Annotated in this window: 105 protein-coding genes and 2 pseudogenes (1 of these 107 running past the window's edge); 54 read left to right on the top strand and 53 right to left on the bottom strand. The window is 70.3% G+C overall.

Going from position 1 to position 110,186, the window contains the following annotated elements:
• A protein-coding gene (locus ACZ6Z4_RS03790; RefSeq protein WP_465557806.1) for a hypothetical protein crosses the window boundary here: on the bottom strand, positions 1-887 show its 5' portion. 421 nt of this gene lie to the left of the window's left edge; 887 of the gene's 1,308 nt are visible here — the first part of the coding sequence; it begins with the start codon at positions 885-887; its stop codon lies beyond the left edge, outside the window.
• A 217-nt stretch (positions 888-1,104) separates the two neighbouring features.
• On the opposite strand from ACZ6Z4_RS03790, the gene ACZ6Z4_RS03785 reads away from it, so the two are divergent.
• Both ACZ6Z4_RS03785 and ACZ6Z4_RS03780 read left to right on the top strand, forming a co-directional pair.
• The gene (locus ACZ6Z4_RS03785) at positions 1,105-1,902 is read left to right on the top strand and encodes an NPP1 family protein (protein ID WP_465557804.1); all 798 of its coding nucleotides are present in this window, start codon (positions 1,105-1,107) and stop codon (positions 1,900-1,902) included.
• Between the two features lie 63 nt (positions 1,903-1,965).
• Positions 1,966-2,364, top strand: coding sequence for a pyrimidine dimer DNA glycosylase/endonuclease V (locus ACZ6Z4_RS03780; RefSeq protein ID WP_465557802.1), 399 nt, complete (start codon positions 1,966-1,968; stop codon positions 2,362-2,364).
• Here the strand turns inward: ACZ6Z4_RS03780 and ACZ6Z4_RS03775 are convergent.
• Positions 2,318-3,025 (bottom strand): anti-sigma factor family protein, encoded by a 708-nt coding sequence (locus tag ACZ6Z4_RS03775; protein ID WP_465557800.1) that lies wholly within the window; start codon positions 3,023-3,025, stop codon positions 2,318-2,320. The genes ACZ6Z4_RS03780 and ACZ6Z4_RS03775 overlap by 47 nt on opposite strands.
• Positions 3,025-3,576 carry a sigma-70 family RNA polymerase sigma factor gene (locus ACZ6Z4_RS03770; protein WP_363667029.1) on the bottom strand — a complete coding sequence of 184 codons (552 nt, stop codon included), beginning with the start codon at positions 3,574-3,576 and terminating at the stop codon, positions 3,025-3,027. Before ACZ6Z4_RS03770 ends, ACZ6Z4_RS03775 begins: the two co-directional genes overlap by 1 nt.
• Before the next feature lie 339 nt (positions 3,577-3,915).
• Between ACZ6Z4_RS03770 and ACZ6Z4_RS03765 the strand changes: the two genes are divergently transcribed.
• Positions 3,916-4,650, top strand: coding sequence for a hypothetical protein (locus ACZ6Z4_RS03765; protein WP_465557798.1), 735 nt, complete (start codon positions 3,916-3,918; stop codon positions 4,648-4,650).
• Positions 4,651-4,710: 60 nt separating this feature from the next.
• On the opposite strand, the gene ACZ6Z4_RS03760 is transcribed toward ACZ6Z4_RS03765, so the two are convergent.
• On the bottom strand, positions 4,711-5,658 hold the full coding sequence (locus ACZ6Z4_RS03760) for a DUF1996 domain-containing protein (RefSeq protein WP_465557796.1): 948 nt from the start codon (positions 5,656-5,658) through the stop codon (positions 4,711-4,713).
• Positions 5,659-5,735: 77 nt separating this feature from the next.
• Positions 5,736-6,122, bottom strand: coding sequence for an SRPBCC family protein (locus tag ACZ6Z4_RS03755; protein ID WP_465557794.1), 387 nt, complete (start codon positions 6,120-6,122; stop codon positions 5,736-5,738).
• 51 nt (positions 6,123-6,173) lie between these two features.
• Between ACZ6Z4_RS03755 and ACZ6Z4_RS03750 the strand changes: the two genes are divergently transcribed.
• The gene (locus ACZ6Z4_RS03750; RefSeq protein WP_465557792.1) at positions 6,174-6,581 is read left to right on the top strand and encodes a MarR family winged helix-turn-helix transcriptional regulator; all 408 of its coding nucleotides are present in this window, start codon (positions 6,174-6,176) and stop codon (positions 6,579-6,581) included.
• On the opposite strand, the pseudogene ACZ6Z4_RS03745 reads toward ACZ6Z4_RS03750, so the two are convergent.
• The 3 genes and pseudogenes from ACZ6Z4_RS03745 to ACZ6Z4_RS03735 form a co-directional block, all read right to left on the bottom strand.
• A pseudogene (locus ACZ6Z4_RS03745) lies at positions 6,578-7,006 on the bottom strand (GNAT family N-acetyltransferase); the annotation flags it as partial. The gene ACZ6Z4_RS03750 and the pseudogene ACZ6Z4_RS03745 sit on opposite strands and share 4 nt — an antisense overlap.
• A 64-nt stretch (positions 7,007-7,070) precedes the next feature.
• Entirely contained in the window at positions 7,071-7,493 is a 423-nt protein-coding gene (locus ACZ6Z4_RS03740; RefSeq protein ID WP_465557790.1) for a nitroreductase family deazaflavin-dependent oxidoreductase, read from the bottom strand.
• A gap of 40 nt (positions 7,494-7,533) precedes the next feature.
• Positions 7,534-9,147, bottom strand: coding sequence for an alpha-L-fucosidase (locus tag ACZ6Z4_RS03735; protein ID WP_465557788.1), 1,614 nt, complete (start codon positions 9,145-9,147; stop codon positions 7,534-7,536).
• 120 nt (positions 9,148-9,267) lie between these two features.
• Between ACZ6Z4_RS03735 and ACZ6Z4_RS03730 the strand changes: the two genes are divergently transcribed.
• The gene (locus ACZ6Z4_RS03730; protein ID WP_465557786.1) at positions 9,268-9,459 is read left to right on the top strand and encodes a CinA family protein; all 192 of its coding nucleotides are present in this window, start codon (positions 9,268-9,270) and stop codon (positions 9,457-9,459) included.
• A 59-nt stretch (positions 9,460-9,518) separates the two neighbouring features.
• Positions 9,519-9,899 (top strand): VOC family protein, encoded by a 381-nt coding sequence (locus ACZ6Z4_RS03725; RefSeq protein WP_465557784.1) that lies wholly within the window; start codon positions 9,519-9,521, stop codon positions 9,897-9,899.
• Positions 9,900-9,902: 3 nt separating this feature from the next.
• Here the strand turns inward: ACZ6Z4_RS03725 and ACZ6Z4_RS03720 are convergent, their stop codons facing one another.
• Complete coding sequence (locus ACZ6Z4_RS03720) at positions 9,903-10,844, bottom strand: helix-turn-helix domain-containing protein (protein WP_465557782.1); 942 nt, start codon at positions 10,842-10,844, stop codon at positions 9,903-9,905.
• Between the two features lie 71 nt (positions 10,845-10,915).
• On the opposite strand from ACZ6Z4_RS03720, the gene ACZ6Z4_RS03715 reads away from it, so the two are divergent.
• Genes ACZ6Z4_RS03715 through ACZ6Z4_RS03705 form a run of 3 tightly spaced genes read left to right on the top strand, consistent with a single transcriptional unit; the run spans position 10,916 to position 18,038 of the window.
• A complete protein-coding gene (locus ACZ6Z4_RS03715; protein WP_465557780.1) occupies positions 10,916-11,929 on the top strand; it encodes a saccharopine dehydrogenase family protein in 1,014 nt (337 codons plus the stop codon).
• A 59-nt stretch (positions 11,930-11,988) separates the two neighbouring features.
• The gene (locus ACZ6Z4_RS03710) at positions 11,989-17,475 is read left to right on the top strand and encodes an ATP-binding protein (RefSeq protein WP_465557778.1); all 5,487 of its coding nucleotides are present in this window, start codon (positions 11,989-11,991) and stop codon (positions 17,473-17,475) included.
• The gene (locus ACZ6Z4_RS03705; protein ID WP_465557768.1) at positions 17,475-18,038 is read left to right on the top strand and encodes a dihydrofolate reductase family protein; all 564 of its coding nucleotides are present in this window, start codon (positions 17,475-17,477) and stop codon (positions 18,036-18,038) included. The genes ACZ6Z4_RS03710 and ACZ6Z4_RS03705 overlap by 1 nt, the downstream gene beginning before the upstream one ends.
• On the opposite strand, the gene ACZ6Z4_RS03700 is transcribed toward ACZ6Z4_RS03705, so the two are convergent.
• Positions 18,010-18,951, bottom strand: a complete 942-nt coding sequence (locus tag ACZ6Z4_RS03700) for an EamA family transporter (protein ID WP_465557766.1) — start codon at positions 18,949-18,951, stop codon at positions 18,010-18,012. The genes ACZ6Z4_RS03705 and ACZ6Z4_RS03700 overlap by 29 nt on opposite strands.
• A 68-nt stretch (positions 18,952-19,019) precedes the next feature.
• Between ACZ6Z4_RS03700 and ACZ6Z4_RS03695 the strand changes: the two genes are divergently transcribed.
• Positions 19,020-19,877, top strand: coding sequence for a LysR family transcriptional regulator (locus ACZ6Z4_RS03695; protein WP_465557764.1), 858 nt, complete (start codon positions 19,020-19,022; stop codon positions 19,875-19,877).
• Here ACZ6Z4_RS03695 and ACZ6Z4_RS03690 read toward each other — a convergent pair.
• The 6 genes from ACZ6Z4_RS03690 to ACZ6Z4_RS03665 are packed head-to-tail and all read right to left on the bottom strand — an operon-like array spanning position 19,870 to position 27,339.
• The gene (locus ACZ6Z4_RS03690) at positions 19,870-20,391 is read right to left on the bottom strand and encodes a type 1 glutamine amidotransferase domain-containing protein (RefSeq protein WP_465557762.1); all 522 of its coding nucleotides are present in this window, start codon (positions 20,389-20,391) and stop codon (positions 19,870-19,872) included. The two genes, ACZ6Z4_RS03695 and ACZ6Z4_RS03690, sit on opposite strands and share 8 nt — an antisense overlap.
• Positions 20,392-20,432: 41 nt before the next feature.
• The gene (locus tag ACZ6Z4_RS03685) at positions 20,433-20,960 is read right to left on the bottom strand and encodes a gamma carbonic anhydrase family protein (RefSeq protein WP_465557760.1); all 528 of its coding nucleotides are present in this window, start codon (positions 20,958-20,960) and stop codon (positions 20,433-20,435) included.
• 10 nt (positions 20,961-20,970) lie between these two features.
• A complete protein-coding gene (locus ACZ6Z4_RS03680) occupies positions 20,971-22,194 on the bottom strand; it encodes an MFS transporter (protein WP_465557758.1) in 1,224 nt (407 codons plus the stop codon).
• Complete coding sequence (locus tag ACZ6Z4_RS03675) at positions 22,191-23,540, bottom strand: GH1 family beta-glucosidase (RefSeq protein ID WP_465557756.1); 1,350 nt, start codon at positions 23,538-23,540, stop codon at positions 22,191-22,193. Before ACZ6Z4_RS03675 ends, ACZ6Z4_RS03680 begins: the two co-directional genes overlap by 4 nt.
• Entirely contained in the window at positions 23,521-24,138 is a 618-nt protein-coding gene (locus tag ACZ6Z4_RS03670) for a YbjQ family protein (protein WP_465557754.1), read from the bottom strand. Before ACZ6Z4_RS03670 ends, ACZ6Z4_RS03675 begins: the two co-directional genes overlap by 20 nt.
• Positions 24,139-24,165: 27 nt before the next feature.
• Positions 24,166-27,339 (bottom strand): penicillin acylase family protein, encoded by a 3,174-nt coding sequence (locus ACZ6Z4_RS03665; RefSeq protein ID WP_465557752.1) that lies wholly within the window; start codon positions 27,337-27,339, stop codon positions 24,166-24,168.
• Positions 27,340-27,483: 144 nt separating this feature from the next.
• Here ACZ6Z4_RS03665 and ACZ6Z4_RS03660 point away from each other — a divergent pair, with 144 nt between their 5' ends.
• Both ACZ6Z4_RS03660 and ACZ6Z4_RS03655 read left to right on the top strand, forming a co-directional pair.
• Complete coding sequence (locus tag ACZ6Z4_RS03660; RefSeq protein ID WP_465557751.1) at positions 27,484-28,074, top strand: TetR/AcrR family transcriptional regulator; 591 nt, start codon at positions 27,484-27,486, stop codon at positions 28,072-28,074.
• 108 nt (positions 28,075-28,182) lie between these two features.
• Positions 28,183-29,274, top strand: coding sequence for an aminotransferase class V-fold PLP-dependent enzyme (locus ACZ6Z4_RS03655; RefSeq protein ID WP_465557749.1), 1,092 nt, complete (start codon positions 28,183-28,185; stop codon positions 29,272-29,274).
• 52 nt (positions 29,275-29,326) lie between these two features.
• Here ACZ6Z4_RS03655 and ACZ6Z4_RS03650 read toward each other — a convergent pair whose 3' ends face one another.
• On the bottom strand, positions 29,327-31,438 hold the full coding sequence (locus ACZ6Z4_RS03650) for a DEAD/DEAH box helicase (protein ID WP_465557747.1): 2,112 nt from the start codon (positions 31,436-31,438) through the stop codon (positions 29,327-29,329).
• 355 nt (positions 31,439-31,793) lie between these two features.
• Here ACZ6Z4_RS03650 and soxR point away from each other — a divergent pair, with 355 nt between their 5' ends.
• Positions 31,794-32,267, top strand: a complete 474-nt coding sequence (gene soxR, locus ACZ6Z4_RS03645) for a redox-sensitive transcriptional activator SoxR (RefSeq protein ID WP_465557745.1) — start codon at positions 31,794-31,796, stop codon at positions 32,265-32,267.
• 200 nt (positions 32,268-32,467) lie between these two features.
• Complete coding sequence (gene snpA, locus ACZ6Z4_RS03640) at positions 32,468-33,109, top strand: snapalysin (RefSeq protein WP_465557743.1); 642 nt, start codon at positions 32,468-32,470, stop codon at positions 33,107-33,109.
• A gap of 107 nt (positions 33,110-33,216) precedes the next feature.
• Here the strand turns inward: snpA and ACZ6Z4_RS03635 are convergent, their stop codons facing one another.
• Positions 33,217-34,239 carry a LacI family DNA-binding transcriptional regulator gene (locus tag ACZ6Z4_RS03635; RefSeq protein WP_465557741.1) on the bottom strand — a complete coding sequence of 341 codons (1,023 nt, stop codon included), beginning with the start codon at positions 34,237-34,239 and terminating at the stop codon, positions 33,217-33,219.
• 225 nt (positions 34,240-34,464) lie between these two features.
• On the opposite strand from ACZ6Z4_RS03635, the gene ACZ6Z4_RS03630 reads away from it, so the two are divergent.
• Positions 34,465-35,544 (top strand): ABC transporter ATP-binding protein, encoded by a 1,080-nt coding sequence (locus tag ACZ6Z4_RS03630; RefSeq protein ID WP_363667086.1) that lies wholly within the window; start codon positions 34,465-34,467, stop codon positions 35,542-35,544.
• A gap of 72 nt (positions 35,545-35,616) precedes the next feature.
• Here the strand turns inward: ACZ6Z4_RS03630 and ACZ6Z4_RS03625 are convergent, their stop codons facing one another.
• The 4 genes from ACZ6Z4_RS03625 to ACZ6Z4_RS03610 form a co-directional block, all read right to left on the bottom strand.
• Positions 35,617-36,606, bottom strand: coding sequence for an ABC transporter permease subunit (locus ACZ6Z4_RS03625; protein ID WP_465557738.1), 990 nt, complete (start codon positions 36,604-36,606; stop codon positions 35,617-35,619).
• On the bottom strand, positions 36,603-37,556 hold the full coding sequence (locus ACZ6Z4_RS03620; protein ID WP_465557736.1) for an ABC transporter ATP-binding protein: 954 nt from the start codon (positions 37,554-37,556) through the stop codon (positions 36,603-36,605). The genes ACZ6Z4_RS03625 and ACZ6Z4_RS03620 overlap by 4 nt, the downstream gene beginning before the upstream one ends.
• 107 nt (positions 37,557-37,663) lie before the next feature.
• Positions 37,664-38,767, bottom strand: a complete 1,104-nt coding sequence (locus ACZ6Z4_RS03615; protein ID WP_465557734.1) for a CU044_5270 family protein — start codon at positions 38,765-38,767, stop codon at positions 37,664-37,666.
• Positions 38,760-39,353: an RNA polymerase sigma factor gene (locus ACZ6Z4_RS03610; protein ID WP_363667093.1), complete on the bottom strand. Its 594-nt coding sequence runs from the start codon at positions 39,351-39,353 to the stop codon at positions 38,760-38,762. Before ACZ6Z4_RS03610 ends, ACZ6Z4_RS03615 begins: the two co-directional genes overlap by 8 nt.
• A gap of 169 nt (positions 39,354-39,522) precedes the next feature.
• Between ACZ6Z4_RS03610 and ACZ6Z4_RS03605 the strand changes: the two genes are divergently transcribed.
• Genes ACZ6Z4_RS03605 through ACZ6Z4_RS03585 form a run of 5 tightly spaced genes read left to right on the top strand, consistent with a single transcriptional unit; the run spans position 39,523 to position 43,805 of the window.
• Positions 39,523-39,858, top strand: a complete 336-nt coding sequence (locus ACZ6Z4_RS03605; protein ID WP_363667095.1) for a metal-sensitive transcriptional regulator — start codon at positions 39,523-39,525, stop codon at positions 39,856-39,858.
• A 27-nt stretch (positions 39,859-39,885) separates the two neighbouring features.
• Positions 39,886-40,110, top strand: coding sequence for a heavy-metal-associated domain-containing protein (locus ACZ6Z4_RS03600; protein ID WP_465557731.1), 225 nt, complete (start codon positions 39,886-39,888; stop codon positions 40,108-40,110).
• Positions 40,107-41,099, top strand: coding sequence for a hypothetical protein (locus ACZ6Z4_RS03595; RefSeq protein WP_465557729.1), 993 nt, complete (start codon positions 40,107-40,109; stop codon positions 41,097-41,099). Before ACZ6Z4_RS03600 ends, ACZ6Z4_RS03595 begins: the two co-directional genes overlap by 4 nt.
• A gap of 14 nt (positions 41,100-41,113) precedes the next feature.
• Positions 41,114-43,342, top strand: coding sequence for a heavy metal translocating P-type ATPase (locus ACZ6Z4_RS03590; protein WP_465557727.1), 2,229 nt, complete (start codon positions 41,114-41,116; stop codon positions 43,340-43,342).
• A gap of 1 nt (position 43,343) precedes the next feature.
• On the top strand, positions 43,344-43,805 hold the full coding sequence (locus ACZ6Z4_RS03585; protein WP_363667103.1) for a DUF4396 domain-containing protein: 462 nt from the start codon (positions 43,344-43,346) through the stop codon (positions 43,803-43,805).
• A gap of 63 nt (positions 43,806-43,868) precedes the next feature.
• Here the strand turns inward: ACZ6Z4_RS03585 and ACZ6Z4_RS03580 are convergent, their stop codons facing one another.
• From ACZ6Z4_RS03580 to ACZ6Z4_RS03560, 5 genes are all read right to left on the bottom strand, one after another.
• Entirely contained in the window at positions 43,869-45,413 is a 1,545-nt protein-coding gene (locus tag ACZ6Z4_RS03580; protein ID WP_465557725.1) for a glycoside hydrolase family 13 protein, read from the bottom strand.
• A 28-nt stretch (positions 45,414-45,441) separates the two neighbouring features.
• On the bottom strand, positions 45,442-46,311 hold the full coding sequence (locus ACZ6Z4_RS03575) for a carbohydrate ABC transporter permease (protein WP_465557723.1): 870 nt from the start codon (positions 46,309-46,311) through the stop codon (positions 45,442-45,444).
• Positions 46,308-47,231, bottom strand: a complete 924-nt coding sequence (locus ACZ6Z4_RS03570; RefSeq protein WP_363667113.1) for a carbohydrate ABC transporter permease — start codon at positions 47,229-47,231, stop codon at positions 46,308-46,310. The genes ACZ6Z4_RS03575 and ACZ6Z4_RS03570 overlap by 4 nt, the downstream gene beginning before the upstream one ends.
• The gene (locus ACZ6Z4_RS03565; protein WP_465557720.1) at positions 47,231-48,601 is read right to left on the bottom strand and encodes an ABC transporter substrate-binding protein; all 1,371 of its coding nucleotides are present in this window, start codon (positions 48,599-48,601) and stop codon (positions 47,231-47,233) included. The genes ACZ6Z4_RS03570 and ACZ6Z4_RS03565 overlap by 1 nt, the downstream gene beginning before the upstream one ends.
• Positions 48,602-48,764: 163 nt before the next feature.
• Positions 48,765-49,772: a LacI family DNA-binding transcriptional regulator gene (locus ACZ6Z4_RS03560; RefSeq protein WP_363667116.1), complete on the bottom strand. Its 1,008-nt coding sequence runs from the start codon at positions 49,770-49,772 to the stop codon at positions 48,765-48,767.
• An 86-nt stretch (positions 49,773-49,858) separates the two neighbouring features.
• Here ACZ6Z4_RS03560 and ACZ6Z4_RS03555 point away from each other — a divergent pair, with 86 nt between their 5' ends.
• The 8 genes from ACZ6Z4_RS03555 (at position 49,859) to ACZ6Z4_RS03520 (ending at position 57,796) form a co-directional block, all read left to right on the top strand.
• Positions 49,859-51,082, top strand: coding sequence for a DUF4032 domain-containing protein (locus ACZ6Z4_RS03555; RefSeq protein WP_465557718.1), 1,224 nt, complete (start codon positions 49,859-49,861; stop codon positions 51,080-51,082).
• A 38-nt stretch (positions 51,083-51,120) separates the two neighbouring features.
• Positions 51,121-51,624: a SigE family RNA polymerase sigma factor gene (locus ACZ6Z4_RS03550; protein WP_465557716.1), complete on the top strand. Its 504-nt coding sequence runs from the start codon at positions 51,121-51,123 to the stop codon at positions 51,622-51,624.
• Entirely contained in the window at positions 51,621-52,733 is a 1,113-nt protein-coding gene (locus ACZ6Z4_RS03545; RefSeq protein WP_465557714.1) for a hypothetical protein, read from the top strand. Before ACZ6Z4_RS03550 ends, ACZ6Z4_RS03545 begins: the two co-directional genes overlap by 4 nt.
• Entirely contained in the window at positions 52,730-53,818 is a 1,089-nt protein-coding gene (locus tag ACZ6Z4_RS03540; RefSeq protein ID WP_465557713.1) for a hypothetical protein, read from the top strand. The genes ACZ6Z4_RS03545 and ACZ6Z4_RS03540 overlap by 4 nt, the downstream gene beginning before the upstream one ends.
• An 8-nt stretch (positions 53,819-53,826) precedes the next feature.
• Entirely contained in the window at positions 53,827-54,828 is a 1,002-nt protein-coding gene (locus ACZ6Z4_RS03535) for a hypothetical protein (RefSeq protein WP_465557711.1), read from the top strand.
• The gene (locus ACZ6Z4_RS03530; RefSeq protein ID WP_465557709.1) at positions 54,828-55,895 is read left to right on the top strand and encodes a hypothetical protein; all 1,068 of its coding nucleotides are present in this window, start codon (positions 54,828-54,830) and stop codon (positions 55,893-55,895) included. The genes ACZ6Z4_RS03535 and ACZ6Z4_RS03530 overlap by 1 nt, the downstream gene beginning before the upstream one ends.
• Before the next feature lie 11 nt (positions 55,896-55,906).
• On the top strand, positions 55,907-56,869 hold the full coding sequence (locus ACZ6Z4_RS03525) for a hypothetical protein (protein ID WP_465557707.1): 963 nt from the start codon (positions 55,907-55,909) through the stop codon (positions 56,867-56,869).
• 315 nt (positions 56,870-57,184) lie between these two features.
• Positions 57,185-57,796 (top strand): hypothetical protein, encoded by a 612-nt coding sequence (locus ACZ6Z4_RS03520; RefSeq protein WP_465557705.1) that lies wholly within the window; start codon positions 57,185-57,187, stop codon positions 57,794-57,796.
• Here the strand turns inward: ACZ6Z4_RS03520 and ACZ6Z4_RS03515 are convergent.
• From ACZ6Z4_RS03515 to ACZ6Z4_RS03495, 5 genes are all read right to left on the bottom strand, one after another.
• Complete coding sequence (locus tag ACZ6Z4_RS03515) at positions 57,787-58,047, bottom strand: hypothetical protein (protein WP_465557703.1); 261 nt, start codon at positions 58,045-58,047, stop codon at positions 57,787-57,789. The genes ACZ6Z4_RS03520 and ACZ6Z4_RS03515 overlap by 10 nt on opposite strands.
• 112 nt (positions 58,048-58,159) lie before the next feature.
• Positions 58,160-58,558, bottom strand: a complete 399-nt coding sequence (locus tag ACZ6Z4_RS03510) for a PIN domain-containing protein (RefSeq protein WP_465557701.1) — start codon at positions 58,556-58,558, stop codon at positions 58,160-58,162.
• The gene (locus ACZ6Z4_RS03505) at positions 58,558-58,830 is read right to left on the bottom strand and encodes a type II toxin-antitoxin system Phd/YefM family antitoxin (RefSeq protein ID WP_465557699.1); all 273 of its coding nucleotides are present in this window, start codon (positions 58,828-58,830) and stop codon (positions 58,558-58,560) included. Before ACZ6Z4_RS03505 ends, ACZ6Z4_RS03510 begins: the two co-directional genes overlap by 1 nt.
• 106 nt (positions 58,831-58,936) lie before the next feature.
• Complete coding sequence (locus ACZ6Z4_RS03500) at positions 58,937-59,704, bottom strand: 3-hydroxyacyl-CoA dehydrogenase (RefSeq protein WP_465557697.1); 768 nt, start codon at positions 59,702-59,704, stop codon at positions 58,937-58,939.
• Positions 59,701-60,852, bottom strand: a complete 1,152-nt coding sequence (locus ACZ6Z4_RS03495; RefSeq protein ID WP_465557695.1) for an acyl-CoA dehydrogenase family protein — start codon at positions 60,850-60,852, stop codon at positions 59,701-59,703. Before ACZ6Z4_RS03495 ends, ACZ6Z4_RS03500 begins: the two co-directional genes overlap by 4 nt.
• A gap of 85 nt (positions 60,853-60,937) precedes the next feature.
• Here ACZ6Z4_RS03495 and ACZ6Z4_RS03490 point away from each other — a divergent pair, with 85 nt between their 5' ends.
• The 5 genes from ACZ6Z4_RS03490 (at position 60,938) to ACZ6Z4_RS03470 (ending at position 66,398) form a co-directional block, all read left to right on the top strand.
• The gene (locus tag ACZ6Z4_RS03490) at positions 60,938-61,522 is read left to right on the top strand and encodes a TetR/AcrR family transcriptional regulator (RefSeq protein ID WP_363667144.1); all 585 of its coding nucleotides are present in this window, start codon (positions 60,938-60,940) and stop codon (positions 61,520-61,522) included.
• 31 nt (positions 61,523-61,553) lie between these two features.
• A complete protein-coding gene (locus ACZ6Z4_RS03485; protein ID WP_465557693.1) occupies positions 61,554-63,185 on the top strand; it encodes a DUF7800 domain-containing protein in 1,632 nt (543 codons plus the stop codon).
• 156 nt (positions 63,186-63,341) lie between these two features.
• Complete coding sequence (locus tag ACZ6Z4_RS03480) at positions 63,342-64,214, top strand: S1 family peptidase (protein WP_465557691.1); 873 nt, start codon at positions 63,342-63,344, stop codon at positions 64,212-64,214.
• A 172-nt stretch (positions 64,215-64,386) separates the two neighbouring features.
• Positions 64,387-65,265 (top strand): S1 family peptidase, encoded by an 879-nt coding sequence (locus ACZ6Z4_RS03475; protein WP_465557689.1) that lies wholly within the window; start codon positions 64,387-64,389, stop codon positions 65,263-65,265.
• A gap of 173 nt (positions 65,266-65,438) precedes the next feature.
• Complete coding sequence (locus ACZ6Z4_RS03470) at positions 65,439-66,398, top strand: type IV toxin-antitoxin system AbiEi family antitoxin domain-containing protein (protein WP_465557687.1); 960 nt, start codon at positions 65,439-65,441, stop codon at positions 66,396-66,398.
• An 85-nt stretch (positions 66,399-66,483) separates the two neighbouring features.
• Here ACZ6Z4_RS03470 and ACZ6Z4_RS03465 read toward each other — a convergent pair whose 3' ends face one another.
• From ACZ6Z4_RS03465 to cysS, 3 genes are read right to left on the bottom strand one after another with little or no spacing between them, the layout of a single operon-like run.
• Complete coding sequence (locus ACZ6Z4_RS03465) at positions 66,484-66,936, bottom strand: hypothetical protein (protein WP_465557685.1); 453 nt, start codon at positions 66,934-66,936, stop codon at positions 66,484-66,486.
• The gene (gene rlmB / locus ACZ6Z4_RS03460) at positions 66,933-67,898 is read right to left on the bottom strand and encodes a 23S rRNA (guanosine(2251)-2'-O)-methyltransferase RlmB (RefSeq protein ID WP_465557683.1); all 966 of its coding nucleotides are present in this window, start codon (positions 67,896-67,898) and stop codon (positions 66,933-66,935) included. Before rlmB ends, ACZ6Z4_RS03465 begins: the two co-directional genes overlap by 4 nt.
• 2 nt (positions 67,899-67,900) lie before the next feature.
• Entirely contained in the window at positions 67,901-69,334 is a 1,434-nt protein-coding gene (cysS, locus tag ACZ6Z4_RS03455) for a cysteine--tRNA ligase (RefSeq protein WP_465557681.1), read from the bottom strand.
• An 83-nt stretch (positions 69,335-69,417) separates the two neighbouring features.
• Here cysS and ACZ6Z4_RS03450 point away from each other — a divergent pair, with 83 nt between their 5' ends.
• Genes ACZ6Z4_RS03450 through ACZ6Z4_RS03440 form a run of 3 tightly spaced genes read left to right on the top strand, consistent with a single transcriptional unit; the run spans position 69,418 to position 72,432 of the window.
• Positions 69,418-70,512, top strand: a complete 1,095-nt coding sequence (locus ACZ6Z4_RS03450; RefSeq protein ID WP_465557679.1) for a neutral zinc metallopeptidase — start codon at positions 69,418-69,420, stop codon at positions 70,510-70,512.
• Positions 70,513-70,545: 33 nt separating this feature from the next.
• On the top strand, positions 70,546-71,094 hold the full coding sequence (locus ACZ6Z4_RS03445; protein WP_465557677.1) for a GNAT family N-acetyltransferase: 549 nt from the start codon (positions 70,546-70,548) through the stop codon (positions 71,092-71,094).
• Positions 71,095-71,151: 57 nt separating this feature from the next.
• A complete protein-coding gene (locus tag ACZ6Z4_RS03440; RefSeq protein ID WP_465557675.1) occupies positions 71,152-72,432 on the top strand; it encodes a peptidase C39 family protein in 1,281 nt (426 codons plus the stop codon).
• Here the strand turns inward: ACZ6Z4_RS03440 and ACZ6Z4_RS03435 are convergent, their stop codons facing one another.
• Complete coding sequence (locus tag ACZ6Z4_RS03435; RefSeq protein ID WP_465557673.1) at positions 72,433-74,112, bottom strand: DUF2207 family protein; 1,680 nt, start codon at positions 74,110-74,112, stop codon at positions 72,433-72,435.
• A gap of 230 nt (positions 74,113-74,342) precedes the next feature.
• Between ACZ6Z4_RS03435 and ACZ6Z4_RS03430 the strand changes: the two genes are divergently transcribed.
• The 3 genes from ACZ6Z4_RS03430 (at position 74,343) to ACZ6Z4_RS03420 (ending at position 78,785) form a co-directional block, all read left to right on the top strand.
• Positions 74,343-75,665: a neutral zinc metallopeptidase gene (locus tag ACZ6Z4_RS03430; protein ID WP_465557671.1), complete on the top strand. Its 1,323-nt coding sequence runs from the start codon at positions 74,343-74,345 to the stop codon at positions 75,663-75,665.
• Positions 75,666-75,785: 120 nt separating this feature from the next.
• Entirely contained in the window at positions 75,786-76,913 is a 1,128-nt protein-coding gene (locus tag ACZ6Z4_RS03425; protein WP_465557669.1) for a neutral zinc metallopeptidase, read from the top strand.
• Positions 76,914-76,922: 9 nt separating this feature from the next.
• Positions 76,923-78,785, top strand: a complete 1,863-nt coding sequence (locus tag ACZ6Z4_RS03420; protein WP_465557667.1) for a neutral zinc metallopeptidase — start codon at positions 76,923-76,925, stop codon at positions 78,783-78,785.
• On the opposite strand, the gene ACZ6Z4_RS03415 is transcribed toward ACZ6Z4_RS03420, so the two are convergent.
• Positions 78,786-80,471, bottom strand: a complete 1,686-nt coding sequence (locus ACZ6Z4_RS03415; RefSeq protein ID WP_465557665.1) for a DUF2207 domain-containing protein — start codon at positions 80,469-80,471, stop codon at positions 78,786-78,788. It abuts the gene before it with no gap.
• An 80-nt stretch (positions 80,472-80,551) separates the two neighbouring features.
• On the opposite strand from ACZ6Z4_RS03415, the gene ACZ6Z4_RS03410 reads away from it, so the two are divergent.
• The 3 genes from ACZ6Z4_RS03410 to ACZ6Z4_RS03400 are packed head-to-tail and all read left to right on the top strand — an operon-like array spanning position 80,552 to position 87,046.
• The gene (locus tag ACZ6Z4_RS03410; RefSeq protein WP_465557663.1) at positions 80,552-81,718 is read left to right on the top strand and encodes a neutral zinc metallopeptidase; all 1,167 of its coding nucleotides are present in this window, start codon (positions 80,552-80,554) and stop codon (positions 81,716-81,718) included.
• A gap of 58 nt (positions 81,719-81,776) precedes the next feature.
• Positions 81,777-85,685, top strand: coding sequence for a Pls/PosA family non-ribosomal peptide synthetase (locus tag ACZ6Z4_RS03405; RefSeq protein WP_465557661.1), 3,909 nt, complete (start codon positions 81,777-81,779; stop codon positions 85,683-85,685).
• Complete coding sequence (locus ACZ6Z4_RS03400) at positions 85,685-87,046, top strand: M1 family metallopeptidase (protein ID WP_465557659.1); 1,362 nt, start codon at positions 85,685-85,687, stop codon at positions 87,044-87,046. Before ACZ6Z4_RS03405 ends, ACZ6Z4_RS03400 begins: the two co-directional genes overlap by 1 nt.
• A 1-nt stretch (position 87,047) precedes the next feature.
• On the opposite strand, the gene ACZ6Z4_RS03395 is transcribed toward ACZ6Z4_RS03400, so the two are convergent.
• Complete coding sequence (locus ACZ6Z4_RS03395; protein WP_465557657.1) at positions 87,048-87,926, bottom strand: LysR family transcriptional regulator; 879 nt, start codon at positions 87,924-87,926, stop codon at positions 87,048-87,050.
• Positions 87,927-88,016: 90 nt separating this feature from the next.
• Here ACZ6Z4_RS03395 and ACZ6Z4_RS03390 point away from each other — a divergent pair, with 90 nt between their 5' ends.
• Complete coding sequence (locus ACZ6Z4_RS03390; RefSeq protein ID WP_465557654.1) at positions 88,017-88,967, top strand: nitrilase family protein; 951 nt, start codon at positions 88,017-88,019, stop codon at positions 88,965-88,967.
• A gap of 15 nt (positions 88,968-88,982) precedes the next feature.
• Here ACZ6Z4_RS03390 and ispF read toward each other — a convergent pair whose 3' ends face one another.
• Genes ispF through ACZ6Z4_RS03375 form a run of 3 tightly spaced genes read right to left on the bottom strand, consistent with a single transcriptional unit; the run spans position 88,983 to position 90,691 of the window.
• The gene (gene ispF / locus ACZ6Z4_RS03385) at positions 88,983-89,453 is read right to left on the bottom strand and encodes a 2-C-methyl-D-erythritol 2,4-cyclodiphosphate synthase (protein ID WP_465557652.1); all 471 of its coding nucleotides are present in this window, start codon (positions 89,451-89,453) and stop codon (positions 88,983-88,985) included.
• The gene (ispD, locus tag ACZ6Z4_RS03380; RefSeq protein ID WP_465557650.1) at positions 89,450-90,145 is read right to left on the bottom strand and encodes a 2-C-methyl-D-erythritol 4-phosphate cytidylyltransferase; all 696 of its coding nucleotides are present in this window, start codon (positions 90,143-90,145) and stop codon (positions 89,450-89,452) included. The genes ispF and ispD overlap by 4 nt, the downstream gene beginning before the upstream one ends.
• Positions 90,146-90,205: 60 nt before the next feature.
• The gene (locus ACZ6Z4_RS03375) at positions 90,206-90,691 is read right to left on the bottom strand and encodes a CarD family transcriptional regulator (RefSeq protein ID WP_012918679.1); all 486 of its coding nucleotides are present in this window, start codon (positions 90,689-90,691) and stop codon (positions 90,206-90,208) included.
• 251 nt (positions 90,692-90,942) lie between these two features.
• On the opposite strand from ACZ6Z4_RS03375, the gene ACZ6Z4_RS03370 reads away from it, so the two are divergent.
• A complete protein-coding gene (locus tag ACZ6Z4_RS03370) occupies positions 90,943-91,506 on the top strand; it encodes a copper chaperone PCu(A)C domain-containing protein (protein ID WP_465557648.1) in 564 nt (187 codons plus the stop codon).
• 374 nt (positions 91,507-91,880) lie between these two features.
• On the opposite strand, the gene ACZ6Z4_RS03365 is transcribed toward ACZ6Z4_RS03370, so the two are convergent.
• The 3 genes from ACZ6Z4_RS03365 to ACZ6Z4_RS03355 all read right to left on the bottom strand — a co-directional run bounded on the left by ACZ6Z4_RS03365 (position 91,881) and on the right by ACZ6Z4_RS03355 (position 94,877).
• The gene (locus ACZ6Z4_RS03365; RefSeq protein ID WP_465557646.1) at positions 91,881-92,906 is read right to left on the bottom strand and encodes an iron-siderophore ABC transporter substrate-binding protein; all 1,026 of its coding nucleotides are present in this window, start codon (positions 92,904-92,906) and stop codon (positions 91,881-91,883) included.
• Positions 92,907-92,979: 73 nt separating this feature from the next.
• A complete protein-coding gene (locus ACZ6Z4_RS03360) occupies positions 92,980-93,657 on the bottom strand; it encodes a response regulator transcription factor (RefSeq protein ID WP_077017430.1) in 678 nt (225 codons plus the stop codon).
• Positions 93,654-94,877 (bottom strand): sensor histidine kinase, encoded by a 1,224-nt coding sequence (locus tag ACZ6Z4_RS03355; RefSeq protein ID WP_465557643.1) that lies wholly within the window; start codon positions 94,875-94,877, stop codon positions 93,654-93,656. The genes ACZ6Z4_RS03360 and ACZ6Z4_RS03355 overlap by 4 nt, the downstream gene beginning before the upstream one ends.
• A gap of 206 nt (positions 94,878-95,083) precedes the next feature.
• Here ACZ6Z4_RS03355 and phoU point away from each other — a divergent pair, with 206 nt between their 5' ends.
• Positions 95,084-95,794, top strand: a complete 711-nt coding sequence (gene phoU / locus ACZ6Z4_RS03350) for a phosphate signaling complex protein PhoU (protein WP_465557641.1) — start codon at positions 95,084-95,086, stop codon at positions 95,792-95,794.
• A gap of 54 nt (positions 95,795-95,848) precedes the next feature.
• Here phoU and ACZ6Z4_RS03345 read toward each other — a convergent pair whose 3' ends face one another.
• Complete coding sequence (locus ACZ6Z4_RS03345; RefSeq protein WP_465557639.1) at positions 95,849-96,364, bottom strand: hypothetical protein; 516 nt, start codon at positions 96,362-96,364, stop codon at positions 95,849-95,851.
• 148 nt (positions 96,365-96,512) lie between these two features.
• On the opposite strand from ACZ6Z4_RS03345, the gene ACZ6Z4_RS03340 reads away from it, so the two are divergent.
• The 5 genes and pseudogenes from ACZ6Z4_RS03340 to ACZ6Z4_RS03320 form a co-directional block, all read left to right on the top strand.
• Positions 96,513-96,683 carry a hypothetical protein gene (locus ACZ6Z4_RS03340; RefSeq protein ID WP_465557637.1) on the top strand — a complete coding sequence of 57 codons (171 nt, stop codon included), beginning with the start codon at positions 96,513-96,515 and terminating at the stop codon, positions 96,681-96,683.
• A gap of 63 nt (positions 96,684-96,746) precedes the next feature.
• Positions 96,747-97,841, top strand: a complete 1,095-nt coding sequence (locus ACZ6Z4_RS03335; protein WP_465557635.1) for a serine hydrolase domain-containing protein — start codon at positions 96,747-96,749, stop codon at positions 97,839-97,841.
• Between the two features lie 17 nt (positions 97,842-97,858).
• Entirely contained in the window at positions 97,859-98,392 is a 534-nt protein-coding gene (locus ACZ6Z4_RS03330) for an AAA family ATPase (RefSeq protein ID WP_465557633.1), read from the top strand.
• 25 nt (positions 98,393-98,417) lie between these two features.
• Positions 98,418-98,900 (top strand): acyl-CoA-like ligand-binding transcription factor, encoded by a 483-nt coding sequence (locus tag ACZ6Z4_RS03325; RefSeq protein ID WP_465557631.1) that lies wholly within the window; start codon positions 98,418-98,420, stop codon positions 98,898-98,900.
• Positions 98,901-98,911: 11 nt separating this feature from the next.
• Positions 98,912-99,646: pseudogene (locus tag ACZ6Z4_RS03320) on the top strand (SDR family oxidoreductase); the annotation flags it as partial.
• 198 nt (positions 99,647-99,844) lie between these two features.
• Here ACZ6Z4_RS03320 and ACZ6Z4_RS03315 read toward each other — a convergent pair.
• From ACZ6Z4_RS03315 to mshA, 3 genes are read right to left on the bottom strand one after another with little or no spacing between them, the layout of a single operon-like run.
• Positions 99,845-100,591, bottom strand: coding sequence for a phosphoglyceromutase (locus ACZ6Z4_RS03315; RefSeq protein ID WP_363667206.1), 747 nt, complete (start codon positions 100,589-100,591; stop codon positions 99,845-99,847).
• Between the two features lie 9 nt (positions 100,592-100,600).
• Complete coding sequence (locus ACZ6Z4_RS03310) at positions 100,601-101,089, bottom strand: type III secretion system chaperone family protein (protein ID WP_465557629.1); 489 nt, start codon at positions 101,087-101,089, stop codon at positions 100,601-100,603.
• A 25-nt stretch (positions 101,090-101,114) separates the two neighbouring features.
• Complete coding sequence (gene mshA, locus ACZ6Z4_RS03305) at positions 101,115-102,407, bottom strand: D-inositol-3-phosphate glycosyltransferase (protein ID WP_465557627.1); 1,293 nt, start codon at positions 102,405-102,407, stop codon at positions 101,115-101,117.
• A gap of 84 nt (positions 102,408-102,491) precedes the next feature.
• Between mshA and ACZ6Z4_RS03300 the strand changes: the two genes are divergently transcribed.
• A complete protein-coding gene (locus ACZ6Z4_RS03300; protein WP_465557625.1) occupies positions 102,492-103,235 on the top strand; it encodes an SDR family NAD(P)-dependent oxidoreductase in 744 nt (247 codons plus the stop codon).
• Between the two features lie 53 nt (positions 103,236-103,288).
• Here ACZ6Z4_RS03300 and ACZ6Z4_RS03295 read toward each other — a convergent pair whose 3' ends face one another.
• The gene (locus ACZ6Z4_RS03295) at positions 103,289-103,927 is read right to left on the bottom strand and encodes a TetR/AcrR family transcriptional regulator (protein WP_465557623.1); all 639 of its coding nucleotides are present in this window, start codon (positions 103,925-103,927) and stop codon (positions 103,289-103,291) included.
• 363 nt (positions 103,928-104,290) lie between these two features.
• Here ACZ6Z4_RS03295 and typA point away from each other — a divergent pair, with 363 nt between their 5' ends.
• Complete coding sequence (gene typA / locus ACZ6Z4_RS03290; protein ID WP_465557621.1) at positions 104,291-106,153, top strand: translational GTPase TypA; 1,863 nt, start codon at positions 104,291-104,293, stop codon at positions 106,151-106,153.
• A 135-nt stretch (positions 106,154-106,288) separates the two neighbouring features.
• Positions 106,289-106,876: a L,D-transpeptidase gene (locus tag ACZ6Z4_RS03285; RefSeq protein ID WP_363667219.1), complete on the top strand. Its 588-nt coding sequence runs from the start codon at positions 106,289-106,291 to the stop codon at positions 106,874-106,876.
• 31 nt (positions 106,877-106,907) lie between these two features.
• Here the strand turns inward: ACZ6Z4_RS03285 and ACZ6Z4_RS03280 are convergent, their stop codons facing one another.
• Positions 106,908-107,411, bottom strand: coding sequence for a macro domain-containing protein (locus ACZ6Z4_RS03280; protein ID WP_465557618.1), 504 nt, complete (start codon positions 107,409-107,411; stop codon positions 106,908-106,910).
• A 159-nt stretch (positions 107,412-107,570) separates the two neighbouring features.
• Here ACZ6Z4_RS03280 and ACZ6Z4_RS03275 point away from each other — a divergent pair, with 159 nt between their 5' ends.
• Positions 107,571-108,407 (top strand): L,D-transpeptidase family protein, encoded by an 837-nt coding sequence (locus ACZ6Z4_RS03275; protein ID WP_363667223.1) that lies wholly within the window; start codon positions 107,571-107,573, stop codon positions 108,405-108,407.
• Positions 108,408-108,521: 114 nt separating this feature from the next.
• Here the strand turns inward: ACZ6Z4_RS03275 and ACZ6Z4_RS03270 are convergent, their stop codons facing one another.
• The 3 genes from ACZ6Z4_RS03270 to ACZ6Z4_RS03260 all read right to left on the bottom strand — a co-directional run bounded on the left by ACZ6Z4_RS03270 (position 108,522) and on the right by ACZ6Z4_RS03260 (position 110,010).
• On the bottom strand, positions 108,522-108,878 hold the full coding sequence (locus tag ACZ6Z4_RS03270) for a DUF2516 family protein (protein WP_363667225.1): 357 nt from the start codon (positions 108,876-108,878) through the stop codon (positions 108,522-108,524).
• Between the two features lie 92 nt (positions 108,879-108,970).
• A complete protein-coding gene (locus ACZ6Z4_RS03265; protein ID WP_465557615.1) occupies positions 108,971-109,504 on the bottom strand; it encodes a hypothetical protein in 534 nt (177 codons plus the stop codon).
• A gap of 29 nt (positions 109,505-109,533) precedes the next feature.
• Positions 109,534-110,010: a helix-turn-helix domain-containing protein gene (locus ACZ6Z4_RS03260; RefSeq protein ID WP_465557613.1), complete on the bottom strand. Its 477-nt coding sequence runs from the start codon at positions 110,008-110,010 to the stop codon at positions 109,534-109,536.
• Positions 110,011-110,186: the final 176 nt, after the last annotated feature.

The following is a 110,186-nucleotide window of genomic DNA, read 5'->3' as shown; positions in this document are numbered from 1 at the left end:
GTGTACTTGCCCTGGGCATCGGTCTTGCTGACGCCGATCGAGTACCACCCGGTGTTCGCGAAGTTCTTGCCCTGCAGCGACATCTGGTGCTGCCCCAGGTTGGCGGTGTCCGGAACCAGCGTGCAGTCACCCGCCGCCGGGTTCTTCAGCCGGTTCAGCGCGATCGAGCCGGTCATCGTCACCTTCGCGCCGTAGATACCGGTCGCCGGCGTGCTGAACGCGACCGCCCCGGTCCGCGACCGGACGGTGGCGGCGGTGGCCTGGCCCCACTCGTTGGCCCGCACCAGGTCGACCGAGTACGGTCCGGCCTGCGCCGGCACCGCGCCGTACTCGGTGGTGCTCGCCGGCAGCGAGACGGTCTCGCACTGCGCCGCGGTCCCGGCCTTCACCCGGGTGAGCCGCGGCGTGACCGGCGCCGCACCGGTCTTGTCCAGCGGGTCGTTCGGCGTCGTGTCGACCGCCGTGTCGGTCGCGAACGTCCAGTGCAGAACGCCGCTGACCATCAGCTTGCTCACGCCGGTCGCACCGCGCACGTACCGGTCGAAGCTCGCCGACCGGGCACCGGCCGTACTCGGGTCGGCGACGAAGATCCGCGCCGTGCTCGCCGCGTCGTGCGACGGCTTCAACGCCGACGCCGGTACGACGAGCTCGTTCGCGCCGGCCGCCGTCGTCGTACCGATCCGCTGCGCCTGCTGCCCACTCACCTCCAGGTACACGTCGTTCGCGATCCCCGCGGCCTCGGCCCAGCTGATCTTCACCGACCCCGGCGCCGCCCACGCGACCTTCACATCCGACACCGCCGCCTGCCCCGCCGGTACCGCTTGTGCCACACCCGGCACCGCCAGCCCACCCACGACCGCCAGCGCCGCCAAAGACTTCCGCATCATGGTCAATCCCCCAGATCCTCACCGCCTCGCGCGTCGAGGCACCGGTAAGACGCCCGGGTGGAGGGCAAAGGTTGAGTGGTTCTCAAAAGTTTTCGGCCGGCACCTGGTGTTCACGCAGGGTCAATCAGTAGACACGTGACGTATGTACTGACTTGCCGGTGGGCTGTCATTCTCGGAGGCGTTCATCTTCCGCCCCAGCTCTCGAAAAGAGTGTTGTATGAACGATCTATCCGCACGCCCTCCGCAGCGCCGGCGCCGGGTTTTCGGTGTCGCGCTGGCCACCGCCGCGTTGATGGTGACCTCGGCCGCCGCGGCGTACGCCGCGCCGCCGCCCTCGTTGCCGCAGAACGCCGGGGGTTACGAGCAGTCGTTCTCGCCGGCGTACGACTACGACGGTGACGGTTGCTACGCGACGCCGGCGATCGGTGCCGACGGCACGCTCAACCCCGGACTCAACACCACCGGCGCGGTCAACGGCAGCTGCCGGGACCAGTCGGACCTGGACAACAGCCAGACCTACTCGCGGGCCAAGTGCAACAACGGCTGGTGCGCGGTCGTGTACGCGAGCTACTTCGAGAAGGACCAGGCCGTCGCCGGCAGCGGGCTCGGCGGGCACCGGCACGACTTCGAGCACGTCATCTCGTGGATCAACCAGGCCAGCAACCAGGTCGAGTACGTGACCACGACGCAGCACAGCAGCCAGGTCACCTACCCGCGCTCGCAGGTCCGCTTCGACGGCTCGCACCCGAAGGTCGTCTACCACAAAGACGGTCTGAGCACGCACTTCTTCCGGCTCGCCAACGGCAACGACGAGCCGCCGGAGAACCACTACCACAACTGGCGCTACCCCCCGCTGGTCGGCTACGACGGCTTCCCCAGCACCACCCTGCGCGACAAGCTGATGAACGCCGACTTCGGCTCGGCGACCATCAAGGTCACCGACAAGGACGACCGCTTCCGCAACCTCCTGAACGCCTCCAAGCCCGGCGGCATCCCCTTCGACCCCTGGGCCTGACCATCTGAACGCAGGCCGGGTGCTCTCGCAGCGCCCGGCTTGCACCCTGGGTACCGGCCCGGCATGCAGTCGTTCCTCCCGTACGCCGACTTCCGCGCCACCGCGCAGGTCCTCGACCCCCGCCGCCTCGGCAAGCAACGCGTCGAGACCATCCAGATCCTCCGCGGCCTGCGGCATCACCAAGATCCCCCCAGGCATCCCTGGCGAGATCCGGCGACCTCCCGCCCTGGTTGGGCGACGAGCCGTTCCACCAGAGCCACCGCTCGGCGCTCCTCCAGAAGGACCCGGCGTACTACGGCCCGCTCTTCGACGACCCCACGGATCTTCCGTACGTCTGGCCGCCCTCGGACCGAAAGCCCTGCGGCAGCTAGCAGGAACGGACGCCGGGCGCTCGGCCCGGCGTCCGCTCCGGCGGTCAGATCTGGGTCTTCACGAACTGTTTGCCGCTGGTGTTCTCGATGACGACGGCCGTGACGTCGGCGGGGTCGATCAGCGCGTTGCCGTCGAGGGTGGTGCCGTTGGCGGCGCCCTTCTCGGAGACCATCCAGCTCCCGGCGATCTCGCGCTCGCCGTTCTTGCCGATGACGACCAGGCGGCACGGTTCGTTCGCCGGAAGGCCGGTGACGGCCACGTTGACGCGGACGAATCCACTGGCCGGCTCGACCCGAGCCGTCAGACGAGCACCGGTCTGCGGGTCCACGCTGCTGGCGAACTTCGTCCCCGGTACGGCGGTGCTGCTGGCCGTCGGCGTCGGCTCAGGCCCGGCCACCGGCTGCTCGTCGCCCGTGTTCCGGCCGATCACCACGCCGCCGAAGACGGCCGCGACCGCGGCCACCGCGGCGATCGCCGCCACCGTCCCGCGCCCGGTGCCGCCGCCGGCCGCGGCTGACTCCCTGCGTACCTGACGCAGCGTCCGGTGCAGCAGCAGGTCCGCGTCCTCCGGGGGCCCGTCGAGCAGCGCCTCGGCCGGGACCTCCTGCAGGAAACTCTGGAGCTCACGCAACGCGCTCACCTCTTCCCGGCAGGACTCACAACCGGCCAAGTGCTGCTCGACCTGTTCCGCCCCCGCCGTGTCCAGCTCACCGTCGACGTAGCCGTCGATGTCCGCGTGTTCGGTTCCCATCAGGCCACTCCTTCCATCCCGAGGTGCCGTCCCGCCGGGAAGTGCTCCCGCAGGGCCCGCAACCCGTAGTGCGACCGTGATTTCACCGTGCCGGGTGGGATGCCGAGTACGTCGGCGGCCTCGGCGACGCTGCGTCCCTCCAGGTAGATCTGTTCGAGCACCACCCGGTGCTCGGGGGACAGCCGGTGCAGGGCCTGCAGGACGACCATCGTGTCGACGACGCCTTCGGCGTGGTCGCGCTCGACCGGCACCGTGGTCTCGGTCTCGGCCACCTCGGCCGGCCGCGCGTTCCGGGCCCGGACCCGGTCGGTGACGATGTTCCGGACGACGGTGAGCAGCCAGCCGCGCACCGAACCCTTGCCGTTGCTCAGGTCGTCGAGATGCCGCCAGGCCCTCACGAGGGCTTCCTGGACGACGTCCTCGGCGCTGGCCCGGTCGCCGGTCAACCGCGTGGCGTAGGCGAGCATCGCCTTGCCGTGCTCGTTGAACAGCGTCCGGACGAGTTCCTCGTCCGCCGACTCCCGGCGGCGTCGGGTGATGAACCCGGCCATTCAGTTCCACCTCTCGCAGGTTCCGCGGCGCGGAACGTTCCAGCGGCCCGTGTCGCCGGGCCCGCGCCCCCCGCGCCGTCCCGGATCCTCTCACTCGCGGTGCCCGGCCCCGCGGTGGGCCGCCCGCCGGTCGGTACGGCGGGCGGTCCGCGGGGGTCACGTGCCATCCCCTCGTACGGCACGTGCCCGGACCTTCTGAACACGGATCCCGGGGCCGCCCAGGTTCACCCAGAAATGTGACCCTCGTCACATCCGAGGATCTGAACCCGGCGGACCCGGTGCGCCGTGTGTGCTGCCGAACGGACCCGACGGGACCGCCCGAGCTCGAGGGAAGCACCCATGAACATGCGCAGCACGATGCTGAAGATCGCACTCGTCACCGCCGGTCTCACCGCATTGGTGGCCTGCGGCAACTACAACCAGCCGGACGCCGCACCGACCGTGGTGCAGACCGTCACGGTGCCGGCGCCGCAGCCGAACGCCGATACCTCGACGCAGGCCGGCGGCGCCCAGACCGACGCGACGCAGAACGAGCAGGAGCCCGCGCAGCCGGCCCAGCCGCAGCAGCCGCAGCAGGCCGGGACCGAGCCGCAGCCCGCCGTCGTGCAGCGCACCATGGGTCAGGTCAAGATCTTCGACGGGCCGGCCTCGGCGCCGATCCCGCCGGTCCCGGCCGGCAAGAGCAGCCCGGCCGTCCAGGTCCAGGTCGGCGCGAACGGCGTCGTCACCGACGGCCGCGGGATGACGCTGTACCGGTTCGACAACGACTCCGCCAAGCCGCCGACGCCGACCTGCTTCGACGACTGCGCGAAGAAGTGGCCGCCGCTGCTGGTCAAGTCGCCGGGCAAGATCTACACCGTCGGCGTCGACCCGAAGATCGTCAGCTACGTCGAGCGCCCGGACGGCACCTGCCAGGTCACGATCAACGGCTGGCCGGCGTACCACTTCGCCAAGGACAAGGTGCCCGGCGACATCCTCGGCCAGGGCGTCGGCAAGACCTGGTTCGCCTTCAACGCCCAGGGCGGCAAGGCCGACGTCGCGAACACCGGCGCCGGGTCGGGCTCGGGGTACTGACCCCCACCAGATCGCTCGGGGTGGTCCTTGGGGGCAGGGACCACTCCGAGCTGCGATCCGCTAAGCGGTGCAGCGCTTGCCTTCGTTGAGGCAAGCCACCAGCCGGCCCATCAGGGCCGGCTGCATCACGTTGATGAAGTGACTGTGGTCGGCCAGCGCACTGCGGCCGTCCTCCGGGAAGGTGTCGACGGAGTAGTCGGCGCCCTTCGGTACGTCGTACCCGATCTCGAGGTGCAGCTGCGGGACGGGGAAGAAGCCCGGCGGGCAGCCGCCGGAAGCGTTCGGGAAGACCAGGTGCGAGCTGTGGTCCGGGCTGTCCAGGGACTTGCCGTTCCAGCAGCTCGGGAAGTCGAAGACGCGGATCACCTGCTGGCCGTCCGGGCAGCGCGGGTAGTCCTTGGCGACGCGGTCGCGGGTGCCGGAGCAGGTCCACTGCAGGTGGTCGGTGTGCTTGCCGCCCTGGGAGAAGCCGTGCGCGTTGCCGGTCGCCGTACGGAGGAACTCGGGCATCGGTACGACGTCGCTGACCGGGCTGCCGCGGAACTCGATCGACACCGAGGCGGGCGGCAACACTGTGCCTTCGTTGCCATGGGCATCATGTTCGGCGCTGCTCATGCCGCTCATGTCCTCGTCGCCGGGGACACGGACGACGGGCCAGTAGTAGCTCGACCTGTCGCCGCCCTTGCAGGTTGTCGCCGCCGCGGCCAGACTCCGATCGGTCGAGAACGCGGTGGTCGACACGTTCCCCACGTAGTCGTGCAGATGATGGGCCGCGCCGACCACTCCCGGGTTCACCACCAGGTTGTCCGAGTTGCGGATGCCGCGCTCGTTCCGGCCGCAGTCCACCCGCCAGGTCCCGGTCGAGGCGTCCGCGGTCGGCGTCACCGCCGCCGGCGCCTGCGGCGCGTCCGCGATCGCGACGTACCGGACCGCGTCGTCACCGCCGCCACCCAGCACCCCACAGCCCGCGACCACCATCACGATCCCCAGCCAGGCGAACCGCCGCATGCCTTCCACCAATCATTGAACCTTCACACACAACGAGCCAGAAGGTAGCACGCAGCACCTGAGGCGATTCCGCGCGCTCAGGCCTCGCAGAGGGTGCGGACGGTGATCAGTTCCTCCTCGATGACGGCGGACTGGGTGTCGACCGCGTCCTGGGGTGAGCCTTCGGGGAAGAAGAGGGTGAACTGGTACTCGGCCCCGGTGCCGTTGGGGATGACTCGGGTGTAGACGCCGGGGCCCTCGGGGGAGAGCAGGTCGACGGTGCCGTGCTCTTCCGACGTACGGACGACGACCCGGCGTTCGGTGTCGCCACTGCGGAAGAGCCAGGTGTCGCCGGCCGGTTCGACCGTGTCGACGGCGCGGGGAGCCCAGCGGGGCAGGTTGTGCGGGTCGGCGACGAAGGCGAAGACGTGGGCCGGAGTGGCGTCGATGGCGATGCTGCGGGAGATGGTGATATTCGTAGGCATGTGCTGATCATAGGCAACTGCTTACGATTGGACAATGCCTACGATGCTCGGATGGAGCGCGATGACCTCGGGGCCCTGTTCGGTCGGGTGGTGCGGCGGCTGATCGCGGCCGAGCGGCCGCTGCTGGAGGCGCACGGGCTGACGATGTGGGAGTACTCCGTGCTCACCCACCTCGCCAAGCAGCCGACCGAGACGCAGCAGGCGCTGGCGGCGGCGATCGGGTACGACAAGTCGCGGTTGATTCCGCTGCTGGACGGGCTTGCCGGGCAGGGGTTGCTGGTTCGCGAGCCTGATCCGGCGGATCGGCGGGCGCACGCCGTGCGATTGACGCCGGACGGTCTCGCCCGGTTGGAGGCCGCGAGGGCCGACATCCGCGCGATGGAGGAGGAGCTGCTCAGCGTGCTGAGCGCCGCGGAGCGGCGGCACCTTCTCGCCGTACTCCCGCAGCTCGCCGACTAGGGCAGCTTCGGGTGGTCCGGGGAGAGGAAGACGACGATGTCGGTCTCCGGCCCCGCGACCGGCGGTTCGTGCCAGCCGGTACGCCGGTAGAACGCGATCGTGTCGTGTGCCTCGTTCCAGGTCAGCAGCCAGGCTCCGTTCGGCTGCCCTTCGGTCGCCGTCGCGAGGAGACGGCGGCCGAGGCCCGTTCCACGCGCCCAGCCGAGGACGCCGAGCTCGTCGATCTCGAAGGCGCTCACGAGCAGGTCGTCGACCTGCTCGGCGCCCAGCCGCTCCCGCACCTTTCCGTACGCGCGGTCGGTGCGGAACGGCGCCGGGGTCGTCCAGCCGGTGACGAAGCCGGCGATCCGGCCGTCGTCGGCGCGCTCGATCCAGGCCGCGAAGCCGGGGCGCCGGGCGTCGTCGTCGAGGCGTTCGCGGAAGGCTGCGCGGGTTTCGCCGGGGTCGCGGTGGGTCCAGGGCGGCGGCGCGGCCCTGGACCCCCGGCGACTACTGGACCGGCGTCAGGTAGATCAGCGGGATCTGGCGGTCGCCGGCGGTGGCCGGGTAGCCGCTGACGCCGGGGTTGAGCTCCAGGACGCGCGCCCAGGCCGCGGTGTACTCGGCGGCGTCGGTGATCTCCTCGGCGAGCATCTCGGCCTCGCCGGTCGGCAGCTCGACCTTGACCTTCGGGTTCGCCTTCAGGTTGTGGTACCAGGCGGGGTGCTTGGTGAGACCGTAGTTGCTTGCCCAGAGCAAGATCTTGCCGTTCTCCTTGATGCAGCCGACCGGGTTCATCCGGGGTTCACCCGAGCGCGCCCCGACGGTGTGCAGCAGGAGCAGGCCGAACGGGGAGTCGCCGCCGCCGATCCTCCCGGCACGGAACTCGCGGATCACCATCTCGTCGTCGATCCGCTCCGGTGCGTCGCTCATGTCGTCGTTCCTCCAGTTGTCGGCTGAGACCGCGACGAGGCTACCCGGCCGCGCCACCCGGAAACTTGAAGACCGGCGCGTAGGTACCGTCGCCTGAGCTGTGCAAAGTCGTCCCGGTACCGCTCCCGGAGGCCGTCACCTCGATCGGCGAGTTCTTGCCAACCCGCAGCGCCCGACCGGTCAGCGTGACGTCCTCGAGCACGACATCACCCTTCGGCGAGCCCAGTACGACGGCGTACAGGTCGTGGCCCCTGGTCGTGAAGACCACCTTCTCCCCCGCCGCGGTCCTCGTCGTCGAGCGCGTCCACGGTCGCGTCCCGTTCATCGCCTCGCCGTTCACGCGTAACCAGCTCCCGATCCCGCGCAGCCGCGCCGCCTGCTCGGCAACGATCAGCCCCTCACCACCGGACGGCCCGACGTTCACCATCAGCGCGCCGTTGTTGCCCGCGGCATTCACCAGCTCGCCGATCAGCTCCGGCGTCGGGCTGTAGTCGGCGTCGGTCTCCTCCCGGTTGTAACCGAACGACCCGCCGATCCCCCGGTCCTGCTGCCAGAACTTCGGCTGGATCGTGTCGAAGCCGGTGTACTCCGGCGTCCGGAAGTCGCTGTGGGCAACATCCTTCGGCGTCTTGATGCTCCCGGCCCCTTCTTCGGTGCTGAAGGCAACCTTCATCAGCTGGTCGAAGCCCCACCGGGCCGGCTTCAGCCCGAGCAGCTCGCGTCCGTACGACGCCGTGCTCCACCGGTCGTCGATCACGCCCTCGGGGACGGTGTTGTAGTAGTCGGCGATCACGCCGTACAGGCGTTTCGAGCCGGTCGGCCAGGAGATGTCGTTCCAGAGCAGATCGGGCTTGTACCGCTTGATCAGCTCGCGGACCTGCGCGACGGCGTACTCGCGGTAGTCCTCGTCGTAGCGCAGGTAGGCGTAGTCGCCGAGCGTCTTCACGACGTTCTTCTGGAACGTCCAGTCGACGCCACCGGAGTAGTACACGCCGAACTTCAGCCCGCGCTTCCGCACCGCCGTCGCCAGCTCCCCCAGCAGGTCGCGCTTGGAGTGGAAGTTCGGCGCGTGCGGGTTGCGCACCTCGGTCGGCCAGAGCGAGTACCCGTCGGCGTACTTCGCCGTCACCACCACGTACGACGCCCCCGCGGCCTGGAACCGCGCGGCCCACGCGTCCGCGTCCCAGCGCGCCAGCCTGGCCTCGAACTGCCGGGTGAAGTCGCTGTACGGCGCGTCGCCGTAGTGCTCGCGGTGGAACCGCGCGGTCGGCGAGTCCGGGTCCTTCAGCGCGTTCGCGTAGTCCTCGGCGTACGGGTTGTGCGTCATCGCGTTGTCGTAGGACGTCTCCAGCAGCTTCTCGAACGTCGTCCCCTTCGGCGCGAAGCCCGGCACCGAGTACAGCCCCCAGTGGATCATGACCCCGAACTTCGCGTCCGCGAACCAGCGCGGCAGCGGATGCTTCTTCACCGAGTCGAGGTCGGCGGTGTACGGCCCACTGGTGGTGACCTCGGCCTTCCGCCCGTCCTGCCACGACCACAGCACCGACCGTCCCGCGAACACCAGCCCGAGCACCAGCACGAGCAGCACCAACCGCCCCAGGAACCGCCTGATCCTGTGCTTCTTCCGGGGCCGCTGCGCGCTGTGGCTGCTCATGCTTCCCACCCTGCCGCCGCCGCACCCCCGAGCGAGTCCCACAAGAGACCAGACCACCACCGACCAAAGGTGGACCCCACCACCGACCTCCTGCCGTGGCGCACAATCGATCCATGGCCGGTGAACAGAGCAAGGACGCCGACGAGCTCGCCGAGGCGATCGCGCACCGCGCCGGGGACCGTGTTCATCGCGGTGCGGACGCCGAGCGGCGTGGAGGCGAGCGAGCACCACTTCGAGGGCGATCCGGGCGCTGTCGTCCAGGAGGCGACCCGCACCGCGCTGCGACTGTTGCTGAAGGCGATCGACGACTAGCGCCCGAGAGGTTTGCCGACCATCAGCCCCGGACACCGGCGGCCGAGGAGGCGATGGTGATGGGTGGACGTGGAGCAGTGGTCGGCGACCTGCGGCTGGCGACGGTTGTGGTGAACGCGGTGGACATGCGCCGGGCGGTTGCGTTCTGGCAGGGGGCTCTCGGGTACGAGCTCGGCGGGGAGATCGGAGAGCAGTTCGCGATGCTCGAGGATCCAGCCGGGCGTGGGCCGGCTGTACTGGTGCAGCAGGCGGAGCGGATTCCGTCGGAGGCCGCGCCGGTGCACATCGATCTGTACACGGCTGAGCGGGAGCGGCACATCGAGCGGCTGGTGCAGCTCGGGGCGAGTCGGGTCGAGGACTGGGACTACCCGGCGGAGCACGAGTTCGTCGTACTGCGGGACACCGAGGGGAACGAGTTCTGCGTGATCCGCGCCGACTGACAGTCAGTTGGTACGGAACGAGCGCCGGTAGGTGTCCGGCGGTACGCCGACCGTCTGCTTGAAGTGGCGGCGGAGGGTGGTCGCGGTGCCGAGGCCGGTTGAGGTGGCGACGGACTCGACGCTGTCGTCGGTGGACTCGAGGAGCTGCTGGGCGCGGCGGACGCGTTGGGTGTTGAGCCATTGCAGCGGGGTCTGGCCGGTGACGGCGGTGAACTGGCGGGTCAGGTGGCGGGGGCTGACGTTGGCCTGGCGGGCCAGGTCGGTGACGGTGAGCGGTTGATCCAGGCGCTGCTGGGTCCACGACAGGAGGTCGGCGAGGGCGTGGTCGCCGGTGGGCTGGATGGGCGTCGCCACGAACTGCGCCTGGCCGCCGGGGCGGTGCGGAGGCATCACCAGGCGGCGGGCCACCGTGTTGGCGATCGTGGCGCCGTGGTCGAGGGCGATCAGGTGGATGCAGAGGTCGACGGCGGCGGCCTTGCCGGCGGCGGTGAGGACGGTGCCGTTGTCGGTGTAGAGGACGTCGGGGTCGACGACGGCCAGCGGGTGCCGCGCGGCCAGCTCGGCCGTGTGCGCCCAGTGCGTCGTCGCGACGCGGCCGTCGAGCAGACCGGCGGCGCCGAGCGCGAAAGCGCCGGTGCACAGCGACGCGATCCGGGCGCCGGCCTCGTGCGCGGCCCGTACGGCGTCGACCAGCTCGCGCGGCGGCGGGACGTCGACGTCGGCGCACGCGGGCACGATCACGGTGTCGGCCGTCGCGAGCCGCTCCAGCCCGTCTGACGGCTCGACCAGGAACGGACCGACGCGTACGGCGCCCGGCCCGCAGAGCAGTACGTCGTACCAGTCCTCGGCGGCGGTCTCGGCCGGTGGCGTGCGGAAGATCTCGTACGCCACCGCCAGCTCGAAGTGCAGCAGGTCACCGGCGGCGGCCAGGGCAACGGTGTGCATGTCCGAAAGTGTACGCATGATGGCGTTCCGGACTCTCACCCTCGGTGACCCGCGGCCGCGAGAGTTGAGCCATGAAGATCGTGGTCTACGGAGCCACCGGGCACACCGGACAGTTCGTCGTCGCCGAGCTCCAGCGGCGCGGCCTCGACCCCGTCGTCGCCGGGCGCGACGCCGGAAAACTCAACACCATGTACGAAGACCTGACACAACGCCCCGCTGACGTCGACAACGCACAGGCTCTCGACCGAGCCCTCGACGGTGCCGCCGCGGTGATCAACGCCGCCGGCCCGTTCGCCCTCACCGCGGGCCCGCTCGTCGAGGCCGCGCTGCGGGCGGGCATCCCGTACGTCGACGTCGCCGCCGAGATCGAGGCCAACCACGACACCCTCACCACCTACGCCGACCGCGCCCGCCGCCGAGGCACGATCGTCCTCCCCGCGATGGCCTTCTACGGCGGCCTCGGCGACCTGCTCGTCACCCACGCGATGGGCGACTGGACGAGCGCCGACACGGCCGAGATCGCTTACGGGCTGAGCAGTTGGCAGCCCACACCAGGCACCCGCGCAGCCGGCCAGGTCAGCCACGACCGTCGCGGCGGCCGCCGCGTCCGCTTCACCAACGGCGCCTTGGAGTACCACGACGACCAGCCCACGCAGGGAACCTGGGTCTTCCCCGAGCCCCTCGGCAGCCAGCAGGTCGTGCACGGCTTCACGATGGCCGACGTCGTCACGATCCCCAGCCACCTGGCGATCCCCGAGGTCCGCACCTCGATGGCGGTCCAAGCCGCCCAGGACCTCGCCGACCCCACCACCCCCGCTCCCACGAACTCCGACCAGACCTTCGTCGTCGACGTCGTCGTGACCAGCAACGGGGAACAGCGCCGCGCAACGGCAAGTGGCTGCGACATCTACGCCGTAACTGCTCCACTGGCAGTGGAAGCGGTCCAGCGAATCCTCGACGGGCGGACACGGACAGTAGGCGCGACCACCGCCGGAAACCTCTTCCACCCAGCGGATTTCCTGCAGGCGCTGGAACCTTTCCTTTCGGTCACAACCAGTGCACAGCTGACCCCGACTCGACGGTAGGGGCAACTGCCTGGGAATCTGTGCGGTGACAGCTTTTCCGACGACAGGAGTGCCGCCCGGTGTTCAACCGCATCGCCATCGTCAACCGGGGAGAAGCCGCGATGCGGCTGATCAATGCGGTCCGTGAGCTGAACGCCGAGACGGGAAGCCAGGTCGAGACGGTCGCGTTGTTCACCGACGCCGAGAGGACCGCGACCTTCGTCCGCGAGGCCGACCTGGCCTACCCGCTCGGCCCGGCCGCCGACCGTCCGTACCTGGACCTGGCCAAACTCGAGAAAGCGCTGCTGGAGACCAAGGCCGACGCGGCCTGGGTCGGCTGGGGCTTCGTCGCCGAGGACCCGGCCTTCGCCGAGCTGTGCGACCGGATCGGCGTCACCTTCGTCGGCCCGAGCGCGGAGGCGATGCGCAAGCTGGGCGACAAGATCGGCTCGAAGCTGATCGCCGAGGAGGTCGGCGTCCCGGTGGCGCCGTGGAGCCGCGGTGCGGTCGCGACGCTGGACGAGGCGCTTGCCTCGGCCAACGAGATCGGCTACCCGGTGATGCTCAAGGCAACGGCCGGTGGTGGCGGCCGCGGCATCCGGCTGGTCCGCGACGACGAGGACCTGCGCGAGGCCTACCAGCGGACCAGCGACGAGGCCGCCCGCGCGTTCGGCAGCGGTGTCGTCTTCCTGGAGCGCCTCGTCACCGGCGCGCGGCACGTCGAGGTCCAGGTGATCGCGGACGGGCAGGGTACGGCGTGGGCGCTCGGCGTCCGGGACTGCTCGGTCCAGCGCCGCAACCAGAAGGTGATCGAGGAGTCGGCCTCGCCGGTCCTGGCCCCGGAGCAGGCCGCCGAGCTGAAGGCGTCGGCCGAGCGGCTCGCGCTCGCCGTCGGGTACGCCGGTGCCGGCACCGTCGAGTTCCTGTACCACCCGGGCGACAAGCTGTTCGCGTTCCTCGAGGTGAACACCCGGCTCCAGGTCGAGCACCCGATCACCGAGCTGACCACCGACTTCGACCTGGTCCGCGCCCAGCTGCACGTTGCCGCAGGCAACAAGCTGGAGGGCCCGCAGCCGGTCGAGGTCGGCCACGCCGTCGAGGCCCGGCTGAACGCCGAGGACCCGGACCGCGACTTCGCGCCGTCCCCCGGCCGGATCGCGCGGCTGCGGCTGCCGTCCGGCCCCGGCGTCCGGGTCGACACCGGCGTCAGCGAGGGCGACTCGATCCCGGCCGACTTCGACTCGATGATCGCCAAGATCATCGGCTACGGCCGGACCCGCGAGGAGGCGCTCGGCCGCCTGCGCCGCGCGGTCGCCGACACCACCGTCGTACTCGAAGGCGGTACGACGAACAAGAGCTTCGTGCTCGACCTGCTCGACCAGCCCGAGGTGATCGACGGTTCCGCCGACACCGGCTGGATCGACCGGGTCCGCGGCGAGGGCCGCCTGGTCCTGCGGCGGCACTCCGGGATCGCGCTGGTCGCGGCCGCGATCGAGGCCTACGAGGAGGCCGAGCGGGTCGAGCGCCAGCGCCTGCTGGACTCCGCGCGCGGCGGTCGCCCCCAGGTGCAGCACGAGGTCGGGCGCGCGATCGCGCTGAAGCTGCGCGGGGCGGCGTACAAGGTGTCGGTCGCGAAGATCGGCTCGGCCCGCTACCGCGTCGGCGTCGGCACCGGTGACGACCTCTGCTACCTGGACGCCGAGCTCGACCGCTTGGACGCGTACGACGCCCGCCTGGTCGTCTCCGGCCGCCGGTACCGGCTCGTCACCGCGACGCACGGTCCCGTGCACCTGGTCGAGGTCGACGGTGTCACGCACCGGGTCAGCCGCGACGAGGGCGGCGTCCTGCGCGCGCCCGCGCCGGCGCTGGTCGTCGCGACCCCGGTCGCGGCCGGTGCCGAGGTCGAGGCCGGCGCACCGGTCCTCGTCCTGGAGAGCATGAAGATGGAGACGGTGCTCTACGCGCCGTTCAAGGCGATCGTGAAGGAGCTGCCGGTCTCGACCGGCAGCCAGGTCGAGACCGGGGCGCCGCTGCTGCGGCTGGAGCCGGTCGGTGACGCGGACGTCAAGGTCGAGGTGTCGGACAGCGTCGACCTGGAGCTGCCGATCCCGGAGAACCCGCCGACCGCCGCCGAGCGGGCCGCGCGCGGCCTGGACAACCTGCGCAGCATGCTGCTCGGGTTCGACATCGACCCACGCGACGAGGGCCGGACGCTGTCGGAGTACCTGTCCGCCCGCGCCGAGCTGGACCGGCCGCCGGTCGCCGACGAGATCGGCGTCCTGCGGCTGTTCGCGGACTTCGCCGAGCTGAGCCGCAACCGGCCCGCCGGTGAGGACCTGAACACCGAGCTCCGCGTGCACAGCCCGAAGGAGCACTTCCACACCTACCTGCAGACCCTGGACGCCGAGCGCGCCGGGCTGCCGGCGCAGTTCCGCGACCGGCTCGCCCGCGTGCTCGGGCACTACGGGATCACCGACCTGGACCGCAGCGACGAGCTCACCGACGCGGTGTTCCGGATCTTCCTGGCCCAGCAGCGCACGTCGCCCGACGTGCTGCTGATGACGTCGCTGCTCCAGCAGTGGCTGGCCGAACCGATGCCCGAGGCCCCTTTCGACACCGAGGCGTACGCCGTACTCGACCACCTGGTCGTCGCGACCCAGCTGCGCTTCCCGGTGATCGGCGACCTGGCGCGCAGCGTCCGGTTCCGCTGGTTCGACCAGCCGCAGGTGGACGCCGACCGCGCCGAGGTGCTGGCCGAGGTCGCCGCCGAGCTCGACTCGCTGACCAGCAACCCCGACGTACCGGACCGGACCGAGCGGGTGAAGGCGCTGGCCGCGATCCCGGAGCAGATCGTCAGCTTCCTGGCCGAGCGGATCGAGGCCGGGGTGCACCCGGTCGAGCCGATGCTGGAAGTGCTGATCCGCCGGCACTACCTCGAGTACGAGCTGCACGACCTGCGCAACACGATCGTCAACGGGCGGGCCTTCGCGAGCGCCGACTACACGCTCGACGACCGGCCCTCGCACCTGGTCACCACGATCGGCACGGTCGGCGAGCTGGCCGATCTCGGCAGCGACCTGGTCCGTGACCTGGCCGCCGAGGTCGCGGCCGCACCGGCCGGTCACCAGGCCGTCGCGGACCTGTACCTGTCCTGGCCCGGTACGCCGGAGTCGCCGCAGGAGGCGTCCGACCAGCTCCGCGACATCGTCGCCGCGCTGCCGTTCGTCAACGACGTACGACGCGTCGCGCTGGCTGTTGTCCCGGGCAACGGTCGCGAGGTCTGGTACTTCACCTTCCGCCCGACCGCCGACGGAGTCGTCGAGGACGACAACGTACGCGGGGTGCACCCGATGGTCGGCCGGCGTCTGAACCTGTGGCGCCTGCACGACTTCAAGATCACCCGTCTGGACGCGCCCGAGGACGTGCTGCTCTACCACTGCGTCGCTCGCGACAACCCCGCCGACGAGCGGCTGGTCGCGCTGGCGCAGGTCCGCCAGTTCGCCGTGGTCCGCGACGAGGACGGCAAGGTCACCGCGCTGCCGCACGTCGAGCGCGCGATCGCGAACTGCCTCGAAGGCATCCGCCGCGCCCGGACCGCGCGCGGCGCCGCCGGGGCGCGGCTGGAGATGAACCACGTCTGGGTGACGATCTGGCCGGTCGTCGACGGACAGGTCCCCGAGCTGACCGCCCTGCAGCGCAACATCGCGCCGATGACCGCCGGCGCGGGCATCGAGGAGGTCATCATCAGCGGCCGGGTGACCGGCTCGAACGGTACGCCGCTGCCGGTGGTCGGCCGGTTCTCGTACCAGCCCGGCTCCGGCGTCGTCACCAAGGTCGTCCGTCCCCCGACGGAACGGCTCAAGCCGCTCGACGACTACGCGCAGAAGGTGCTCAAGGCGCGCCGCCGCAACACCGTCTACCCGTACGAGGTGGCCGGTCTGGTGGTCGGTGCCGGAGGCACCTATGTCGAGCACGACCTGGACGACACCGGCGCGCTGGTGCCGGTCGACCGGCCGCGCGGGCTGAACAAGGCCGGCCTGATCGCCGGTGTGATCACCACGCCGACCAAGCGCCACCCCGAGGGCATCACCCGGGTGGTGCTCAGCGGTGACCCGACGATGGCGCTCGGCGCCGTCGCCGAGGCCGAGTGCGCGCGGATCATCGGCGCGCTCGACCTGGCCGAGAAGCTCGGGGCACCGGTCGAGTGGTTCGCGGTCTCCGCGGGCGCCCGGATCTCGATGGACTCCGGCACCGAGAACATGGACTGGGTCGCGAAGGCGCTGAAGCGGATCGTCGAGTTCACCCAGGCCGGCGGCGAGATCAACATCGTGGTCGCCGGCATCAACGTCGGCGCGCAGCCGTACTGGAACGCCGAAGCGACGATGCTGATGCACACCAAGGGCATCCTGGTGATGACGCCGGACTCGGCGATGGTGCTGACCGGTAAGCAGACACTCGACTTCGCCGGCGGCGTCTCGGCCGAGGACAACTTCGGCATCGGCGGCTACGACCGGGTGATGGGACCGAACGGCGAGGCGCAGTACTGGGCGCCGGACCTCGGTGGTGCGCGCGACATCCTGATGGCGCACTACGACCACACGTACGTCGTACCGGGTGAGTCCGGGCCGCGGCGGGCCACCACGTCCGACCCGGTCGACCGCGACATCTCGGCGTACCCGCACGACCCGGCCGACGGCGGGTTCAGCACGGTCGGGGAGATCTTCTCCGCGGCGACCAACCCGGACCGCAAGAAGGCGTTCGACATCCGCACGCTGATGCGCGCGGTCACCGACCAGGACCACCCGATGCTCGAGCGCTGGGCCGGGATGGCCGACGCGGAGACCGCGGTGGTCGCCGACACCCGCCTCGGCGGGCTGCCGGTCTGCCTGGTCGGGATCGAGTCCAAGCCGGTCGCGCGGCGCGGTTTCCCGCCCACCGACGGGCCGGACACCTACACCGCGGGCACGCTGTTCCCGCGGTCGTCGAAGAAGGTCGCGCGGGCCATCAACGGTGCCAGCGGCAACCGTCCGCTCGTCGTACTGGCGAACCTGTCCGGGTTCGACGGGTCACCGGACTCGATGCGCAACCTGCAGCTCGAGTACGGCGCGGAGATCGGGCGCGCGATCGTGAACTTCCGCGGGCCGATCGTGTTCTGCGTGGTCTCGCGGTACCACGGCGGCGCGTTCGTGGTGTTCTCCAAGGCGCTGAACCCGTCGATGACGGTGCTCGCGGTCGAGGGTTCGTTCGCGTCGGTGCTCGGTGGAGCGCCGGCCGCCGCGGTGGTGTTCTCCGGTGAGGTGAACGCCCGGACGTCGGCCGACCCGCGGGTCAAGGAGCTGTCCGGACGCGTCGCCGAGGCCGAGGGCGCCGAACGCGCCGCGCTCACCAACGAGCTCGCCGAGGTCCGCACCGCGGTGCGCGCCGAGAAGCTCGGTGAGGTCGCGTCGGAGTTCGACCGGATCCACGACATCCGGCGCGCGGTGCGCGTCGGGTCCGTGGACCAGGTGGTGACACCCGAGGAGCTGCGTCCGCAGCTGATCGCCGCGCTGGAGAAGTTCTCCGGCTGATGATCAGCGTCGTGAACTTCCAGTCCATCGACGGCGTCGTGCAGTCGGTGCTGGCGCCGGACGAGGACACCGAAGGCGGGTTCCGGCACGGCGGGTGGGTGACGGCGGGGATGGACTCCGCCGTCGCCGAGTTCATGCAGGGAGCGACGCTGGCTGCCGGCGGGTTGCTGCTGGGGCGGAAGACGTACGAGACGTTCGCCTCGGTGTGGGGGCCCGCTGATCAAAGCGACCCCGCCGTGGCGGCGCTGAACCGGATTCCGAAGTACGTCGCGTCGCGGACGTTGACGTCGGTGGAGTGGAACAACTCGGTGCTGCTCGGGCCGGATCTCGTCGCTGCTGTGCGGGAGATTCCGGAGGAGCTGGTGGTCTTCGGGAGCGCTGATCTGCTGGGGACGCTGTTCGCTCACGGGTTGGTGGACGAGCTGCACCTGCTGACGTTCCCGCTGGTGCTCGGTACCGGGAAGAAGATGTTCGGGGAGCTGCCGGAGCCGCTGTCGTTGCGGCTGGAGGTCTCGCGGACGACGCCGTCGGGCGTCACGATCTCGAGCTACGCCGTGGAGTGAGCGCGCTGGTGGCGTTCGCCGTGATGACCGCGGTGATCGCTGCCCACTCGAGCAGGCCCAGGCGCTGCTCGAGGAGGAGCCAGCCGGCGACGGCGGCCAGGAGTGGGTTGACGCTCATGAAGAGGCCGAAGAACGTCGTGGGGACCAGGCGGAGCGTCAGCAGGTCCAGGAGGTAGGGGACGGCGGACGCCAGGAGGCCGGCCGCGGCGGCGTACGCGAGGTACTTGGGGGCCGGCGTGTGCTGGATGAGGATCCAGCAGGCGACCGGGAGGTAGGCGGCGGCTGAGACCGCTGCCGCAGCTGCGGCGCCTTGGGCGGAGGGGAGGCGGGTGGCGAGGGTGCGGTTGAGCAGGATGTACGCCGCCCAGCAGCAGGCGGCGATGAGGCCGAAGGCGATGCCGGGGTAGTCGGTGGTTGGTTGTGGGCGCATCAGGACGATGACGGCGGCGCCGGCGATGAGGGCGCAGATGAGGTCCACTCGGCGGCGTGAGGTCGCGAGGGCTACTGCTAGCGGGCCGAGGAATTCGAGGGTGACCGCCAGGCCGAGGCCGATGCGGTCGATGGCTGTGTAGAGGGTGAGGTTCATGGTCGCGTAGACGGCGGCCAGGGCGAGGATGGGGAGCCACTGGCGGCGGGTGAAAGTCTTCAGCGGCGGGCGGACGACGGCGAGCATGACCACGGCGGCTACGGCTTGTCTGATGGCTACTACGCCGGCTGGGCCGAGCGCGGGGAAGCCCAGAGCTGCTGTTGCGGCGCCGACCTGGTTGGAGACGCCACTGGTGAGCATGAGGAGGATCCCGCGCAACTGCCCGGCGGGCATGCGGCCGGACCCGGTGGCCTGTGGCGAGGCCGCTGCGGCCGGGGAAGAAACAACAGAAGGCTCAGATGCTGCCCTGGCGGGGAGGCTGCTCATGATCGCAGGATGCGCCGGGTCTGCGGATGCGCAAAATGCATCTCAGGTTCTATCTATACGCTGGGCGTATGGAGGTGGAGCTACGGCATCTGCGGTATCTGCTCGCGGTGGTGGACGCGGGGACGTTCACCGACGCAGCGATCGCGCTCGGGACCTCGCAGGCCGCTGTCTCTCGCGCGGTGGCGGGGTTGGAACGTGCGCTCGGGGTGCGGGTGTTGTACCGGAGCAGCCGGAGCGTGGCGTTGACGGCGACGGGGGCTCAGCTCGTCGTACGGGCTCGGCATCTACTGGACGAACTGGACGATCTCGTGCGGGAGGCGACCTCGGGGCACGCGCGGCTGCGGCTCGGGCATCCGTGGTCGGCGTTGGGGCGGCACACGACGGGGTTTCAGCGGCGGTGGGCTGCCCTCTACCCGGAGGTCGAGCTCTTGCTCGTACGGACCAACACGCCGACCGGCGGGCTCGCGGAGGGCGCTTGCGATCTGGCCGTCGTACGGACCGCGGTGGACGAGAAGGCGTACGCGAGCACGGTGGTCGGGCTCGAGCAGCGGCAGCTCGTGCTGGCGGCGGACGACCCGTGGGCGCGGCGGCGGTCGGTGCGGCTGGACGAGGTGCGGAGCCGGACGGTGCTCGTCGACCGGCGGACCGGTACGACGAGCCTCGAGCTGTGGCCGAGCGGGACGCCGCCGCGGATCGAGTACACCGCGGACGTCGACGACTGGCTGGCGCTGATCTCGGCCGGCGACTACGTCGGGGTGACGCCGGAGAGCACGGCCACGCAGTACGGGCGGGCGGGAGTGGTCTTCCTGCCGCTGAAGGACGCGCCGCCGGTGCCGGTGCGGGTGATCTGGCCGCGGCAGGACCCGCACCCGTCGACGCAGAACGCGGTCGCGTTGATCAGTGCGGCGTACCAGCAGGCTATTTGAGGGCCTCGAGCAACGTCTTCGTGAAGGCCGGGATGTCGTCGGGGTTGCGGCTGGTGATCAGGTTGCCGTCGGTGACGACCTCCTCGTCGACCCACTCGGCACCGGCGTTGCGCAGGTCGGTCTGCACGCTCGGCCAGGAGGTGAGCCGCTTCCCGCGGACCACATCGGCCTCGACGAGGGTCCAGGGCGCGTGACAGATCGCGGCAAGGGGTTTGCCGGAGGTGAAGAAGTCCTTCACGAAGGCGACCGCCGTCGCGTCGGTCCGGAGCGCGTCGGGGTTGGCGACGCCGCCCGGCAGGACGAGCGCGTCGAAGTCGTCGACCGCCACGTCGCCGACCGCCTGGTCGACCGGGCGCTTCTCGGCCGCGGTGAGGTGGTCGAAGGTCTGCACCTCACCGGTCTCCGGGCTGAGCAGAACCGGCTGGTGCCCAGCGGCCTTCACCGCATCCCAGGGCTCGGTCAGCTCGACCCGCTCGATCCCCTCGGCAGCGACCAGGAACGCAACCTTCTTCATCACTCACTCCTCAGTACGACGATGAGCCGCACCGGTACCCGCTACTCCTCGATCAATTCAACCGATTCCGCATGCCGGCGGGCGAGGTCGTGGTAGACCGCCGCGTTGTGGTCGACGAAGAGCTTGGCCGTGCCCTCCAGCGGGATGATCTTCTTGGCTGGGCTGCCCAGGGCCACCGATTCGCCGGGGATCTGGCTGCCGGGGGTGACGGTAGCTCCGGCGGCGATCAGCGTGCGGGGGCCGACGACGGCGCCGTCGAGGACGATGGCGCCGTTGCCGATCAGGGCCGACTCGCCGATCGTGCAGTCGTGGACCAGGCACTGGTGGCCGATCGTCACGTTGCGGCCGATCTCGCAGGTGTTGCCGCCGCCGACGTGCAGGACCGAGTTGTCCTGGACGTTGGCGCCCTCGCGGACGATGATCCGGCCCAGGTCGGCGCGGATCACCACGCCGTACCAGACCGAGACACCCTGCTCGACGAGCACGTCGCCGACCAGCGTCGCGGTCGGGGCGATCCAGGCGTCGGGGTGCACCTGCGGGGACTTGCCTTCGAACGAGAAGAGCGGCATGGGCGCCAGACTAAGCGACAGCTCTGATCTGGCGGACCAGTACGGCGCCCAGCAGCGTGACCGCGGCGGCGAGCGCGTACAGCACCGGGTAGCCACCGGCGTACTTGACGATCGGGGCGGCCAGCGCGGGCGCGAGGACCTGCGGGAGCGAGTTGGCGATGTTGATCACGCCGAGGTCCTTGGCACGGTCGCGGGCGCTCGGCAGGACCTCGGTGAGCAGCGCGAAGTCGACCGACAGGTACACGCCGAAGCCGGTCCCGAGAACGATCGCGCCGAGGATCGCGCCGGTCCAGGTCGGCCACACCGCGAGCACCACCGCGGCGAGCGCCATCACGATGCCCGAACCGGTGACGAAGACCTTGCGCCGCCCGATCCGGTCCGACCAGGCGCCGGAGCTGACGGCGGTGAGGATCACGCACAGGCTGTAGATCGCCGTCAGGACCAGTACGCCGACGTCCGGGTCGGCGTACCCGACGGCGTCCTGGAGGTAGAAGAACAGGTAGAGGGTGCCGAGCCCGTTGCCGAGGTTGAGCAGGAAGCGGGTCAGCCAGGCCCAGCCGAAGTCGGGGTACCGGCGCGGGCTGATCCAGAAGCCCTTCCAGAACTCGGGCCAGACCAGCGGCGTCCGCTCGGCCATCGCGCGGTCGCCGCTGCGCAGCAGGTACGGGACGACCGAGATGAGCAGGAACGCCGCGCACGCGAGGTAGCCACCGCCGACCCCTCCGACGACGGTGGCGAGTCCGACCCCGACGAGCGCGCCGAGCGTCTGGGCGAGTGCCACCCAGCCGCCGACCACGCCGCGCTGCGTCCTCGGGACGAGGTCCGGGACCGCGGCGGTGATCGCCGCGAGCAGCGCGTTCCCGAACAGTTGCACCAGGCACCAGCCGACCAGCATCCAGAGCACGGCGTTCGACCCGCTGAGCACGAGTAGCCCGACCGCTCCGCCGATCCCGCCCGCCAGCACCCACGGCGTACGGCGGCCGAACCGCGAGGTGGTCCGGTCGGAGATCGCGCCGAAGAGCGGGTTGGCGACGACCGAGACGGCGGCGCCGACGCCGGTCACCAACCCGAGCACGAACTCTTTGTTGCTCGGAGCAACAGCTTCGGACTGCTGAGCCAGCAGGACCTGGATCGGGCCGAGCCAAGCCGCGAAGACACCGACGTTGGCCAGCACCACCGCGGCCGTCCACCGGCCACGGACAGGTACTACAGGTTCAGCTAGAGCAGTACTCATCCCCGGCTCTTGGCGATCAGGTCGCGGTACCAGGCGAACGACGCCTTCGGGGTGCGCTCCAAGGTCTCGAAGTCCACGTGGACCAGCCCGAAGCGTTGGCTGTACCCGGCGGCCCACTCGAAGTTGTCGAGCAGGGACCACTGGAAGTACCCACGGACGTCGATGCCCTTGTCGATCGCGGTCTTCAGAGCGCGCAGATAGCCGTCGAGATACATGATCCGCGCCTGGTCGTCGACGGCAGCGTCCGAGCAGCCGTTCTCGGTGATGTAGACGGGCGGCAGGCGGTCGCCGTACCGGTCTTGCAGGACCTGCAGGATCTCGGTGAACGCCTCCGGGACCACCGGCCAGCCGAAGTCGGTCTCGGGGTAGCCAACCAGCTTGCGCGGCTCGAAGGGCAGGCCCGGCGGGAGCGGGATGCCGTCGGTCGCGCCGACGTCCGCGGAACCGGAGGGCGCGCCGACGAGGGTCGGCGCGTAGTGGTTGAGCCCGAAGAAGTCGAGCGGTGTCGAGATCACCGCGAGGTCCTCCGCGACCGGGCCGGGCATCGCCTCGGCGAAGCCCTCGGGGTAGCGCCCGAGCAGGATCGGGTCGGCGAAGAGCCAGTTGATCAAGGTGTCGTAGAGCGCTGCTGCCTCGACATCCTCAGCCGCCTCGCTCGCGGCCCAGACCGGCGCGTGGTTGCTCGCGATCCCGATCTCAGCAGCTCCCCCGGCCCGCAACGCCTGGACGGCGAGCCCGTGCGCCAGCAGCTGATGATGCGCCACCGGCAGCGCCTCGAACCCGAGCGCGCGCCCCGGCGCGTGCGCGCCCACGGCGTACCCCATCATCGTCAGCACGACCGGCTCGTTGATCGTCATCCACTGCGGCACCCGATCCGCGAACCGTGCCGCCAGCAGCGCCGCGTAGTCGGCGAACCGCGAAGTGATGTCCCGCTGCACCCACCCGCCGGCATCCTCCAGCGGCTGCGGAGTGTCCCAGTGGAACAGCGTCGGCGCCGGCCGGATACCCGCCTCCAGCAGCTCGTCGACCAGCCGGTCGTAGAACCCGAGGCCCTCGGCATTCACCGCGCCGCGGCCGTCGGGCTGGATCCGCGACCAGGAGAACGAGAACCGGTAGGTGTCCACCCCCAAGGACCGCATCAGCGCGACGTCCTCGGCGTACCGGTGGTAGTGGTCGCAGGCCACGGCGCCGGTCTCGCCGCCGAGCACGCGGCCCGGCTCGGCGCAGAACGTGTCCCAGACCGACGGACCGCGACCACCCTCGGTCGCGGCCCCCTCGATCTGGTACGCCGAGGTCGAGACTCCCCACCGGAAGTCCGGACCGAAGTCAGGCAGTTCCACCGTCATCAGCATCATCCTCGTCCGGCGCCGTGTCCTGCGGACGCGGCGCCTCGATGGGCCGGACGATCACCGCGGTGCCGTAGGCGGCCACCTCGCTCATCGTCTGGGCGATCTCGTTGCAGTCGAAGCGCATCGCGAGGATCGCGTTCGCGCCCATCTGCTGGGCCATCTGGCACATCCGCATCACCGCGACGTGCCGCGACTCGGCCAGCATCTGGGTGTACTCCGGCACCTCGCCGCCACCCAGCGACCGGAAGCTGGCGGTGAAGTTCGACCCGAAGTCGCGGCTGCGCACGGTCAGCCCGAACACCTCGCCGAACACCTTCTCTGCGGTGTAGCCGGGCAGGTCGTTCATCGTCGACACCAGCACCGGGTACGGCGAACCGGCCGGCGCCACGTGCGGCACGTTCGACTGCTGCGTCGGCTGGTACTGACCCGGCGCCTGGCCGTAGCCAGGCGGCGGGCCCTGCTGGTACCCCGGAGGCGGCCCCTGCTGGTACCCGGGCGGCGGGGGCTGGTACCCCGGCGGGGGTCCCTGCTGGTACCCCTGCTGCGGCGGGTACGGCGGCTGGTTCGGGTGCTGAGGGGGGAAGTTCTGGTTCATACCCTCATCCTCGCAGGCACGGTCGACTCATTGCCGGTAGACCTGCGCCTCGTACAGCGAGTACCCGTACGACGTCGCCCGCCGCGTCCCGGTCACCCGCACGTACCGCGCCGTGGCCGCCGCGAACCGGACCACGTCGGCGCCGCCGTCGCCGTTGCTGGTGGCAAAGACCTGCGTCCAGTTCACGTTGTCGCGCGACACCTCCACCCGGTACGCCTTGGCGTACGCCGACTCCCAGCGCAGCACCACCCGGCGTACCGGCTGCTCGCTGCCGAGGTCGATCTTGAGCCACTGCGGGTCGGACCAGTTGCTCGCCCAGCGCGTCCCGAGATCGCCGTCGACGGCCTTGGCCGGCGGCGAGTTGAACAGCCCGGTCTCGTGGCTGCTCGCGGTCGCCGTCTTGCCGAGCGCCTGGTTGCTGACGTCGTCCCCGCGCCGGGCCGGGAACTCGACCACCTGCTGGTACGTCGGCCGGTTGACCCACGCCATCCGGTCCTGCGTGATGCCGCCCATCGGCTGGTGCACGATCTGGTCGGCGCAGAACTGGTCGCCGGCCGCGCAGTCCGTCGTCGCCGGGTACGTCGTTGCCGCGGGCACCTGAACGGCCGCCTTCAGCGCGTCGGCGAGCATGGTCCGGCACGTGCTCAGCGAGCCGCCGCCGCAGTACGTGACCGGCTGCGGCGTCGCGACCGGGTCGCCGAGCACCTTGCGCAGGTCGCGCTGGACGAATCCCCACCAGCCGTTCTGGAACGCCGATCCCTGCGCGCTCGGCCGCTCGTCGATCTTCTGGGTGTGCACCAGGGCGTCGTACAGGTCGGGTCCGAGCCCGGTCCGGAACTGGGCCGGGACGAGCAGCGGCCACCAGGCGTCGAGGATGCGGATCGCGTCCGCGTGGTCGTAGGTCTTGGACGCTTCGTTCGGCGTCTTGCGGTGACTGCCGGCGGCCTGCCAGGCGGTCAGCTTGGCGATCGCGTCGGCGACGACCGGGTCGGTGACCGGCGCGCTCTTCAGGACCCGGAGCAGGTACGGCAGCACCTGGTCGGCGCGCAGGTCGACGGTCGCGGCGTCCTCCATCGCCTCGACGAGCTTGCCGCGGGTGAACTTCTGGCCGCCGTCGATCACCGTCTTGATCCGGTCGTCGAGTGGCTGGCTGCGGTAAACCGAGTTGTAACCGAAGTTGCCGTCGGCGGCCGAGAATCCCGGCGCCTGCTTGTTGTTCCAGCTGGTCAGGTAGTCCTGGTTGACGACCTGCGGGTGCTGGTTCGGCGGTGTGTACGACGCGCGGTTGGTGTCCGGGTTCCAGCCCTGCCACTCGTAGCTGCTCCAGGTCGGCAGGTTCGGATCGGCGCCGGCCGCGCGGACCGGGTTGTCGCCGGAGTTGAAGTACGCGATGTCGGTCTTGTCGGCGTAGAACCAGTTGAACGTGTAGCCGATGTTCGTCGCGGCAGCCTGGAACTCCTGGGCGTTGTGGACGCGGTCCGGGTCGTTGAACAGCATGAACCCGAGCGCGGAGCCGGCCTCGTTGCCGTACGTCGACCGGTTCTTCGTGAACAGCACCGGCTTGCCCGCGATCGTGCCGCGATGGCTGACGATCCCGTACTTCGTGCGCTGCGCGACCAGCGTGTACGAACCGGCCGGCTCCGAGGAACCGAGGCTCGAGTACCAGGCGTTGTGGCGCTCGAGCTTCTCGATCGGCGTACAGGTGGAGCGGAAGAGGTAGTGGGTGGAGGCCTTGGTCGGGGTGCTGCCGTCGGGCTCGCAGAGCGGTACGGCGTACGTGTCGGTGATGTCCTGGCCGGCGCTGGTCGCGCTCCACGAGTAGTCCGCGCCGCGACCGATCAGGGTGTAGAAGTTCAGCCCGGCGAAGGCGACTCCGCGTGAGCTGACGCCCGGCCCCTGGAGCTCTTGGCGCATCAGGAGCTGCGGGGCGAAGTACGACGTCTGCGGGCCGTAGACCGCGATCGGGTTGCCGCTCTCGGTGTGCGCGCCGGAGACCATCAGCGCGTTGGACATGCCCTTCGGGCCGAAGCCCTCGGGGAAGACGCCGCCGTCGAAGATACCCTTCAGGGACTCCTTGCCCTGGGCCTTGTTCGGGGGTTTCACGCTGCTCTTGGGCTGCAGCCGCTTGGTGACTCCGGCCGAGCCGGTCTGGTCGACGACGAGCGGCTCCTCGGTGACCGAGCCGCGGTCGGGCATCGCGCGACCGGCTGGGTTCGGGCCGGTGGTGCCGTACGGGAACGTGGCGCCGTTGTGGACGGTGGTGTTCGCCTCCGGGTCGTTCTGGGAGCGGAACGACTCCCAGACCTTGGTGCCCTGGGCAACGCCGTACTTGGCCTGTGCCTCCAGCAGCGCGAGCGCGGAGGCCATCTCGCCGCCGCCCCCAGTGCCGAAGATGCCGGCCACAACCGCGGCGGTCGCGACCACGTCGGTGACCTTCCAGCGCGGGGTCGGCCAGGTCAGGCCGAGCGCGACGTACTCGCCGGGGTAGGCGATGCCGACCGTGTCGATGTAGTTGTTGACGCCGTCGACCCATGCCTGGATGTCCTGCTGCATCTTCACGCCGTCGGCGCCGTAGCGCTCGTCGGCGTCGTCGTACTGCTTCTGCAGATCGGCCTCGGTGTACGGCGCTGTCCGCCAGAACTCCTGCTCGAACTGCCGGTTCCCGGCGGCGCCGCCCGCGAACGGGGTGAGTTGGCCGCGGCCGAGGTGCCGGAAGACATCCATCACGAACAGCCGGTCCTGCGCACCGGCGTACCCGGCGCCGAACATGGTGCCCGCGCGGGTGGTCCCGGTGATGTGCGGGATGCCGCGGGACTTGTCGCGCACGATCGTCACGTCGGACCGCGGCTTGAAGGTGCTGGCGACGTCGCCGGCTTTCACGCCGAACGACGCGTCGTCGAAGTACGGCGCGAGCTTGTCGTCGGTCATCCCCTGCGAGTTCCAGACCAGCTTCTCGTAGGGCTTCACGGTGTCGCTGAAGTGCGCGGGGCGGACGCCGAATCCCTTGAACAGCAGGAGATCCGTGAAGGTCGCGTTGCCGTTCTGCCCGGGCGGCACGATGTCGGCGCACTGCCCGACGCAGTAGTCGGTGGGCGGCGCCGCTTGGGGCTGAGCCTTGGCTTGAGTTGGCAGTCCTGCGACGACAAGAGCGGAAACACTGAGTACGACGGCGACGGTACGACGTGCTGGGCGGGTCGGCACGGGTCCTCCCTCAAGACTCGGGGGCGAGCGATGACGGCAGGGGAATGTCTGAAAACTGACGATGACTCACTAGTAGCATCAGGTCAAGAGTCTTGGACGCTTGACCTGATGCGCTTACTGTGAGAGCTGGTCGAGAGGAGTCCGATGCCGCGCGTGCCCGCCGACGTCCGCCGTACCGAGCTGGTCCAGGCGGCGATCCAGGTCGCCACCCGGGAAGGTCTGGCCGCGACGACCACCCGCCGGATCGCCCAGGAGCTGGGGATCTCGGTCGGGGTCGTGCACTACTGCTTCCGGTCCAAGGAAGAGCTGCTGCACGAGGTGATCCGGGTGATCGCCGACGCCCAGGTCCAGGCCGCCCGGACCGCGATCGTCCCCGGCGCCGACCTCGCCTCCAGCGTCCGCAACGCCTTCGTCGGCTTCTGGAAACTCGTCGAGGAGACCCCCGACGCGCAGCTCCTCACCTACGAGCTGACCAGCTGGGCGCTCCGCAACGCCGACACCGAACCGCTCGCCCGCGAGCAGCGTGAGTCGCAGCTGGCCGGCATCGAGCAGATCCTCGCCGAGATCTCCGTCGCCTGCGCCGTCACTTGGCCGGTTCCGGCCGGTCAGCTCGCCCGGATGACACTCGCGATCACCGACGGCGTCACGCTCGGCTGGCTCGTCGACCGCGACACCGAGGCCGCCGTCCGGGTGCTCGAGGCGTTCGTCGATCACCTGCTCGCCCTGGCCGCGTGAGAAGAGCGGCCTTTTCACTTGCGTCTCAGGTAGTTCACGCCACTGGCAACGACAGCACTCGATTGGGTCTCGCCATTGACGGTGCGTGACCACTAATGTGATCAAATCATGAGTATCCATGAGCGGCACCGGTTGAGTGTGGTGGTCAACGCGCGTGGGACGTACACGCCGCTGGGAGTCTCCAGGAGCTCTGCCGCGGTCGCCGGCGCGGTCGCGGAGGCGCTGCCCGAGTTCTTCGTGATGGACGAGCTCGGCGACCGGGCCAGCGACGCGATCGCGCACGCGACCGGCGCCCAGGCCGGAGCCGTCGTGCACTGTACGTCGGCCGCGATCACCCTCGCCGTCGCCGCCTGCATGGCCGGTGCCGACCCGCGCCGGATCGCCGCGCTGCCGGACGCCCGCGACATGCACAACCGCGTCGTGCTGCCGGCGAACCACGTCATCGACTACGGCCAGTCCAACCTGCAGGCGATCCGGCTGGCCGGCGCGCAGGTGACCCTCGCGGGCGACGAAAACCGTTGTGGGCTTGACGATCTGGACGAGGAGCTCGACGGTCCGGACGTCACCTGCCTGATCCTCGTCTCGTCCCGGCTCACCTCCGGCGAGCCGCTCGACCTGACCGCGGCGGTCCGCGCCGCGCACCGTCGCGGCGTACCGGCGATCATCGACGGCGCCGGGCAGTTCCCGCGGACGGCGGACCTGCTGGCGACCGGCGCGGACCTGGTGCTGATCAGCGGGCAGAAGTACCTCGGGTCGCCGACCGCGGGATTGGTTGCCGGGTCGCGGCGTCTCGTCCAGGCAGTACGGGCCCAGGGCAACGGAATCGGCCGTGGGATGAAGCCGTCGAAGGAAGCGGTGGTCGGCGTACTGGCTGCTCTGGAGGAGTGGCAGGCGATGGACCGGGCCAAGTGGGCCGCCGATCAGGCCACGAAGGTGACCGGTTTCGTCGCTGCAGCCAGTGAGATCCCGGGGGTGGTCGCGGAGATCGTGCCCGACCCGACGGCGCTGCCGCTGTCGCGGGCGCTGCTCAAGGTCGACGACGCGCCGGGGCTCGTCCGCGAGCTGGAGGCCGGTACGCCGCCGATCTACGTGATGGCCGACCGGCAGGACGCGGGTGAGCTGATGCTCGAGCTGGTCTCGCTCGACGAGGAAGAGATCGCGACCGTGATCGCCCGGCTGTGGAGCCTGCTGGACAAGTGAAAGGGCCCGCTTCCCCTGCTGCTGCAGGAGAAACGGGCCCTCTACTTCTAGCTCAGCGCTGGAAGGACTTGCGCTCCGGACGACGGCCGCCGCGCTCGCCGCCGCGACCCTCGAAGCTGCGGCCGCCCGGACGGCTGCTGCCGTACCGCTTGCCGCCGCCCTTGTTGCCGAAGCGCTTCGGCTTCGGCTCGGGCAGCTTCACCGGGTACCCGGACGGCTTGCTACCGCCGGTCAGCTCGGTCACCAGCTCGTCACCCGGACGCGCCTTCACCGGCTCGGTGGCGACACCGGCCGACTCGGCCAGCCGGATCATGCCGCGCCGCTGGTGCGGGAGCACCAGGGTGACGACGGCACCCTTGCCGCCGGCGCGCGCCGTACGGCCCGCGCGGTGCAGGTAGTCCTTGTGCTCGGCCGGCGGGTCCGCCTGGACGACCAGGCCGACGTCGTCGACGTGGATGCCGCGGGCCGCGACGTCGGTGGCCACCAGCACCGGGACGGAACCGTCCTTGAACTGGTCGAGCGTCCGGTTCCGGGCGCCCTGGGTCAGGCCGCCGTGCAGCGCCGCCGCCATCACGCCGCGGTCGCGCAGCTGGGTGGCGACACGGTCGGCGCCCAGCTTGGTCCGGACGAACACGATGGTGCGGCCGTCGCGGCTGGCCAGCTCGGCCGTCAGCGACTGCTTGTGACCCGGCTCGATGACCAGCAGGTGGTGCTCCATCGTGGTGACGGTGGCCTGGCCGGACTCGGTCGAGTGCGTGACCGGGTCCTTCAGGTAGGTCTTCACGATGGTGTCGACGTCGTTGTCCAGCGTCGCCGAGAACAGCAGCCGCTGACCCTCCGGCGGCGTCATGTCCAGCAGCGTGGTGACGGCCGGCATGAAGCCCATGTCGCACATGTGGTCGGCCTCGTCGAGGACCGCGACCTCGACCGCGCCCAGGTCGGCGGCGCCCTGCTCGCACAGGTCGATCAGCCGGCCGGGGGTGGCGATCAGCAGGTCGACCCCGCGCCGGAGCGCGTCGATCTGCTTCGGGTAGGGCAGGCCACCGGCGATCAGCTTGACCGACACGTTCATCACGTGGGCCAGCGGCTCGAGCGCGTCGTGCACCTGCATCGCGAGCTCGCGGGTCGGGACCAGGATCATCCCGCGCGGGCGGCGCGACTCGGTGTGGCCACCGGCCAGCCGCATCAGCGTCGGGAGCCCGAAGCCGAGGGTCTTGCCGGAACCGGTCTGACCGCGGCCGAGCACGTCCTTGCCGGCCAGCGCGTCCGGGATGGTCGCGGCCTGGATCGGGAACGGCTTGTCGATGCCCTCGCGGGCGAGCCGCTGCACCAGCCGGGGCGCGAGGCCGAGGGCGGCGAACTCATTGCCCTCCGCAACCGTCCCGAGATCGACCGGCTGCTGCTCGACGACCGGGCGCTCGACCCGCTCGGTGCGCTCGTACGACGGACGCTCGGTCCGGTTGTACTGCGGCCGGTCGGTGCGCTCGCCGCGGTTGTACTGCGGACGGTCGTCGCGGTTGTAGCGCGGCTTGTCGTCGCGGTTGTACTGCGGACGGTCCTCGCGGTTGTAGCGCGGCTTGTCGTCGCGGTTGAACTGCGGCCGGTCGGTGCGCTCGCCGCGGTTGTACTGCGGACGGTCGTCGCGGTTGTAACGCGGCTTCTCGTCACGGTTGAACTGCGGCCGGTCGGTACGGTCGCCGCGGTTGTACTGCGACTGCGGGCGGTCGTCCCGGTTGTACTGCGGACGGTCGTCGCGGTTGTACTGCGGGCGCTCGGTGCGCTGCTCCGAGCGGTAGCCCTTCACCGGACGGTCGTCGCGGCGGAAGCCGCCGTTGCCGCCGCGGTTGTCGCTGCCCCGGTTGTCGGTGCCGCGGTAGCTGCTGCCGCTGCCTCGGGTGCCGCGCTCGCCGTACTTGCGGTCGTTGCCGCCGTCGCGGGAACCACGGTCGGAGTACTGGCTGGGTCCACCCCGGCGCTCGAGGCGGGTGTCGTCGCGGACCTCGCCGCGGTTCGCGGCGGAGGCGGTGTTCCGGGCGACCTCGCCCGCGGCCATCCGCTCGCCGTACGACTGGGTCTGGAACTTCTTGTGGCGCGGCTTCTTCACCCGATCACCGGCGTCGGCGCCGTCGTTCGGGACAAACTGGTCCTGGTGGTGCTGGGACACGCAATCTCTCTCTCAACGTCACGGCCCGATGCCGGATCACGCCCACACGCAAACGCCGGCCACATTTTTCCGTGGCCGGATCGTGGTGCTGGCAGGAGACTAGGCATCGACCTGCGGGTGCTATCGCGTTGCACCCATGTCGCCGGATCATCTTCAGCGGGTTGCTGAAACCGACGGGTCGGAGCGCCTGGGAAATGCTCTGGTGACGCGACGCGCGCACCGACGTCAAGAAGTATACCCTGTCCGGCCGGCCCGCTTGACCACCCACAGCGACCACCCGCGCGGGCGGCCGCCGTACCGGCCGGGAACGCTCAAGGGAACTTCAAGTCTTGAGTGGGTCTCCTAGGGTGAGGGTATGGCGCAGGAGAACGTTCCCAGCAAGGACCACTGGCTCTCGATCGGCGAGATCGCCGGGCGCTCCGGCGTCGCCGCGTCCGCGCTGCGGTTCTACGAGGACCAGGGCCTGATCAGCTCGCGCCGGACGTCGGGCAACCAGCGCCAGTACCAGCGCAGCACACTGCGCCGCGTCGCGTTCGTCCAGGCCGCCCAGCGGGTCGGCCTGGCGCTGTCCGAGATCAAGCAGGCGCTGGACTCGCTGCCCGACGACCGCACGCCCACCCGCGCGGACTGGAGCCGGCTGTCCAAGTCGTGGCGCGGCCGTCTCGACCAGCGGATCGCCGAGCTGGAGCGCCTGCGCGACGACCTCGACGGCTGCATCGGCTGCGGCTGCCTGAGCCTGCAGCGCTGCAACCTGTACAACAAGTCCGACCGGCTCGCCGAACGCGGTCCGGGCGCCCGGATCCTGAACGTCGGCATTCCGGGCGAGTAGCAACCATTCCGTCCGGAATCCGTTCCCGGCATAGGCGGCCGGTTATGACAGTCATAGAACCCGTGACGGTGAACGAGGGTTAACCCCCGACTTTTTCCCGATCTGGTGTGGATTCTCTTCCGGCTTGGCAACATCCCGGTCTGTAGCGATCAGTGATCCGCTGGTCGCTTTCCGCCACAGATCCGGAGTGAGGCCCTCCCATGTCGCATCGCCGTATCCTGAGTTCGCTGGCCGGTCTGGCCGCCGCGGCCCTGGCCGTCCCCGCCTTCGCCGCCGCCCCCGCGCAGTCGGCGCCCGCCCCGACCACCAGCACGCCGTCCTCGATCGCCGCGTACACCGGTTCGCCGCAGGACGCCGCCGCCACCAAGGCGTTCTACGAGGCCGTGATGAAGTCCGCCAAGGCCAAGCAGGCCAAGGCCGGCAACAAGCTCGCCGCGGTCACCGTCACGTACGCCGTGGACGCGCCGACCTTCGCGTCCCTGATCTCGTCCAGCACGCAGATCTGGAACTCCTCGGTCAGCAACGTCACCCTCGTCGAGGGCAGCAACTACGACTTCTACTACACCGAGGGCAACGACCCGCGCGGCTCCTACGCCTCCACCGACGGCCACGGCAGCGGCTACATCTTCCTGGACTACGCCCAGGCCCAGCAGTACGACCCGCTCCGCATCACCGCCCACGAAACCGGCCACGTCCTCGGCCTCCCCGACCACTACTCGGGCCCGTGCAGCGAACTGATGTCCGGCGGCGGCCCCGGCCCGTCCTGCACCAACCCCAACCCCGACGCCAACGAGCGCTCCCGAGTCAACCAGCTCTGGGCCAACGGCTTCGCCCAGCAGTAACCCCCGACCTCCGTCTCGGAACCGCCCGGCAGGGGACGGTTCCGAGCCGGAGCACTCCCCCAGAGGTACGGACGCCCCGCCCGCCCCACGGCGCGTCCGTACCTCTTTTACGTGCGAGCAGGCCCCGTGCTGTTGCGGACGACGAGCTCGGGCCGGAAGAGGAACTCCGTGCGGGGAGTCGAGTGGCCGCGGACCTCGTCGAGGAGGGATTGGACGGCTGCCAGCGCCATCGCCTGGACGGGTTGGCGGACTGTGGTCATCGGTGGGTCGGTGAACTCCATCATGGGGGCGTCGTCGTAGCCGACGACCGAGAGGTCGGTGGGGACCGCCAGGCCGCGTTGGCGGGCGGCTCGGATGACGCCGAGGGCCATCATGTCGGAGCCGCAGATGACGGCGGTGCAGCCGGTGTCGAGGAGGCGTTGGGCGGCGGCTTGGCCGCCTTCGACGCCGAAGACGCTGAGCTCGACGAGGTTGTCGATCTCGTCGTCGGACAGGGAGAGCTGGGCTTTCAGGGCGGTGCGGAAGCCGGCGAGTTTGCGCTGGACGACGATGAAGCGTTCGGGGCCCGAGGTGAAGCCGATGCGGCGGTGGCCGAGGGCGACCAGGTGGGCGACGGCGAGTTCGGTGGCGGCGTACTCGTCGGAGCTGATGAAGGGGGCGCCGACGCCGGGGAGCCAGCCGTTGACGAAGACGACGGGGAGGTTGCGGTCGACCAGGGCCTGGTAGCGGGCGTGGTCGGCGCCGGTGTCGGCGTGCAGGCCGGAGACGAAGATGATGCCGGAGACGCCACGCTCCAGCAGCATCTCGACGTACTCGTCCTCGCTCGCACCCGATGGCGACTGGGTGCACAGGACCGGCGTGAAACCGCGCTGCGACAGCGCCGACTCGATCACCTGGGCGAAGGCCGGGAAGATCGGGTTGATCAGCTCCGGCATCACCAGGCCGATCAGGCCGGCCGAGCGGCGGCGCAGCCGGGTCGGGCGTTCGAAGCCCAGTACGTCGAGCGCCGTCAGGACCGACTGCCTGGTCTCCTCGGCCACGCCGGGTTTGCCGTTCAGGACCCGGGACACCGTCGCTTCGCTGACCCCCGCCTTGGCCGCGATGTCCGCCAGCCTCGCTCTGCTGCTCACGACCGGTCACCCTACCGACCCGGCCTGCACCTTGCAGCAAGAACCTGCAAGATCTTGCAGACTCCGACTGCGCAGACCTGTCCAGAAGGTGAACAGTGTGCACACCTCTTCTGCCGTAAACCTTGTCAGGAGCAGCCGCACAGGTGAGGATGGGCGGACCCCCGCCCGGGGGCCTTTACTACGGATCGTCCGGCACGTTCCTGCCGGTGAAGGGATTGAACAATCATGGCCACTGTGTCTTTCAAGGCGGCGACCCGGGTCTACCCCGGCTCCGACAAGCCCGCCGTCGACAAGCTCAACCTCGAGATCGAGGACGGCGAGTTCATGGTGCTCGTCGGCCCGTCGGGTTGCGGTAAGTCCACCTCGCTGCGGATGCTCGCCGGCCTCGAAGAGGTCAACGAGGGCTCCATCTACATCGGCGACCGCGACGTCACGCACCGGCCGCCGAAAGAGCGCGACATCGCGATGGTCTTCCAGAACTACGCGCTCTACCCGCACATGTCGGTCGCCGACAACATGGGCTTCGCGCTGAAGATGCAGGGTGTCTCCAAGGAGGACCGTGCCAAGCGCGTCCAGGAGGCCGCCAAGCTGCTCGGTCTCGAGGAGTACCTGGACCGCAAGCCGAAGGCCCTGTCCGGTGGTCAGCGTCAGCGTGTCGCGATGGGCCGCGCGATCGTGCGTAACCCGCAGGTCTTCCTGATGGACGAGCCGCTGTCGAACCTCGACGCCAAGCTGCGGGTGCAGACCCGTACGCAGATCGCCGAGCTGCAGCAGCGTCTCGGCGTCACGACCGTCTACGTCACCCACGACCAGGTCGAGGCCATGACGATGGGCGACCGGGTCGCGGTGCTCAAGGACGGTCTGCTCCAGCAGGTCGACACCCCGCTGAACCTGTACGACAACCCGAAGAACAAGTTCGTCGCCGGCTTCATCGGCTCGCCCGCGATGAACCTGCTCGAGGCCGACCTGGCCGAGGGCGGCGCCAAGCTCGGTGACTACACCGTCCCGGTCGAGCGCAGCATCCTGGCCAAGGCCGGCAACGACAAGACCCTGACGCTGGGTGTCCGGCCGGAGGCCTTCAAGGTCGCCGACACCGGCCTGCCGGTCAAGGTCGCCGTGATCGAGGAGCTGGGCGCCGACGCGTTCCTGTACGGGACCGCCGAGCACGACGGCAACCACCAGCAGATCGTGGCCCGGATCGACGCCCGGATGCAGGTCGAGAAGGGCTCGATCGTGCACCTGGCGGCGCAGCCGGACAAGCTGCACCTGTTCTCCGCCTCGACGGAGGAGCGCCTGACGGCCTGACCGTCACGCCAGTACGCCGAAACGCCGGCCCCGGGTTCCCGGGGCCGGCGTTCTCGTTGTCCGCCGCGCGGCTCAGGTGACGTCGCGCCGGTTGAAGACCAGCGCACCGAACGCGACCAGCACGACCGCGCCGATGCCCAGGTACCAGGCGCCGTGCTCGAAGCTGAGCGACTTCTCCACCATCTCGCAGTTGTACGAGCCGTCCTTCGCGGTGGTGCACTTCTGCACGTAGTACGTCGTCCCGTGCAGGACCCAGGCGTCGAAGTTGAGCCGGACCAGCCACGGCTGCACCGACTGCAGCACGCTGCCGAAGACGCCCTCGACCAGGACGGCGTACCCCATGATGACGCCGATCGCGGCGGCCGTGTGCCGCAGCAGCAACGCCAGTACGCCGCCGAGCGCGCCCGCGACGGCCGCGACCACCACCGCCCGGCCGGAGGTCTCGATCAGGTTCCCCCAGACCTTGCCGGTGGTCCCCGCGGTCGACCCCATCTGCGCGACGATCAGGTACGTCCCGGCGAGCAGCAGCGCCAGCGTCACCACGCCGACCGGGATCATCCCGATCGCGACGCCGCTGAGCTTGCTCGCGTAGACCCGCAGCCGGCGTGGCTCGAAGGTCAGCCAGTTCCCGATCGAGCCGCTGCTGAACTCGGCGCCGACGAAACTCGCCCCGATCAGGAACGCGGCGAAGGCCAGCAGGTACGACGACCCCTGCAGCAGCCCCGGCATCGTCTCGGTGAAGACCGTCTGCGGCTTGCCCCACTGGTCGATGGTCGGCTCGAGGTAGGTGCACATCTCCTCGACCGACGGCTTCGGGTCGGGCGTCGAGGCGTAGCTGTCGCGGCACTCCTGGTCGTACTTCTCGTGGTTCTTGACCCAGTCGGCGTGGGCCATCTCGAACTGGACCTTGTTCTGCTGCTGCTCCGCGGCCGACAGCGGGCGTGAGTTCCACCAGGTCGCGACCAGCATCAGCACCGTGACGCCGAGGACGGCGACCACCCCGAGCATCACCAGCCGGCGTGCGACCAGGCGGCGCAGCTCGACTCCCGTCAGGCGGATCACTGCTTGCCTCCCGTGGTCGGGTCGCCGGCGGCCAGGCCTTCGTCGGCCGTCAGCTCGAGGAACACCGACTCCAGGTCGGCGCGGACCGGCACCAGCTCGGCGACGTACAGCTCGCGCTGGGCCAGCCGCCGGGTGATGTCGGCCGGGTCGTCGGCGCCGTCGACGAACAGGTAGTTGCCTTCGGCCCGGACCGTCAGCCCGCCCGCGGTCAGGACCGCGGTCGCCGCCTCCTGGTTGCCGATCGCAACCTTCACCGTCGACTTGCCGGTGCTGCCGATCACCTCGGCCACCGAGCCCGAGGCGAGCAGCCGGCCGTGACCGATGATCGAGACCGTGTCGGCGACCTGCTCGACCTCGGCCAGGATGTGGCTGCTGACCAGGACCGTACGGCCCTGGTCGCCGAGCGAGCGCATCGTCTCGCGGATCTCCCGGATGCCGGCCGGGTCGAGCCCGTTGGTCGGCTCGTCGAAGATCAGCAGGTCGGGCTCCTTGAGCAGCGTCGCGGCGATCGCCAGCCGCTGCTTCATGCCCAGCGAGTACGTCTTGAACCGGTCCTTGCCGCGCTCGCCGAGCGAGGTCTCCTCGAGCACCTCGCCGACCCGGCTGCGCGGCGCGCCGATCGCGTCGGCCAGCAGCTCCAGGTTCTTGCGGCCGGTGAAGGCCGGGAAGAACTTCGGCGACTCGACGATCGCGCCGACCCGGGAGACCACCTCGGGCAGGTGCTCGGGGACCGGCCGGCCGAACAGCGCCATCGCGCCGGCGTCGGCCCGGATCAGCCCGAGCAGCATCCGGATCGAGGTCGTCTTACCGGATCCGTTCGGCCCGAGGAAGCCGTGCACGCCACCGACGGGCACGTCCAGGTCGAGCCCCTGGACCGCGACCACCCGCTTCCCCCGCCGGGTGCGGTACGTCTTCCGCAGCCCTCGCGTACTGATCGCCAGGTCCGTCATGTCACCTCTCTGAAGTTGCTCACGGCCCGCAGTGGACCGGTTCCGTTGCGCTGTGAGACGCCCACCCAACCAGTTTGGTTGGGTGGGCGCACGGTTGGAACGTTCTATCAGCGCCGGGGGGCCGTGTCGGCGACGTTCGCGCTGACCGAGGTGAAGGTGATCACGTCACCCTTGCCCTTGCCGTCGGTGTCGACCTCCCGGGATCCGATGTAGGCACCGGTCTTCGGGTCGACGATGATCTCCTCGCGGCTCTTGCCGTCGTCGCTGCCGTAGGCGATGCCGATCTTGCCGTCCAGGTTGGCCGCCCGGTCGGAGATCTCGAGGTTCTTCAGGTACCCGAGCGCCCGGTAGAGCCGGGCCCGTACGTCGGCCGGCAGCAGCCCGGTCCGCAGCGCGTCCTGGGCGTAGACCAGCAGCTCCGTCTCGCCGCGCGAGTTGCCGGGGGCATCCTTCTTCAGCCGCTCGTAGAGCGCCTTCGGGTCGGTCGGCAGCCCGGCGATCCACTCCGGCGTCGGGTTGGCCCAGCTGCCGGCCGTGGCGCAGCCGCCGCCGTAGAAGGCGCCGCAGTCTGCGCGCTGGATGTCCGTCTTCTTCGGGAACGTGATGCCGTGCTTGCGCGCCTCGGCCTCCGACCCGACCACCCACTGGTGCCGGCCGGTCTGGGTCGTGCGCAGCACCCACTCGGCCTTCCGGTCGGCCGGGATCCACGTCTCGGTGGCGTTCTCCTCCAGCACCTGGAGGTCGAAGCCGTTGCCGCCGTACACGTTGCGGGTCCAGGTCCGGGCGGTGCTGTGCAGGTACTGGCCCGGCTTCACCACCGGATCCTTCGCGGTGACGTGGGCGGCCGCCGCGTCGAGCTCGCTCTTCGCCTCCGCCGACCCGCCGTTGGTGCCGGAGGTGACGATGAAGCCGGTGCCGACCAGCGCGGCGACGCTCGCGGCGGCCGCCAGGGCGTAGGTCCAGCGCCGCCGCTTCGCACCGGCGGAAACGCGAGACCGGCGCGGAGCGTCGGCGGAGACGCGGTGCGAAGCGGCGGCCAGGTCGACCGGGTGGCCGAGGGCCGTTCGCGGGCCGCCGGCGGCGGCCATCAGCTGGGCCCGGGCCTGGGCCAGGCGGGCGTGGTCGGGCTCGGCCTCGTCGGAGTGCAGGGCGGTCATCGCGCGGTCCAGGTCGTCCTCGGACCACAGGTCGGTCAGCTTGTTGTCAGTCATTGGTGTTCGCCTCGTCTGAAGTCGTCTGGGTGCGGAGCTGGCGGCGGATGCGGTGCAGGCGGGAGCGCACGGTGCCGACGGGGATGCCGAGCGCGTCGGCGACCTCCACGGTGGTGAGCTGGCCCCAGGAGGTCAGGAACAGCACGTCCCGGTCCCCGTCGGACAGGTCGGCGATGGCCGGCGCGATCCGGGCCGCCATCGTCGAGGCGTCGACCCGCTCGGCCACCCTCCCGTCGTGGCCGAGCTGGTGCTCGTCCTCCCGCAGTCCGGCTCGGGCGGTGGCCCGCAGGCCGCGGACCTCCTGCCGGACGTGCCGGCGGGCCAGGTTGGTGGCGATGCCGTACAGCCACGCCCGGACCGCGGCCGTGGCCGGGTCGTAGGTCGCGCGCTGCTTGAACGCCGCCAGGAAGGTCTCGCTGACCAGGTCGTGCGCGGTGTCGGCGCCGACCCGGCGGGCCAGGTAGCGGTGCAGCGGTACGGCGTACTCGTCGAACAGCCGCCCGAACTCCGCTCCTGGGTCGGGTCCGCCGAGCTCCGGCCTGTCGCTGATGTCAGCCTCCGGGCTGTGGTGATCGATCACGGTCATGCAACTGATTGCCCGGAGCCCCGGACGACGTTCACGACGGTACGGCGGGAGCGGGCCGCGAATTACCCCCGTGGGGTATCTTCCAGGGGTTGCGCCTGATACCCCAAGGGGGTAACTTACGAGGCGTCGAGATACCCCCTAGGGGTAGCAGTGAGGGAAGGGAAGCACGATGACCGACGAGACCAGCGCTCCAGCCGGCACCCCGGAGAGCACCCCGGAGCACGTCCACGGCTACACCAGCGAGAAGTCCAGCCACCTCAAGCGGCTGCGCCGGATCGAGGGCCAGGTCCGCGGGCTGCAGCGGATGGTCGAGGAGGACAAGTACTGCATCGACATCCTGACCCAGGTCTCGGCGGCCACGAAGGCGCTGCAGTCGTTCTCGCTGGAACTGCTCGACGAGCACCTGTCGCACTGCGTGGTCGAGGCCGCCCAGCGCGGCGGCGCCGAGGCGGAGGAGAAGGTCCGCGAGGCCTCCGACGCGATCGCCCGGCTTGTTCGTAGCTGAAAACAACCTCTTCAAGGAGAAGCAACTATGACCACCACCACGTACGCCGTTTCCGGGATGACCTGCGGGCACTGCACCGCCGCGGTGACCGAGGAGCTCAGCAAGCTGCCGGGCGTCCAGAACGTCAGCATCGACCTGAACGCCGGCGGCACGTCCGCCGTACAGGTGACCAGTGAGTCGGCGCTGGACGAGGGCGCCGTCCGCGAGGCCGTCGACGAGGCGGGCTACGAACTGACGGACGTGACCGCATGAGCCGGGCTGTCGCGCTCCGGCTCGGCGCGTTCGCCGGTGTGCTGGCGCTGGCCTTCGCCGGTGCCTTCGCGATCGGTTCCGCGGTCGACCCGATCGCGGCAGCCGACACGCAGGAGCCCGCCCAGGCCCACGACGACCAGGGCGGGATGGGCGACATGGAGCCGGCCGCGGGGCACGGCGAGGGGCACGGCGACGCGAGTGCCCAGCCGCCCGGGCTCGCCGTCTCCCAGGCCGGGTACACGCTGGTCCCGGCGACCACGTTCTTCCAGCCGAACCAGCAGACTCCCCTGCGCTTCACGGTCACCGGCCCGGACGGCAAACCGGTCACGCGGTACACGAAGACGCACGAGAAGGACCTGCACCTGATCGTCGTACGGCGTGACCTGTCCGGCTTCCACCACGTGCACCCGACGATGGATGCCCAGGGCAACTGGTCGATCCCGTTCCGGTTCACCGCCGGCGGCACCTGGCGCCTGTACGCCGACTTCCAGCCGGCCGGGCACGACCAGCCGATCACGCTCGGCACGGACGTGAACGTCTCCGGCCTCTACATCCCGGTCCCGCTGAACGAGCCCGCGAGCGTCTTCAGCATCCACGGGTACGACGTGACGCTGGCCGGGAATCCTCAAGCCGGCAAAGAGTCCGAGCTGACCTTCACCGTCAGCAAGGGAGGCAAGCCGATCACCGACCTGCAGCCCTACCTGGGCGCCTTCGGGCACCTGGTCTCGCTGCGCAGCGGCGACCTCGCCTACCTGCACAACCACCCCGCCGAGCACGCCGAGGCCGGTGGCAAGGGCGGCCCGCGGATCACCTTCGGTACGACGTTCCCGACCGCCGGCACCTACTCGCTGTTCCTGGACTTCCAGCACGCCGGCGCGGTCCACACGGCCGAGTTCACGGTCACCGTGGACGCCGACGGGACCACCATCGTCCCGCCGACCGCGCTGCCGAGCACCCCCGGCCACGACACCACCCCGCACGGCCACTGAGAGGAGGCACTTCCATGACAACCCCAGAAACCGGGCAGTCCGTCGAACTCATCATCGGTGGCATGACGTGCGCCTCCTGCGCCTCCCGGGTCGAGAAGAAGCTGAACCGGATGGACGGTGTCACCGCCACGGTGAACTACTCCACCGAGAAGGCCAAGGTGACGTACGCCGACGGCGTCAGCACCGACGACCTGGTCGCCACCGTCGAGGCCACCGGCTACACCGCGGCACTGCCGTCGGCCCCGGCCGAGGCGCCCGAGGAGACCGACGAACTGAAGCCCCTGCGCGAACGGCTGTACGCGAGCATCGCGCTCGCCGTACCGGTGATCGCCCTGGGCATGATCCCGGCCCTGCAGTTCGACTTCTGGCAGTGGGCGTCGCTGACGCTGGTCACACCGGTCGTCACCTGGGCGGCCTGGCCGTTCCACAAGGCCGCCTGGACCAACCTGAAGCACGGCGCCGCGACGATGGACACGCTGATCTCGCTGGGCGTGCTGGCTTCGTACCTGTGGTCGCTGTACGCCCTGTTCCTCGGTGGCGCCGGCGAGCCGGGGATGAAGATGCCGTTCACGCTGATCCCGTCCCGGGGCGGCGGCGCCGAGGAGATCTACCTCGAGGTCGCGGCCGGCGTGACGACGTTCATCCTGGCCGGCCGGTACTTCGAGGCGCGCGCCAAGCGCCGCTCCGGCGCCGCGCTGAAGGCGCTGCTGGAGCTGGGTGCGAAGGACGTCGCCGTACTGCGGGACGGCACCGAGCAGCGGATCCCGGCCGACCAGCTGGTCGTGGGTGACGAGTTCGTCGTCCGGCCCGGCGAGAAGATCGCCACCGACGGCGTGATCGTCACCGGCAGCAGCGCGGTCGACGCGTCGATGCTGACCGGCGAGTCGGTCCCGGTCGAGGTCGGCGAGGGCGACGCGGTCGTCGGCGCGACGGTGAACGCCGGCGGGCGGCTCGTCGTCCGGGCGACGCGGGTCGGTGCGGACACGCAGCTGGCGCAGATGGCGCGGCTGGTCGAGGACGCGCAGAACGGGAAGGCGGCCGTGCAGCGGCTGGCCGACCGGATCTCGGGGATCTTCGTGCCGATCGTGATCGGGCTGGCGCTGCTGACGCTCGGGTTCTGGCTCGGCAACGGGTCGGCGGTCGAGGTGGCATTCACGGCTGCGGTCGCCGTACTGATCATCGCTTGCCCGTGTGCGCTCGGGCTGGCCACGCCGACCGCGCTGATGGTCGGCACCGGCCGCGGCGCGCAGCTCGGGATCCTGATCAAGGGCCCGGAGGTGCTGGAGTCGACGCAGCGCATCGACACCGTCGTCCTGGACAAGACCGGGACCGTCACCACCGGCCGGATGGACCTGGTCGACGTGCTGCTGGCCGAGGGCGAGCAGCGGGCCGACGTACTGCGGCTGGCGGGCGCGCTGGAGCACTCCAGCGAGCACCCGATCGCGCAGGCGATCGCCCGGGGCGCCTTCGACGAGCTGGGCAAGTTGCCGCCGGTCGAGGACTTCGGGAACGTGGAAGGCCTTGGTGTGCAGGGGATCGTCGACGGGCACGCCGTACTGGTGGGCCGGACGCGGTTGCTGGAGGAGTGGAGCCAGTACCTGCCGGCCGACCTCGCGCACGCCAAGGAGCACGCCGAAGCCGAGGGCAGCACGGCGGTCGCGGTCGGCTGGGACGGCAAAGCCCGCGCCGTGCTGGTGGTCGCGGACACGGTGAAGCCCAGCTCGGCGGAGGCGATCAAGCAGCTGCGAGCGCTCGGGCTGAAGCCGGTGCTGCTGACCGGCGACAACGAGGCGGTCGCCCGCAAGGTCGCCGCCGAGGTCGGGATCGACGACGTGATCGCCGAGGTGCTGCCGGCCGACAAGGTCGACGCGGTCAAGCGGCTGCAGAGCGAGGGCCGCGTGGTCGCCATGGTCGGCGACGGCGTCAACGACGCGGCGGCGCTGGCCCAGGCCGACCTCGGGCTGAGCATGGGCACCGGGACCGACGTCGCGATCGAGGCGAGCGACCTGACGCTGGTCCGCGGCGACCTGCGCTCGGCCGCGGACGCGATCCGGCTGGCCCGGCGCACCCTCGGCACGATCAAGGGCAACCTGTTCTGGGCCTTCGCCTACAACATCGCGGCCCTGCCGCTGGCCGCGGCCGGCCTGCTGAACCCGATGCTCGCCGGTGCGGCGATGGCGTTCAGCTCGGTCTTCGTCGTCAGCAACAGCCTGCGGCTGCGCCGCTTCAGCACGGAGAACTGACATGGACCACCACGAGCACGCTCCCGCGAAATCCCTCACCCAGCAGGCGATCTCGGCCACCCTGCACTGCCTGACCGGCTGTGCGATCGGCGAGGTCCTCGGCATGATCATCGGTACGGCGCTCGGCTGGCACAACCTGGCGACCGTCGTCCTGTCGATCGCCCTGGCCTTCGTCTTCGGCTACTCGCTGACCATCCGTCCGGTGCTGAAGGCGGGCCTGAGCTTCCGGCAGGCACTGAAGGTCGCGCTGGCCGCGGACACGCTGAGCATCGTCACCATGGAGGTCGTCGACAACGCGATCATCCTGGCCGTACCGGGCGCGATGGACGCGGGTCTGGCGTCGGCGCTGTTCTGGGGCAGCCTGGCCGTCGCACTGGCGATCGCCTTCGTGCTGACGGTCCCGGTCAACCGCTGGCTGATCGGCCGCGGTCGTGGGCACGCGGTCATGCACGCTTACCACTAGACCTCTTTCAAGTACCGGCCACCGATTGGTGGCCGGTACTTGAAAGAGAGGCCCCCTTCTCGGTCAGCGGATCCAGGCTGTGGTGTCCGCCGCGAGACGGCCTTCCTCCAGCGGGGAACTCGTCAGCAGCACCTCACCGGCGGGGAGGTCGATGGGGTCGGTGGTGAGGTTGACGAGGCAGGTCAGGCCCGATTCGCGGGTGAACGCCAGTACGCCGGGGGCCGAGTCGAGCCAGGTCAGGGCGCCGTCGCCGAGCTCGGTGCGGCGGATCCTCAGCCCGTCGCGGTACAGCGCGAGCATCGAGTTCTGGTCGGCCTGCTGGGACTCGACGGTGAGGTTCTTCCAGTCGGCCGGCTGCGGCAGCCACGGCGTACCGGCACCGAACCCGAACGGCGGTTCCTTGCCGGACCACGGGATCGGGACGCGGCAGCCGTCGCGGCCGCGGTCGGTGCCGTTGGAGCGGGCGAAGATCGGGTCCTGCAGCAGCTCGTCGGGCAGGTCCTCGACCTCGGGGAGGCCGAGCTCCTCGCCCTGGTAGACGTACAGGCCACCGGGCAGCGCCATCGCGAGCAGCGCGGCCGCGCGGGCCCGGCGCTCGCCGAGGACCAGGTCGGTCGGCATCCCGTGCTTGCGGTCCTGGTGCGAGAACGACGTGTCCGGACGCCCGTACTTCGTGACCGGGCGGGTCACGTCGTGGTTCGACAGCACCCAGGTCGGCGGGGCGCCGATCGGGACGTGCGTGGTCAGCGTCAGGTCGATCGACGCGCGCAGCTCATCGGCGTCCCAGGGCCGGGACAGGAAGTCGAAGTTGAACGCGGTCTGCATCTCGTCCGGGCGCAGGTAGAGCGCGAACCGCTCCTGGTCCGGCATCCACATCTCGCCGACCAGGAAACGCCCCTCGTACGCGTCCGTGATCGCGCGCCAGCCGCGGTACACCTCGTGCACCTCGTCGTGGTCGGTGTAGGACTCCTCGACACTGTCCAGGTCCTTGAACAGGACGGCGGCGCTGTCGATCCGGATGCCGTCGACGCCGCGGTCCAGCCAGAACCGCAGGATCGCGTGGAACTCCTCGACCACCTCCGGGTTGCGCCAGTTGAAGTCCGGCTGCTCGGGGGCGAACAGGTGCAGGTACCACTCCCCGTCCGGCACCTGCGTCCACGCCGGGCCGGCGAAGATCGACTGCCAGTCGTTCGGCGGCAGCCCGCCGTCACGCCCGGCGCGGAACAGGAACCGCTCCCGCTCTGGAGACCCGGGACCGGCCGCCAGCGCCTGCTCGAACCAGTCCTGCTGGTCCGAGCCGTGGTTGGGAACGATGTCGATGATCGTCCGGATGCCCAGCGCGTGGGCCTCCTCGATGTAGGCCTCGGCCTCGGCCAGGGTGCCGAAGGTCGGCTCGATCGCGCGGTAGTCGGCGACGTCGTACCCGCCGTCGGCCATCGGCGACGGGTACCACGGGTTCAGCCAGATCGCGTCGACACCGAGGTCGGCCAGGTACGGCAGCTTCGCCCGCAGACCGGCCAGGTCGCCGATCCCGTCACCGTTGCCGTCGGCAAAGCTCCGCAGGTACACCTGGTAGATCGCGGCTCCGCGCCACCATGTTTCCGACATGCTTCTCCTTAGGGTGTGGGTTGGGGGATCAGCCCTTGAGGCTGCCGGCGGTGAGGCCGGCCATGATGCTGCGCTGGAACACGAAGAAGACCAGGATCGTCGGCAGCGACGCGATCACCAGGGACGCGATCAGCACGTTCTGCGGCATCTGCGCGGACAGCGACGCGATCCCGACGCTGATCGACATCTTGTCGGTCTCCGGCAGCACCAGCAGCGGCCAGACGAAGTCCTTCCAGACCGTCACCACGGACAGGATCGACACCACGCCGAGGATCGGCCGCGACACCGGCAGCACGATCGACCACAGGATCCGGGCCGGTGAGGCGCCGTCGATCTCGGCCGCCTCCAGCAGCTCGCGCGGGATCGAGTCGAAGAACCGCTTCAGCAGGAAGATGAAGAACCCGTTCGCTGCCGCGGGCAACCAGATCGCCCACGGGGTGTTGAGCAGGTCGAAGTGGAAGATCGGCACGTCCTTGGCGACCAGGTACGTCGGCAGCAGCAGCACCATCGGCGGGATCATCAGCGTGGCCAGCATCAGGCCGAGGATCACCTTGCCGAAGAACGGGCGCAGCTTGGACAGCGCGTACGCCGCGGTGACGTCGACGAGCAGCGTGAACAGCCACGCGCCCCCGGCGTACAGGACGGTGTTCCTCAGGAAGACGCCGAGCTGCAGCTGGTTCCAGGCTTCCTTGTAGACGCCGAAGTCGTAGTCCTTGGGGAAGAAGCTCGGCGGGATCTGGGCCAGCTCGTCGGGCGACTTGAGCGCGCCGGTGACCATCCAGTACAGCGGGAAGACGAAGGCGATCGTGAAGCCGACCACCACCACGACCAGGACGGTCCAGTAGGTCAGCTTGCCGTGCCAGCTGCGCAGCGACAGCGGTGAGACGAGCGTTCTCATCGTTCGGCCTCCCGGGAGATCCGCAGGTAGATCGCGGAGAAGACCATCAGCACGACCATCAGCATCAGGCCGAGCGCTCCCCCGCCGCCGAAGTCGCCGAAGTTGAAGGCGTACTGGTACATCAGGTACGCGACGGTGACGGTCGCGTTCTCGGGGCCGCCGCCGGTGAGCAGGTACGGCTCGATGAAGACCTGCATGGTCGCGACGACCTGGAGCAGCAGCATCACCAGCAGGATCAGCTTGGTCTGCGGCACGGTGACGTGCCAGAGCCGGCGGAACAGGCCGGCGCCGTCCAGCTCGGCGGACTCGTACAGATCGCCGGGGATCGACTGCAGCGCGGCCAGGTAGATCAGCGTGCCGGTGCCGAGGTTCATCCAGGTCGACACGATGACGAGCGAGATCAGCGCCGTACTGGTGGAGTCGAGCCAGGCCAGCGGCGGGATGTGGAAGACGGCGAGGACCTGGTTGAACAGGCCCGCGCCCGGGTCGTAGAACCACTTGAACAGCAGCACCCCGACCGCCGGGGGCAGCATCACCGGCAGGTAGACGACGAACCGCAGGTACGCCTTCGCGTGTCGCAGCTCGTTCAGTACGACGGCCAGCACGAACGGGATGACGTACCCGACCACCAGGGCCAGGCCGCTGAACGCGGCGGTGTTGATCCAGGCCGACCGGAACGCCGGGTCGGCGAACACGGTCCGGAAGTTCTCCAGCCCGACCCACTGCGGCGGGTCGACGAAGTTCGTCTGCTGGAAGCTCAGCACGATCTCCCGGATCATCGGGTACCAGGAGAAGAAGGCGAAACAGATCAGCGCCCCGCACAGAAACCCGTACGCCGTCAGGTTCCGGCCGACCGCGCGGCGCGCCGCTCCCTGGGACTGGGAGCGGCGCACCAACGGCTTGGCGGTCAGGACGGCCATCAGGTGTTCTTGGCGAGGATCTTGTTCGCCTTGCCTTCGGCGTCGCCGAGCAGCTTGTCGATGTCGGCGTCCTTGCGGGTCAGGACCGCGGACATCGCGACGTCCAGTACGGCGTACAGCTCCTGGGCCTTCGGCGGCTCGAGCTTGTTGGTGATGCTGCCCTGCGCGGTCACGTACGGCGTGAAGTGGTCGACCGGCACGGTGGCGAACTGCTTGCGCAGCGCGGTGATCTCCTTGCCGGGCGCGGTGTCGCCGTACAGGTCCGGGATCGGCAGGCCGACCGGGCGGCCCTGGGTCTTGGCGCGCTCGTAGTCGAACTGGCCCTTGCCCGGCGTGAGCTCGTGGAACTCCAGCCAGAGCAGGCCGGCCTTGATCTTCTCCGGCGTCGCCTTCGGGTTGAACATGTAGCCGTCGCCGCCGGACAGCGACGCCTTGCCCTCGGACTCCGGGACGGCGGTGACGCCGTAGTCCTCGAACTTGCCCTGGAAGTCGTTGTTCACCGACTGCACCACGTCCGGTGCGCCGATCATCATGCCGAGCTTGCCCGAGCCCATCATGCGCATCAGGTCCTCCCACTGCAGCAGCTGCTTGCTGCCCATGGAGTTGTCGTTCCAGCGCATCTGCTTCAGGTTCTCCAGCACGGCCTTGCCCTCGGCGCTGTTGAACGCCGCCGACTTGCCGTCCTCGCTGACCATCGAGCCGCCGCGGGCGTACAGCGACGCCGCGAAGTGCCAGCCACCGGTGTTGCCGGCGGAGTACTCACCGAACCCGGTGTAGCCGGCGCCGAGCCCGGCGATCTTCTTGGCCGCTTCCTGGACCTCGGCCCAGGTCTTCGGCGGGGCGTCGGGGTTCAGCCCGGCCTGGGTGAAGAGCTTGCGGTTGTAGACCAGGCCCATGTTGTAGTTGTTGCGCGGTACGCCGTACGTCTTGTCGCCGTCGTTGAAGACACCCTTGACGTCCGGGCGCACGTCGTTGAGGGCCTTCACGCTGCCGACGTACTCGCTGATGTCGGCGGCCTGCTTGGCCTTGATGATCTTCTGGACGTCGGTGTAGTAGACGTAGAAGACGTCCTCCTGGGTGCCGCCGGCCAGCTTCGCCTGGAAGGTGTCGGGGTTGATGCAGGGAAAGGCGTCCTTGCTCTCGATGGTGATGTTCGGGTGCGCCTTCTGGAACTCCGCGACGTCCTCGTCCCAGCCCGCGCGCTCCTTGGGGTTGCTCTTCGGCGGCTGGCAGCCGACGGTGATCGTCACCTTCTGGTCGGCGCCGCCGGAGCCCTGCGCGGCGGGTTCGTCGCTGCCCGATCCACAGGACGCGGCCGTCAGCCCCAGTCCTGCCACGACCAACAGGCCGAGTGCCCTCGTTGTCCTCATCGATCTGCCCTTCCCTCGATACTGCCGATGTGGTCGGTACCGTAGGCAAGCTGACCGGATGTGCGCAATACTTCGATCGAATGTTGCAAGAAAGAAACTAGCGGGCATAAAAAAGGAGGTGGAGCGGGCCGAAGCCCACTCCACCTCTGCGGTCGTGCGTGGTTCAGACGGGAAGCGGTGCCGATCTGAGCCGCGCGGTCGACGCCCGGACCACCAGCTCCGGCTCGAACAGCAGCTCGTCGGCCGGTACGGCGGCGCGCTCGATCAGCGCCACCAGCATGTCGACCGCGGCCCGGCCCATCGCGTCGATCGGCTGCCGGACCGTGGTCAGCGGCGGGTCGGTGCAGTTCATCATCGCGGAGTCGTCGTACCCGATCACGGAGACGTCGTCGGGCACCGACAGGCCGGCCCGGCGGACCGCGCGGATCGCGCCGAGGGCCAGGATGTCGCTGGCGCAGACGATGCCGGTGACGCCGTGCTTGACCAGCCGGGTCGCCGCCGCGTGCCCGCCCTCGAGCGAGAACATGGTGTGCTCGACCAGCGCCGGGTCCGCCTCGGGCGACCCCAGGAACGCCTCCAGCTTGCGCCGCGACGGGATGTGGTCGCGCGGGCCGAGGACCAGGCCGATCTTCTGGTGCCCGAGCGCGCGCAGGTGCCCGATCGCCATCTCGGCGGCCACGAAGTCGTCGGACGAGACCTGCGGGAAGCCCAGGTGGTCGACGGCCGCGTTCACCAGCACCGTCGGCAGCTTGCGCTCCTGGATCAGCTCGTAGTGGGCGTGCGGCGCGTCGGCCTGGGCGTAGAAACCGCCGGCGAAGACCACGCCCGAGACCTGCTGCTGGAGCAGCAGGTCGACGTAGTCCGCCTCGGAGACGCCACCGACCGTCCGGGTGCAGAGCAAGGAGGTGAAACCTTGCTGCGCCAGCGCACCGCCGACCACCTCGGCGAACGCCGGGAAGATCGGGTTCTGCAACTCCGGCAGCACCAGGCCGACAAGTCTTGCGCGGTCGCCACGCAGCTGGGTCGGCCGCTCGTACCCGAGCACGTCGAGCGCGGTCAGCACCGCTTCCCGGGTCGCCTCGGACACCCCGGGCTTGCCGTTCAGCACCCGGCTCACGGTCGCCTCACTGACGCCGACCTTCTTCGCCACCTCAGCAAGTCGTCGAGTCATGACGCAAACACTACGCCACATCTCGCAAGTATTTGCGCTCGCTTGCGTTACGTACTTTCGTCATCAGGAACTGAGACACTGGGCGGGTGCCTCGTTTCGTCGCCACCCGCCCGGACACCGGCCTGCTCTCGCTGCCCTGGGACATCCCGCTCGAGGACTGGCCCGAGGACCAGCTGGTCGCGCTGCCGCGCGGTATCTCGCGGCACGTGGTCCGCTTCGTCCGGGTCAACGGCAGCGTCTACGCGATCAAGGAGGTGATGGAGCACCTCGCCATGCACGAGTACCGGCTGCTGCGCGACCTCGAGCGGCTGGACTCCCCCTCGGTCGAGCCCGTCGGCGTGATCACCGACCGCCTGGACAAGAACGGCGAGCCGCTCGACTCGATCCTGGTCACCCGGCACCTGCAGTTCTCGCTGCCGTACCGGGCTCTGTTCTCCTCCACGCTGCGGCCCGACACCGTGAACCGCCTGATCGACGCCCTGGTCGCGCTGATCGTCCGGCTGCACCTGCTCGGTTTCTTCTGGGGCGACTGCTCGCTGTCCAACACGCTCTTCCGCCGCGACGCCGGCGCCTTCGCGGCGTACCTGGTGGACGCCGAGACCGGTGAGCTGCACCAGGACATCTCCGACGGGCAGCGCGCGCACGATCTCTACACCGCCGAGATCAACCTGTTCGGCGAGTTCCTCGACCTGCAGGAGGGCGGGCTGCTCGATCCCGACATCGACCCGCAGGAGACCGTCCAGTCGATCAACGACCGGTACGACGCGCTGTGGGCCGAGCTGACCGCGCCGGAGGAGTTCGCGACCGACGAGATGCACCGGCTGGACTCCCGGATCCGGCGGCTGAACGAGCTCGGCTTCGACGTCGCCGAGATCGACATCATCACCGACTGGGACGGCAGCCAGGTCCGGATCCAGCCGAAGGTCGTCGACGCCGGCCACCACTCGCGCCGGCTGCTGCGGCTGACCGGCCTGGACGTCGAGGAGAACCAGGCCCGCCGGCTGCTCAACGACCTCGACTCGTTCGCCGCCGCCACCGACCAGCAGAACGAGGACGAGGAGATCGTCGCCCACCAGTGGCTGACCGACGTCTTCGAACCGGTGGTCCGCTCGGTCCCCCGCGACCTGAACCGCAAGCTCGAACCGGCCGAGGTGTTCCACGAGGTCCTCGAGCACCGCTGGTTCCTGTCCGAGCAGGCCGGCCACGAGGTCGACACGATGGAGGCCGCCCGCTCGTACGTCGACGACGTCCTTACCGGCAAGCCCGACGAGAAGCTCGCGCTGCCGACGGCGCCGCCTGATCTGGAGTAGGCATGCAACGTCTCGTCCTCTCCTGGCGTGGTTAGGGCGTGGGGACGACTGAGGAAGCGCCGGACTTCGACAGCTGGGTGTCACTGCGTGGCGCCGGGCTGCTGCGGTTCGCCTATCTGGTGACCCGGGACCGCGGCCGGGCCGAGGAAGCCGTGCAGGACGCGCTGATCGCGGCGTACCCGCGGTGGTCGCGGATCGGGGCCGACCCGGACGCCTACGTCCGGCGCTGCATCGTGAACGCGGACATCTCGCGCTGGCGGCGGTTCTTCAAGCGGGAGACGCCGGTCGACGATCCGTCCTTGCTGACGGCGTCCTTCGCGGGTGATCACGCGGACTCGCACGCGGACGCCGATGCGGTGTGGCGGCTCTGCGCTTCGCTGCCGACGCGGCAGCGGGCGGCCGTCGTACTGCGGTACTACGAGGGGCTGCCGGACGCCGACATCGCCGAGGTTCTCGGGTGCTCGGCGGCGACGGTCCGCTCCCAGATCCATCGCGCGCTGTCGTCGCTGCGCGCGTCGTTGAAGGAGGTCGAGCAGCTGTGAACGCTTCGGCTGAGATGATCACGCTCGCGCTACGGGCGTACGCGGATGATGCTCCAACTGGCGACACGCTGCTCGCCGACGTCCGGCAGCGCTTGCGGCAGCGCCGGCGCGTGCGCAGCGCCGGGGTCGGCGTCCTCGCCTGTACGGCGGTCGCCGCGGCCGCGACCGGCGTCGGCGTACTGCACGACCCGCCGGTTCCGACCGCGGAGGCGCCTCTCGCTGCGCCTCCTGGCGACGTTCCGGCCCGCGACCTTCCCCGGGTGAAGACCGTCGGCGGCTGGCACTGGGAGACGTACTCGACCGTCCGGGTCCAGGTCCCGGACAGCTGGGCCGACTCGGGGTACACCGGGCTCTGGAACTGCTGGCCCAGCTTCGTCCTCACCGAGGACAAGGGCCGCGACCCGCGGGCTCCGGTGGTGGGCCGGCCGTTCCCGGCCGTGATGCCGGCCGTCGCCTGCACCGGGATCCCGCCACTCGCCGGCCGGGGGCCGCACCTGTGGTTCGACGAGCCGGACCGCAAACCCGGCATTACCCGGTTCGACCACGGGTGGATCGAGGAGGTCCGGGTCGTCGGCGGGGTCACGCTGACGGCATTCGGGACCGACCACGCGTTGCTCAAGCGCATCCTGGACTCCGCGGAACCGACCGGCGCCACCGATGTCTTCGGATGCCCGACGAAGCCGCCCGCCGTACTGCGCGACGGGCAACGGCCGACCGGCCCCGGGCTGGAGAACGTCGGCGAGATCCTGTCGGTCCAACTCTGCGGCTACCTGCTGGACGCACCTGCTCCCGGCAAGCTGCTCGCCGGTGAGGAGGTGACCGGCCACGAGGCCCGGCAGATCGCCACGGCGCTGCTGACCGCGCCCGCCGGGTCAGGACCGGAGAACTCATACCTGTGTGAGCTCGACCATCTGCGCGACGACCTAGTGATCACCGTCCGCGGGAGCAACGGCGACCAGCCGGTTGTCGTTCGCTACAAGGGCTGTCACAACGTGATCGACGACGGCCGGACGACGCGTGAGGTGACACCGGGGGCGCTGCTGCCACTGCTCCAGAAGCTCTACACCCTGCAGGCGAAACCGATGATCCTCGAAGGGCCCCCGCGATGAACGACCCGGCCGAGACCCTGGTCACCGAGAGCCTCACGCGGCACGCCGACGAGGCACCACCGGACGCGACACTGCTCGGGAGCGTGCACCGCAGGCTGCGTCGCCGGCGGCGGGTGCGATCGGCGGGCATCGGCGTACTGGCTTGTGCTGCTGTGGTTGTCGCCGGGGTGGGTCTGCGCTCGGTGGTGCAGCCGGAGGATGCCGGGCCGGTGGCGCAGCCGGCGGCGGGGTGGCACTGGGAGTCGTACGCGAACGTCGAAGTTCAGGTGCCCGACGGCTGGCAGGAGATCGCGGCGCACGGCCTGACGACCTGTCCCGGCCAGAAGCCGCAGTGGGGCGGTTGGGTCGGGCGACCGAGTCTGCTGCCGAGGGTCGCGACGCGCTGTGAGATCGCGGTCAGCGGGGACAAGACGCCTGCGCTCCCGCCGGCGTCGCAGGTGCCGTACGTGAGGTTCGCCTTCGACGCGAAGCCCGGTGTGACGCGGTACGCGGACGGCTGGACCAAGGAGGTCCGGTCGGTAGGGCCGGTGCAGGTCGAGGTGTTCGGCGCCGACGACGCCGTACGGGCTCAGGTGCTCGACTCGGCACGAACGATCGACGGCGTCGACAGCAACGGCTGCACTCCGGCGCGCGCGACCAGCGACGCGAAACGCCCAGCCGGCAAGGGCCTCGCCGCGATCGGGACGGTCAACGCGATCGCTCTCTGCGTCTACAACTCCGCGCCGTCGCCGCAGATCCCACCGCTGCTGGCCAGTGCCGAGCTGACCGGCGACCAGGCGCGCGAGGTCGGCACAGCCCTGCGGACTGCTCCCGACGCCGGGGAGTCCGCGACGACGCAGTCCGGCGAGCCCTCGACCGTCAAGGGCACCCTCTGCCAGACCAGCGACCGGGAAGTGTTCGTCCTGCAGGCGCGGGGCGACCGCGGGAGCCAGGAGGTCGTCGTACGCCTGACCGGCTGCGGCCCGTTCGAGATCGACGACGGGGTCGTCTTCCGCCAGCCGACCAAGGCCGCGGTCGCGCCGCTGGTGGCGGCGGTCGGACGGCCGGAGTTCGCCGGCCCCTTTCTCACCAATCTCCTGAAGTGAGGTACACGATGCGTAAGTTCGCAGTGATCGCGCTGGCCGCTGTCGCGGTCGGGGCACTGGCGGTGGGCGGGAAGATCGTGCTCGGCGAGGAGCCGGCGGTCGGCGCTGCCGATCCGCGGAGCGTCCCGTTGCCGGAGGGGTGGCGCTGGGAGGCGTACCGGAGCGTTCAAGTCCAGGTCCCGGACAGCTGGGGGCAGTCGCAGTGGGCCGGGCTGAAGACGCCGTGCGGGCTGGATCAGGTGGAGCAGAAGCCGATCGTCCGGCGCCCGGGCGGCGCGGTGCTGGCCATGCTGGAGCCCTGCTCCGATCCAACAGCCCCACAGCAGCACGTGGCGCCGTCGGTTGCGTTTGCCGGTGACCGTCCCGGGGTGGTTCGGTACGCCGACGGGTGGACCAAGGAGACGCGGCAGGTCGGTGAGCTGCTGATCACGGTCACCGCTGCCGACGACGCCTTGCGGGCCAGGATCTTCTCGACCACCGCCGTGGTGGTCGATGCCGATGGCAATGGTTGCGACCCGGAGTCGCCGATCGCGCGGAACGAGGTGCTGCGACCGCCGGCGCAGGGTGGACTGGAGACGGTTGGCGTCGTCGAGTCGGTCAGTGTCTGCCGCTACGAGTCCTTCCGCGGTCCGCAGCCGCTCTCCGACACAGCGCCGTACGACCTCGGGATGGAAGCCAGCTCCCGGCTGACCGGACCGGTCGCCGAACGTCTGGTCCGCGACCTCGTCGCCGCACCGACCGGAACCGGGCCGACGGTGACCAACCCGCGCATCTGCGGCAGCGATCCGGGCGGGGAGCTCGTGATCCTGCGAGTCGACGGTTCCGCGCACGACCAGGACGTCATCTACCGGCACGCCGGGTGCAAGCACAACGGCACCGACGACGGCACCACGCTGCGCCAGGCCACACCGGCCACCGCCAAGGCGATCTTCGTCGGGGTGCACGAGCCCGACGGGGTCCGCGACGTCCTTCACCAGTTGCTGTACGGCACGCCTGTGCGGGTGCTGTGATGAGGCCGCTCGGGAGGAAGACCACTGCCGCGCTGACTGCGGTTGGGGTTGCTGTGCTGACGCTCGGCGGAGTGGCACTGGCCGGAGAGTTGGGCGGCGGTGAGCGCGGTGCGGGTGGGCTGGGCGCGGCGGAGATGGGAGATGTCGGCTCGCGGGCAGCGCCGAGCACGGATGCGAGTGACCCAGGACGACCTGCGGCTGACGCCACGGCACCGGTCGTCGGGAGCACTACTCCCCCGGCCCGCACGGGGTGGCGGTGGGAGTCGTACGGCGCGATCAAGGTACGGGTGCCCGACAACTGGGCAGACATGACGTTCACGCACGTCTGGGCCTGCGGGGACCGGAACAGCGCACCGAACAGGACGCCGCTGGTCGGGCGGCCGTGGCGTGGGCCCGAGATCATGGTCGGCTGTCCCGCGGTGCCGCGGTTGGCTGAGCGGGTTCCGCATCTGTGGTTCGACGAGCCGGAGGCCAAGGCCGGGATCACCCGGTTCGACCACGGGTGGGCGACCGAGGTGCGGATCGTCGGCGGCGTTTCCCTGAGCGTGTTCAGTGCCGACGCCGGGTTGCGGCGGCGCATCTTGGACTCGGCGGTGCGGACGGGCGGGACGGACCCCAACGGGTGCGAGGTCGCGCGTCCCGCCGTACTGGGTGACGGGCAACGGCCGACGGGTCCAGGGTTGGCTGCGATCGGTGCGGTGTCGTCGATCCGGGTGTGCGCCTACAGCTACCAGCGGCCCGGCGTCTTCCAGGCCGGTCTCCAGATCTCCGGCGACGCCGCTCGCCAACTGGGTGAGGCACTGCTGGCGGCGCCGGAGGGCGTCGGGCCGAGCATGCGGGCCTCCAACTGCGAGCAACCCGCGCAGCGGGACGACCTGCTGGTGACGGTGCACGGGCAATACGGCGTACAGGAGGTTGTCGTGCGGTACGGCACCTGTCGCGCGAACGGAACCGACGACGGCACCACGCAGCGACGGCTCACCAAGGACACGATGGTGCCGCTGAGCCAGGTGCTGTACACGAAGCATCCGGCGATGCCGATTCTCGACGACCTGGGGGCACGATGATGCAACGGCGCTTGAGTGTGATCCTGCTGGCGGTCGGCGCGGTCGCGCTGACGATTGGCGGGAAGGCGATTGCTGGACAGGAATCGGGGCGGCCCGCGGCCGAGCCGGCCGGGGCCGGGTGGCGGTGGGAGTCGTACGGTGACGTGCAGCTGCAAGTGCCGGGCAGCTGGAAGCAGTCGTTGTGGGCTGGGCCGGCGGACTGTTCGGAGGACGACTGGGTGCCGGAGGCAACGGTGTTTCGGCCTGGTGGAAAGCGGCTGCTGGCCTTGAAGATCTGCCCCGCGTCCAAGCCTGCGCAGCAGGTTGCGCCGTCGGTGGTTTTCGGCGGGGAGCGGGTGGGCGTCGTACCGCTGGCTGGTGGTTGGTTCCGTGAGACGCGGAAGATCGGTGAGCAGCTCGTCACGGTGACGGCCGGGGACGACGTACTGCGTCGGCAGATCTTCGACTCGGCCGGTGTGGTCGAGAGCGTCGACAGTTACGGCTGTACTCCGCGGGCTGATCGGCAGGTCGCGCGTCCGCCGGCCCAGGGTGGACTCAAGTCCGTCGGCGACGTCGCGGCGGTCAGCGTCTGCCGATACTCCATCGCCGGTCTGCCGATCGCACCGACCGGCGGACCTGAGGACATCAGGTACGCCCGGCTCCAGGCCAGCTCCCGGTTGACCGGCATCGCCGCCGACCACTTGGTCCGCGACCTGGCCGCCGCCCCGCCGGGGACCGGCCCGGCGATCGCCGATCCTCGAAGCTGTGCCCCCGGCCACGAGTTCCTGATCCTCCGCGTGCAGGGCAGCGACCACCCGCAGGACGTCATGTACCGCTACGACGGCTGCCGCGACAACGGCACGGACGACCGCTCAGTACGCCGTCAGCTCACCGCGGACACCGCCCGGCAGCTCTTCGTCGGCGTACACCAGCTCAACGAGTCGTACCCGGCCCTCGACAAGCTCTTGATCGGCACACCCCCACCGGTGCGATGATCCGAGCATGACCGGCTGGCGCTGGGAGTCCTACCAGTCCGTGGAGCTCCAGGTCCCCGACGACTGGCGCTGGGGCACGACCAACAATCCGCCGTGCCTGGTCGACAAACTTCGCCCACCGTACGTCGGCCGCCCCGGCGCCATCCGATCGATCGGCTGCCGAGACCCGCTTCCGCCGCTGCCCTTCCGGACGCCTTACCTGTGGTTCGATCCCGACCGCCGCGCCCGCGGCCGCGAGCTGCCGTCTCATGTCGCCGGGCCTCGCGAGCCGGGAATCCAGCCACCGATCACGGCTGGACCGAGGAGACCCGGGTGGTGGACGGGGTCTACCTCACCGTGCTGAGCGACGACGACGCCCTCCGCCACCGGATCCTCGACTCCGCGCGACCCATCGACGGCCTCGACGCGTACGGCTGCCCACCGGACCACCCGCTGGCCGAACCCACGCTGTATCCGATCGCCACCTCGACCGCGGACGCCCGCGCCCACCCACCGACGGCTCGCCCCGCGGACACCGGCGGCCTACCCACGCCGGGAGCCGTGGAGTCGATCACCGTCTGCCGGTACGCGATCAGGAGCAGCGGGGCTGATCGCCGGGCTCCGCTGATCGCGAGCTCACGTCTCACCGGACCAGAGGCCTCAGCGCTGGTCGCAGCCGTCCTCGAAGCTCCCGAGGGCTACGGACCCGAGGATCTGAGTTGTATCGACATCCTCGGGGCCGAGCTCATCGTTCTCAAGGTCCACGCCGGTGGGCGTGAGCAGGAGGTGCTCGTCCGCTACGCCGGCTGCCATTTCAACGGCACGGACGACGGCAGCACTCGGCGGCGATTGAGTGCTGCCGTTGTCCAGCCATTGTTGAGAGGAATTCACCATCAGGCGTCGTACAACTCTGAATTGTACGAAATGGTGAAAGGAATTCAGCGGTAGAGGACGTACAAGTACCAGGTGGTGTACGCGCTCTGCTGGCAGTAGTAGTTCGAGATGACGCCGCGGACCTGCAGTTTCGCGCCTTCGCTTTCGCAGGTGTCGCGGGCCCAGTACCAGGTGTAGTACTCGTAGTCCTGCACCGTGGTCGGGGCGGCGACGACGGTCTGGTGGGCCGAGGCGGGAGGGGCGGTGGCCAGGAGTGTGCCCCCCAGGGCCAGCGTGGCTACGCCGGCGGCGACAATTCTGTTCATCGGTCTTCTCCTTTGAAGAATGACTCACTGCGATTGGTTCGACACTACGCAGATCAATGCGCGGTCACGACCTGTTCGAGCGCAATCGAAATGAATCATTCTCAGAAGTTATTCATCTCCCTGGGGAACTCACGGGCAGCCCCAGCGCATCGGCCGCAGCCAGCAAGCGCCTGTCGTAGGTGACAAACGCGGTCAGGTCGTCACCGAGGACCGCCTCCGCCGTGGCCAAGTGAATTGCGTCGAGCGGGCGGATCAGCAAGTCGGTGTACGCCGACGCCGTGGCCCTGACCAGCTGGTCGATCTCGTAGACCGCGATGCGCGCCAGCACTGCCGGCGCGGCGGCGAGCAGGTCGGGCTCGGTACGGCGCAGGGCCCGCGGCAACTCGACTTCAACCAAGGCCGAGGACACCAGCAACCGGTTCGGATGACTGTTCAACCAGTCGACCAAAGCGTCCGACTCGAACTCGCGCCGGACAAGTTTCACCACGGCTGCAGTGTCGAGGTAGATCATCAGCGTCGTTCCTCGTCGCGCAGCTGCTCGAGTAACTGCCCCGACTCCCCCTCGGTCCGCACACTGCCCTTGGGGTGAGCCAAGGGCCCACTCGCCCGAGGCGGCCGCAGGTTGCCGGTCGCCAGCAGGCGGCCAATGGGCGACGGTTCGGCCGGGACCAACCGGGCCACCACCACCCCCCGCTCGGTCACGTCGACCTCCTCGCCCAGCTTCACCCGGGCCAGCACCTTGGCCGTCGCCTGATTCAGCTCGCGGATCGAAACCTCAGCCATGGACAGATTGTAGTACATATTTGTCAGACACGTCCTTCCCTGGTTGTTCTCGCCAGGGAAGATACGAGGCTCCGGCGCCGTGGCCGGCGTTGTCCACAGCCCAGTTTCAGCGCGGGGGCATTCTGAGGGCGCCGTCGAGGCGGATGGTTTCGCCGTTGAGGAGTTGGTTGTCGAGGATGTGGGCGACCAGGGACGCGTACTCGTCGGGGCGGCCGAGGCGGGACGGGTGCGGGACCTGCTGCTCCAAGACGGTGCGGGTTTCCTCGGGGAGGCCGGCCAGCATCGGGGTTTCCATGGTGCCGGGGGCGATGGTGACGACGCGGATGGCCTTGTCGGCGAGGTCGCGGGCGGCGGTCAGGGTGAGGGAGACGATGCCGCCCTTGCTGGCGGCGTACGCCGCCTGGCCGACCTGGCCGTCGTACGCCGCGATGGAGGCGGTCATGACGACCACGCCGCGGTCGCCGTCCGCGGTGGGCTCCAGCGCGGCCATCCGCTCGGCGGCGAGGCGGAGGACGTTGAAGGTGCCGATCAGGTTGACCTCGATCACCTGGCGGAAGGTTGCCAAGGGCAACGGGCCCTTGCGGCCGACGACGCGGCCGGGAGTGGCGACGCCGGCGCAGGTGACGACGACGCGGAGGTCGCCGAGCGACGCCGCAGTATCCAGAGCGGCGACGACCGCGGCCTCGTCGGTGACGTCGGTGGGGGCGAAGACCACGCGCTCGCCGAGCTCCTCGGCGATCGTCTTGCCGGCGGACGACGGCAGGTCGCAGATCACGACGCCGACGCCGGCCGCGGCGAGCCGGCGTACGGTCGCCTCACCGAGACCGGAGCCTCCACCGGTGACGAGGGCAACGTCGGAAGGGCCAAGCTTCATCGAACACTCCTGAGCAGGTCGCGGCTGATCACCAGGCGCTGGATCTGGTTGGTTCCTTCGAAGATCTGCGTCACCTTGGCCTCGCGCATGTAGCGCTCGGCCGGGAAGTCGCGGGTGTAACCGTAGCCACCGAGGACCTGGACGGCGTCGGTGGTCACCTTCATCGCGGCGTCGGTGCAGACCAGCTTGGCGATCGCCGCCTGCTGGGTGAACGGCCGGCCGAGATCCCGCCGCCGGGCCGCGGCCAGGTAGGTCGACCGGGCCGACTCGACCGCCGCGGCCATGTCCGCGAGCAGGAACTGCAACCCCTGGAAGTCTGCGATCGCGGAGCCGAACTGCTTGCGCTCCAGCGCGTACGCCGCCGCGCAGTCGAGCGCCGCCTGGGCCAGCCCGACCGCGCAGGCCGCGATCCCGAGCCGGCCGGAGTCGAGCGCCGAGAGCGCGATCCGCATCCCGTCGCCCTCGGCGCCGATCAGGTGGCTGACCGGGACCCGGACCTGGTCGTAGTTGACCAGCGTCGTGGTGGACCCGGTCAGCCCCATCTTCCGCTCAGGCGCCCCGAAGCCGAGCCCCGCGGAAGATGCCGGGACGTGGAAGGCCGAGATCCCGTGCTTGGGGTCGGCCGACGTCCGGGCGAACGTGGTGTAGAAGTCGGCGTGCGAGCCGTGCGTGATCCAGGACTTGGTCCCGCTCAGCACGTACCAGTCGCCGTCACGGACCGCCTTGGTGGTCATCGAGCTGATGTCGGAACCGGCCTGCGGCTCCGACAGCGCGTACGCGCCGAGCAGCTCTCCCCCGACCATGTCCGGCAGCAGTTGCGCGCGCTGCTCCTCGGTCCCGAAGCTCGACACCGCGTAGCTGGTCATCGTGTGCACCGAGAGCCCGACCCCGACCGACATCCAGGCGGCGGCGATCTCCTCGAGCATCTGCAGGTACACCTCGTACGGCTGCTCGGCGCCGCCGTACTGCTCCGGGTAGGGCAGGCCGAGCAGGCCCGCCTTGCCGAGGGTCCGGAAGGCGTCCCGCGGGAACGTCTCGGTCTCCTCGGCCCGCGCCGCGTGCGGCGCCAGCTCGTGCTCGCACAGGTCCCGGACCAACGCGAGCAGCTCGGTGGATTCCTCGGTCGGCAGCAACCGGTCGACAGCCATCAGGCACCCCTCTCAACGGCTCCCCGAACGATACTCTGATCGATACTCTCGCCTCAACTGCAGTATCGTTCTATGCTGTCTCGATATGACAACAGTCGTCCCGGGACGCCGCACCCGCAGGCAGTCCGAGCTGCTCGACCGGCTCCTGTCCCTGTTTCTCACGCAGGGCTTCAGCAGATTCACCCTGGACGACCTGGCCGCCGAGCTGCGCTGCAGCAAAACCACCCTGTACGCGCTCGCGCCGAGCAAGGAACAGCTGGCCGTCGAGGTGGTCAAGCACTACTTCAAGAACGCCACCGCGCAGGTCGAGGCGACAGTCGCCCGGCAGACCCGGCACGACCGCCGGATCGCGGCGTACCTGAACGCCGTCGCCGACGCGCTGCGGCCGGCCAGCCGGACCTTCCTGGACGACGTCGCGACGTTCGCGCCGGCCCGCTCGGTCTACGAGCGCAACACCCGGATCGCCGCCGACCGGGTCCGGCAGCTGATCGAGGACGGGATCGCCAGCAAGACGTTCCGCCAGGTCGACATCGGCTTCGCCGCCGAGATGGTCGCGCACACCATGCAGGCCATCCAGCGCGGCGACATCGCCCGGCGGACCGGCCTCAACGACGCCGAGGCCTACCGCGAGCTGGCCTCCTTCGTGCTGCACTCCCTTCGCGTCGACTGACCGGACTTGCGCGCGGCGATAGCTTTTCCGGATGCAACTGAAGCTGGGGCCGCTGCTGCGGTACGTCGACCAGACGCGCGCGACCGTCTGGGTGGAGACCACCGAGCCGGGTGAGGTCGAGATCCTCGGCCACCGGGCGAGCACCTGGTCCGTGCACGGCCACCACTACGCGCTGGTCCTGATCGAAGGCCTCGAGCCCGGCACCAGTACGCCGTACAAAGTGCACCTCGGCGGTGAGCGCGCCTGGCCGCTCACCGAGTCGCCGTACGGGCCGAGCGTGATCCGGACGCCGACAGCCGACGGCGGGACCCGGCTGACGTTCGGGTCGTGCCGGCGGTCGGCGCCGTTCGACGAGCAGGGGTTCGCCGACTTCGGGCCGGACGCGCTGGTCGCGCTGGCCGAGCGGATGGCCGGCACCGACCACGAGCGGCCGGACGCGATTCTGCTGCTCGGCGACCAGGTGTACGCCGACGACCCGTCGGACGCCGTACTGGAGAAGCTGCGCGCGGCTCACGGCGGCCGGCCCGGCTCCGAAGTGCAGGACGAGATCGGCAACTTCGAGGAGTACACCTGGCTGTACGACGACGCCTGGATCCACCCGGCCGTGCGCTGGCTGTTCTCCACCGTCCCGCTGTGCATGCTGCTCGACGACCACGACCTGCGCGACGACTGGAACACGTCACTGACCTGGCGACACTGGGTGACCCAGCAGCCGTGGTGGCACGACCGGGTGGTCGGCGCGTACGCGTCGTACTGGGTCTATCAGCACCTGGGGAACCTGTCGCCGGAGCAGCTGGCCGAGGACTCGACATACCAGGCGATGCGGACGCTGGACGACGACGCGGAGCGTACGGCGTACCTGGACGCGTTCGCGTGGGAGGCCGACGAGGACCCGGCGTCGACCCGCTGGAGCTTCTACCGCGACTTCGGCCAGGGTGTGAGGCTGGTGGCGATCGACTCGCGCTGCTCGCGGCACCTGCAGCCGGGCGAGCGCGCGATGGTCGACGCGCACGAGTGGGAGTGGGTCCGGCGGCACACCATCGAGGCGACGACGCCGATCAACCACCTGCTGCTGGCGTCGACGCTGCCGTTCCTGCTGGCGCCGGGGCTGCACCACCTGGAGGGCTGGGACGAGGCGATCTCGTCGGGCGCCTGGGGTGCGCGTGGATCGCGGCTGGGCGAGCGGATCCGGCAGGGGATGGATCTGGAGCACTGGGCGTCGTTCCGGAAGTCGTTCGACGACGTGACCGACCTGCTCAGCGAACTGGTGGCGTCTGAGCAACCGCCGACGTCGATCCTGATGCTGTCCGGCGACGTGCACTGCAGCTACGTGACCGAGGCCCGGCTGACCGCGGTCGAGCACCCCGGTACGGCGATCCGGCAGCTGACGATGTCGCCGTTCCGGAACCCGATCCCGAAGCACGTCCGGGTCGCGAACAAGCTGCTCGACACCGGGTGGATGACGGCGCTGCTGCACAAGCTGGCGCGGTCGGCCGGGGTGCGGGACGTCGCGGCGACCTGGCGTACGGCGTACGGGCCGTGGTTCGACAACGGGGTGATGAGCGTGACGCTGGACGGCGAGCGGTGGAGCGTCGACGTCGACCACGCGGCGCTCGGCCGGGACCGGCAGCTGCTGCGGAGAACGCTCTCCTACACCGGCTGACCAACGCCGTCCAGACACTGACCGGTTTCCGGACGGAGGGAAACCCTTACGCTCCGCGTTCGCTCGGGCACTTTGTGACAGTTTCCGGTAGAACAGATCACGGTTGAGTCAAGGACGTTCCCGCCCCGGGCGTCCTCATCGTGAGGAGGCACAACCATGCGCATCCGCCGTACCGTGGCCCTGCTGGCAGCCGCCGGCCTGGTCGCCACCACCGTCCAGCTCGCCTCCGCGAACGCGGCCCCCGAGGCCGTCGCCACCGCGAGCACGATCACCGCCACCCTGAGCAAGGAGGCGACGATCCCCGGCACCGCCTGGATGACCGACGAGAAGTCGGGCCGGATCATTGTCTCGTACGACGACACCGTGAGCGGCAGCAAGCTGGCCGCGCTCACGAACGTCACCAAGCGCTTCGGCAGCCAGATCACCCTGGAGAAGCTGCCCGGCGTCCTGTCCAAGCGGATCAGCGGCGGCGACGCCATCTACACCGGCGGCTACCGCTGCTCGCTCGGCTTCAACGTGCGCAGCGGCAGCACCTACTACTTCCTGACCGCCGGCCACTGCACGAACCTGGGCACGAACTGGTACGCCAACTCGTCGCAGACGACGCTGCTCGGCACCCGCTACGGCACGAGCTTCCCGGGCAACGACTACGGCATCGTCCGCTACGCGGCGTCGTACACGAACCACCCCGGCAACGTGAATCTGTACAACGGCTCGTACCAGGACATCACCAGCGCCGCGAACCCGACGGTCGGCCAGGCCGTTCGGCGCAGCGGCAGCACGACCGGGCTGCGCAGCGGCTCGGTCACCGGTCTGAACGCCACGGTGAACTACGCCGAGGGCACCGTCACCGGCCTGATCCGGACCAACGTCTGCGCCGAGGGCGGTGACTCCGGAGGCTCGCTGTTCTCCGGCACCACCGCGCTGGGCCTCACCTCCGGTGGCAGCGGCAACTGCCGCACCGGTGGGACGACGTACTTCCAGCCGGTCGTCGAGGTCCTCAACCGGTACGGCGTGAGCGTGTACTGACCTGGTCATCACCGGCGGGTTATGGACGTCCATAACCCGCCGGTGCGCAGGTGAAGGTTAGCCCTTCGAGATCGGGCCCGGCCGCGTAGTGGGTGAGGTGCTGGGTAGGCCTTACTTCGGTCGACCTGGACGCGTCCGCCCCGAATGCGTCCTTCTCGTGAGGAGGCTGACCATGCCATTCACTCCCGCCCGCCGCGTCGCCGCAGCCGTCGCTGCTGCCGCGCTCGCCACCACCACCGGCCTGCTGGCCACGCAGGCCTCGGCAGCACCCGCCGCGCTGACCGCCGACAGCATCACCGCGACGCTCGCCGACCAGGCGTCGATCCCCGGCACCAGCTGGGTCACCGGCTCCGACGGCAACGTCACCGTCTCGTACGACGACACCGTCACCGGCGCCAAGTACGCCGCGCTGACGAAGGTCACGAGGAGCTTCGGCAGCAAGGTCACGCTGACGAAGGTCCCCGGCAAGTTCACCAAGAAGCTGTCCGGCGGCGACGCCATCTACGGCGGCCAGTACCGCTGCTCGCTCGGCTTCAACGTCACCGACGGGTCGTCGTACTACTTCCTGACCGCCGGCCACTGCGGCAACATCGCCGCCGAGTGGTTCGCCGACTCCGGCCACGGCACGTCGGTCGGCACCGTCCAGGGCTCCAGCTTCCCCGGCAACGACTACGCCCTGGTGAAGTACCCGGCCGGTACGACGGAACCGCCCGGCAACGTCGACCTCTACAACGGCTCCTTCCAGGAGATCACCAGCGCCGGCGACGCCACCGTCGGCCAGGCCGTCACCCGCAGCGGCAGCACCACCCAGGTCCACACCGGCACCGTCACCGGCGTCAACGCCACCGTCAACTACGCCGAAGGCACCGTCACCGGCCTGATCCAGACCAACGTCTGCGCCGAAGGCGGCGACTCCGGCGGCGCCCTCTTCGCCGGCGAGGTCGCGCTCGGCCTCACCTCAGGCGGCAGCGGCAACTGCTCGTCGGGCGGCACGACGTTCTTCCAGCCGGTCCCGGAGGCGCTGGCCGTCTACAACGTGAACGTGTACTGACCCCACTCCTGTCGCGCCCGCACGTAGCGGGGCCGGGGATATCAAGTCGGGGCCTCGGACAGGTTATTGCTTGTCCGAGGCCCCGCTTTGGTGTGCACGCCCCCGGGACGCGGCTTGTCCACAGGTGGAAGGTCGGCGTCGGCCGCGGTGGCATCCGGCGGCACCTTGGGGTTGTGAATCCGAGGTTGGTGGTGATCGCGCGGCGACGGGGTGGCTGGTTCTCCCGGGCGGACGCGTCGGAGGCGGGGTACAGCGACAGCCAGATCCGGCAGCGGTTGCGGGCAGGCAGGTGGGTGCGGCTGTGCCGCGACGCGTACGCCGAGGTCGGGGCTGCCGTGGTGGACGAGCCGCCGTGGGAGCGCGCCGAGCGGACGCACCGGCTGCTGACCCGGGTGGTCGCTCATCGGCTCGACGAGAGCGTCGCCATCAGCCACCAGTCGGCGGCGCTGCAGTTCGGGCTGCCGTCGTGGGGGCTGGACCTCGATCGGGTCCAGGTCACCCGGTCCAGAGGACGCGCTCGGTCGGACCGCGTCATGCAGGTGCATCGTTCGCCGCTGACACCGGACGACACCCGGTCGCTCAACAAGCGCCGCGTCACATCAGCCGCTCGGGCTGTCGTGGAGATCGCCTGCAGTACGTCGTACGAGGTGGGGGTGGTTGTGGCCGATGCGGCGCTGCGGGCAGATCTGGTGCGACCTGAGGAGCTGGTGGCGACGGCCGACCGGTTCCAGTTGTGGGCGGGATCGCCGGCGGCTCGTGCGGCCGCACGCTTCGCCGACGGGTTGAGCGAATCCGTCGGTGAGTCGCGCCTGCGGGTGCTGATGGCCAACCACGGGCTGCCCCGGCCGCGGTTGCAGGTGGAGATCCATGACGAGCGCGGCGAGTTGGCGGGGCGGGTGGACTTCCTGGTCGGACGGCGCCTGATCGTCGAGTTCGACGGGGTGCAGAAGTACGGCGTACGGCAGCCTGCGAACGCCGTTGTCGCCGAGAAGTGGCGCGAGGACCGGCTGCGCGAGCTCGGCTACTCCTTCGTCCGGGTCGGCTGGGCCGATCTGGACCGGCCGTACCAGGTGGCCGAGCGCATCCAGCGGGCGCTGACAGTCGATGGTGCGGACAGCAACGCGGGGCCTTGAACACCAAATAACGTGTTCAAGGCCCCGCGTTCCTGTTCAAGGTCCCCAAACTGGGCGGGCCGGTACGGCGTACGAAGGGCCGCGGTCAGGTGACCGGGGTGGTCCAGACCTCGACGGTCCACTCGCGGTCGTCCTCGTCCTCCGCGGTCTCGTCGGCTGGACGGAGGTCGGTCCACGGGATGTAGCCGGGGGCGCGGAGGAAGTCGGCGGCGATCGACTCCAGGGTGGCTGGGACGACGGTGCAGCCGAAGGGGAGTTGGTCGGCGGGGTAGGACGTGGTCGAGCAGCGGAGCTGGCCGGCGATTTCGTCGTGCCAGACGAAGAAGAGGGCGGGGGCGTGGTGGCCCTCGGCGGCCAGGCGGCGGCGGAGGGCTTCGGCGCACTGTTCGAAGGCGGTGGTGATGTCGGCGGGGCTGAGGGTGGCCAGGTCCTCGTCCGAGGTGGACAGGAACCAGGTGTTCTCGCGGCCTTCGTTCGCCGGGTCGAGGACGAGTGGCTCGTCCGCGACCTCGGCGATGAAGCGCAGCAGCAGACTCACTGCGCGCGGCGGCGGGAGATCTCGTAGAGGGCTACGCCGGTGGCGATGCCGGCGTTGAGGGACTCGGTGGCCGACGTCATCGGGATGGAGACGATGATGTCGCAGTTCTCGCGGACCAGGCGGGCCAGGCCTTTGCCTTCGGAGCCGACGACCAGGACGATCGGGTCGGTGGCCGAGGCCAGGTCGGGGAGCTCGACCTCGCCGCCCATGTCGAGGCCGACGACCAGGAGGCCGGCGTCCTTGTAGGACTTGAGGGCGCGGTTGAGGTTGGTGACCTTCGCGACCGGGATCCGGGCGGCGGCGCCGGCGGAGGTCTTCCACGCGGACGCGGACACCTGGGCGGCGCGGCGCTCGGGGATCAGGACGCCGTGGGCGCCGAAGGCGGCGGCCGAGCGGGTGATCGCGCCGAGGTTGCGCGGGTCGGTGACGCCGTCCAGCGCGACGATCAGCGGCGCCTGGTTCGCGTCGTACGCGGCCCGGAGCAGGTCGTCGGCGTGGGCGTACTCGTACGGCGGGATCTGGATCGCCAGGCCCTGGTGCGCGCCGTTGCTGGTGTGCCGGTCGAGCTCGATCCGCGGCACCTCGAGCAGCGCGATGCCGCGCTCGACGGCGAGCAGCAGCGCCTCGCGCAGCCGCGGGTCACGTTCGGTGCCCTCGGCAACATAAACCGCACTGGCCGGTACGCCGGCCCGGAGCGCCTCGACGACCGGGTTGCGGCCGTAGACCCACTCGACGGTCGCGCCCTCGTCCTTGCGCGCCGGCCGGCGGCCGCCGCCGGAACGGTTCTCGGCGCGCTCCTTGGCCTTGGCCCGCTTGTGGGCCGGGTGCTTGGTCCGGTCCACCGCCTTCGGCGTCGGGCCCTTGCCCTCCAGCCCCCGGCGGACCCGGCCACCGGAACCGGCCGTCGGGTTCCCGCGCGGCTTCTTCCGGATGGCGCCCTTGCGCTGACTACTGCCTGGCACGTCTAGTTTCCTTCACTCGTTGGGCGCGGGGCGATCGTCCAGCGCGACCCCTGCGGGGTGTCCTCGACGACGACGCCGAGCTCCTTCAACCGGTCGCGGATCTGGTCCGACGCCGCGTAGTCCTTGCGCTCCCGGGCCGCCTTGCGCTGGTCCAGCAGCGCACCGACCAGCCCGTCGACGACCTCGGTCAGCTCGTCGTTCGACCCGGACCGGGAGGCCCACGGCTCGGCCAGCGGGTCCAGCCCGAACACGTCGAGCATCGCCCGGACCGAGCCCAGCACCTCCCGCAGCGCGGTCGAGTCGCCGTCGGCCACCAGCTTGTTGCCCTCGCGAACCGTGTTCCACAGTACGGCGACAGCGGCCGGCGTACCAAAGTCGTCGTCGAGCGCTGCCCCGAAGTCAGCCGGCAGCTCGGCCGACGCGGCGACCCCACCGGTCACCTCGGTCGCCCGGGTCACGAACCCCTCGATCCGCCGGAACCCGGTCGCGGCCTCCTCCAGCGCGTCGAACGAGAACTCGACCACCGACCGGTAGTGCGACTGGACCAGGTAGTACCGCAGCTCGATCGGCCGGACCCGCTCGACCACGGTGCGGACGACCGCGCCGTTGCCCAGCGACTTCGACATCTTCTCCCCGGCCGCGGTGACCAGGGCGCTGTGCATCCACGTCCGGGCGAACTTCTGCCCGACCGCCGTCGACTGGGCCAGCTCGTTCTCGTGGTGCGGGAAGCGCAGGTCCAGCCCGCCGCCGTGGATGTCGAACTCGGCGCCGAGGTACTTGCCGGCCATCGCCGAGCACTCCAGGTGCCAGCCCGGGCGGCCGCGGCCCCAGGGCGCGGGCCAGGAGGCGGTCTCCGGGGTGCCCTCGGTCCAGCCCTTCCAGAGCGCGAAGTCGCGCGGGTCGCGCTTGCCGCGCGGGTCCGCGTCGGCCGCGTCCTCCATCTCGTCGATCTTCTGGTGCGACAGCGCGCCGTACGCCGGCCAGGACTTGACGTCGAAGTACACGTCACCGGAGCCGTCGGGGGCGACGTACGCGTGCCCGCGCTCGATCAGCTCGCCGATCATCTCCAGCATCTCCGGGATGTGCCCGGTGGCGCGCGGCTCGTACGTCGGCGGGCGGCAGCCGAGCACGTCGTAGGCCCAGTGCAGCTCGCGCTCGAACTCGTAGGCGTGCGCCCACCACTCGACGCCGCGCTCGGCCGACTTGGCCAGGATCTTGTCGTCGATGTCGGTGACGTTGGCGATCACGGTGACCTCGTACCCGGAGCGCTCGAGCCAGCGCCGCAGGACGTCGAAGACGACCTCCTTGTAGATGTGCCCGACGTGCGGGGCACCCTGCACCGTCAGCCCACAGTGGTAGATCCCGACCTTGCCCGGGTGGACCGGTACGAAATCCCTCACTGCTGCTGTCGCGGTGTCGTACAAGCGAAGAGTCACCGATCAAGGGTAACGGTCACCGAGCACCACTCTTGACAAATTCTCCACAGGTGGCCCGGTACGGTGCTCCCCGAGGAGGAACCTTGTCGAACCAGCAGCCGTACGGCGCACCGCAGTACCCGCCGCAGTACCAGCCCCAGATGCCGTACCAGTTCCAGCCTCCTCCGCCTCAGCAGCAACAGTTCGGCTGGGGTCCGCAGCCGCCGCGGAAGAAGAAGTCCAAGGCGTGGCTCGCGGTCGTGATCCCGCTGGCGCTCGGCGTCGTGGTGATCGCCGGGCTGTGGACGATCGGTGTGGTCAACAAGCAGAACAGGCACAACGACTACACCCAGCCGCAGCCCACCTACACCTACAGCCCGGAGCCGCAGCCCACCGCGGAGCCGACGACCACGGCCCCGAAGCCCCCGGCGCCGCAGCCGACCAAGACCACGCCGCCTCCGCCGCGGCAGCCCACGCCGTACGAGATCGTCACCCGGGACGGCTTCTACCGCGGTGGCGTCCAGACCTCGGTCGGCTGCCGGATGCCGGGCACCAGCGCGCCGAACATCCGGGCGGCGGCGGCCTTCAACGCCGCGATCAAGGCCTGCCTGGACCGCGCCTGGCCGCGGCAGGTCCGGACCGGGCGGGACGTCTTCCGGCCGCCGAACCTGGTCACCATGAACGGCAGCGTGAGCTCGCCGTGCGGCGGCAGCTCCGGGCGCTCCTTCTACTGCGACTCCAACCGGACCATCTACATCGACGGGCTGAGCGACGTCCGCGCGTACGCGAAGTACAAGGCGAACTACAGCCGGGTCTTCCTGAAGGTGTCGATGGCCGACACGATGGCGCACGAGTACGGGCACCACCTGCAGAACCTGACCGGGATCTCCAGCGCCTTCGACGACCTCTGGTACGACGCCCCGAACCGGACCGCGCGGCTGGAGGTGAACCGCCGGATGGAGATCCAGGCCACCTGCTTCGCCGCGATCTTCGACGGCGCGAACCGGAACACGCTGCCGATCACCGGCGAGTACAAGCGGCAGTGGGTCTGGCTGTCGAACAACTCCGGCGACGAGTACGACACCGAGCGCACGCACGGCAGCAAGTACATCCAGCCGTACTGGATGAACCGCGGCTTCAACTCCCGCAACGTTGCCCTGTGCAACACCTTCACCGCGACCTCGGACAAGGTCCGCTAAAACGGGTTGCGCCCTTGTTCTACGGTGGTTTCGATGACTGAGATCAGCACCGAACGGCTGACCCTGCGCCGCTACCGCGAGTCCGACTACGACGACCTCCTGAAGCTGCAGTCGAACCCGGAGGTGGCCAGGTTCCTGCTGTACGACGTGCGCTCGCCCGAGCAGGTGCGCGAGGGGCTGGCCAAGCGGCTGGCCGACGTCCCGATGGACGCGGACGGTCAGGCGCTGACGTTCGCGGTCGTCCTGACCGAGACCGGTCAGCACCTCGGCGAGGTGACGCTGTTCGTGTACTCGGCCGAGCACCGCGCCGGCGAGATCGGCTACGTGTTCCACCCGGAGTCCGGCGGGCGTGGGTACGCCGCCGAGGCCGCGAAGGAGCTGCTCCGGATCGGCTTCGAGCAGTACCGGATGCACCGGGTGATCGCCCGGCTGGACGCCCGCAACACCGGCTCGGTGAAGCTGCTCGAGCGGCTCGGGATGCGCCGCGAGGCGCACTTCGTCCGCAACGAGTTCCTCAAGGGCGAGTGGACGGACGAACTGGTCTACGCGCTGCTCGCCGACGAGTGGCCAGACAAGAAGTAACCACGGCGACACGTCAGCCGTTACACATTCACGACAGGTGCCCTATCGTCGGAGAGTATGACCCCTGTCACCCGCAGTACCGCCCTGCTGCTGACCTCCGCCGTGCTCGGCAGCCTCGTCATCTCGCCGTCGGCCGCAGCCCCGCCGGAGGAGCGCCGCGACATCGGATACCACCAGTGGACGTCGCCGCTGGACTTCCTGGCCGGCCAGCACCAGGGCACGTCGATGGCCGGCGGCAACCTGGTCTTCCGCAAGCCCACCGGTACGACGGCGTACGTCGACCCGTTCGGCGACGGCACCGCCAAGACCTACGAGCAGGCCAGCTGGGTGTCGCCGGAGGTGCGGCCCGGCTTCGGCCTGACCGAGTTGGTCGCCTCCTGGAACGCCACCACCCCGGCCGGCACCTGGATCGAGGTGTCGATGTCGGGTCGCTCCGACCTGGGGACGAGCACCAAGTGGTACGTGCTCGGCCGCTGGACCAGTGGCGACGACAGCATGCACCGCACGTCGGTGCCCGACCAGGAGGACGCCGTCGGCGATGTCGCGGTCGACACCTTCGTGGCCAACGACGGGCACTCGCTGGATCGCTGGCGGCTCAAGGTGACCCTGTTCCGTCAGGCCGGGAGCCGGCAGGCCCCAGTGGTCCGCTCGGTCGGCGCCATGGCGTCGCGGCTGCCTGACGCCGAGACCGTGCCGGTCAGCCAGGGCGGTGGCGCCTGGGGCAAGGTGCTGGACGTTCCGACGTACTCGCAGGAGACGCACATCGGGCACTACCCGCAGTGGGACAACGGCGGCGAGGCCTGGTGCTCCGCGACGTCCACCGCGATGGTGCTGGACTACTGGCGAGCCGGACCGAGCAAGCGCGAGACCAGCTGGGTCGACCCGGCCGACGCAGACCCGCAGGTCGACCACTCGGCCCGGATGGTCTTCGACTACGACTACGACGGCGCCGGGAACTGGCCTTTCAACACCGCGTACGCCGGAACGCGCAAGGTGGACGCCTTCGTCACCCGGCTGCGCTCGCTGACCGAGGCCGAGCAGTTCATCAAGGCTGGCATCCCGCTGGTCGCGTCGCTGTCGTTCGAGAAGGACGAGCTGCCCGGCGCGGGCTACGGGACCAACGGGCACCTGATGGTGATCGTCGGCTTCGACCGCAACGGCAACGTCGTCGTCAACGACCCGGCCTCGCACCTGATCAAGAGCAACGACGAGGTCCGGACGACGTACGACCGGAAGGCGTTCGAGAACGCCTGGGTGCCGCACTCGGGCGGACTGGTCTACGTCATCCACCCGAGCTGGAAGCAGCTGCCCCGGGCCGGAGCCCAGGACAACTGGTAGTCAGCGAGTGAAAAGGGCCCCGGTCAGGTTGGTGGTGAGGTTCCGCAGCGAGTCGGGCAGGTGCTGCAGGTGCCAGCCGCGGGGCCCGCGGTACCACGGGAAGCCCTCGTCCTCGTCGTCGTCCGCGTCGGTGGCGACGAGGGCGTCGATCCAGCGCTCCGAGCCGCCCAGGACCACGGCGTACGGGAGGGCGCGCGAGCAGAGCTCGACGTGCTGGTCGCTGGGCAGCTCGCTGACGTCCATCTCCAGCAGCTCGCCGCGGATCGCCGCGACCTGGCCGAGCACCCGCCCGGCGGCCGGGGCCTTGGCAGGCATGTGCCGGCCGATCACCAGCAGGCCGACGCCGACAGCGGTGACGGCGATGCCCAGCAGACCCCAGGTGCTGAACAGGGCGAGCAGGACGATCAGCACGACGCCCAGCACGGTCAGGCCGAGCCCGACGGTGGTCCACAGCGAGCGGGTCCGGTCCGGGCGCTCGGTGAACCAGCCGCGCTTCACGACGCCGTCGTACAGGGCGTCCTGGACCTGGCCGAGGTTCGCCCGGACCTGCGGGCCGAGCTCGGAGACCAGGACCGTGTCGTTGTCGCCGAAGATCGCGCGGACCAGGACGTTCTCGTAGCGCTGCAGCTCCTCCGAGGGCGCGTTGGCGACCCGCTTGAGCTGCCAGTCCGGCCGGGCGTACTCGTTCGCGTGCTCGAGCTCGGTGATGGTCAGGTGGCCGCGGACCGCCAGGTCGATGATGGTGGCGGTCACGTCGACCGGGTCGATCCGCTCGTCGATCAGCGTGCCGACCTCGCCGGGCCGCAGGTCGGCCGGCGGGGTGAAGTCGATCCGGGTGTCCTGGCCGAGGCTGAACAGCGACGCCGGGACGACGCGGCTCGGGTCGACCTGGTCGCGGCCGCGGAGCCGGTACAGCGCGAGCAGGGCGCCGGCGCCGAGCAGCAGCACGAGCAGCGCCGTGATCAGCTGGGCGGCGTCGGTGGAGAAGGCCCGCGCGAAGGTCTTGCGGTACTCGACGATCGAGTTCGCGGCGATCTCGCCGGAGGGGAAACCGACCGTCATCCGGACCGTGTTGCCCGGCGGCAGGCCCTGCTGGCGGAACGTCGGGCCGGCGGTCTCGCCGAGCTGGGCCAGCGTGCACGGGTGGTTGCTGTCCACCGCGCCGGCCACGCAGAACACGTGCGAGACCTCGGGGGTGCTGTAGACGATGTTCGCGTCCTGCACGGTGTACGACAGGCCGGTCAGCGGCGCGAACCGGACCTCGGTGCCGTTCAGCGTGCTCGCGACCGCGCCGCGCACGGTGTAGGTGAAGTCCAGCTGCGCGTCGCCGCTGACGTCCTCGACCGCGATCGAGGTGATGTCACCGTCGACGCTCTGCTCGGCCTTCTTCGTCTCGCCGCCGGCCTTGACCTGCAGGTCCTCGATCTTCTGCACGTGGTCGACGTCGTCGGGCAGGTGGTCGCGGGTGAGCAGGAACCGGGTGAAGGTCCCGGTCACGTTGCTCAGCTTCCACGTCTCGGAGACCTTCAGGGCGCCGTCGCGGTCGACCCGGATCTCACTGTCGTAGTTGGTCACCACCGGGTCGGCGGCAGCGCGCAGACCGGACGCGCCGGCCTGAGCACCGGTCACGACCAGGATTCCGAGAGCGCACAGGGACACCCCGAGCAGACGTAGACGCATCGCCCAATCACACCGTATCGAGAGGGTCAGGAAGGTCGGTCCCCTGCGGTACGACGTGCAGCGGCCGCTTGCAGGGGCACCTTACCGGTACTCGTGCCTGATGCAACGATTCCGGCAGGTGGACCGGGCCGGACCCGTGGGCGGGTCGCCCCCGGACTCGGATAGCGTCTGGCGGGTGCGGCTTCGCCCCGAGCCGCGTGCGACCGCCGGCGGGGCGCTGGAGAGTGTGCGTGTCCGACAACCAGTGGGGACCTCCTGGTCAGTACCCGCAGCAGCCACCGCAGGGGCCGTACCAGCCACCTGGTCAGTACCCGCCACCGCAGTACGGGCAGCAACCGCCGTACCAGCAGCAGCCGCAGTACGGCGGGCAGCCGCCGTACGCCGGTCCGCCGCAACAGGGCGGGCCGATGCAGCACGGGCAGGTGCCGCCGCCCGGTCCGCTGGCGCCGCAGCCGTGGCAGACGCAGCCGCACTACACCGCCCGCCCGCCGATGCAGCAGCTCCCGCACGGCATGGGCTGGGGCGCTCCGCCTCCCGGCGGGCCACGGCCGCCGAAGAAGAAGAGCAAGGCGATCTGGTTCATCGCGCCGCTGATCGTCGTCGCGGTCGCGTTCGTCGGCCTGCGGATCGTCAGCATCGTGCTGAAGAGCAACGGCCCGGACGACTACTCCAGCCCGACCGTCCCGGTGTCGACGTACTCGCCGACCAGCGACCCATCGGTCAGCCCGACCGGTGAGCCGACCAGCGTGCCGACCGCGCCGCGCACCACGCAGCCGACGGTGACCCGGCCGACCGCGCCGCGGACCAGCACCACCACTCCGCCGGTCAAGCGCGGCCCGACCGACTACGAGATCGTCAGCCGGAACCGGATCTACTCGACCGGTGTGATGGCCGGCACCGGCTGCAAGGAGAGCGGCGCCCGCCCGGCCAACACCGCCGGCGCCAACCGGAACTACGTCCAGCTGAAGGCCTGCCTGGCCCGCGCGTGGACGGCGCAGGTCCGCCGCTCCGGCGCGACCTTCCGCCAGCCGACCGTGGTCAGCTTCACCGGCACGGTCCAGTCGCCGTGCGGCGGCACGATGAGCGACACCGGCCCACCGTTCTACTGCAGCGCCAACGAGACCATCTACATGAACCTGCGCGAGGACATCGGCAACTACGGCCGGTACGACAAGGTCTGGGCGCGGATGTGGATGCTGCACCAGTTCGCGCACGAGTACGGGCACCACATCCAGCACCTGACCGGCATCCTGCAGGCCAACCACGACATGCGCTACGAGGCCCCGGACCGGACCACCGCGCTGGAGATGACCCGGCGGCTGGAGCTGCAGGCCTCCTGCTTCAGCGACGTGTTCATCGGCGCCAACCGGCGGACCTACCCGGTCACCGGCCGGGCGCTGTCGCAGTGGCGGTTCCTGATCGTCAACGTGACCGACTACGGCAACGACCACGGCGACGCCCCGAACCACCAGTACTGGGCGCTGCGCGGGTTCAACAGCCGCAACCCGGGCGCCTGCAACACCTTCACGGCCCCGTCGGCACGCGTCCGCTAGCGCGTCGGCGGGGTCGTCACGGATGATCACCCCAGCAATGTGCTGACGTGGCCGGGTGGGGATGGATAGCCTGGCCGTCCGGATCACGCCCTGTGTGTCCCGGGGGGATGAGGAACAACCGTGTCTGACCAGGACTGGAGCGCACCACCAGGAGCACCGCCGGGACCGATGCCCGACGGGTCGATACCGCTCTATGCCAGTTACCCGCTACCCGGTACGCCGGGTGGCGGTCCCGCGTTGCCGCAGGTGGGTTGGGGGCCCGAGCTCGGCGGCGGCCGGTTCCGGCACGGCGGTCCGCCGCGCAAGCGCCGTACCGGCCTGCTGGCCGGACTGCTGCTGCTCGGTGGGGTCGGTGTGCTCGTGCTGATCAGCGCGGTCGCGCTCCGCGAGAGCAGCGCGCCCACGGTCGCGCCGTCGTACGGGCCGGGGTTCGCCCCGACCAGCGCGACCGCTACGCCGACGGCGCCCGACGACAGCTCCTCAGGAACCCCTGGAGTGCCCGGAGCGTCGCAGCGGAATGCAGCGATCGTCCAGACCGACGGGTTCTACCGCAGCGGGGTGCAGAAGACGGTGAACTGCCGCGAGCCGCAGATCCCGCTGGCGACCGCGGCCGCCGTGCAGAGCTACTACGCGAACCTGATCGGCTGCCTGAACCGGGCCTGGACGCCGCTGGTGAGGGCCGGACAGGACGAGTACGCCGCACCGCGGGTGATCTTCTGGGCCGGTACCGTCCAGTCACCGTGCACCAGTTCGTCGCCGACGTCGTTCTACTGCGCGGCGAACCGGACGCTCTACCTGAAGTACGAGGACGACATCAAGCTGTGGAACCGGGCGGGTGACGCCGCCAACCGGTCCTTCTCGCGGATGTGGGCCTCGTACACGGCGGGGCACGAGTTCGGGCACCACCTGCAGCAGCTGGCCGGGATCCTGCCGGCCGCCGCGCAGCTCGAGTACGACGCGCCCGACCAGGACGCCCGGCTCGAGGTGAGCCGGCGGATCGAGCTGCAGGCGTCCTGCCTGGGGGCTGCCTTCCTGGGGGCCAACCAGGCGTCGTACGGGATCACCGGGCTCGATCTGACCATCTACCGGCGTTACGTCGAGGCGCAGACCGGGGATGAGAACAACCGTGGCGGCCCACGGGACCACGGGGCGCGGGTCAGTCACCAGTACTGGACCGCGCGGGGCTTCAACACTGTCAACAGCGCGAATTGCAACACGTTCACGGCTTCGGCCAGCAAGGTCTCGTGAGGAGTATCGATGTCGGACAACTGGAATCCACCCCCTGGGCGGGAGCCGTCGGAGCCGGAGGGCGAACAGCCCGAAGGCAACCCTGGCACGCCCCCGCGGGATGGCCAGTCGCCCCGCTGGTGGACTGAGTCCACCGACAAGCCCGATGAATACCTGAAGCCCGGCAGCCAGCGGGAGGACAAGGTCGCCCCGCCCCCGACCGAGCCGCCCGCCGCGCCGCAGTGGTACACCCCCGGCCTCGGCGACCAGCCGCCGGCCGGTCAGCCGAGCAACCCCGGCTGGAACCTCCCGCCACAGCCGGCCACCCCACCGCGCGGCCAGCACTCGGCCCCGCCACCCACCGCTCCCCGCCCGAGCAACACCAGCGGCTACCGCTCCCACACCGGCACCGGCAACACCCCGCCGACCGGTGGACAGGGGAACGCCGCCGGGCCAGCGAACGCCGCCGGGCCAGCGAGCGCTGCCGGGCCGGCGAACGCCGGTGCGCCGGGCGACCGCCCGGCCGGGGCGAGCTGGAGCCAGGGCACCCCACCGAGCTCCGGCGCGCACGCAGCCGGCCGCCCGCCGAGCGACGGGGCGCAAGGCCCGGCTGCCTCCGGCGGGGCGCAGGGACCCGCCTCAAGCGGTCGCGGCGGCCCGCAGGGGCCTGCTCCGACGGGTCCTGTTCAGTCCGCCGGTGGTTTCACCGGCTCCTGGCCGAGCAGCTCCACCGGTCCCGTCCAGCCTCCGCCGTCCGGGGGCTGGCCTGGGCCTAACACCGGGCCGCAGCAGCCGCAGAGCCCGTGGTCGACCGGTGCAGCTGGTGGGGGTGGCTGGCAGCAGCCGCCGAACGGGCCTCAGGGTGGTCAGCCGAGCTGGCAGTACCCGCCGATCCCGATTCCGAAGCCGCCGGGCCCGGGGCGTCGCCGCAAGCCGCGGACGCTGTCCAAGGGTCTGCTGATCATGCTGGTCGCGCTCGCCGTCCTCGTGGTCGGCTCCGGTGTGACCGTCGCGCTCAAGCTCACCGGTGACGACACCCCAACCACCCCGGTCGCCGTCGACTCCCCGTCGGAGACGCCGAGCGAGACCCCGAGCGAGACGCCCAGCCTGACGCCCTCGCCGACGCCCACCCCGACGCCGACGCGGAAGCCCCCGCCGAAGCCGCGGCAGCCCACGCCGTACGAGACGGTCGCCAAGAACAAGATCTACTCGGTCGGCGTCCTGCAGCCGACCAAGTGCGTCGAGCCGCCGTACCGGCCGACGACGTTCGCCGCGACCAAGGCGTACTACCAGCGGATCCTGCCCTGCCTGAACCGCACCTGGTACCTGGCGCTGAAGAAGGCCGGCCTGCCGTTCCGGGCGCCGCACCTGATCGTCTACGCGAACACGGTGAAGACCCCGTGCGGCACCGAGCGCGGCACCCGCGGCTACTACTGCGGCGCGAACGAGGCGATCTACATGCCGTTCAACGTCGACTACAACAACTACAAGATCAACCCGAACTACACCCGGGCCTGGATGCTGAACACGATCGCCCACGAGTACGGGCACCACGTCCAGCAGCTGACCGGGATCTTCCGGGCCAGCTTCGCCCGGCAGGCGACGATGGCCGACCCGAACCTGCGGCTGCTGGAGTCCCGGCGCCGCGAGCTGCAGGCGGCCTGTTTCGGCTCGGCCTACCTCGGGGCGAACGCGCCGTTCATCCCGATGCGCGGCGACCTGCTGAACAACTGGAAGTTCGCCGTCGCCAACGCCGGCGACGAGTTCAGCAAGCCGAAGGTCCGCGACCACGGGTCGAAGGTGAACCACAACCGCTGGTCGACCCGTGGCTTCACGTTCAAGAACCCGATCTACTGCAACACCTTCAGCACCAACCCGCAGTACACGAGTTAGTCAGAAGAGGCGGCGGGACGCGGTCAGCGTCCCGCCGAACGTGGTGACGAAGCTGCTCAGCGACTCCCCGATGTCGGACAGGTGCCAGTTCTCCGGGCCGGAGTACCAGCCGATGCCGGCGTCGGGGTCGTCGTCGTCATCGGTCGCGGCGATCTCCAGCGCCCACTTCTCGGTCAGCCCGAGCACAGCGGCGTACGGCAGGCAGCGGGACGCGAACTCGAGCCGGTGGCTCTGCGGGAGGCTGGCGGAGGTCTCCTCGGCCAGGTACCGCTGCAGCCCGCCGACACGACCCAGTACGGCGGCGCCGCGCGCTGTCCGCGCCGGAGCGACCTGTCCGGCCAGCGACAGCGCCACACCGGCCAGGATGACCGCCAGGCCGACCAGCCCGAACTTGGTGACCACGGCGAGCACGATCGTCAGCACCACACCAGCGCCGACCAGCACCAGACCGGCGGTGATCCAGCGGTTCCGTACGGCGTCCGGCCGGCTGGCGAACCAGCCCTGCGTGACGACGTCGGCGTACAGCTGCTCGCGAACCAGGTTGAGCCGGGGCCGCAGCGCGTTGCCGAGCGTGGACACCTGGACGGTGTCGCCGTCGGCGAAGACCGCGTCGAGCAGGGCCTTCTCGTACGGCAGCAGCTCGGGCCCGCCCTGGTTGAGCCGGACCAGCTGCCAGTCGTGCCGGCCGAACTGCGTCTCGCGAGGCAGCTCGACGATCGTCAGGTAGTTGCGCACGGCAAGGTCCAGCAGCGTCGCGGTGATGTCGACGACGTCGGCCGACTCGTCGACCACGGTGCCGACCTGGCCGGGGCGGATCCCGTCCGGCGCGGCGAACTGCGGCCCGTCGGTCCCGTCCAGCACCGGACGCTCGGTCGCACCGGATCCGGTCTTGCCCGCGTCGCGGCCCTTGAAGAACCACAGCGCGGCGGCGCCCAGGACGCCGAGCCCGAGCAGCAGCGCGCTCAGCCCGACCGTCGAGGAGTCGGCGGTGAACGCGTGGTGCAGCGACCAGCGCGTCTTGAACTCGGCGTTCGGCGTGACCGTCGCCTGGCCGCTCAGCCCGGTCAGGAAGGTGACGCGGCCACCGGCCGGGACCTGCAGCTGCTCGATCACGATCTCGGCCGACTCGCCCAGCTGGAACGAGGTGCACGGCATGCTCGACCCGATCCGGCCGGCGAAGCAGGTCACCCAGGTCGCGAACGGGATGTTGACCGACAGCGTCGCCTTCGGGACCGCCGTACCGAAGCCCTGGAGGATCGGCCAGCTGACCTCGCGGCCCTCGGTGGAGTCGGCGACGACGTTGTCGACCTCGTAGCTGTAGACGATCTTGGACTGGCCGGACGTGTTCACCGACAGTTCCCGGCCGTTGTCGATCTCCTTGTCGCTGAAGCCGCCGGCCGGCTGGCCGTTGACCGTGGCCGACACGTTGCTGACCTCGTAGACCCGGTCGTCGTCGGCGTTGGAGCGGACCCGCGTCGCGAGCGTGCGCACGAAGGTGCTGCCCCCGGCCGCGACGTCGACGGTCTCCTTGACCTGGAGCACGCCCTCCCCGGTGAGCGTCGCCTCGGCGGCGTACGCCGTGATCTGGTCGCCGGCCGCCTGGGCCGGCAGCGCGCCCACGGCAACGAACGGGACCGCGAGCGTGACGAGCAGGGCAGCCGGTAGGAGGCGGCGCTTCAGTGACATGGGGTGAGAGTAGTCTCGGGGCGGTTCGCCCAGCGAACCCGCTACGACCTGCCACCGGCACAGAAGGGGACCTGCGTCCAGTGAGCAACCCGTACGACCACAACCGCCCCCAGGACCGGCCGCAGGGCTACCGCCCGCCTGCCCCGCCGCCTGGTGTGCTGCCTCCGCCGCAGCCGGGCCAGTGGCAGCAGCAGCCTCCGCAGCAGTGGCAGCAGCCGCAGTACCAGCAAGGCCAGTACCCGCAGGGTCAGTACCCGCAGCAGGGCCAGTACCAGCAGCCCGGTCAGTACCCGCAGTACCAGCAGCCGTACTACGGCGGACCGAACCACTTCAACGGCTTCCAGCCGCAGCGGCGGCGGCCCAGTGCCGCGCGGTACATCGTGCTCGGGATCTTCGCGCTCGCCTTCATCGGCGTCACCCTCGCGGTCGTCGGCTCGGTCCTGACCGGCGGCTCCGACACCACCGCGATCCCGGAGAACAGCGGCCCGTCGATCGTCCCCACCGCGACCACCAAGCCGGACAAGGGCACCGCCGAGGACTACCTGGTCAACAGCACGCTCTACACCGCCGGCGGCCTCGGTGAGGTGGACTGCCCGGCCGAGAAGCTCGGCGACGGCAGCCTGGCGGCGCAGAAGGTCTACTACCAGAAGCTCTTCAAGTGCCTGAACGACGCCTGGCGCCCGGCACTGAACAAGATCGGCGTGAACAAGCCGGACCCGGGCCTGGTCGTGTTCGACAAGCCGGTGAACACGCCGTGCGGTCAGTTCAAGCCGCTGTCCGGCCGGGTGCTCGCCTTCTACTGCTACGGCAACCAGGTGATGTACACCGACGTGCTGCAGATGAACAAGGCGTTCGGGCCCAAGGAGGACCTGGCGTACCTGATGACCATCGCGCACGAGTACGGCCACCACATCCAGGGTGTCACCGAGCTGTTCTACGCGCGGGCCTACTACCTGCAGGACCACCCGAGCCAGAAGCTGGAGAGCTCGCGCCGCAACGAGGTGCAGGCGTCCTGCCTGGGCGGGGTGTTCAGCCGGGCCGTGGAGAAGAGCTACCCGTTCAGCAAACGCATGAAGGAGTTCGAGTTCCAGGCCAGTCACAGCTTCGGCGAGTCCGAGGACACGCCCGCCGACGAGCGCACCCACGGACTGGCCAGCACCCAGGGCTTCTGGATCATGAACGGCTACAACATCGGCGAGACCAAGGCCTGCAACACGTTCGCGGCGCCCGCGAGCCTGGTGAAGTAGCCACGCGCGTGGCGCGAGGTTAATTCGTCGTTCAACAGATCGCAGTATCATCCGGCCCGTGACGTTGCGACGGGGGGACAGTGCGCCACCCGAGCGCACCCTGGTGGACATCCTGCACGAGACGGCCGCGCGGTACCCCGACGATCCCGCGCTGGACGACTCGCACGTCAGCCTGAGCTACCGCGAACTGCTGGCCGAGGTGAGCCGGTTCGCGGCCCGGCTGACGGCGCTCGGAGTCGGGCCGGGCGACCGGGTCGGCGTCCGGATCTCGTCCGGGCACAACGACCTGTACGTCGCGATCCTGGGCACGCTGCAGGCCGGGGCGGCGTACGTGCCGGTGGACGCGGACGACCCCGAGGAGCGCGCCGAACTGGTCTTCGGCGAGGCGGCGGTCGCGGCGATCGTCACCGACGGCTTGGAGATCACCAGCAAGCGCGCGGGCGGTCCGGACGAGGACGGGTACTACGACTTCCCGTACTCCGCGCGGATGGATCAGCCTGGTGAGACCGGTGGGCCGGTTCCGGCGACCGACGGGCCGACGCCCGACGACGACGCCTGGATCATCTTCACCTCCGGCTCGACCGGCGTCCCGAAAGGCGTCGCCGTCACGCACCGCTCGGCGGCGGCCTTCGTCGACGCCGAGGCCCGGATGTTCCTGCAGAAGGAGCCGATCGGTTCCGACGACCGCGTGCTGGCCGGCCTCTCGGTCGCGTTCGACGCGTCCTGCGAGGAGATGTGGCTCGCCTGGCGGTACGGCGCCTGCCTGGTGCCCGCGCCGCGTTCGCTGGTCCGCAGCGGTATGGACCTCGGCCCGTGGCTGGTCGCGCAGGGCATCACCGTCGTCTCGACCGTCCCGACGCTGGCCGCGCTCTGGCCCGCGGACGCGCTGGACGCCGTACGGCTGCTGATCTTCGGCGGTGAGGCCTGCCCGCCCGAGCTGGCCGAGCGGCTGGCGATCGACGGCCGCGAGGTGTGGAACACCTACGGCCCGACCGAGGCGACCGTGGTCGCGTGCGGTGCACCGCTGACCGGTGAGGGTCCGGTCCGGATCGGCCTGCCGCTGGACGGCTGGGACCTTGCCGTTGTCGATGCCCAGGGCAACGAAGTGGCCGAGGGCGAGATCGGCGAGCTGATCATCGGCGGCGTCGGCCTGGCCCGGTACCTGGACCCGGCCAAGGACGCCGAGAAGTTCGCGCCGATGCCGTCGCTGGGCTGGGAGCGCGCGTACCGCAGCGGCGACCTGGTCCGCAAGGACGAGGCCGGCCTGATCTTCCAGGGCCGCGCCGACGAGCAGATCAAGCTCGGCGGCCGCCGGATCGAGCTGGGCGAGGTCGACGCCGCGCTGCAGGCACTGCCGGGTGTCTCGGGCGCGGCTGCCGCCGTACGGACCAATGCCGGAGGCAACCAACTGCTGGTCGGCTACGTGGTCGCGGACGAGTCGTTCGACCAGAAGGCCGCCTCGGAACGCCTGCGCGAGGCGCTGCCGGCCGCGCTGGTCCCGCTGCTCGCGATCACCGACACCCTCCCGACGCGGACGTCCGGCAAGGTCGACCGCAACGCGCTCCCCTGGCCGTTGCCCGGTATGGACAGCGACGGCCCGGCCGCCGAGCTCGACGGTACGGCGGGCTGGCTGGCCGAGCGGTGGACGGCGGTGCTCGGCGCCAAGGTCACCGGCCCGGACAACGACTTCTTCCTGCACGGCGGCGGCAGCCTCGCCGCGGCCCAGCTCGTCTCGGCCCTGCGCGAGCGGTACGCCGAGATCACCGTCGGCGACATCTACGAGTACCCGCGGCTCGGCGCGCTGGCCGACCGGCTGGACTCGTCGACCGCGACGTACGAGCCGGTGGAGGTCCGTGAGATCAGGCCGACGCCGCCGGGCACGCAGCTGCTGCAGACGGCGCTGACCCTGATCCTGCAGACCGTCGTCGGCGCGCGCTGGCTGGTCTACCTGTTCACGCTGAACAACGTGCTCGCGCTGACCGCCGGCGACCACCCCTGGATGCGCACCGTGTCCTGGTGGTGGATCCTCGTCGGCTGGCTGCTGCTGATCACCCCGGCCGGCCGGATGGGCATCGCGGTCGTCGGCGCCCGCATCCTGCTCCGCGGCCTGAAGCCAGGCGTCTACCCACGCGGCGGCAACGTGCACGTCCGCCTCTGGGCCGCGGAGAACCTGGCCGATGCCGCCGGTGCCGCGAACCTGGCCGGCGCACCCTGGATCGCGTACTACGCCCGCGCGCTCGGCGCGAAGATCGGCCGCGGCGTCGACCTGCACACGCTGCCACCGGTGACCGGGCTGCTGACGATGGGCCGCGGCGCCTCGATCGAGCCCGAGGTCGACCTGTCCGGGTACTGGATCGACGGCGACCAGCTGCACGTCGGCGCCGTCCAGGTCGGTGCCGAAGCAGTGATCGGCTCCCGCAGCACGCTGCTGCCCGGTGCGGAGATCGGCCGCGGCGCCGAGATCGCCGCCGGGTCCGCGGTCTCCGGCAAGGTCCCGGCGAACGAGCGCTGGTCCGGCTCCCCCGCCAGCCGGATCGGTCGCGCCCGGCGCCCGTGGCCCGAGGAGCGCCCGGCCCGCGCACCCTGGTGGGTGCTCGCGTACGGCGCTGCCTCGGCGCTGATGTCGCTGCTCCCGGTCGCCGCCGCCGTTGCCGCGATCGTCGTACTGGGGAACTACATCCAGGGCACCGAGTCGCTCGGCGACGCCGCGCTGAAGGCGCTGGCCGCGGTGCCGCTGATGACACTGGTCGGTTTCGTGACGCTGGCGGTGCTGACGCTGATCGGCGTCCGGGTGCTCGGGCTCGGGATCAAGCCGGGGCACTACCCGGTGCGCAGCCGGATCGGCTGGCAGGTGTGGGCGACCGAGCGGCTGCTCGACTCGGCCCGGACGCTGCTCTTCCCGCTGTACGCGAGCCTGCTGACGCCGTGGTGGCTGCGCGCGCTCGGCGCGAAGATCGGCCGCGACGTCGAGGCGTCGACCGTGCTGCTGCTGCCGAAGATGACCACCGTCGGTGACGGCGCCTTCCTCGCCGACGACACGATGATCGCGTCGTACGAGCTGGGCGGCGGCTGGCTGCACGTGGCCGGCGCGAAGGTCGGCAAGCGCGCCTTCCTGGGCAACTCGGGGATGACCGCGCCGGGCCGCTCGGTGCCGAAGAACGGGCTGGTCGCCGTCCTGTCGGCCGCTCCGAAGAAGTCCAAGGCCGGTACGTCGTGGCTCGGCAGCCCGCCGGTGAAGCTGCGCCGGCAGGCCGTCGCGGGCGACCAGAGCCGGACCTTCAACCCGCCGTACCGGTTGAAGGTGGCGCGGGCGCTGGTCGAGCTGTGCCGGTTCGTCCCGATGATGTGCACGGTGCTGATCGCGCTCGGTGTGCTGTTCGCCCTGCAGGCGCTGGACGTCTGGATCGGGCCGTGGTGGACGCTGCTGCTGTCCGGCGCGGTGATCCTGGCCGCGGGCGCGGTCGCGGGCGGGATGGCGACGGTCGCCAAGTGGGTGATCGTCGGCCGGACCCGCGCCGTCGAGTACCCGCTGTGGAGCTCGTTCGTCTGGCGCAACGAGGTCGTCGACAGCTTCGTCGAGCTCGTCGCCGCACCCTGGTTCGCCAACGCCGCCGCCGGTACGCCGGTGCTGGCGCTCTGGCTGCGCACGCTCGGCGCGAAGATCGGCAAGGGCGTCTGGTGCGAGACGTACTGGTTGCCGGAGGCCGATCTGATCACGCTCGGCGACGGTGCCACGGTGAATCGCGGGTGCGTGCTCCAGACGCATCTGTTCCATGACAGGGTGATGTCCATGAGTACCGTCACCTTCGCCCCGGGATCGACGCTCGGACCGCACGGGATCGTGCTGCCGGCCGCATCGGTCGGTGCGGGCGCCACCGTCGGCCCGGTCTCGCTGGTGATGCGCGGCGAGAGCGTCCCGGCCGGGACCCGCTGGGCCGGCAACCCGATCGCACCCTGGCAGGGTTGATGGTCGCCGGCGCACAGAGCCGGGGTGAGCAGGGCGCGGACACGGCAGGTGACCCGTACGTCCCCTCGCACGGCAACGGCGGCTACTCCGTCGAGCACTACGAGCTCGACCTCGACTACCGGGTCAGCAGCAACCGCCTGACCGGCAAGGCCACCATCACTGCCGTGGCGACGCACGCGCTGTCGCGGCTGTCGCTGGACCTGGTCGGCCTGCGGGTGGCCAAGGTGCTGGTCAACGGCCGCCGCGCGGCCCGCTACGCGCACCGGTCCGGCAAGCTGCACGTCACGCCCGCCGCGGTGATCCCCGACGGCGCGGAGTTCGTCGTCGACGTCCAGTACTCCGGGAACCCGGCACCGGCCGACAGCCCGTGGGGCGAGCTCGGCTGGGAGGAGCTGACCGAGGGCGTCATCGTGGCCAGCCAGCCCAGCGGCGCCGCCACCTGGTTCCCCTGCAACGACCACCCCGGCGACAAGGCGCACTACCGGATCACCGTCACCACCGACTCGCCGTACCACGTGGTGGCGAACGGACGGCTGGTGTCCCGGCGTACGAAGGCCAGCCGGACCAGCTGGGTCTACGACCAGGCAGCGCCGATGGCGACGTACCTGGCGACCATCCAGATCGGCCGGTACGACGTACTGGAGCTGGCGGCGTCACCGGTCACCCAGCGGGCGGCGCTGCCGCAGGCGCTGATCAAGGACTTCCGCACCGACTTCGGCCGGCAGCAGGACATGATGAAGGTGTTCTGCGCGCTCTTCGGGCCGTACCCGTTCACGGCGTACACGGTGGTGGTGACCGACGACCCGCTGGAGATCCCGCTGGAGGCGCAGGGCATCTCCGTGTTCGGCAGCAACCATGTGGACGGCCGGCGCGGGTCGGAGCGGCTGGTGGCGCACGAGCTGGCCCACCAGTGGTTCGGCAACAGCCTGACTCCCGCGACGTGGCAGCACATCTGGCTGAACGAGGGCTTCGCCTGCTACGCCGAGTGGCTGTGGTCGGAGGAGTCCGGTGGGCTGTCGGCCAACCAGCAGGCCTCGCGGGCTCACAGCAGGCTGTCCGGGCTCGACCAGGAGCTGGTGCTGTCGGACCCCGGGCCGGACCTGATGTTCGACGACCGGCTCTACAAGCGCGGTGCGATCACCCTGCACGTGCTGCGGTTGCAGCTCGGTGACGAGACGTTCTTCGACCTGCTGCGGACGTGGACCCGGACGTACCGGCACGGCTCGGTCACGACCGAGGACTTCATCTCGCTGGCCGTGTCGGTTGCTCCTGACCCCGACTCCGTGCGGGAGCTCTTCGCTGCGTGGCTGGACGAGGCCGAGCTGCCACCGTTGCCCAAGGCCCCTCGCCGGCGGCGCTGACTCACGGCCTGGCCGCAGCGACGGCTGCAGCCACGAAGCGTTCCAGCAGGACCGACCGCTCGACCCACGCGACACCGATCCACCAGCTCGCGGCCTTGCCGGGGATCGGGATCAGGTCGACGGCCTGCGGGCTGATCGCCGCAGCACTCACCGGTACGACGGCAGCGCCGACCCCGGCGGCGACGAGCGCCAGGACGGTCTGCAGGTCGTCGGCCTCCTGCAGCACGCGCGGGCGGCAGCCGAGCTCGTCGTACAGGCGGTTGATCTGGGTGACGAGGCCCGGGCCGCGGGCTGATCGCAGGCTGACGATCGGCCGCTCGTCGAGCCAGGCGCCGAACTCGGCCGCCGTCGACGGCGGCTTGGCTGTGGACTTGGCCGGGACCGCGAGCGCCAGCCGGTCCTGACGGAGGCGGCGGACGCTGATCCCCTCCGGTGCGGGCAGCCGGACGAAGCCGACCTGCAGGGTTCCGCCGAGCAGCCGCTCGCACTGCACCGCTGACGACATGTCCTCCAACGAGACCTCGACGCCTGGATGCCGGCGGCGGAACAACGCGACCGCCTGCGGTGCGACCTGGATGCCGGACAGGCCGAACCCGACCGCCAGCGTCCCGTCCGCCCCGGCCGCGACCGACACCGCCCGCCGCTCGAAGGCGTCGGCCCGGGCGAGCAGATCGAGGGCGTCCGGCAACAACGCCTCCCCGGCCGTCGTCAGCCGGGCGCCCTGGCGACCGCGGACGAACAACGTCGCGCCGACGCGGCGCTCGAGCAACTGCAGCTGTTTGGTGACGGCCGGCTGACTAGTTGCCAGCTCACTCGCTGCAGCGCTCACGTTGCCGGTCCGCGCCACCGTGGCGAAGGTCCGGAGCAGCCGCAGTTCCATAACCACAGGATATGGATAAACCTGTGGATATCATTGGACGGCATGCTCGATCCGGCGGAATCCTGGACTTCCAGCCCTGAGGAGAAGCCGATGCCGCGTGTTGCCGTCGTCCAGTTCGAGGCCGTCCCGGACGCTCCGGACGCCAACTTGTCCACAGTCCGGCGTCTGGCCGAGGAGGCTGTGGACAACGGTGCCGAGCTGGTGGTGTTCCCCGAGCTCCGCCTGCTCGGCTACTGGCATCTGCGCCGGCACAGCGCCGTACGGCTGCACGAGCTGGCCGAGCCGCGGACCGGTCCGCTGGTGTCGGCCGTCCGCGCGCTGGCGGGTGAGCTCGGCGCGGGGATCGGCGTCGGCTTCCTGGAGTCCGACGGGGGCCGGCTCTTCAACGCGTACGCCGTGTGCCTGCCGGACGGCTCGGTCCACGTGCACCGCAAGCTGCACGCGTTCGAGCACGAGGCGATCTCGAGCGGGGACAGCTACACCGTGTTCGAGACGCCGTGGGCAACGGTCGGCGTGCTGATCTGCTGGGACAACAACCTGGTCGAGAACGTCCGCGCCACCGCCTTGCTCGGGGCAACGGTCCTGATCGCGCCGCACCAGACCGGCGGGACGAACTCGGTCAGCCCGTACGGGATGAAGCCGGTCCCGCTCGCGGTCTGGGAGCACCGCGCCGAGGACCCGGCGGCGGTCGAGGCCGCGTTCAACGGGCCGAGCGGGCGCGGCTGGCTGATGCGCTGGCTGCCGGCGCGGGCGCACGACAACGGGATGTTCGTGCTGTTCAGCAACGGGGTCGGCCGCGACGACGACGAGGTGCGGACCGGGAACGCGATGATCATCGACCCGTACGGGCGGATCGTCGCCGAGACGCCGGTCGCCGACGAGGCGGTGGTGGTCGCCGACCTCGACCTGGAGCTGGTGCCGACGTCGACCGGCCGCCGCTGGCTGCGCGGGCGGCGCCCGGAGCTCTACGGCCTGCTCACCGAACCTCGCGGCGACGAGCTGGGGATCAGGGAGGTCAGGTTCGGCCGCACCGAAGGGTGACGCCGCAGCGGTCGCTCAGAAGATGATGGCGGTGGCGATCGCGGCGATGCCCTCGCCGCGGCCCGTCAGGCCCAGCCCGTCCGTCGTCGTCGCACTCACCGACACCTCGGCGTCGATCGCCGCGCTCATCGCCTTCTCCGCCTCTTCCCGGCGGGCAGCGAACCGCGGCCGGTTGCAGACCACCTGCACGGCGACGTTGCCGATCTCGTAGCCGGCGGCACGCACCCGGCGCGCGGCCTCGGCCAGCAGCGTCGCCCCGGACGCGCCGGCCCACTCGGGCTCCGACGTACCGAAGTTGGAGCCGAGGTCACCGATGCGGGCCGCGGACAACAACGCGTCGCAGACCGCGTGCGCGGCCACGTCGCCGTCGGAGTGCCCGGACGGCCCCGAGGTCTCCTCGGGCCAGTGCAGCCCGGCGAGCCACATCTCACGGCCGGCCTCCAGGGGGTGCACGTCGATCCCGGTGCCGACCCGTGGTGGTCTCACTGTTGCTGCCTCTCCGCCAGAATCCACTCGGCCAGCAGCAGATCGCGCGGCCTGGTCACCTTGAACGCGTCCTCGGACCCCTCGACGGTCTGCACGGTGACGCCGAGCCGCTCGCACAGCATCGCGTCGTCGGTCGCCCCGGCACCGCCGCCGGAATGGGCCCTGCGCAACAACTCCGGGTCGAAGCCCTGCGGCGTCTGGACGGCGACCAGCGCCGACCGGTCCGGCGTCTCGACCACCTCACCGGACGGCCCGACCCGCTTGATCGTGTCGGTCACCGGGATCACCGGGACGACGGCCGGAGCACCACCCCGGACAGCGTTGACGACGCGCTCGATCACCGCGACCGGGACGAACGACCGGGCCGCGTCGTGCACGAGCACGCAGTCGATCCCGTCGACCGGGACCAGCTCGAGCGCGGCTTTCACCGAGTCGGTGCGCTCGGCACCGCCCGCGACGATCCGCAGGTCGGCGGCACCGACGTACGGGTCGAGCAGCTTGGTCACGAACTCCTCGGTCCCCGGCGGGACCGCGACGACAAAGCACGAGAGGCCGGCGGCGGTCGCTGCGAACAGTCCACGCACCGCGTGGACCAGCAGCGATTCGCCACCGACCTCTCGTAACGCCTTCGGTGCCTCACCACCGAGCCGCAACCCGAGACCGGCCGCCGGGATGATTGCCGCGGTGCTCATCGCGAGCCCACGCAGGGCGGTACGGTCACGGGATCCGGATCGGTTCTGACCTGGAGTGGGTCAGGAAGCGAGGACCTCGTCGAGGATGGCTTCCGCCTTGTCCTCGTTGGTGTGCTCGGCCAGGGCCAGCTCGGAGACGAGGATCTGACGTGCCTTCGCCAGCATCCGCTTCTCACCCGCGGACAGACCGCGGTCACGCTCACGGCGCCACAGGTCGCGGACGACCTCTGCCACCTTCATCACGTCACCGGAGTGCAGCTTCTCCAGGTTCGCCTTGTAACGTCGCGACCAGTTGGTCGGCTCCTCCGTGTGCGGCGCCCGCAGCACGTCGAAGACGCGCTCCAGACCAGCCTGATCCACGACGTCACGCACGCCGACGAGATCGAGGTTGCACGCGGGGACCCGGACGACCAGGTCGTTCTGAGCGACGATCCTCAAGACCAGGTAGGTCTTGTCCTCACCTTTGATCTGACGGGTCTCGATGTCCTCGATGACGGCCGCACCGTGATTGGGGTAAACAACCGTCTCGCCGACTGTGAAAGTCATATGTCACGTGCCCCTTTCCGAGACCAATACTACCACGCAGTCGCTGGTCCGGCCGGGGCGTTTGCGCTGGTCAGAGCCCTGTTCCCGCCTTGACAAACGCTGTCCGGCATGCCTCGCGCGCGGGATTTGGTTGCCCGGGACACCGCCCGAAGGTGGAGCCGCCGTCGGGCCGCGGGCGCCCGGTCGCTACGCTTTGCTGCGCCGGAGGCCGCAGCCTGACGGCGTCCACAGCTTGCAGGAGAGGGATTCCAGTGCCCATCACGTTGCCCCCGTCGGCGATCCGCCGCGCAGCCGCGGCCGGCGCCACCGTCACGCTCAGCCTCGCACTGGCGGCCTGCGGCGCGAACTTCAACGCGCAGACCATGAAGCCGTACCAGCCCGCCGAGGGCACCAACGCGTCGTCGGGCTCGATCGCCGTCCGCAACCTGATGGTGCTGGCCGCCGAGGACGGCGCCGGCGAGCTGCACGCCGCGGTCGTGAACACGGGCAAGACCGACGACACCCTGGTCTCGATCGCCTCCGAGCCGGCCGCCGCGCCGCCGCAGGCCGAGGAGGGCACCGAGCCGGCCGAGCCGCCGGCCACCGTCACGGTCGGCAACGTCCGCCCGATGACGCTGGCCCCGGGCGCGTCGCTCACCCTGCCGCCGTCCACCGGCAAGCCGTTCACCGTCACCGGCGGCAAGCCCGGCGCGATGATCACGCTGACGCTGACCTTCGCCAAGGCGGCCCCGATCACCGCGCACGTCCCGGTGCTCACCACCGACCACTTCACCCCCACCCCGCGCGACGACGCGGCGGAGGAGAGCCACGGCTGACCGGCAGTACGCCGTACGGGCCGCCTCCGAATCACCGGAGGCGGCCCGTCGGCTTTCGTGGCAGGACGCGGTCGCGCACCACTTGAGGGCCAGGCCCGTGCGGAGCTGGTTCTGGATCAGCTCGCCGACGGTGCACAGGAATGTGCCGGCCCACCACCTACAAGTCGGGTGAGGCGCGGCGGTCACACTTTCGACCAGGTGATCGGCTGACAAGCGCGCGAACGGGCCGTCCCGGCGCGGGGCGGCCCGTTCGGCGTACGGCGTCCTGTGGCCCAGGGGCGCCGTACGGGTGTGGTCCCTCCGGGCGGCGGATCGGTCGCTGCCGTGGGGGACCTCCGGCGGGCTCGGTCCTGTGCGAGCGGCCCGCGCGGAGCTCAGTTCGCGGCGGCGGCCGCCTTCGCCAGACCGGGGACGATCCGGTCGATCACCCAGGGCACGGACAGCACGCTGACCGAGCTCATCCCGGAGATCACCTGCTGGTCCTCCAGCACGTACGCGCTGCCCTTGCGCACCGAGGGAAGCGCCGCGTAGACCGGGTCGGCCGCGAACTTCGCCGCCGTCAGCCCGTCGACGTACGCGACCAGCACATCGGCGTCGACGTCGGCGACCTTCTCCTTGCTGATCGTCAGCGCGAACTCCTTCTTCGCGTTCGTCTGCTCCAGCTTCTGCACGCCGGGCGCGTTCACGAAGCCCATCTCGTTCAGGATCTGCACCCGCGGATCCCCCGGCATGTACACGTAGTTGTCGGCCCCGAACGACCCGACCGCGATCGTCTTGCCCTTGAACTCGGGGTGTTCCGAGGCCACCTTCGCGACCCGGTCCTTGATCCCGGCAATCAACCGGTCGGCCTCGGCGGCCTTCCCGAGCGCCTGGCCGATCAGCGTGGTCTGGTCCTGCCACGTGGTCTGCCAGGGCGCGCCCGGGTACGCGACGGTCGGCGCGATCCCCGACAGCGTCTTGTAGACCGTCTCGTCGAAGCCCTCGTACGGCGCCAGGATCACGTCCGGCTTCAGCGCGGCGATCTTCTCGTACGGGTAACTGTCGGTTGCGTCGAGCAACGTCGTCTTCGACGCGTCGAACTCGTCGGCGTCCCAGGCGGTGACGCCGTCCTTCGTCGGCCCGTAGGTCACCTTCGGCATCCCGACCGGCGTCTCGCCGAGCGCGTACACGACGTCCTGGGCGTTCCAGCCGAGCGTCACGATCCGCTGCGGCTTCGCCTTGATGGTGGTCTCGCCGAAGGTGTTCTTCAGCGTCACCGGGAAGCCGGAACCGGCGTCGGCGGCCGGCGCGTCCTGGTCACCGGCGGCACCTCCGCACGCCGCCAGCGTCGTCGTGGCCAGCACCGCGGCGACCGCGAGCAGGACTCCCCGGGGCGAGCGGGAACGACGGGACCACGCCATGGCACAACTCCTCAGTCGGACAGCAACTAAGGACAGCCTAAGCTAACCCACCGGCGGGGCGGCCGGTGGGGTGTCAGGCCTCGAACTTGTAGCCCAGCCCACGCACCGTCACCAGGTGCGCCGGGTTCGACGGGTCCTTCTCGAGCTTGGACCGCAGCCGCTTCACGTGCACGTCCAGGGTCTTGGTGTCCCCGACGTAGTCGGCGCCCCAGATCCGGTCGATCAGCTGCCCCCGGGTGAGCACCCGGCCGGTGTTGCGCAGCAGCATCTCGAGCAGCTCGAACTCCTTCAGCGGCAGCCGGATCTCGGTCCCGGACACCGTCACCACGTGCCGCTCGACGTCCATCCGGACCGGGCCCGCCTCGAGCGTGTCCGGCAGCAGCTCGACGTCCGCGCCGCGGCGCAGCACCGCCTTGATCCGGGCCAGCAGCTCCCGCGGGCTGTACGGCTTGGTGACGTAGTCGTCGGCGCCCAGCTCGAGCCCGACCACCTTGTCCACCTCGGTGTCCTTGGCGCTGACGATGATCACCGGCACGTTGCCCCGGGTCCGCAACGCCCGGCAGACCTCGGTACCGGACAGGCCCGGCAGCATCAGGTCGAGCAGGACGATGTCCGCGCCCGCCCTGTCGTACTCGTCCAGAGCGTCCGGGCCCGTCTCCGCGACGGCGACCTCGAAACCCTCCTTGCGCAGTACGTACGACAGCGCGTCGCTGTAGCTCTCCTCGTCTTCGACGACCAGCACTCGGGTCACGAAGCTGTCTCCTTTGCACTCTGCTGACCTGACGGGGTGGGCGTCAGGGTGATGGCCGGGACCTCCTGGCCGGAGGCACCGGTCGGTTGCCCGGTCGCGGGATCGAGCCGCAGCGGGAGCCGGACGGTGAAGGTGGAACCCTGGCCCTCGACACTCCAGACCCGCACGTCGCCACCGTGGATCGAGGCGATGTGCTTGACGATCGACAGGCCCAGCCCGGTGCCGCCGGTCTCCCGGCTGCGGGCCCGGTCGACCCGGTAGAAGCGTTCGAAGATCCGTTCCAGGTCGCTGCTCGGGATGCCGACGCCCTGGTCGGACACGGTCACCTCGACCAGGTCGCCGATCGGGTGCGCGGCGACCGCGACCCGGGTCCCGTCGGGGCTGTAGTTGACGGCGTTCTCGACCAGGTTGCCGATCGCGATCGCCAGCTGGTCCTCGCTGCCCATCACCTCGAGGTCGGGGTCGGTCTTCACCACGATGCTGATGTCGCGGTCCTCGGCGTCCACCCGGCAGCGGTCCACCGCGGCGTCGATCACGCCGTTGATGTCGACCGGGCCCGGGTTCTCCAGCGGGTCGTCGCCCTGCAGCCGGGACAGCTCGATGATCTCCTTGACCAGGCGGCTCAGCCGCGACGCCTCGATCCGCATCCGGCCGGAGAACCGCTGCACGGCCTCGGGGTCGTCGGAGGCCTCCGAGACGGCGTCGGCGAGCAGGATCAGCGCGCCGATCGGGGTCTTCAGCTCGTGGCTGACGTTGACCGTGAAGTCGCGCCGGATCGCCTCCAGCCGGCGCTCGCGGGTCCGGTCCTCGACCAGGACCAGCACCAGCTGGCTGCCGAGCGGGGCGACCCGGGCGCTCACGTACTGGGTGGCCCCGAGCCGGCCGCGGACGATCTCGAGGTCCTGCTGGCGGATCTCGCCGTCACGGCGTACCGCGCGGACCATCGTCAGCAGGTCGTCGACGACCAGCCGCTCGCCGCGGACGATACCGAGCACGTGCGCCGGGGCGCTGGCCTGCAGGACCTGGTCCTCGGGGCCCATCACGACCGCGGAGGACCGCAGTACGGACAGCACGGTGGCGACGCCGCTGGGGACCGCCGGGTCCGGCGAGACCGGGACCTTGGTCTGGGAACGCTCACTCAGCACCATCGCACCGAGCGAAAGCAGAGCCAGGGCCGCGCCGATGACGCCGCCCAGCACCGCAGCCAGCGTGGGGTCCACGTCATCGATGCTACGCGGGGAAACCACCGGGAAAGACCGAATGAGCACCGGATGACCGGAACGCGTCCTAACTGTTCATCACGCGTTCACCACTCGTCGCCGATCGGCAACCTCGACGCCGTACGGTCCACGGTGGGCGGGTACTGGACCGTGCCCGCGCCCCCTTCCGGCCCGGATCGAGCCGGACAGCACAGATCGGATGCAGAATGCGCGACACCTACCACGAGCAGCTCGACGACATCCTCGCCGAGCTCGAGCGGATGACCAGGACGGTGTCGACCGCTGTCCGGCGGTCCACCACCGCGCTGCTGAGCGCCGACATCCGGCAGGCCGAGGAAGTCATCGCCGCCGACATCCAGCTGGACGCCGCCGGTGAGGGCGTCGAGGAGAAGGTCTTCGAGCTGATGGCCCGGCAGGCGCCGGTCGCCAACGAGCTGCGGATGCTGGTCGCCGCGCTGCGGATGGTCGCCGACCTGGAGCGGATGGGCGACCTGGCCGCGCACGTCTCCAAGATCGCCCGGCTGCGTTACCCCGCGGCCGCGATCCCGGCCGACCTGCACGACACCATCCAGGAGATGTCGACCGTCGCGGGCAAGATGGTCGACGCCGCCGGCGACGTGATCAAGTCCCACGACGTCACCGCGGCCGGCAAGCTGGAGTCCACCGACGACGAGATGGACAAGCTGCGCAGCAACCAGTTCCGCCTGATGATGGACGACTCCTGGCCGCACGGCGTCGAGGTCGCCGTCGACATCGCCCTGCTCGGCCGCTACTACGAGCGCATCGCCGACCACGCGGTCTCGATGGCCCGCCGCGTCGTCTACCTGGTCACCGGCGAGCTCCCGGTCGCCGTCGGCGGCACAGCTGCCGGCTCGGGCGCGGGGGCTTCCACTCCGTCCCCGAACGGCAACAACTGACCGTTCCGAGCTACCACCGGGTGGTCGCAGGCATCGCCTGCGGCCACCCGTTTCTCATGGGCCTTCCGGCTGGGTGATCGGTTCGGTGGTGACGAGGGCGGCCAGGACCAGTGGGGCGTCGCCGTCGCTGTGGCCGATGGTGGTGGCCAGCCAGCGGTTGCTGGGGAGAGGGCCCCACACGTGCAGGTCGCCGTACAGGTCCTGGCGGAAGAGGGCGTCGAAGAGGGGCTCGACCGGCTGGTCCATCTGCCAGCGGAGGAGGGGGCCGTGGAGCTGGATCACGCGGTGCGGGCCCCAGTGGGTCTCCAGGGTTTTGGTGAGTACGGCGAGGTGCTGGGCGCCGGTGTCGGTCGCGTCGGACCAGGCGGTATCGTACAGGCCGGTCAGGGACTCGCCCTCCCAGAGGGGGACGATGCGGAAGCCGGCGCCGGTGGTGGCGGTCCACTCGCCGGTGGCGGGGTCGCCCTCGCCGGTGGTCGGGCCCGCCTCGGGGACCGGTGCGTCCGCGAGGGCCACCACCTCCGCGGCGGCTCGGGTGGGGTCGAAGGTCTCTCCAGCGCGTGAGCTCACGCGCTCACCCTTCCATTCGAGAGGGGCGGTCGCTCGCTGTCCGGTCCTCGGGACTGTCCGGATTCGTCCGGGATGTCCGTACGACGGCCCGTGGCGACCGAGAGTGGTCGCGGGTCGTCGCCCTGCGGCCCGGGTGAGGGGAGGGTTGATGTTCTTCTACCAGGACTTCCCGTCGGGTACGGCGGACAGCGTTCAGCAGATGGAGCGGCAGCTGCTCGACCGGGCGCTGGACCTGCTGGCGGAGCAGCGACGGGTGGAAGCTCAGCTGGAGCGGCTGCAGGAGGAGAACCCGTGGCTGTCGGGGGCCCTGTCCGGGTGATGTCAGCGCCGGTGTCAGGACGGCGACCGCCCGGTGTCAGCGGGGCTGGCGAGAGTACTCGACATGAACACCACACCGCTGACCACCGAGACCACCACCAACCGCCCCGAACTGCAGCAGGCGATCGAGGCGTTCGTCGCCGCCGGCTTCGCCGGGATCCAGCTGCGGGTCAACGACGAGCACGGCGAGTGGGTCGGCAGCGCCGGCGTACGGGAGCTGGGCTCGGCCGAGGCACCGGCCACTGACGGCTCGTTCTGGGTCGGCAGCGTCACCAAGACCTTCACCGCGACCCTGATCCTGCAGCTGGTGGCCCAGGGCAAGCTCTCCCTGGACGACGCCGTCGCGAGCCACCTGCCCGCGCTGGGCCTCGACGAGCGGATCACCGTCCGCATGCTGCTCAACCACACCAGCGGCATCTTCAACTACACCGGCGAGTTCTACCCCGACGGCACCTTCGCCGCCGGCATCCCGGCCAGCGGCAAGGAGTGGGTCGACAACCGCTTCCTCAGCTACCAGCCGATCGAGCTGGTGCACCGCGCCCTCGCCAAGCCGGCCCGCTTCGAGCCGGGCACGGACTGGAGCTACTCCAACACCAACTACACCGTCGCCCTGCTCCTGATCGAGGAGCTCACCAGTACGTCGTACGCCGAAGCCCTCAGCAACCAGATCTCCCAGCCACTGGGCCTGACCGGCACTGTCGTCCCGGGCGACCTCACCGACCTCCCCGGCCCGCACGCCCACGGCTACTACCGCTACCAGGACGGCGACGACTGGAAGATCGCCGACGTCACCCGTCAGAACCTGTCCCTGCTGGCCGGCGCCGGCGACCTGCTCTCCACCACCCGCGACCTGCACCTGTTCTTCACGGCCCTCAACAGCGGCAAGCTCATCCCCCAGGACCTGCTCACCGAGATGCGCACCGGCGTCGGCCCGATCGACTACGGCCTCGGCGTCTTCGTCCAAGACCTCGGCCCCGAGCACGGCGGCCAGGTCCTCCACCACAACGGCAGCGCCCCCGGCGGCTACGGCGCCCTGATGTACAGCTCCCCCGACGGCACCCGCACCCTCACCGCCGGCATCACCATGGGCGACGCCGACTCCAACCCCGCGGAGACCTTCCCGGCCGCCCTGGCGGCTCTCCTCAACGAGGTCTACTGAGCCCGTAGGGTCGGCCGGTGCCTCGACTCATCCACCTGAACGGCCCGCCCGGCATCGGCAAGTCCACCCTGGCCGCCCTGTACGCCGACCGGGCGCCCAGGACTCTCAACCTCGACGTCGATGTCATCCACCGCCTGATCGGCGGCTGGCCGGACGAGGACAACCACACCTGGGACCTCGTCTGGCCCGTGGTCCACGCGATGGCCGCCACCCACCTCGGTGGCGGCCACGACGTCGTCGTCCCGCAGTACCACGCCCGGCCGGACGAGATCGCCACGCTGGAGAGCCTCGCGCACCGCCACCAGGCGAGCTTCCACGAGGTGATCCTGCTCGACGGCCGCGAGGCGGCGGCCGAGCGGTTCGCCCGCCGGGCCGGCGCGACCGACGACCCCTGGATCCGCCACCACCACCTGTCCCGCGCCCGCCTCGACGCTCTGTACGACGACCTGCTGCAGCTCAGCGAGGTGCGCCCGGACGCGGTGGTCGTCCGGAGCACGGCGGACGCGGTCGAGGCGACGTACGAGCTGCTGATGGCGAAATTACCCTTGTAGTAAAAATGAGGGGGCCGACCTGGCCGTGCGGACCGTCACGCTGCACTTCCCGGCCAAGGAGGACCTGCTCTTCGCCGACGACCCGTTCAGCCTCGAGTCGCTGACCGAGTGGCTCGACGCCAGGCCCGCCGGTACGCCGACGCTCGACGCGTTGCGCGATTGGATGGCGGCGACGATGCGTGATTTGGACGCCACGGGCGCCTCGGCGGAGGTCTGGCGGCGGCGCGCTCTGCGCTCACAGCTGATCGTCGCCGACGAGGACCTGCGCGGCCGCGCGCGGGCGGCGTACTACCGGTACGAGCAAGCCATCGCGGCCGGAGTCGCCGCCGATCTCGGCCTGACGGCCGACGCGCTCGCGCCGCGGCTGACCGGGATCACCGTGATCACCGGCCTGCGCGAGCTGTACGAGACCGCCGAAGCGCAGGGATCCGAGCCCGACCAGCTGCTCACGCTGGTCGACCGCGTCCTCGACTACGCCCGCGCCGGCCTCGCCCGCCTCACCGAGTGAAGGAGATCGTCATGACCAAGACCTGGTTCATCACCGGTACGTCGTCCGGCTTCGGCCGCCTGATGACCGAGAAACTGCTGGCCCGCGGCGACACCGTCGTCGCGACGCTCCGGCGTACGGGAGCGCTCGCCGACCTGCAGTCCCGGTACGCCGACCGCCTGGACGTCGTCGAGCTCGATGTCACCGACCCCACCGCCGTACGCCGTACCGTCGACGCCGCGTTCGCCCGGCACGACCGCATCGACGTCGTGGTCAGCAACGCCGGCTACGGCCTGTTCGGCGCCGCCGAGGAGCTCACCGACGAGCAGATCCGGCTGCAGGTCGACACCAACCTGATCGGCTCGATGCAGCTGATCCGCGCGGTCCTCCCGCACCTGCGCGCCCAGGGCGGCGGCCGGGTCGTGCAGGTCGCGTCCGAGGGCGGCCAGTACGCGTACCCCGGTTTCAGCGCGTACCACGCCACCAAGTGGGGCATCGAAGGCTTCGTCGAGGCGGTCGCCCAGGAGGTCGCGCCCTTCGGCATCCACCTCACGATCGCCGAGCCGGGCCCGGCCGCCACCTCGTTCGGCGCCGCCCTCACCCTCGCCACCCCGCTCGACGCGTACGCCGACAGCCCCGCGGCCCAGGTCCGCCAGGGCATGACCGACGGCACCTTCGAGCTCCGCGGCGACCCGGACAAGTTCACCCAGGCGATGATCGACGCCGCCGACCAGACCCCGGCACCCCGCCGGATCACCCTGGGCAGCGACGCCTACACCCACATCCACGACGCCCTGCGATCCCGCCTCGACGACCTGGAGTCAGAAGGACGCCGCCTACGCGGCCGACCTGTCCGCCTAGACCTCCCGCGCCGAGGCCCGGACAAGACTCACCGGCGCGGGCGGTGCGCTCGCTCATCGGAGCGAGTGTTCGCCGTGCCCCGGCCGGTGGGCCGTCGTGCGGGCCTAGCGGCCCTGGTTCTTCACGGCCTCGATGGCGGCCGCGGCCGCGGCCGGGTCGAGGTACTCGCCGCCCTTGGTGACCGGGTTGAAGTCCTCGTCGAGCTCGTAGTACAGCGGGACGCCGGTCGGGATGTTCAGGCCGACGACGGTCTGCTCGTCGAGCTGGTCGAGGTGCTTGACCAGGGCGCGCAGCGAGTTGCCGTGGGCGGTGACCAGGACGGTCTTGCCGGCCCGCAGGTCCGGCACGATCGCGTCGTACCAGTACGGGAGCATCCGCTCGACGACGTCCTTCAGGCACTCCGTTGCCGGGAGCAACTCACTGGGCAGCGCCGCGTACCGCGGGTCGCCGGCCTGGTCGTACTCGGTGCCGCGCTCGATCGGCGGCGGCGGGGTGTCGTAGGAGCGGCGGAACAGCATGAACTGCTCCTCGCCGAGCTCCTCCAAGGTCTGCTTCTTGTCCTTGCCCTGCAGGGCGCCGTAGTGGCGCTCGTTCAGCCGCCAGGAGCGGCGGACGTCGATCCACTGCCGCTCGGCGACCTCGAGCGCGATGTTCGCGGTCCGGATCGCGCGGCGCAGGACCGAGGTGTGCAGGACGTCGGGCAGCAGGCCGCGGTCGCGGAGCAGCTCACCGCCGCGGTGCGCCTCCTCCACCCCCTGGGCGTTCAGGTCGACGTCGACCCACCCGGTGAACAGGTTCTTGGCGTTCCAGTCGCTGTGGCCGTGGCGGAGCAGGATCAGGCGATAGGTCATAGCCGCATGCTATCGAGGCTCCAGCCAGCCCTTGAACGCGTCCAGGTTCCGGGTGGACTCGCCGCGGGCGACCCGCCAGTCGTACTCACGCCGGATCGACGTCGCGAAGCCCAGTTCCAGGATGGTGTTGAACGACGAGTCGGCGTACTCCAGGACGGCGCCGAGCAGCCGGTCCACCTCGCTCGGGGTGATCGCGTGCAGCGGGACCCGGCCGTCCAGGTGGATGTCGCCGAGGTGATCGATCGCGAACGCGACGCCGTACATCTTGAGGTTGCGCTCCAGCAGCCAGCGGTAGACGGCCTCGTGGTTCTCGTCCGGGCGGCGCGCGACGAACGCGTGCACGTGCACGGCCTGCGCCCCGACGGTCAGCGAGACGCCGGTCTTCAGCTTCCGCTCGCCCGGCAGGTCGGCCGCGAACGCCCCGGGCGTGGTCTCGGTGAACTCGAGCTCGTTCTCGGTCAGCACCTGACGGATCACGTCCGCCGCGGAAACCCTCATCGTGTCTCTCCCGTACGGCGTACGCTCATCCGGCCACCTCCGCGGCGAGCTCCGCCGCCATCGTCCGCGCGGCCGTCCGGTACGCGGCCAGCGTCTTCTCCGCGGTCAGTTCCCAGCCGAAGGCCCGGGCATGCTCGACCGCGGCCCGGCTCATGCTCTCGCGGACCACCGGATCCGTCCCGATCCGCGCCAGCGCGTCGGCGAAGTCGTCGACCGCGTGCCCGGGCAGCAGCAGCCCGGTGACGCCGTCACGCACCGCGGTCGTCAGCCCGCCGACAGCGGCCGCGACGACCGGCGTACCGCAGGCCTGGGCCTCCAGCGCGACCAACCCGAACGACTCCGAGTACGACGGGACGCAGACCACCGACGCGGCCCGGTACCACTCGGCCAGCCCCGCCCGGGCCATCGGCTTCACGAACCGGGTCACGTCGTCGACACCGAGTCGCCGCGCCAGCTCCGCATGCGACTCCGGGTGCTCCATCCCGTTGCCGGACGGGCCGCCGATGATCGCCACCACCAGCCGCTCGCGCAGCGACGGATCGCGGTCGAGCATCCGCGCCGCCGCCCGGATCAGCAGGTCGGGCGCCTTCAGCGGCTGGATCCGCCCGACGAACGCCAGCACGATCGCGTCCTCCGGCACCCCGACCGTACGCCGGGCCGCCGCCTGGTCGCCGGGGCTGAACATCTCCAGGTCGACGCCGGGGTTGACCACCTCGACCTTGGCCGGCGGTGCGCCGTACAGGCCGATCAGTTCCTTGGCCTCGTCGTCGGTGTTGGCGAGCAGCCGGTCGGCCGACTCGACCACCTGCTCCTCGCCGAGCAGCCGCGCGGGCGGTTCCGGGACGTCGTCCTCGGCCAGGCTGGCGTTCTTGACCTTCGCCATCGTGTGCATGGTGTGCACGAGCGGGACCGCCCAGCGGTCGCGGGCCAGCAGCCCGACCTGGCCGGACAGCCAGTAGTGGGAGTGGATCACGTCGTAGTAGCCGGGTTCGCGGATCGCCTCGGCGCGCAGGACGGCGCGGGCGAACGTGCACAGCTGGGCCGGCAGCTCGTTCTTGGCCAGCCCCTCGTACGGGCCGGCGGCGACGTTGCGGACGGTGACGCCGGGGGCGAGCTCCACCTTCGCGGGCAGCGCGGACGAGGTCGCCCGGGTGAAGATGTCGACGGCGATGCCGAGCCCGGCCAGGCGCTTGGACAGCTCGACCACGTAGACGTTCATCCCGCCCGCGTCCCCCGTGCCCGGCTGGTCCAGCGGCGAGGTGTGCAGGCTGATCATCGCGACCCGCCGAGGTGGACGGTCGGCGGAGGGTTCGGTCACGTCGCCAGCGTAACTCCGGGGTCGCCGGGACGGTTCGGTGAGACGGGGTGCCGCCTGCATCGGGGACTTTGAAAGACTGTGGCTATGACGAGTCGCCCTGTTGCCGTGGTCACCGGAGCCAGTAGTGGGATCGGGGCCGCCACCGCGCGGCACCTCGCGGAGGCCGGGTACGAGGTGGTCTGCGCGGCCCGCCGGCTCGACCGCGTCGAGGCGCTGGCCAAGGAGATCGGCGGCCGCGCGGTCCAGTGCGACGTGACGTCGGCCGAGGACGTCGCGGCGCTGACCGCGGCAGCCGGCGCCGAGGTCGACCTGCTGGTGAACAACGCGGGCGGCGCGTTCGGCTTCGAGCCGGTCGCCGACGCCGACCTGGACGCCTGGCGGCGGATGTACGAGGTGAACGTGATCGGCGTCGCCGCGGTCACCAAGTCGTTGCTCCCGGCCCTGATCGCGGGACGCGGGACGATCGTGGTGATGGGGTCGACCGCGGGTCAGGTCGCGTACGAGGGCGGCGGCGGGTACGTCGCCGCGAAGCACGCGGTGAAGGCGGTCGTCGACACGCTCCGCCTGGAGCTGTACGACCAGCCGGTCCGGGTCTGCGAGATCGCGCCCGGGATGGTGAAGAGCGAAGGCTTCGCACTGACCCGCTTCGAGGGCGACGAGGCGAAGGCCGAGGCCGTGTACGCCGGCGTCGCCGAGCCGCTGACCTCGGACGACATCGCCGAGATCGTCACCTGGGTGGCGTCGCGGCCGCCGCACGTGAACATCGACCGGCTGACGGTGCGTCCGAGAGCGCAGGCCGCACAGCACAAGGTCTTCCGGGAGAACTGACGTACGGCGCCGCCCGCCTTCGGCGGGCGGATGGGGAAGGAAGGCGGGGCCGGCTAGGGCTTGGCCCTCAGCCGGTCGACCGGTGGTGAGAGCACCGGGAGCGGTTGCTGCGGTTCAGGGAGCCCGTAGCCGGCGTACAAGCGGCGGCGGATCGGCTCCAGGGGGAACGTCTCCGGGTAGATCGCCAGCTTCACCGTCACGCCCTCCAACGTTGCCCTGAGCAACATCTCCTCGACGGCGGGATCGGCGGCACCGCGCGCCGCGAAGACCGCACGGATGGCGTCCTCGACGAGCGCCATCCGGGCCGACTTCTCGGTCTCCACCTCGGCGAACACCCCGTGCGTGGTGGGCTGCATCATCAGCGAGATCGCCAGCCGCTGCACCGGCAGCGTGGTCGCGGCGGCCATCAGCGCGCCGTCGATCATCCCGGCCAGCCGTTCGTCCGGCGTACCGGGAATCTCCAGGATCCCGGCGATCCCGTCCAGCCAGCGGTCGAGCAGCTGCGCGGCCAGATCGCGCTTGGACGCGAAGTAGTAGCCGACCAGCCCTCGGGAAACACCCGCCCGCGCGGTCACGTCCGAGATCGACGCGGCCTCGTAGCCCTTCTCGGCGAAGACCTCCAGGGCAGCCGAAAGGATCCGCTCGCGTGAGCGTTCCCGCATCTCCTGGTTGGTGGCGACCGACCGCGGCACCCGTGTCTTCTTCCCTGGTCAGGGCCCCGGAGTCCGAGCAACCCCCCACCTCTGTGCTCGGCACTCCCGGGCTTTGACCCCCCGTGTTTCCCTGCGAGGCCCCTCCCCAGGCGCCCCCTATAGACTGGACGTCCAGTCAACGAATGTCAAAGGCTCAACCGCAATTCGGGCACGCAGCGTCACCGGTACGCCGTCCGGTTTCGTCCGCACGCAGCCTCCCGGGTAGGATGAGATGGCTGCGCAGTGCGTCGAACGAGTAGGTCGAGTGGCAACACGAGCGACCCCGAGCACCACGGACACGCCGTAGCCACCACCTGACTCACAGTCACCGCTGCTAGTCCCAACTGCTTGGAGCGCTTCCGCATGCCCCTCCGTAATGACCTGCGCAACGTGGCCATCGTGGCCCACGTCGACCACGGGAAGACCACCCTCGTCGACGCGATGCTGTGGCAGTCCGGCGCCTTCGGAGCCCACCAGCACGTCGACGAACGCGCGATGGACTCCGGTGACCTGGAACGTGAGAAGGGCATCACGATCCTGGCCAAGAACACCGCCGTCCGGCACAAGATGGCCAACGGCGAGCAGATGACGATCAACATCATCGACACCCCCGGCCACGCCGACTTCGGTGGTGAGGTCGAGCGCGGCCTGTCGATGGTGGACGCGATCGTGCTGCTGGTCGACGCCTCCGAGGGCCCGCTGCCGCAGACCCGGTTCGTGCTCCGCAAGGCGCTGGCCCGGAACATGCCGGTGATCCTGGTGGTGAACAAGGTCGACCGTCCGGACGCCCGGATCTCCGAGGTCGTCGACGAGACCTACGAGCTGTTCCTGGACCTGCTCGACCACGACGCCGACCAGAGCGCGCTGGACTTCCCGGTCGTCTACGCCTCGGCCCGGGCCGGCCGCGCCTCGCTGACCCAGCCCGCCGACGGCGGCCTGCCGGACTCCGAGGACCTCGAGCCGCTGTTCGAGACCATCCTGAACAACGTCCCGGCCCCGTCGTACACCGAGGACGCGCCGCTGCAGGCGCACGTGACCAACCTGGACGCCTCGCCGTTCCTCGGCCGGCTCGCGCTGGTGCGGGTGCACGAGGGCACGCTGAAGAAGGGCGCCCAGGTCGCCTGGTGCCGCCACGACGGCACCATCCAGAAGGTGAAGATCACCGAGCTGCTGGTCACCGAGGCGCTCGAGCGGGTCCCCGGCGACTCCGCCGGCCCGGGCGACATCGTCGCGATCGCGGGCATCCCGGAGATCATGATCGGCGACACGCTGACCGACCCGGACAACCCGAAGCCGCTGCCGCTGATCACCGTCGACGAGCCGGCCATCTCGATGACGATCGGTACCAACACCTCGCCGCTGGCCGGCCGGGTCAAGGGCACCAAGGTCACCGCCCGCCTGGTCAAGGACCGGCTGGACCGTGAGCTGATCGGCAACGTGTCGCTGAAGGTGCTGGCCACCGAGCGCCCGGACGCCTGGGAGGTGCAGGGCCGTGGTGAGCTGGCGCTGGCCATCCTGGTCGAGCAGATGCGCCGCGAGGGCTACGAGCTGACGGTCGGCAAGCCGCAGGTGGTCACCCGTGAGATCGACGGCAAGCGGCACGAGCCGGTCGAGCGGCTGACCATCGACTGCCCCGAGGAGTACCTGGGTACGGTCACGCAGCTGCTCGCGGTCCGCAAGGGCCGGATGGAGCAGATGACCAACCACGGCACCGGCTGGGTGCGGATGGAGTTCCTGGTCCCGGCGCGGGGCCTGATCGGCTTCCGCACCGAGTTCCTCACCGACACCCGCGGCACCGGGATCGCGCATCACGTCTTCGAGGGTTACGAGCCGTGGTTCGGCGAGCTGCGCACCCGCCCGTCGGGCTCGCTGGTCTCCGACCGCGCCGGCGCCGCGACGTCGTACGCGATGATCAACCTGCAGGAGCGCGGCACGATGTTCGTCGAGCCGGCCACCGAGGTGTACGAGGGCATGATCATCGGCGAGAACTCGCGCGCCGACGACATGGACGTCAACATCACCAAGGAAAAGAAGATGACCAACGTCCGCTCGAACGCGGACGAGTTCGAGAAGCTGGTCCCGGCCCGCAAGCTGTCGCTGGAGCAGTCGCTGGAGTTCTGCCGCGAGGACGAGTGCGTCGAGGTCACCCCGGACGCGATCCGGATGCGCAAGGTCGCGCTGACCCAGATCGAGCGCGCCAAGCTGGGACGCAAGAGCAAGGCGTGATCTAGGATTCACCGGCTGGTCGCGATCCACGGGGGAAATTTTCCGGATCGTGACCAACCGGAGCGACCGCTTCGTCGTCTACTCAGTGGCTTCACACTTTCAGGGGTAATTCAGTTGGGGGAAGGACAGGGATTCATGGGGATTCTGCGTAAGCTCGGCGCCACCACGACGGCCGTCGCGATGCTGGGAGTCGGCGTCTTCGCCGCGACCGGTACGGCGGGGGCCACCGCCACGGTCAAGCCGGCCGTGACGCCGGTGGCGAAGACCGCCGCCGTGCAGGCGGCGGCGCCGGCTGCGAAGAAACCGGCCAAACCGGCCGCGAAGAACGTGCTCGTCCCCGGCAAGCTGCGCCTCGACAAGCGCTGCATGACCGGTCGCATCATCTGCGTGAACAAGAAGACCCGCAAGGTGGCGTTCCTGTACAACGGGAAGCTGCTGGCCACCGGTGACGCCCGCTTCGGCGCTCCCCGGACGCCGACCCGCAACGGCTTCTTCAAGCTGCAGCGCAAGTCCAAGAACCACGTCTCGTCGATCTACAAGTCGCCGATGCCGTACGCGATGTTCTTCAGCGGCGGCCAGGCGATCCACTACTCGTCGGACTTCAAGGCCCGCGGCTACAACGGCGCCTCGCACGGCTGCGTCAACATGCGCGACAAGAACAAGATCGCCTGGATCTTCAACCGGGTGAAGGTCGGCGACCGCATCCTGGTCTACAGCGCCTGAGTAACACCCTTTCCAGCAGCGGCCGAGGAGCTCACTCCTCGGCCGCTGTTGCGTTTCCGAAGGCTTTGAAGAGCCGGGGCTCGACCAGGCAGAACGTCGCGGTCTCCACCTGCGACGCCGTCCGCCGCAACGTCCGTACGGCGATGTCCGCCGCCGACTGGGCCGGCCACCCGTAGATCCCCGCCGACACGGCCGGCAGGCTCAGCCGCCGTACGCCGAGCTCGTCGGCGATCCGCAGCGCGTTGGTGTAGCAGGACACCAGCAGCTCCGGATCGCGTTGCCCCGCGGTGTAGTTGGGCCCGACGACGTGGATCACGTACGACGCCGGCAGCTCGCCCGCCGTCGTCCAGCCCGCCTCGCCGGTCGGAAGCCCTTGTGGATAGCGCTCGACGAGCTCGGCCAGCAGCGCCGGGCCGCCCGCCCGGTGGATGGCGCCGTCGACGCCCCCTCCGCCTCTGAGCGCGTGGTGAGCGGCGTTCACGATCGCGTCGGCCGGAACGGTGGTGATGTCGGCGGTGCTGAGAACGATTTCCACGCCTCGAGTATGAGCCAGGTCACGAGTGGCTCACGGGAGGTGTACGGCGCGTGGTCGGCGACTTACCCTGACACGGCAGTTGTTGGTGGAAGCCAACCATTCGACGGGGGCGGACGTCCCAGTACCTACAGGGGAAGTTCGAAGGACGAGGGGTTTGCGATGCGCGCGCGGAACTGGGTAGGGAAGGTGTCGGCGGTCCGGCACGTGCTGGCGGGGATGCTGGTCGCGGCGGCCGCCACCGGGGTGGTGGTTTACGGACTGAACGGTTCCGGAAGCGAGGCGACGGCCGCTCCGGCCGCGTCCACCGATCTGAAGACCGTGCCGTTCGAGGTCAGCGGCGAGCTGCCGATCTACCCGAAGGCCCTGTGGAGCAACGGCGCCAGCAGCGCCGACGTACGCAAGGTCGAGGCGCGGTTGATCCAGCTCAAGCTGCTCGACAAGCGCTGGCTGGACAACTCCTTCGGCACCATGACCCGGACCGCGGTGAAGAAGTTCCAGGCCTCCAAGGGGATTCCCGAGCTCGGCTACGTCGACCAGAACACCTGGGACCAGCTGAAGGCCGCGACCCACGAGCCGACCCAGAAGGAACTCTTCCCGCCCGCGCCCGTGGTCGACGGCAAGAAGCTCGACCAGCGCTGCGCGACCGGGACGGCGCTGTGCATCGACAAGACCAGCCGCAAGCTGCGCTACGTCGTCGACGGGGTGGTGAAGCTGCAGTTCGACGTCCGGTTCGGCGCCAAGAAGACGGCGACCCGCGAGGGTGCGTTCTCGGTCGGCTGGAAGAGCCGCAACCACGTCTCCAAGCTGTACGACTCGGCGATGCCGTACGCGATGTTCTTCAGCGGCGGCCAGGCCGTGCACTACTCGTCGGACTTCGCCGCCCGCGGCTACAACGGCGCCTCGCACGGCTGCGTGAACGTCCGCGACCTGAGCAAGATCAAGTGGCTGTTCGACCAGGTCAACGTCGGCGACAAGGTGATCGTCTACCGGTCGTGACGTCAGTACGACGTACGCCGGGTCGCGCTCGTCGGTAGGACGCACGCCGGGCCGCGCCGATCATTCGGCGCGGCCCGGTTCGTCGTACGGGAGTGGTTCGTCGTACGGGGTGGATCAGAGCGGGCGCGGGCCCCGGCGGCGCCGGATGCCCCAGCCTCCGCCGCGGCCACGGCCGCTGGCGGCGCGCAGCGCGGGCCGGGCGTCGACCAGGTAGACGCCGGCGGCGACGATCCCGATCAGCCCGAAGAAGCTCAGCCAGCCGCCCTGGAAGATCTGCGACAGCGAGAAGGTCGCCAGGATCAGCACCCAACCGGGCTTGGTCAGCTTGTCCGCGGCGACGAACACCTGCCGGGGCCGGAAGGCCGCGTCCAGCAGCGCGACCAGCTTGAGGCCGAGGATCACCCACCAGATGACGTCGAACGGATTGCCGAACCCCGGGAACAGGGTCGGGAACGTGGCGAGTGGGAGCATGCGTTAGAGCCTAACAAGCCGACGGGTGGCCCACCTCTGCTCAGCGGCAGATTCGGACCACCCGTCGGCGTGTTGCGGCGCGGGAACTACTTTCAGTCGCCGACCTTGGCGGCGGCGTCACCGGCGGCCTTGGCGGCGGTCTTCGCGGTCTTGCGGGCGCTGGTCGCGGTCGCCTTGACGTTGCGGGTGGCGCTGTCGGCGGTCTTGCGCGCGGTGGTCCGGGTCGCCTTGGCCTTGCTGACCGTGGTCTTGGCCTGCGCGGTCAGGTCCTCGGTCGCCTTCTGGCTGCGGATCCGGCCGACGATCTCCTCGCCACGGACGGCCAGGTCCTCGTAGGTCTCCTCGGCCTGGCCGAGCACGGTGGTCAGACCGGCCTGGGCGACGGCCGGCAGCTCACGCAGCTTGGCCGGAACGGTCCGCGCGTCGGCGGCCAGCGCCTCGAGACGCTTGGACAGCTCCGCCTGGCGCTTGGTCAGCTCGGTGCGCAGCGACGCCTGCAGGGCGTCCTGGTCGAGCTTGGCGAACCGGGCGGTGACGTCGCCGCTGACCGCGCGGAACTTCTCCACGGCCAGGTCGCCGGCGCCGGCGATGACGTACAGGGGCGTGACGGGGGTACGGGTGGCCATCAGGCTCTTCTCCTCGGGTGCAGAACGTTTTACTTGGCAGTGCTTTTTGGTGCAGGGGTCTTGGGGGCCGCGGGCTTCTTCGCCGTCGCGGTCTTCTTGGCCGGCTTGGACGCGGCCGGTCCGTCGTCCTCGGGTGCGTTCTCCCGGACGAAGGATCCGTAAACGTCGAGCAGCACGCGCTTCTGCCGCTCGTTCAGCAGCGGGTCGAGCAGGATCGCGTCGACCACACCGGTCGCGCTACCACCCTCGGCCCGATCCTCGGGGTCGAGGATCCCGGCGCGCACGTACAGCGTCTCGGCGGAGATCCGCAACGCTTTCGCAAGCTGCTGCAGCACGTCGGCCGACGGCTTGCGCAGCCCACGCTCGATCTGACTCAGGTACGGGTTGGAAACACCGGCCAGGTCGGACAGCTGCCGTAGCGAAAGCTGCGCATGCCGCCGCTGCTCGGCGAGGTACTCCCCCACCGATCCCATCGCGTCCGCCGCACGATCACTCAACCTGGCCATGCGTCCAGTGTGCTAGCAGAGTGCTTGCAATTGCAAGCAGGCGAGAGGTGAGCCCGCTCACGGTGTGTACAACTGAGACCGCCCCGGGGGGGGGGCGGGGGGGGGGGGGGGGGGGGGGGGGGGGGGGGGGGGGGGGGGTTGGGTGGGGGGGGGGGGGGGGGGGGGGGGGTTGGGGC

The sequence above is a fragment of the Kribbella sp. NPDC104740 genome, assembly GCF_055583505.1.
This window is presented reverse-complemented; position numbering and strand designations above follow the sequence as displayed.

Excerpts from the sequence above, each read along its gene's own strand:
- ACZ6Z4_RS03785 (WP_465557804.1), top strand. The coding sequence starts at position 1,105 with ATGAACGATCTATCCGCACGCCCTCCGCAGCGCCGGCGCCGGGTTTTC.
- ACZ6Z4_RS03780 (WP_465557802.1), top strand. The coding sequence starts at position 1,966 with ATGCAGTCGTTCCTCCCGTACGCCGACTTCCGCGCCACCGCGCAGGTC.
- ACZ6Z4_RS03775 (WP_465557800.1), bottom strand. The coding sequence starts at position 3,025 with ATGGGAACCGAACACGCGGACATCGACGGCTACGTCGACGGTGAGCTG.
- ACZ6Z4_RS03770 (WP_363667029.1), bottom strand. The coding sequence starts at position 3,576 with ATGGCCGGGTTCATCACCCGACGCCGCCGGGAGTCGGCGGACGAGGAA.
- ACZ6Z4_RS03765 (WP_465557798.1), top strand. The coding sequence starts at position 3,916 with ATGAACATGCGCAGCACGATGCTGAAGATCGCACTCGTCACCGCCGGT.
- ACZ6Z4_RS03760 (WP_465557796.1), bottom strand. The coding sequence starts at position 5,658 with ATGCGGCGGTTCGCCTGGCTGGGGATCGTGATGGTGGTCGCGGGCTGT.
- ACZ6Z4_RS03755 (WP_465557794.1), bottom strand. The coding sequence starts at position 6,122 with ATGCCTACGAATATCACCATCTCCCGCAGCATCGCCATCGACGCCACT.
- ACZ6Z4_RS03750 (WP_465557792.1), top strand. The coding sequence starts at position 6,174 with ATGGAGCGCGATGACCTCGGGGCCCTGTTCGGTCGGGTGGTGCGGCGG.
- ACZ6Z4_RS03740 (WP_465557790.1), bottom strand. The coding sequence starts at position 7,493 with ATGAGCGACGCACCGGAGCGGATCGACGACGAGATGGTGATCCGCGAG.
- ACZ6Z4_RS03735 (WP_465557788.1), bottom strand. The coding sequence starts at position 9,147 with ATGAGCAGCCACAGCGCGCAGCGGCCCCGGAAGAAGCACAGGATCAGG.
- ACZ6Z4_RS03725 (WP_465557784.1), top strand. The coding sequence starts at position 9,519 with ATGGGTGGACGTGGAGCAGTGGTCGGCGACCTGCGGCTGGCGACGGTT.
- ACZ6Z4_RS03720 (WP_465557782.1), bottom strand. The coding sequence starts at position 10,844 with ATGCACACCGTTGCCCTGGCCGCCGCCGGTGACCTGCTGCACTTCGAG.
- ACZ6Z4_RS03715 (WP_465557780.1), top strand. The coding sequence starts at position 10,916 with ATGAAGATCGTGGTCTACGGAGCCACCGGGCACACCGGACAGTTCGTC.
- ACZ6Z4_RS03705 (WP_465557768.1), top strand. The coding sequence starts at position 17,475 with ATGATCAGCGTCGTGAACTTCCAGTCCATCGACGGCGTCGTGCAGTCG.
- ACZ6Z4_RS03700 (WP_465557766.1), bottom strand. The coding sequence starts at position 18,951 with ATGAGCAGCCTCCCCGCCAGGGCAGCATCTGAGCCTTCTGTTGTTTCT.
- ACZ6Z4_RS03695 (WP_465557764.1), top strand. The coding sequence starts at position 19,020 with ATGGAGGTGGAGCTACGGCATCTGCGGTATCTGCTCGCGGTGGTGGAC.
- ACZ6Z4_RS03690 (WP_465557762.1), bottom strand. The coding sequence starts at position 20,391 with ATGAAGAAGGTTGCGTTCCTGGTCGCTGCCGAGGGGATCGAGCGGGTC.
- ACZ6Z4_RS03685 (WP_465557760.1), bottom strand. The coding sequence starts at position 20,960 with ATGCCGCTCTTCTCGTTCGAAGGCAAGTCCCCGCAGGTGCACCCCGAC.
- ACZ6Z4_RS03680 (WP_465557758.1), bottom strand. The coding sequence starts at position 22,194 with ATGAGTACTGCTCTAGCTGAACCTGTAGTACCTGTCCGTGGCCGGTGG.
- ACZ6Z4_RS03675 (WP_465557756.1), bottom strand. The coding sequence starts at position 23,540 with ATGACGGTGGAACTGCCTGACTTCGGTCCGGACTTCCGGTGGGGAGTC.
- ACZ6Z4_RS03670 (WP_465557754.1), bottom strand. The coding sequence starts at position 24,138 with ATGAACCAGAACTTCCCCCCTCAGCACCCGAACCAGCCGCCGTACCCG.
- ACZ6Z4_RS03660 (WP_465557751.1), top strand. The coding sequence starts at position 27,484 with ATGCCGCGCGTGCCCGCCGACGTCCGCCGTACCGAGCTGGTCCAGGCG.
- ACZ6Z4_RS03655 (WP_465557749.1), top strand. The coding sequence starts at position 28,183 with ATGAGTATCCATGAGCGGCACCGGTTGAGTGTGGTGGTCAACGCGCGT.
- soxR (WP_465557745.1), top strand. The coding sequence starts at position 31,794 with ATGGCGCAGGAGAACGTTCCCAGCAAGGACCACTGGCTCTCGATCGGC.
- snpA (WP_465557743.1), top strand. The coding sequence starts at position 32,468 with ATGTCGCATCGCCGTATCCTGAGTTCGCTGGCCGGTCTGGCCGCCGCG.
- ACZ6Z4_RS03630 (WP_363667086.1), top strand. The coding sequence starts at position 34,465 with ATGGCCACTGTGTCTTTCAAGGCGGCGACCCGGGTCTACCCCGGCTCC.
- ACZ6Z4_RS03620 (WP_465557736.1), bottom strand. The coding sequence starts at position 37,556 with ATGACGGACCTGGCGATCAGTACGCGAGGGCTGCGGAAGACGTACCGC.
- ACZ6Z4_RS03615 (WP_465557734.1), bottom strand. The coding sequence starts at position 38,767 with ATGACTGACAACAAGCTGACCGACCTGTGGTCCGAGGACGACCTGGAC.
- ACZ6Z4_RS03610 (WP_363667093.1), bottom strand. The coding sequence starts at position 39,353 with ATGACCGTGATCGATCACCACAGCCCGGAGGCTGACATCAGCGACAGG.
- ACZ6Z4_RS03605 (WP_363667095.1), top strand. The coding sequence starts at position 39,523 with ATGACCGACGAGACCAGCGCTCCAGCCGGCACCCCGGAGAGCACCCCG.
- ACZ6Z4_RS03600 (WP_465557731.1), top strand. The coding sequence starts at position 39,886 with ATGACCACCACCACGTACGCCGTTTCCGGGATGACCTGCGGGCACTGC.
- ACZ6Z4_RS03595 (WP_465557729.1), top strand. The coding sequence starts at position 40,107 with ATGAGCCGGGCTGTCGCGCTCCGGCTCGGCGCGTTCGCCGGTGTGCTG.
- ACZ6Z4_RS03590 (WP_465557727.1), top strand. The coding sequence starts at position 41,114 with ATGACAACCCCAGAAACCGGGCAGTCCGTCGAACTCATCATCGGTGGC.
- ACZ6Z4_RS03585 (WP_363667103.1), top strand. The coding sequence starts at position 43,344 with ATGGACCACCACGAGCACGCTCCCGCGAAATCCCTCACCCAGCAGGCG.
- ACZ6Z4_RS03580 (WP_465557725.1), bottom strand. The coding sequence starts at position 45,413 with ATGTCGGAAACATGGTGGCGCGGAGCCGCGATCTACCAGGTGTACCTG.
- ACZ6Z4_RS03575 (WP_465557723.1), bottom strand. The coding sequence starts at position 46,311 with ATGAGAACGCTCGTCTCACCGCTGTCGCTGCGCAGCTGGCACGGCAAG.
- ACZ6Z4_RS03570 (WP_363667113.1), bottom strand. The coding sequence starts at position 47,231 with ATGGCCGTCCTGACCGCCAAGCCGTTGGTGCGCCGCTCCCAGTCCCAG.
- ACZ6Z4_RS03565 (WP_465557720.1), bottom strand. The coding sequence starts at position 48,601 with ATGAGGACAACGAGGGCACTCGGCCTGTTGGTCGTGGCAGGACTGGGG.
- ACZ6Z4_RS03560 (WP_363667116.1), bottom strand. The coding sequence starts at position 49,772 with ATGACTCGACGACTTGCTGAGGTGGCGAAGAAGGTCGGCGTCAGTGAG.
- ACZ6Z4_RS03540 (WP_465557713.1), top strand. The coding sequence starts at position 52,730 with ATGAACGACCCGGCCGAGACCCTGGTCACCGAGAGCCTCACGCGGCAC.
- ACZ6Z4_RS03535 (WP_465557711.1), top strand. The coding sequence starts at position 53,827 with ATGCGTAAGTTCGCAGTGATCGCGCTGGCCGCTGTCGCGGTCGGGGCA.
- ACZ6Z4_RS03530 (WP_465557709.1), top strand. The coding sequence starts at position 54,828 with ATGAGGCCGCTCGGGAGGAAGACCACTGCCGCGCTGACTGCGGTTGGG.
- ACZ6Z4_RS03515 (WP_465557703.1), bottom strand. The coding sequence starts at position 58,047 with ATGAACAGAATTGTCGCCGCCGGCGTAGCCACGCTGGCCCTGGGGGGC.
- ACZ6Z4_RS03510 (WP_465557701.1), bottom strand. The coding sequence starts at position 58,558 with ATGATCTACCTCGACACTGCAGCCGTGGTGAAACTTGTCCGGCGCGAG.
- ACZ6Z4_RS03505 (WP_465557699.1), bottom strand. The coding sequence starts at position 58,830 with ATGGCTGAGGTTTCGATCCGCGAGCTGAATCAGGCGACGGCCAAGGTG.
- ACZ6Z4_RS03500 (WP_465557697.1), bottom strand. The coding sequence starts at position 59,704 with ATGAAGCTTGGCCCTTCCGACGTTGCCCTCGTCACCGGTGGAGGCTCC.
- ACZ6Z4_RS03495 (WP_465557695.1), bottom strand. The coding sequence starts at position 60,852 with ATGGCTGTCGACCGGTTGCTGCCGACCGAGGAATCCACCGAGCTGCTC.
- ACZ6Z4_RS03490 (WP_363667144.1), top strand. The coding sequence starts at position 60,938 with ATGACAACAGTCGTCCCGGGACGCCGCACCCGCAGGCAGTCCGAGCTG.
- ACZ6Z4_RS03485 (WP_465557693.1), top strand. The coding sequence starts at position 61,554 with ATGCAACTGAAGCTGGGGCCGCTGCTGCGGTACGTCGACCAGACGCGC.
- ACZ6Z4_RS03480 (WP_465557691.1), top strand. The coding sequence starts at position 63,342 with ATGCGCATCCGCCGTACCGTGGCCCTGCTGGCAGCCGCCGGCCTGGTC.
- ACZ6Z4_RS03475 (WP_465557689.1), top strand. The coding sequence starts at position 64,387 with ATGCCATTCACTCCCGCCCGCCGCGTCGCCGCAGCCGTCGCTGCTGCC.
- ACZ6Z4_RS03445 (WP_465557677.1), top strand. The coding sequence starts at position 70,546 with ATGACTGAGATCAGCACCGAACGGCTGACCCTGCGCCGCTACCGCGAG.
- ACZ6Z4_RS03440 (WP_465557675.1), top strand. The coding sequence starts at position 71,152 with ATGACCCCTGTCACCCGCAGTACCGCCCTGCTGCTGACCTCCGCCGTG.
- ACZ6Z4_RS03435 (WP_465557673.1), bottom strand. The coding sequence starts at position 74,112 with ATGCGTCTACGTCTGCTCGGGGTGTCCCTGTGCGCTCTCGGAATCCTG.
- ACZ6Z4_RS03420 (WP_465557667.1), top strand. The coding sequence starts at position 76,923 with ATGTCGGACAACTGGAATCCACCCCCTGGGCGGGAGCCGTCGGAGCCG.
- ACZ6Z4_RS03415 (WP_465557665.1), bottom strand. The coding sequence starts at position 80,471 with ATGTCACTGAAGCGCCGCCTCCTACCGGCTGCCCTGCTCGTCACGCTC.
- ACZ6Z4_RS03400 (WP_465557659.1), top strand. The coding sequence starts at position 85,685 with ATGGTCGCCGGCGCACAGAGCCGGGGTGAGCAGGGCGCGGACACGGCA.
- ACZ6Z4_RS03395 (WP_465557657.1), bottom strand. The coding sequence starts at position 87,926 with ATGGAACTGCGGCTGCTCCGGACCTTCGCCACGGTGGCGCGGACCGGC.
- ACZ6Z4_RS03390 (WP_465557654.1), top strand. The coding sequence starts at position 88,017 with ATGCCGCGTGTTGCCGTCGTCCAGTTCGAGGCCGTCCCGGACGCTCCG.
- ispD (WP_465557650.1), bottom strand. The coding sequence starts at position 90,145 with ATGAGCACCGCGGCAATCATCCCGGCGGCCGGTCTCGGGTTGCGGCTC.
- ACZ6Z4_RS03375 (WP_012918679.1), bottom strand. The coding sequence starts at position 90,691 with ATGACTTTCACAGTCGGCGAGACGGTTGTTTACCCCAATCACGGTGCG.
- ACZ6Z4_RS03365 (WP_465557646.1), bottom strand. The coding sequence starts at position 92,906 with ATGGCGTGGTCCCGTCGTTCCCGCTCGCCCCGGGGAGTCCTGCTCGCG.
- phoU (WP_465557641.1), top strand. The coding sequence starts at position 95,084 with ATGCGCGACACCTACCACGAGCAGCTCGACGACATCCTCGCCGAGCTC.
- ACZ6Z4_RS03340 (WP_465557637.1), top strand. The coding sequence starts at position 96,513 with ATGTTCTTCTACCAGGACTTCCCGTCGGGTACGGCGGACAGCGTTCAG.
- ACZ6Z4_RS03335 (WP_465557635.1), top strand. The coding sequence starts at position 96,747 with ATGAACACCACACCGCTGACCACCGAGACCACCACCAACCGCCCCGAA.
- ACZ6Z4_RS03315 (WP_363667206.1), bottom strand. The coding sequence starts at position 100,591 with ATGACCTATCGCCTGATCCTGCTCCGCCACGGCCACAGCGACTGGAAC.
- ACZ6Z4_RS03310 (WP_465557629.1), bottom strand. The coding sequence starts at position 101,089 with ATGAGGGTTTCCGCGGCGGACGTGATCCGTCAGGTGCTGACCGAGAAC.
- ACZ6Z4_RS03300 (WP_465557625.1), top strand. The coding sequence starts at position 102,492 with ATGACGAGTCGCCCTGTTGCCGTGGTCACCGGAGCCAGTAGTGGGATC.
- typA (WP_465557621.1), top strand. The coding sequence starts at position 104,291 with ATGCCCCTCCGTAATGACCTGCGCAACGTGGCCATCGTGGCCCACGTC.
- ACZ6Z4_RS03285 (WP_363667219.1), top strand. The coding sequence starts at position 106,289 with ATGGGGATTCTGCGTAAGCTCGGCGCCACCACGACGGCCGTCGCGATG.
- ACZ6Z4_RS03275 (WP_363667223.1), top strand. The coding sequence starts at position 107,571 with ATGCGCGCGCGGAACTGGGTAGGGAAGGTGTCGGCGGTCCGGCACGTG.
- ACZ6Z4_RS03270 (WP_363667225.1), bottom strand. The coding sequence starts at position 108,878 with ATGCTCCCACTCGCCACGTTCCCGACCCTGTTCCCGGGGTTCGGCAAT.
- ACZ6Z4_RS03265 (WP_465557615.1), bottom strand. The coding sequence starts at position 109,504 with ATGGCCACCCGTACCCCCGTCACGCCCCTGTACGTCATCGCCGGCGCC.
- ACZ6Z4_RS03260 (WP_465557613.1), bottom strand. The coding sequence starts at position 110,010 with ATGGCCAGGTTGAGTGATCGTGCGGCGGACGCGATGGGATCGGTGGGG.